Consider the following 113,049-nt stretch of genomic DNA (forward strand, 5'->3'; position numbering starts at 1 on the left):
ACGTCAGCGGAGTGAGCGCGGAGGCGGTCACGGAGGCGCTGCGCTCGGAGACGGCGTGCCGGCTGCGCTCCCTGGACACCCCGGACCGGGACGGGCCGACCGGCGGCCGCTCGGTGGCGGACACCCTGGGCGGCCCCGACCCGGCGCTCGACCTGGTCGTGGACCGCCTGGCGCTGGCCGAGGCCCTGCGCTGCCTGCCGGACCGCGAACGGCGCATCCTGTACCTCCGGTTCTTCCACGACCAGACCCAGCAGCAGATCGCCACGGCGGTGGGCGTCTCCCAGATGCAGGTCTCCCGCCTCCTCGCCCGCTGTCTGTCCCGTCTGCGCGCACGGCTCGCACCGCCGGAACCGGCGCCCGAATCCACGCCGCCACCCGTGGAGACCGGCCCCCCGCCCCTGCCCTCCCGCCCGCGCATGACGCCGGCCGCCAAGGGCACCCGTACGGGGCCGGACGGCACGGGGCAGGACCGGCCCGGGGCCGAAGCGGTGGCGCACCGCACGGCCGAGGGCCCGCCGCGCGGCCCGCGTGCCGACCCGGCCCCGGTGCCGTCCCCCGTCCTCACCCCTGTCGAGAAGGAGCAGCATGCGCGCCCTGACGGTCCGACCCGGCCACGCCACCACCCCGCGTCCGGAGGACGTCGACGAGCCGGTGCCCGCCGAGGGCGAACTCCTCGTCAGAGGACTCGCGTTGGGCGTCTGCGGCACCGACCGGGAGATCGCGCGCGGGGAGTACGGCGAGGCGCCCAGGGGCAGCGACCGGCTGATCCTGGGGCACGAGTCGCTGGGGCGGGTCGAACGCGCCCCGGACGGCAGTGGGTTCGCCCCGGGCGACCTGGTCGCCGGCGTGGTGCGCCGCCCCGATCCGGTGCCCTGCGGCGCCTGCGCGCACGGAGAGTTCGACATGTGCCGCAACGGGCGCTACGAGGAGCGCGGCATCAAGGGCCGCGACGGCTACGGGGCCGAGAGGTGGTGCGTGGAGGCGGACTACGCCGTCCGGATCGACCCCGCGCTCGGCCTCGCCGGTGTCCTGATGGAGCCGACCAGCGTGGTGGCCAAGGCCTGGGAGCAGATCGAACGGGTGGGCGGCCGCGCATGGTTCGAGCCGCGCCGGGCGCTGGTGACCGGCGCGGGCCCGATCGGTCTGCTCGCGGCCCTGCTGGGACGGCAGCGCGGCCTGGACGTCCATGTGCTGGACCGGGTGGAGGACGGGGCGAAGCCGGATGCGGTCCGGGCCCTGGGGGCGACCTACCACGCCGGGGACGCGGCCGACCTCGTCCCCCGTCTCCGTCCGGAAGTGGTCGTCGAGGCCACCGGCGCTGGATCGGTGGTGTTCGACTGCATCAGCGGCACCGCCGCCTACGGCATCGTCTGCCTCACCGGTGTCTCGCCCGCGGGGCGCCGCACGAGCGTGGACGCGGGTCTGGTGAACCGGGAGATCGTCCTGGAGAACGACGCCGTGATCGGCTCGGTCAACGCCAACCTGCGGCACTACCGGCAGGCCGCCGACGCCCTGGCCCGGGCCGAGGCCGACTGGCTGCACCGCCTCCTCACCCGCCGGGTGCCGCTGGAACGCGCGGAGGAGGCGTTCGAGCGGCGTCCCGGCGACATCAAGACGGTGATCACGCTGGACCCCGGGGCCTTCTGAGGAGCCGCCGGTCCGCCGCCTCCCGTTCCGGCCGGGTGCGGCACCTCAGTGGTGGGCGTGCACGACCGCGTGCCCCTTGCCGCGGCCGATCATCCACCGGTTGACGGGGAGGGTGACGAGGAACGCCAGAACCAGGGAGAACGCCAGGGCGCCCCAGAACAGCGGGTCGGACAGCCCGGCGGTCATGGCGCCGGGCACACCGACCATGACGGTGTTGTCGATCAGTTCCATCACGGCGATGGAGACGGTGTCCGCGGCCAGGGCCAGCTTCGCCGCCCGCCGCAGGGGCAGCCCCGCGCGCAGCACGCCCCGCATGGTCAGCGCGTAGCCGAACACGAACGCGAGGGCGATGGACAGCACGACCGTCGCCGCGTTGTGCAGCCCCGCCGCGGTGCCGATCACCATGCCGGCGACCTCGCCGAGGGCACAGCCGGTCAGACAGTGCGCCGTCGCCCGTGCGGCCGTGCCCCAGTCCGCGAGCCCGTGCGAGTGCATGCCGCCGTGTGACGCGTGATCCATGAGTGGTCCCCCTCGATGAGTCCGGGTGCCTGCGTACGGCACCAACGCTATACCCCAGGGGGGTATTCCCCCTTGTGTTGGAACACCCTCACTCTTCGCGGAAGCCGCGGCTCGGGTCCTCCACCGGCGGATGCTCCTGGAGAGAGCCGGGAGCCGCCCGGTCGGGCGCGGCGGGACTGTGCGAGGACTGGGGCGGCGGCACCGGGAACGGGTCGTCCGCCGTTCCCGCGCCGGCCGCGGGCAGCCGCAGCGCCAGCAGGGCCGCGTCGTCGCCGCTCGGTGCGATCCGTTCCAGCAGCGCCTCGCAGAAGTCGTCCACGGTGTCGCCCGCGGGCCGCCGCGCCAGCACACCGGCGTGGTGGCGGAGGGTCGCCATGCCGAGGTCGATCGGGCGGTTGCGGCTCTCCACCAGACCGTCGGTGTACAGCAGCAGCGTGCTCTCCGGCGGCAGCTCCTCGCTGGCGTCGGGCCAGCTCAGGCCCAGGTGCAGGGTGGCGCTCATGCCGATCAGCGGGCCGTGCCCACCCTGGAGGAAACGAGTGTTGCCCTCACGGGTGATCAGCAGCGGAGGCGGATGGCCCGCGTTGACCCAGTGCAGTCGCCAGGGCCCGCCCTCGGGACCCTCGACCCGGGCGAAGACGATGGTGGCCATCGGGGCGTCACTGGTGTTCGTCACCGCCTCGTCCAGCCGGCGCATGATCAGACTGGGCGGTTCGCAATGGTCCCAGGCCAGGGCGCGCAGCATGTTGCGGACCTCGGCCATGTGCGCGGCGGCCTTCAGGTCGTGCCCGACCACGTCCCCGATGACCAGGGCCATGACCCCGTCACCGAGCAGGAAGGCGTCGTACCAGTCGCCGCCGATCTCCATGGCCCGCTGGGCCGGCCGGTAGCGCGCGGCCATCCGCAGGTGGTCCACCTGGGGGAGCGGGGCGAGCAACTGGCGCTGCATGGTCTCGGCGACGTTGCGCTGTTCGTGGTAGAGCCGGGCGTTGTCCATCACCAGGGCCACCCGCCGTCCGATGTCGGCCAGTACGGCGGCCTCGGCATCGCTGTGCGGGGCGCCCTCCCGGGCCACGGTGAGCAGCCCGTACGGCCGCTGCCGGGTACGCAGCGGCACGACGACCGCGAAGTCGCCGCCGAGCCGTTCGAACAGCGCCCCGTGGGTCGCGGCGAGCGGCGCGTCCGGGTTCTCGCGCAGCTCGGCGGCGGTCAGCCGGGTGGGCCGGTCGCTGTTGAGCGCCCGCGCCAGTGCCTGGCGGGTCCTCTCCTCCGGCGGGGGCAGGGTGCCCTTCAGCCGGCTCGTACGGCGGTGGTGGGCGCTGCGCACGGTGATCCGCTCCAGCGCCGTGGAGTGCTCGGCGCACACGTCGACCGCCGCCCATGCGCCCATTCCGGGGACCAGGAGCCGCAGCAGCCGGCGCATGCTGCCCGAGGTGCTCACCCCGGTCATCAGCACCGAGGAGATGTCGGCCACCAGATGCAGCCGGGCGGTGAGCTCCTCCAGCGCGGCGGTGTGGGCGGCCGCCTGCTCGGTGGCGCTGCGGTGCAGGCTGAAGTCGTGGAAGACGGCCACGGACCCGGCCCGGCCGCCGTCCAGCCGCAGCGGGGTGCTCGCCCAGATGACGGGCACCGGGGTGCCGTCCGCGCGCAGCAGGTACTCGTCGCTGCCCTGCTCGGTCACCCCCGACTCGCGCAGCGGCCGGGTCAGCGCGCACTGCTCACGCGGCACGCGGCCGCCGTCGGCCCGGCGGTGCAGCAGGTCGTGCGCGTCCTGGCCGATCATGTCGGCCGCGGACCGGCCCAGCAGCTCCTCGGCCCAGGGGTTGACGGAGGTGATGCGGCTGTCCGGGTCCGTCGTGATCACGCCGGCGCCCAGGTCGTGCAGGACGGCTGCCGAGAAGTCCGGTCCCGGGGCACGGTCGGAGCCGCTCACGGACCCTCACCGCCTTTCCGTACGGTCCGACCCCCTCGGTTCCCCCTGGGTCCAGTCTGAACCGTTTTGCGGCACGGGGCCGGATCGGAGCGTGGGGAGGGTGACCGCCCGGGACATCCGGCGCCGCGGCCCGCGGGAGGCGGCGCCGGGTGTCGCGGTGGCTCAGTCCCGCGTGGCGGGTCCTCCCGCCGGGGCCGCGGCGAAGGTGACCTCCTTCGTGGCGACCGTGTCCGCCCGGCGGCCGGGGCCGCCGTGGAACCCCCAGTAGAGGTTGGTGTGGGCGACGACCTCCGCAGGGGTGGGCGCCCCGTAGGAGGTGAGGTCCTCCGTGGTGTGCGCGTCGGAGACCAGCGTCACGTCGTAGCCCCGGACGAAGGCGCCGTGCAGCGTGGAGCGCACGCACATGTCGGTCTGCGCGCCGGTCACCACGACCCGTCCGACACCGCGCGAGGCGAGCACCTCCTCCAGGTCCGTGGCCTCGAAGGAGTCCCCGTACTTCTTGTGCACCAGCGGCTCGGACTCCCGGCGCGCCAACTCGGGCACGTACTGCCAGCCCTCGCTGCCGAAGGCGAGGCCGTCGTCCGAGTGCTGCACCCACACCACGGGCACGTCCTCGGCACGGGCCCGGTCCACCAGGGCCGAGATGTTCGCGACGACGCCGTCGCGCTCGTGGGCGCCGGTCATCACGTCGTTCTGCACGTCGATCACGAGCAGCGCGGTGTGCGGCCGGCCGGACAAGGTCGTCATGGAAGCCCCCAGGGTTCGTGCCGGTGGCCGACCCGATGGCCGGCCGGCCCCGGCTCGGTTCCGTCCGTGCCACCCTAGAGCCGGCCACCGACAACGCCCCCGACGCGGCCGTCAGCCCTGGACGGCCGCTTCCTTGGCCGGGGTGGCGGGGGCCGCTCCGGGGCCGCCCTGCTCGCCGCCGCGCACGGCGGGGATGACCGCCGCGATCAGTGCGGAGACCAGCGCGAGCCCGCCGCCGATGAGCAGCGCGGTCCGGAAGCCGTCCTCGGAGGCGAAGGAGTAGCCGCCCATGGTCGTGGTCATCTGGGCGAGGATCACGCCGATGACGGCGGCGCCGATCGAGGTGCCCAGCGAACGCATCAGCGTGTTGAAACCGTTCGCGGCGGCCGTCTCGCTCAGCGGCACCGAGCTCATGATCAGCGAGGGCATCGCCCCGTAGGCGAGCCCGACGCCGCTGTTGATGACGATGCCGACCAGCATGAGACCCCAGGCCGTGCCCATCAGTGCCATGGACAGGCCGTAGCCGGCGGCGATGACCAGCGCCCCGCAGATCAGCGTGAACTTCGGGCCGCGCGCGTCGGTGAGCTTTCCGCCGAGCGGCGAGACGAACATCATCATGACGCCGCCGGGCGCCATCCACAGACCGGCCGCCAGCATCGACTGCCCCAGCCCGTACCCGGTGGCCTCGGGGAACTGCAGCAGCTGCGGCATGACCAGCATGCTCGCGTACATGGCGAAGCCGACGAAGATCGAGGCGGCGTTGGTCAGCAGCACCCGCGGGGCCGCCGTGGTGCGCAGGTCGATCAGCGGGTCGGTGGTGCGCGTCTCCCACCAGCCCCAGCCCACCAGCGCGACGAGGGCCACGGCGAACAGGCCGAGGGTGGTGGCCGAACCCCAGCCCCAGTCGGCGCCCTCGGAGATCGCCAGCAGCAGGCAGACCAGGCCGACCGCGAGGCCGAGCGCGCCGGGCACGTCGAAACGCTGCCCCTTCGCACCCGCCGGGACGTCCGGGATCAGGAACCAGATCAGCACGCCGACGGCGGCGGCCAGCACGGCCGAACCCCAGAACAGCACACGCCAGTTCGCGTACTGGGCGACGGCCGCGGCGATCGGCAGGCCGAGCCCGCCGCCGATGCCCATGGAGGCGCTGACCAGCGCGATGGAGGAGCTGAGCTTCTCCACCGGGACCACGTCCCGCAGCAGGGCGATGCCGAGCGGCACCATGCCCATGCCCATCCCCTGCAGGCCGCGTCCGATGATCATGGGAGTCACGGAGGAGGACAGCGCGCACACCACCGAGCCGGCGATCAGCGGCACGGCGCAGGCGAGCAGCATCCGGCGCTTGCCCAGCAGGTCGCCGAGACGCCCGGATATCGGCACGCACACGCCGCCCACCAGCAGGGTGACGGTGATGACCCAGGCGGTGTCGGCCGACGAGGTGTGCAGGATCCGCGGCAGCTCCGGCAGGAGCGGGGTGACCAGCGTCTGCATGATCGCTGCCGTGATGCCGGCCAGGGCCAGCGTGGCGACCACGCCGCCCGAACGGGCCGTGGGCTGGGGGGCGTCCATGGGACTCCTCGACTGTGTTCTCCGAAAGGCACGGGTGGCCGCAAGGCGCGGGTGGCCGCGCGAGGACGCGCGACGGTGCGCGAAGGCGCGTGCGACAGCCCGACAGGGCGATGTGCATCGTACATGCGATGTGTATCAAGCATGTCACCTGTGCCATGCACAGCCCTGTGAGACGATGGAGCGGGCCACCCGCGTGCGACACGGCGGGCGGGAGAGGCCCGCCGGGAAGCGGGAGGCAGCGGTAGGGATGGACAGTCCGGCGCACGAGGTCGAGTACGAGCAGATGCTGCTCAGCCGCCACACCTTCCTGAACAAGGGCGGCGGCCGGCGCAAGGACGGCGTACTGGAACGGAGCGCCTACATCCTGCTCAGCCGCATCCGCGTGCAGGGGCCCATGTCCATCGGCGAACTCAGCGAGGCCTTCGGCCTCGACGCCTCCACCCTCAACCGGCAGACCGCCGCCGCCATGCGGGCCGGGCTGGTCGAGCGCATCCCGGACCCCGACGGCGGGATGGCCCGCAAGTTCCGCCTCACCGACAAGGGCGGCCGGCTGCTCGACGAGGAGCGCGAGGGGATCGTCCACGCACTCGGCCGGGTGATGGCCGACTGGTCGGACGAGGACATCGCCGCCTTCGCGTCCTACCTCAAGCGGTTCAACACCGGCATCGAACGCATCGGCGGCCGCCCCTGGCCCCGGCCCTGAACCGGGAGCACCGCCCGGGGCGCACCCCTCACGGCACACCCCTCACGGCGCGCCCCGGCACGGCCCGCCCGTCACCAGCCGGTCAGCAGCAGATGGTTCAGCAGCAGCGCCAGCACCGCCTGGGCGGCGAGCCACACCCGTACCTCCCGCACCAGCGCCCCCGCCGCGAGCAGCCACATCACGAACGGCAGCCAGATCCGTTCCGTCTCCGCCTTGCTCATCCCGGACAGGTCCGCGGCCAGCAGCGCACCCAGCGCCGCCCACGCCAGCACCGACAGGCGCACCTCGGAGGACCACCGGGCCGGCCGCGGCCGCGCCCGCACGCCGGTCCGGCGCACCGCACCCACCAGCACACCCCCGGTCCGGCGCAGCCCCACCACCGTCGCCGGCCCCGCGACCAGCACCGTGCACGCCAGGTTGGCCCACACCCAGTAGCCGTACGGCCTGATCCCGCCCGCTCCCTGGTAGTAGCGCCGTACGAGCAGCCGGTACGCCTCCCACCAGTCGAAGCCCAGGCAGGTGAACACCACCGGCACGACCGCGCAGCCGGCCAGCAGCCACGGCAGCACGGTCGGGCGCCGCGTGCCCAGCAGCAGGACCGCCCCCGCGAGCACGGCGAACAGCGTGAGACCGTACGAGAGGTAGACCGTCAGGCCGAACAGCAGCCCCGCGCCGAGGCCGAAGGCCCACGGCCGGCGGCCGGTCACCGCCAGGGCCAGGCAGGCCACCGCCCAGGCCGCGACCCCCGCGAAATACCCGTCGGCGGAGGCCCCCACCCACACCGCGGCCGGCGCCACAACCGTGAACGGCGCCGCCCGGCGGGCCATTTCCTCGCTCGCCAGCGCCCGGACCGTCACCAGGACCGCGACCGCCGCCGACGTCCCGACGAGGACGCACCACACGCCCGCCCAGGCGCCGCCACCCAGCCCGATCCGGTCGAGCAGGACGAAGGTGAGCGTCGAGGCCGGGGGGTGCCCGGCCACGTGCGGGGGCCAGTGCGCGGGGGAGTCGATCAGAATGTGGTGGGTGAAGTCCCGCAGCGTGGCCGGGATGTCGGAGAACCGGTCCACGGCGTTCAGGTACTCGTACCGGGTGGTCAGCCGCCGCGCGAGCCCACGCTGCCAGCCGTCGACGAGGGCCAGGGAGAACGTCCACGCCAGCGCCGTCCCCCACACGGCCCCCAGCAGTGCGCGCCAGGGCAACCGGGCGGCAAGCGGAGGGCCGTACACCACCACCAGGACCGCCACGAGCAGCGCGGCCGGGGTGCCCGGGCCCACGTGCGGCTCCCAGGTGGCGTACAGCGGCGGCCATCCGACGTGGAGGGTGCCGTCCCGGCGCTCGATCGCGAGGCCGATCAGCCCGGCCGCCGTCACCAGCAGCACGGCGGCCGCGAGGACGTACAGATCACGGGAACGGGCACTGCGGCGCACGGAGGGACGGCCGGAACGGCGCTCGTGCGGACGACCGCCGAGACGGTCGCGGAGGGGGGCGTGTTTCACACCGGAACGCTAGGCCGGACAAGCGCCGACCGGGTGGAAGCCGGGGCACACGTCAGCGTTTCGTCATCGTTCGCAACCCCTTCCCGCAGGTGATCCGCGCCTACGGTCAGGCACATGGCTCGGACTTCCCTCCTCGCGCGCTCACCCTTCGCGCCCTCCTTCTGGCGCAGCCCCGTGCGCGGCACCCGGTTCACCGCGCTCCTCGGTGTCGTCCTCCTCGGCGGCATCACCCTGCTGTTCGTGACCGGGCTGCTGTCGTACGCCGCCTACAACCCGAACCTCGCGGCGGTCAACGACAAGACCCCCGACAAGGGCATCCTCGGCTTCTACCTCTTCGACTGGCCCACCGATCCGCCCTGGCTCTACCGGCTCACCCAAGGTGTCCACGTCACCCTCGGCGTCACCCTGATCCCGGTGCTGCTCGCCAAGCTCTGGTCGGTGGTGCCCAAGCTGTTCACGCTGCCGCCCGCGCGGTCCCTCACCCATGCCCTGGAACGGCTGTCCCTGCTGCTCCTCGTCGGCGGCGCGCTGTTCGAGTTCACCACGGGCGTGCTCAACATCCAGCTCGACTACGTCTTCCCCGGCTCGTTCTACCCGCTGCACTTCTACGGGGCATGGGTCTTCTTCGCCGCCTTCCTCGCGCACGCGATCCTGCGCACCCCTACCGCCCTGCGCAATCTGCGCCGCATGCGCGCGCCCTCGCAGGAGGGCGGCGAGGAGCACGGCGAGCACGGCAAGCCCGGCGAGGGCGCCACGCGGGTGGCGCGGGACGAGCCCGACGAACTCGCCGCCCCCGAGCCGGCCGACCCCACCGTCTCCCGGCGCGGCGCGTTCGGCCTGGTCGGTGGCGCCTCCCTGCTGCTGTTCGCGACCACGGCCGGCCGCAGCTTCGACGGTCCGCTGCGCCGCACCGCGCTCCTCGCCCCGCACGGCGGAGCCGAGCCGGGCAGCGGCCCCGGCGGCTTCCAGATCAACAAGACGGCCGCGTATGCCGGCATCTCGACGGCGGAGACCGACGAGGAGGCCTGGCGGTTGGTCGTCACCGGGCGCACCGGCACCGTCCGGCTGACCAGGGCCGCGCTGCGCGCCATGCCCCAGCACAGCTCCGCCCTGCCGATCGCCTGCGTGGAGGGCTGGTCCACCTCCGACCAGTGGTGGCGCGGAGTGCGGCTGCGCGACCTGGCCGCGCTGGTCGGCCACGAGGACGCGCCGGACGTGTTCGTCGAGTCGCTCCAGCGGCGCGGCGCCTTCCGCCACGCGGCGCTGCGCTCCAACCAGGTCGCCGACCCGCGCTCCCTGCTCGCCCTGGACGTCAACGGCGAGGAACTGACACCCGATCACGGCCATCCCGCGCGCGTGATCGTGCCCGGGGCACCCGGAGTGCTCAACACCAAATGGGTGACCCGCCTGAGCTTCGGGGGTGTGAAGTGAGGAAGGCCCGACCGGAGAAGGGGAGCCGTCCCGTGCGGACGCGAGGACTGCCGCTGCCGAGGGCTGTCGCCCTCGGCAGCCCGCTCCAACTGCTGCTCCTCGCCTGCTCGTTCGCGCTCGCCGGCTACGCGGGGACGCGGCTGCTGGCGGGGGACTGGTTCGGGATCGTGCTGTGGTTCGTGGGCGCGGCCCTGCTGCACGACCTGGTCCTGGTGCCGCTGTACGGAGGGCTCGACCGCGCCGCCGTGCGGGCGTTCGGCACGCTCGGGCGCCGGGAGTGGGCCGGATACGTACGTGTACCGGCCGCACTGTCCGGGCTCCTGCTGCTGGTGTGGTTCCCGCTGATCGGCGGCCGGGTGGCGGACCGCTACCGGTCCGCCACCGCGCTCTCGGCCGACGGGTTCCTCGGCCGCTGGCTGCTGATCACCGCCGTGCTCTTCGGCGGCAGCGCGCTGCTGTTCCTGTGGCGGCTGCGCAGGGCGACGAAGAGGCGCCCGTCGGCCGACCACTGACCGGCGGGGCGCCAGCCCGCCCGGGCGGCGTACCGGAGCAGTGCCGGTGCGCCGAGCCGGGCCCACGGGAAGGCGGCCCCGGCCGGGCCGGCCCCGCCGCCCGCGCCGTACGGCTCCCGCACCAGACGGACGTCGGCCCGCTCGTCGACGTCCGCCCCGGGCACCGTCTCGGCGAGCAGCAGCCCGCCGGGGCGCAGCAGTTCCCCCGCCCTGGCGAGGAGGGACACGGGGTCGCCGCCGATGCCGACGTTGCCGTCGACCAGCAGGACGGTGCCCCAGCGACCCTCGTCCGGGAGCGGCTCGAACACCGAGCGGCGCAGCGCCTGCCCGCCGAGCCGCCGCGTGCGCGCCACGGCCGCCTCGCTGACGTCGATCCCGAGCGCGGGCCGGCCGCCCGCCGCCAGCGCGGCCACCAGCCGGCCCGGACCGCAGCCGATGTCGAGCACCGGGCCCTCGCAGCGCCGCAGCACCCCCTCGTCGGCCGCGTCGGCGGCCGCGCACCAGCGTTCCACCTCCAGCGGCAGCAGCCACCCGTCCGAGCGCCGCAGGAAGAGGGGCCCGCGCCCGGTGCGCAGGGCCTCGGCGTACGGGTCCGCCGACCAGGAGGAGGCCGGGGAGCCCCGGTAGGGGGAGGGGGCCGTACGGGTGGGGCGGGGCGTCGGGGCGACCCCCGCGACCTGGGTGACGCCCGGGGCCGGGGCGGTGACGGCGGGCGGGCGGGCCGGGCGTGCGGTCGTCATCGGGCCTCGCCTCGCACCGGCCGGGCACCGGCGGCGGCCCGCTCGGACCGCCCGTCGCCCGTCGCCACCGGTCCCGGCCGCTCCGGGCCCGTCGCGAGGCGGTTGTACGCGGCGGCGAAACGGCTGCCCGGAGCCGCCTCGGCGACCGCGCGGGCGTCGGCGGCCGTGTCGACATCGCGCAGCGGCGGCAGCATCCGCACCCGCAGCCCCGCGCGCAGCAGCCGCTCGTGCTGGACCGCGCCCGTGCGGTCGGTGGACATCGGCACGCCCCGCAGCAGGGCCGGATCGGGCGCGGCGAGCCCCAGCGCCCAGAAGCCGCCGTCCTCGGCGAGCCCGAGGTACGCCTCGCAGTCCCCGAAGTCGACCGTGAGAAGCGCGGGGGTCACCTGGGGCGTGTCCATCCCGAGGAGCAGGGCCGGACCCGTGACCTGTGCGAAGGCCGCGGCCAGCCGCTCGTCCAGGCCGCCCGCGCACTGTGGCACGACCTCGAAGCCGGGCGGCAGCCAGGGCCCCGGCCGGCCGTCGAGGACCAGGACGCGCCGGGCGGCCGGGGCCGCCGCCACCGCCTCCAGGGTGTCGGTGAGCGCGGCCTCGGCCAGGGCGGCCGCCTGCCCGGGGGTGAACGGCGGCGTCAGCCGGGTCTTCACCCGGCCGGGCCGGGGCTCCTTGGCGATGACGAGCAGCGTCGGCGGGGGCGTGGGGGAGGAGGTCATCGTGACGTGCCTTCCTGCGCGGGGTGGCGCACCGGCGGCTCGGCGAGGACGCGGCGCATGTCGTGGACCGCCTGCCAGGTGCCGCGCCAGGTGCCGGTCACCTTCGAGGCCCCGGTGCGCGGCAGATAGGGCACGTCGTGCTCGGCGACCCGCCAGCCGGCGTCGGCCGCGCGGACCACCATCTGCAGCGGATAACCGCTGCGCCGGTCGGTCAGGCCCAGGCCGAGCAGTGCCTCGCGGCGGGCGGCGCGCAGCGGGCCGAGGTCGCGCAGCCGCAGCCCGGTGCGGCGGCGCAGCATCCTCGAGAGCGCCAGGTTGCCGGCCCGGGCGTGTGCGGGCCAGGCACCCGGCCCCTGCGGCCGGCGCCGGCCCAGCACCAGGTCGGCCCGGCCCTCGCGGACCTCGCGCACGAACGGCACCAGGAGCGAGGGGTCCAGCGAGGCGTCGCAGTCGCAGAAGCAGACGATGCCGGCGGTGGCCGCCGTCAGTCCTGCGTGGCAGGCGGCGCCGAAGCCGCGGCGTTCCTCGTGGACCACCGTCGCGCCGTGCGCGGCGGCGATCTCGGCCGAGCCGTCGGTGGAGCCGTTGTCCACCACCAGGGCACGCCAGCCCGGCGGGATGCGCCGCAGCACCCAGGGCAGGGCCTCGGCCTCGTCGAGACAGGGCAGGACCACGTCGACGTCCGCGGCCCCGAAGGACGCGTCGTCCGGGGCGGGGAAGGGGGGAGAAGGGGTCGTCACGGCCCTCACCCTACGAACTGGAAAAGGACAATCCGGGCATCGGCTCCTTACGAAACAGGGACGTCGCAGGGCGTCGGCGCCGCTCGGACCGGCAGGGTGGGAGGCTGGACCGCATGCGACAGCCGAACGAGTCCCCGGCCCCCGAAGCGGCACCGCCGGACGCCACCGGAGCCCGGATCCTGGTCGTGGACGACGACCCCACCGTCGCGGAGGTCGTCTCCGGATACCTGGACCGCGCCGGATACGTCGTGGACCGCGCCGAGGACGGCCCGGCCGCGCTCGACCGGGCCGCCGCCCACCGGCCCGACCTCGTCGTGCTCGATCTCATGCTGCCCGGCATGGACGGACTCGAGGTGTGCCGCAGGCTGCGGGAGAACGGGCCCGTGCCCGTGGTCATGCTGACCGCGCGCGGCGACGAGGACGACCGCATCCTCGGCCTCGAAGTGGGTGCCGACGACTACGTCACCAAGCCGTTCAGCCCGCGCGAACTCGTCCTGCGCGTCCAGTCCGTGCTGCGCCGCACCCGCCCGGGTCCGGGGACCCGCCCGCTGCACGCGGCGGGCCTCGTCCTCGACCCCGCGGCCCGGCGCGCCACCAAGAACGGTGCCGCACTCGCCCTCACCCTGCGGGAGTTCGACCTCCTGGCCTTCCTGCTCGCGCACCCCCGGAAGGTCTTCGGCCGGGAGGAGCTGATGCGCGAGGTGTGGGGCTGGGACTTCGGCGACCTGTCCACCGTCACGGTCCACGTCCGGCGGCTGCGCGGCAAGGTCGAGGACGACCCCGCCCGACCCCTGCTGATCCAGACGGTGTGGGGCGTGGGCTACCGCTTCGAACCGACCGGCACCGGCACCGGCCCGGCCGGGGAGCCCGGCACCTTCGAGAGGGCGGGCGAGGGCGGGGGCACGGGCGCCGGCGCCGCGCCCGAGGGGAGCACCGGCCGTGCGTGACATGCTGCTCATCATGCTGTTCGCGTTCCTCGGCGCCGCCGCGGCCGGACTGCTCGGCCTGGGCGCGCTGTGGCTGCTGCGCCGCCGCTCGCTCACCCTCTCCGTGGCCGTCGTCGCCGCCGTCGCCGTCGGCGCGATGCTCGCCGGCACCCTCGCCGTGGCCCAGGCCATGTTCCTGTCCGCGCACGACCTCTCCGTGGTGACCACGGTCGTCGCGATGGCGGCCGTCGTCTCCCTCGGGACCGCCCTCCTTCTGGGCCGCTGGGTGGTCGCCCGCAGCCGCGAACTGGCCCTCGCCGCACGCTCCTTCGGCGACGGCGGCGACTTCGCCGCGCCCACGAGCCCGGGCACCGCCGAACTGGCCGAGGTCAGCCGGGAACTGGCCGCCACCAGCGCCAGGCTCGCCCGGTCCCGGGAGCGGGAGCGGGCCCTGGAGTCCTCCCGCCGCGAACTCGTCGCCTGGATCTCCCACGACCTGCGCACCCCGCTCGCCGGACTGCGCGCCATGGCCGAGGCGCTGGAGGACGGCGTGGTCGCCGACCCCGACCGCTATCTGCGCCGCATCCGCACCGAGGTGGAGCGCCTCAACGGCATGGTGGGCGACCTCTTCGAGCTCTCCCGCATCCACGCGGGGACGCTGGCGCTCTCGCCCTCGCGGATGTCGGTCTACGACCTCGTCGGCGACGCCCTCGCCGGGGCGGACCCGCTCGCCCGCGAACACGGGGTACGGCTCGTGGGGGACCGCATCGAGGCGGTGCCGGTCGAGGTGGACGGCAAGGAGATGAGCCGTGTCCTGGGCAACCTGCTGGTCAACGCGATCCGCCGGACACCGGCGGACGGCACGGTCGCGGTGGCGGCGGAACGGTCCGAGGACGGCGTCGTGCTGTCCGTCACGGACGCCTGCGGAGGCATCCCGGAGGAGGAGCTGCCCCGCGTCTTCGACACGGGCTGGCGCGGCACCGACGCGCGGACGCCCCCGGCGGGCGCCGGACTCGGCCTCGCCATCGTGCGCGGCATCGTGGAGGCGCACCGGGGCAGGGCGGAGGTGCGCAACGTGTCCGGCGGCTGCCGGTTCGAGGTGACCCTGCCGGTGGTGGGGGCCCCGGGACTGCCGTAGGACCTCGACGGCCGGGACGTCCGGACTGTCGGAGGGGTGTGCCAGAGTCTGCGCATGCTCGAGATCGCAGTGGAGAGGGAGACGGGGGAGCGGCACATCCGTGTGCCCGCCGAGGAACTGGCCGCACTGGTGCGGCGCATCGGCGGCGACGGTGACCGGTTCCTGGTGCTCCAGCGGATACCCGACCTGCCCGATGTCTTCGCCCAGGTCTGGCACGAGGCCGGTGGCGACTACACGGTGGAGTACCGGGACGGCGCCGCCGACCGGCACTTCCGGGCGAGCACCGAGGACCCCGGGGCCGTGACCGCCGTGTTGACCGGCTGGGCCCGACAGGAGGCCGGATGGCACAGTGGCGTGGCCTGGTCGCCGCTCGACCTCGGCCCCGTCCGTGAGGTGCCGCCGCTCGACCTCGGCGAGGAGGAGCGGGTGGAGCTGGAGAGGCGCGTCCGTGAGGTGCTGGTCGGCGGCTACGCCTCGCGCGCCGAACTGGCCGAGCTCGCCGAGGACCACCTGGTCTCCGGGGACCGCCGCCCCGTGTCGCGCGAGCAGGCGCGGGTGCTGGCGGACCGGTTGTGGCTGGAGCGGGTCGCGGAGCAGGCCGAGTGGCGGGGCGAGACCGACCCCGAGCGGCTCACCCGCGCCTTCACCGCCCTGCGGGAGGCCGGCGTCACCGCCCGCGAGAACTTCGCCTGCTGCCGCAACTGCGGACACTCCGAGATCGCCGGCGAGGGCGGGCCCGACGCCCGCGGCTTCGTCTACTTCCACACCCAGTGCACGGACTCCGCCGCGGCCGGCCGGGGACTGATGCTCCTCTACGGCGGCTTCGACGGCTCGTCCGGGACCACCGCGGCCCTCGGCCACGAGATCGTGGCCGCCCTCGACGCGGTCGGCCTCCGCACCGAGTGGGACGGCGACCCCACCCGGGCCGTCACCGTCACACCGCTGGACTGGCGGCGCCGCCTGGTCGGTTAGGAGGGCGGGCCGGGCGCCGCGCCGCCGGCTCACGCGCGCGGTGCTCGTTCGCGCCCCGCGAAGCCGGCGCCCGCCGGGCAGGTGGCGCCGGACGGCGCGTCACCACGTCGGCGGGGGGTCGGCGCCCGGGTCGGCGCCCCGTTGTCACTGGCTGCCGGCAGCATCACCGCCATGGACGCCACGCTCACCACTCCGCCGCGGCCGTTCGACGTCACCGCGCTCTTCCCCCGACTGGCCCCGCTGGCGCGGAGTGCGGCACCGAGGCGGTCCCGCTCCTCACCATCGCCTCCTCGGAATGGGACGGCGGCAGCGCCACCTGGATCGCGGAGGAGGACCGGCCGGCGCCGGGCCCGCCGCCCCTGGGCGCCCGGGACGGCGACTTCACCCTGATCGACATCACAGGCGGCAACAACCTGCAACTCCACGTCTGCCCGTCGTCCCCGCACCACCCCCACTTCGAGCTGCTCCAGTGAGCCCGGCACCGTGGCGGCCGACGGCGCCCCCTCACGACCGCGCGAACTCCCGCACGCCCTCCTCGAAGGCGACCTCCGGCTTCCAGCCCAGGTCCGCCCGCAGGCGGGCGGAGTCCGCGGTGATGTGGCGGACGTCGCCGAGCCGGTATTCGCCGGTCACCGTCGGCCGCGGGCCGCCGCAGGCCGTGGCGAGGGCCTCGGCCAGGTCGGCGATCGTGCGCGGGGTGCCGCTGCCGGTGTTGTACGCGGTGAGCGCGCCCGGGGCGGCCTCCGCCTCCAGGGCCGTCACGTTGGCCGCCGCCACGTCGCGGACGTGGACGAAGTCGCGTCGCTGACGCCCGTCCTCGAAGACCCGGGGCGCCTCGCCGCGGGCCAGCGAGGAGCGGAAGAAGGAGGCGACGCCCGCGTACGGGGTGTCGCGGGGCATCCGGGGGCCGTACACGTTGTGGTAGCGCAGCGACACCGCGGAGCCGCCGGTCGAGCGCGCCCAGGCGGCGGCCAGGTGCTCCTGCGCCAGTTTGGTGGTGGCGTACACGTTGCGGGGGTCGGCGGGGGCGTCCTCGCCGACGAGGCCGGGGGAGAGGGCCGCGCCGCAGCGCGGACAGGGCGGCTCGAAGCGGCCCGCGTCGAGGTCGGCCACCGTCCGGGGGCCGGGCCGCACCGCCCCGTGCCGGGAACAGGCGTAGGCGCCCTCGCCGTAGACCACCATCGAGCCGGCCAGCACCAGCCGCCGCACCCCCGCCTCGGCCATGGCCGCGAGGAGTACGGCGGTGCCGAGGTCGTTGCGGGAGACGTACTCGGGGGCGTCCGCGAAGCCGGTGCCGAGCCCGACCATCGCCGCCTGGTGGCAGACGGCGTCCACCCCGCGCAGCCGGTCGGCGACCACCTCGGGGTCCCGCACGTCGCCACCGTCCTCGCGGACGTCCAGGGCGACGCTCTCGTGGCCGCGCGCGGCGAGCGCCTCGACGACATGGGACCCGATGAACCCGGCCGAGCCGGTGACCAGTACGCGCATGCCGACCACGCTAGGGCGGGCGGGGCCCGGCGTCGGCCCCCGCCGCCCGCACGTCACCGCTCCGTAAGACCTCTCCCCGCCGAACGGCTCACCCCGAGGGCGAGGAGGAGGGCGCCGGAGCGTCGGTGCGGACGTTGAGGTCCGGACGCGGGGAGAGCGCCACCAACGGCGCCCCGGGCTGGGGCGGCGGCGGGGTGAGCTGATCCCGGCTCAGCTTCGGCGGGGTGGTCTGCTGGAAGTTGACCTGGTCGTGATTGACCAGGCCGGTCTTCTCCAGCACCGTGATGTGGTCGAGGACCGTGTCGTTGGCCTGGTCGGCGAGCTGCCGCACCAGTCTGTTGCGGGTGCTCGCGCGGACCTTGGCGATGGCCGGGAAGATCTGCCCGTGCGTCACCCGCATGATGTTGACCGCCGTGGAGTCGAACTCCTTGCCCCGGGAGGCGCTCACCGTCGCCACGAACTGCTGCTGCTGCGGCGTCGCCTGGTTGGGCAGGGTGATGTTCAGCTCCGGCGCGATCTTCCGGCAGGTCTCGTCCAGCCCGGCGTGCCCGACGATCAGGTGCTTGCCCGCCTCCTTCATCGCCGCCGTCGTACCCCGCTCCAGCGCCATCTCGCCCAGCGGGTACTCCCACAGCCCGGCCGAACGCACCTTCACGACGAAGTCGCGGTCGCCCTCGGTGAGCGGGCCGTGCGGCGTGTTGGCGACGACACGGTCGGGATCGGTGGCGGAGTTCTGCACCCCGAGCATGGTCGGGTACGCGAGGGCGGTGAGCGTCAGACTCAGCGCGCCGAACACGAAGACGGTTCCGGCCATGTTGCGGGACATGCGCATGGGTGCCTCCAGACAGGGACTGCCGATACAGCGCGTGCGCCGAGTCGTACCGAGTGGTACGGCGCACACCGGGTAGTACGGACGCCGCCCGCGGATCCGTCACCGCGAACGCGAGTGATTCGATCCCGCCGCCGCGCGGTACCCCATGAGCCGTGCAGACATTTCTCCCGTATCCGGACTTCACCGAGTCGGCCCGCGTCCTGGACCGCCGCCGGTTGGGCAAGCAGCGGGTCGAGGCCCTCCAGGTGCTGCGCGGGCTGACCGTGCCCGGCTACGGCTGGCGCAGGCATCCGGCGGTGCGGATGTGGACGGGATACGAGGAGGCCCTCGTCCGCTACGGGCTGCAGATGTGCCACGTCTGGCGCGATCTGGGCCACCAGGACAGCTGCGCGGCCACCATGGTCGCCGACTTCGCCGCCCACCGTCCCGAGACGCGGGTGCGGGAGCAGCCTGAGCTGGCCGAGGCCGGTGAACTGCCGCCCTGGCTCGGCGTTCCCGACCTGCACCGCAGCCACCGCTCCGCCCTGGTCCGCAAGGACCCGGACTTCTACGCCCCGCACTTCCCCGGTGTGCCGGACGACCTGCCCTATTTCTGGCCCGGCTCGGACCGCGGCGGCGAGTGAGCCCCGCGTGTCACCCGAACGGCGCAACCCGGGCCCTGCCATGCTGAGGCCATGCCGCCGACGACCCCGCAGCCGCCCGGTCCTGCCGGACACGCTCCTGCCGGACAGGGACAGGGACAGGGACAGGGACAGGGACAGGGACAGGGACAGGGACAGGGACACGGAACCGGAGCCGCCGGCCCGGTGACCTCGCGGGCCACGCCCGTCCCCGAACCCGTCACCCCCGACGCGCCCGCCGCCCTGAAGCGGCCGCTGCTCACCCAGGAGTGGCTGGACCTCTCCTTCGTCCACTGGGCGCTCGACCCGGACGCCGTCGCCCCGCTGCTGCCCGCCGGGACCGTGCCGGACGTGTACGAGGGGCGGACCTACGTCGGCCTGGTGGCGTTCCGCATGCACCGGGTCGGCTGGCTGCGCTCGCCCGGAGTGCCCTACCTCGGCTCCTTCCCGGAGACCAACGTGCGCCTCTACTCGGTCGACGCGCACGGGCGGCGCGGGGTGGTGTTCCGCTCGATGGACGCCTCCCGGCTGCTCCCCGTCCTGATGGGCCGGATCGCGTTCCGGCTGCCGTACGTCTGGTCCCGGATGGCCGTGCGCCACAGGGGCGACCTGGTCGGCTACACCAGCACCCGCCGCCTGCCCGGCCCCCGCGGCGCCCACAGCAGGCTGGTCGTGCGGCGGGGCGAGCCGATCGCCGAACCGAGCGGTCTCGAACACTTCCTGACCGCCCGCTGGGGGATGCACAACGCCTTCTTCGGCGACACCGGCTTCCTGCCCAACGCCCACCCGCGCTGGCCGCTGCACCGCGCCGAACTGGTGCGCTGCGAGGAGAACCTGCTGGCGGCCGCCGGTCTGCCCGGCGGGCTGGGGGAGCCGGTCAGCGTGCTCTACTCGCCGGGCGTGCCCGTGGCCCTCGGCCGCCCCGCCCGCCCGGCGGGCATCCCGACGCCCTGACGACGGGCCGGCACGCCCTGAGGGCGGATCAGCGGCCCCGAGGGCGGGTCAGCGGCCCCGAGGGCGGGTCAGCGGCCCCGAGGGCGGGTCAGCGGCGGGCGGCCCGCAGCCCCGTCAGCACCCGGTCCGGGGTGAGCGGCAGCTCGCGGAAGCGCACACCGGTGGCGTGGTGCACGGCGTTGCCGACGGCCGCCGCCGAGCCGACGATCCCGATCTCCCCGATGCCCTTGCTGCCCATCGGATTGGTGTGCGGATCCTCCTCGTCCAGCCAGTGCGCCTCCACGTCCGGCACGTCGGCGTGCGCGGGCACGTGGTACGCGGCCAGGTCCGACTCGGCGAAGTCGCCGAACACGGGGTCCGTCGTGCTGCCCTCGGTGAGCGCCATGCCGAGCCCCATCGTCATGCCGCCGACGAGCTGCGAGCGCGCGGTGCGGGCGTTGAGGATGCGCCCGGCGGCGAACACCCCGAGCAACCGGCGCACCCGGGTCTCCCCGGTGGCCGTGTCCACCGCGACCTCGGCGAAGTGCGCGCCGAACGCGTGCCGCGCGTAAGGGCTCTCGGCGTCGGCCGTGCCCTTGGTGTCGGCCAGCGTCCTCAGCCCGCCCTCCGGAACCCGCCCGGAGTGCTCGGCGAGCCGGGCCGCCAGCTCGGCGCACGCCTGGTGCACCGCCCAGCCCCACGAGGAACTCCCCGAAGAGCCGCCGGCCAGCGGGGCGGGCGGCAGGTCCGTGCTGCCGACCTCGCTGCGCACCCGCTCCAGCGGCACCCCGAGCGCGTCGGCGGCGACCTGCGCCAGGATCGTACGGGCGCCGGTGCCGATGTCGGTGGCGTTGATCCGCACCACGAACGTGCCGTCGGGCAGGGCCTCGGCGCTCGCGGCGGAGGGCGCCACCAGCACCGGATAGGTCGCGGCGGCCACGCCCGTGCCGATCAGCAGGGCTCCTTCGCGGCGGGTGCCGGGGCGCGGATCGCGCGCGGACCAGCCGAAGCGGCGGGCTCCCTCGCGCAGGCACTCCACCAGGTGCCGACTGCTGAACGGCTTGCCGCTGTCCGGTTCGGCGTCCGGCTCGTTGGCGATCCGCAGCTCGACGGGATCCCGGTTCAGGGCCGTGGCGAGCTCGTCCATCGCCGACTCCAGCGCGTACATCCCGGGCGCCTCGCCGGGCGCGCGCATCCACGAGGGCGTGGGCACGTCGAGCGGCACCACCCGGTGCTCGGTGAGGCTGTGCGGCACCGCGTACATCACCCGGGCGGGAACGGCCGCCTGCTCCGTGAACTCCTTGACGCGCGAGGTGTACGTCGTCACCTCGTGCAGCAGCCCGGCCAGCCGCCCGTCGGGCCCGCTGCCCAGCCGCAGCCGGTGCAGGGTGGGCGCGCGGTGGCCGGTGGCGGCGGGCAGCATCCGGCGGGGGATCGCCACGGTGACCGGACGTCCCGTGCGCAGCGTCGCCATCGTGGCCAGCACGACGTCCGGACGCGGGGTGCCCTTGGAACCGAAGCCGCCGCCCACGTGCTCGGCGGTGACCGTGATCCGCTCCTCCGGCAGCTCGAACAGGGCGGCCAGGGTGGCCCGTACGGTCGTGGCGCCCTGCGTGGAGGCGTACACCCGCAACCGGTCGCCGTCCCAGTGGGCGGTGGAGGTGTGCGGCTCCATCGGGTGGTTGTGCAGCGGCGGCACCCGGTAGGACACGTCCACCCGGGTCGCGGCGGCGGCGAACGCCGCCTCCGGGTCGCCGCGCAGACGACGGCCCGCGTTCCCGCCGTTGGCCCGCTCGGGGGTGTACGCCGCCGGGTGGTCCGCGGTGAGGAGCACGTCGTGCTCCTCGGCCGCGTACTCGACCCGCACGGCGGCGGCGCCCGCCCGGGCCGCCTCCAGGCTCTCCCCGACGACCAGGGCGACGAACCAGCCGTGGTGCGGCACCCGGTCGTCCTGCAGCACCCTCAGCGTCGGGTCGTCCGGCTCGGCCGGCCGGGGCGCGTCCGCCGGAGTGAGGACGGTCAGCACCCCGGGCTGCTCCAGGGCGCCCGAGGTGTCCAGGGACCGCACCCGGCCGCGCGCGACGGACGCGGCCACCGGCCACCCGTACGCCCGTCCGGGCAGCGGGTGTTCGGCGGCGTAGCGGGCGCGCCCCGTGACCTTCTCCCGCCCTTCGCGGCGCTCGGCCGGGGCACCGACGGCCGGAGAGCCGGCCGGTGTCTGCGCGGCGACGGAATCCATGAGGTCCTCCTGACATGCCCTGCGGGAACGAGGGGGAGACAGCGGTCGGTACGACGGCCGGACGCCCGCGGCGGTGCGTGCCCCGGACGCCGGGGTCAGGCCGGTGACGCGGTGCGCGGCGCCAGCCGGGTGAGGACGTCCAGGGCCAGACCCCGGGTCAGGGGCACCTTGAAGGCGTTGTCCCGCAGCGGGCTGGCCGCCGCGAGTTCCAGGTCCACGGCGTGCTCGAAGGCGTCCTCCGTGGGCGCGGCGCCCACCAGCGCCTCCTCGGCCCGCCGCGCCCGCCACGGCCGGTGCGCCACCCCGCCGAAGGCGATCGCGGCCCGGCGCACGACACCGTCCGCCACCTCCAGGACCGCGGCCACCGAGGCCAGCGCGAAGGCGTACGAGGCACGGTCCCGGGCCTTGCGGTACGCCGAGGGCAGCCCGGCCGTCGCCGCCGGCAGCACCACCCCGGTGATCAGCTCCCCGGGGCGGATCTCGGTGTCCCGCTCGGGGTGCTCGCCGGGCAGCCGGTGGAATTCCGCCACCGGAACCGTCCGCCTCCCCTCCGTCCCGTACAGCTCCACGCGGGCGTCCAGCGCGGCCAGCGCCACCGCCATGTCCGAGGGATGCGTGGCGACGCAGTGCCGCGAGTGCCCGAAGACGGCGTGGTCGCGGTGCACGCCCTCCAGGGCCCCGCACCCGCTGCCCGGCTCCCGCTTGTTGCACGGTTTGGTGACGTCCTGGAAGTACGGACAGCGGGTGCGCTGCAGCAGATTGCCGCCGGTGGTGGCGACATTGCGCAACTGCCCGGAGGCCCCGGCCAGCAACGCCTCGGAGAGCGCCGGATAGCGGTCCCGTACGGCGGGGTGGGCGGCCAGGTCGCTGTTGCGGACGGTGGCCCCCGCCCACAGCCCGCCCTCGGGCAGCTCCCGCACCCCCTCCAGCGGCAGCCGGCTCACGTCGATCAGGACCGGGGGCCGTTCCACCTCCAGCTTCATCAGGTCGATCAGATTGGTGCCGCCCCCGAGGTAACGGGCACCGGGGTGTGCGGCGTGCGCGTCGACGGCCTCCTCGACGCTGCCGGCCCGCAGATACGCGAAGGGTTTCACGGCAGTACGTCCTCCACGGCCTCGACGATGTGCGGATAGGCGGCGCAGCGGCACAGGTTGCCGCTGAGCCGCTCGCGGATCTCCTCCCGCGTCAGCGGTACCGGCTCGCCGGAGGGCGCGGCCGGATCGGTGACGTGCGAGGGATGGCCCGCCACCGCCTCGGCGATCGCGCCGACGGCGGAACAGAGCTGGCCCGGGGTGCAGTAGCCGCACTGGAACGCGTCACGTTCCAGGAAGGCCCGCTGCAAGGGGTGGAGCGGGTCACCACCGTTCTCCCCGTCCTCGCGGTCCTCGGGCGGGGCGAGTGCCGGCAGCCCCTCGACCGTGGTGACCTCGCAGCCGTCCAGGGCCACGGCGGGAAGCAGACAGCTGTTGACGCGGCGCCCGTCGAGGAGCACCGTGCAGGCGCCGCACTGACCGTGGTCGCAGCCCTTCTTCGCGCCGACGAGGTCCAGGTCCTCGCGCAGCAGGTCCAGCAGGACACGCCGGTTGTCGACGGTCAGCGTGTGCGACACGCCGTTGACGCGCAGCGTCGTCGTGGACCGGCAGGCGTCCGGCAGGGTGCCGAGGGCACCGCCCCCACCGGAGGCCCCGGGCCCCGGGCCGGTGGGCCGGGCGCTCTCACGGGCCCGGTCGCCGGTGCCTGTCTCGTGGTGCGGACCGTCCATGGCGTGGGGAGCCTTCCGTCGCGGCGGGACGCGGTCGCGGTGCGCGCGGGGCCGGGGCCCCGCGCGATGCCGTGGGAACCGCGTAACCAGGCTGCGGCACCTGACACGTCCCGGCACCTCGAGATCGCCGCGGGCGCCGCTCACCGGGGTCTGCTACACGGTGACGACGATCTTGCCGTGCGTGTGGCCCTCCTGGCTGCGCGCGAAGGCGTCCGCGAGCCGCTCCAGCGGGTACGTCGCGGCGACGGGCACCGTCAGCTTCCCCTCGTCCGCCAGTCGGCCCAGTTCGGCCAGGTCACTGCCGCTGGGCCGGACCCACATCCACTGCCCGCCGGCCTCCAGGACGGCGGGGTCGGCGATGGAGGCGTGCCGTCCGTCCTCGGCGAGGACCGAGCGGGTGACGTCCAGGACACCGCCCACGAAGTCGGCCACCACGTCGACACCGTCCGGCGCGAGTTCCCGCACCCGCTCGGCCAGCCCGTCACCGTAGGCGACGGGCTCCGCGCCCAGCTCGCGCAGCGTGTCGTGCCGCCCGGGCGAGGCGGTGCCGATCACCCGTGCGCCGAGCGCCACCGCGATCTGCACGCCCAGGGTGCCCACCCCGCCCCCCGCGTTGTGGATCAGCACGGTGCTGCCCTCGCCGGTGCCCAGGCGGGTCAGTGTCTGGTACGCCGTCAGCCCCGCGAGCGGCAGCCCGGCCGCCTGCTCCCACGACAGCGAGGCCGGGCGCCGGGCCAGGGCACGCACGGGGACGGTGACGAACTCGGCGAACGTCCCGCCGTGCACGTAGTCCTTGCGTGCGTACGCGAGCACCTCCTCGCCGACCGAGAACTCCGGCGTGTCGATGCCGACCTGCTCGACGACACCGGCCACGTCCCAGCCGGGCACCACGGGGAAGACGGTGTGCATCAGGTCCTTGAGCCCACCCGCCATGACCTTCCAGTCGACGGGATTGACCGAGGCGCAGCGCACTCGTACGAGGATCTCGCTCGGCCCCACCCGGGGGCGGGGCTGCCGGGTCTCCGACAGCACCTCGTTGCCGCCGAAGCGGTCGTAGGTCATGGCGCGCATCGAGGCGTCCGCGATCCTGTCCTGGTCCGTCATGGTGGGGTCTCCTTCTTGCGGTGGTTCCGGTGGTTCCGGCGTTCCCGGTGGCCGGGTGCAGTTCACCGGCGGTCGTCGGCGTCCGGGCCCCGGTCGAGCTGCCAGGGCGCCGGACCGGTGCCGTCGCTCCAGGCTTGCAGGGTGTCCCGATCGACGCAGAGGATGCCGCACTGCTCGGCGTACTCCATGGCGGGCGCGGTGTAGTCGCTCGTGGTGACGACGGCGGCGACCTCGGCCTCGTGCACGGTGTAACAGGTGCCGCCGAAGCGCTGCAGGTCCTGCGAGCCGACCTTGTGGGTGTCGCCATAGCGCTTGCACTGGACGACGAGACGCCGGCCGTCGGGGGCGAGACCCACCACGTCCGCGCCCAGGTCCCCGGCGCCGCCCACCACCTCCACCTCCGTGCACCCGTCCCGTTCGCACAGTGCGGCGACCGCCTGCTCGAACGCGTCGGCGTCGAGCGAGTCGTAGTCGACCGTCGTGTACCGCACGGGAGCGGTGACGGTGTCCGCGGCGAGAACGGAGGGGAGTTCCGGCGCGTACTCCGGTGCCGACCCGGCGCCGGCGAGCGCGGGTTCGGCCGGCGCGAGGGCGACCTCGGGCCCGGCCGTCCGCGGACCGGTGGTGGCGGGAGCCGATTCCAGGGCGTCGAGGGCCGTCGTCGTCGCGGCGTCGAAGGCGACCAGCGCGCGGCGCGCGGCCCGTCGCGCGGAGAAGCCGCGCCACCCCTGCCGCAGGGCGAGCGCGGCGCACGGCAGCAGCACCAGGCACAGTGCCACGGCCGGCACGGGCCGGTGCGCGACGGCCCGCGCGGCCGTCCGTGCGGCGAGCCCCAGCACCACGACGGCCAAAGCGAGCAGACCGAAGAACAGCGAGGTGCGCCGCAGGTCGAAACCGCGGCCACGACGACGTGGACGTATCCGGGGCGCGGGTGTGGTGGTCATGGACGGCGGTCCCCCCTCGCGGATCACACTCCGAAGATCACTCTCCTCGCACGTGTGCCCAAGATCGCCGGGTTAAGCCGAGAACCCCGGTGGGACGCGTGATGCCGTACGCGTCCCACCGGGGCGATGTGGTGCCGCTCAGCGGCGCGCGGTGTGACGCCGCGAACGGAGCAGCACCACAAGACCGGCGCAGAGCATCAGAGCACCGGCCGCCGCGGGCCAGAGCTGCGACCCGGTCTCCGCCAGGCTGCCCTGCGAACCCTCGGCCTGCGGCGCGGGGTTGACCGAACCCGCCGGCTCCTGGTCCTCCCCGCCCTCGGGGCGGGAGACCGCGGAGGGCGAGGCGGAGGTGTCGGGATTCGCGCCCGACTGCGCACGCTGGGCCTCGGACGCCACGGTCGACTCGGTCCTCGGGGCGTCCGCACCGGCGGTGCCGCCGGACTTCACGGCCTCGTCACCGGAACTTCCGGAACCCTTGGCCTCGTCCTGCCCGTTCGGCGTGCCGCCCTTGGCCGGGGCCTCGGTGGCACCACCGTTCCCGGTGTCGCCCTTGCCGTTGTCGCCCTTGCCGTCGTTGCCACCCTTGCCGTCGTTGTCACCCTTGCCGTCGTTGCCGCCCTGGCCGCCCTTGTCGTCGGACTCGCCGTTGCCCTTGCCGCCGTCGTCGTCGCCCTTGCCGGCGCCGTTCCCGTTCTCGGGCGGGGTGCCGGCGCCGCAGTTCCGGCCCTTGTTGAGGCAGTCCACGACCTGGTTCATCAGGTTCTGGTCCATGACGCTGATGAAGTCGTCGTGGTCGTTGATCGGCTTGTGCAGCTGCTCGGGGAATCCGTCGACCGCGTAGGCGTTCTTCACCTGGCCGTTCGCGATGACCGGGGTCGGGACGCTGTAGACGAGGCGCATCGTGAGCTGGGGGATGGCCTTGAACCCGCCCGCGCAGTTGCCGTTCGCGTCCGCGAAGGCGACGTGCGAGCGGTGGTTGGCGCTGTCGGTGTTCTGGCCGTCCCAGCAGCTCTGGAAGGCGAACGAGCGGACCACGTCACTGCCCTTGGGGCAGATCGGGTACTTGTCGGTCAGCTGGACCTTGTCCTCGAAGCCGGTGCAGGAGAAGTGCGCGTTGGCGTTCGCGGTGCCGTTGGTGAAGGCCTTGGCGTCACCGGTGATGATGCGCAGGAACTTCGGCATCCCGACGACCTTGGAGGTGGGACTGCCGACGTACTTGATCTCGGCCTGCTTGGCGGTGAGGATCTTGCCGACGTTGCCCTCCTTGCCGCCGCCGTCGTTGTTCTGGTCGAACTCCTGCGTGCCGTCCTGCACACGCATCACCGGCCAGTAGTACGAGGACTTGTCGCCCTTCTTGTCGCAGGACGTGCCGGCCGCGGCGAACGTGTCGTTGTTCGAGAAGGCGTTGACGTCCTGGTTGCCGACGTAGTCGTGGGTGTGGTGCGCGCCGTTGGTCACACCGGGCGCCACGATCACGTTGTCGGTGTTGTAGTTCTTGTTCTCGTTCACCCCGCAGTCGACGGAGAAGGAACCGCGGGAGGCCCCCGACCGCGCCTCCGGGGCACGGTTCACGTTCGGCCTCACGGTGCGGATGTCGACGAAGTCGGTGGCCTCCGGGCCGTTGCCGTTCTCCCCTCCGGCGGCCGGCGGCGTGCCGCCGTCCCCGCCGGTGCCCTGATCCCCGGAGCCCTTGTCGCCGGAATCCTTGCCGTCGGCGCCCGTGTCACCCGACCCGTTGCCGGTGGTGCCGCCGGGGGCGGTCCTCACCTCGCAGGCGGCCAGGTCGTCCAGGCCCGACGGACGCTCCCCGGTCGACTTCCCGATGGAGTCGGTGATCCTGCCGATGCTCTCCGCCCGCGACTTCTCCAGCGGGTCGAGCACCTCGCCCTTGACCTTCTCCCCGGCGCCGGGCGCGGTCCCCATCCGGGTCAGCCGCTGGTAGGCGTCGGTGACCTGGGTGTCCATCGCGGCCAGTTCGTCGCTCACACCGGCCAGGGCCTTCTCCGACAGCTCGGGCAGGCTGTCTGCGACCTCGGGACAGTCGACGGTGCTCCCCGCGGCACCGGCCGCGAGCCGGGTCGTCCCCGACTGGTTCGTCTCGTTCGTCTCGCTCGCGGAGGCGTACGTGTTGACGGCGATCAGACCGGCCCCGCCGACCATCAGTGCGATCGCCGCCACCGTACTGCGTCGCGCGGCCCTCGGTCTCCTGCGGGTCCCTCCGGTCACGACTTCCTCCTCGACTTGCCACCGGACAGGGCGGAACAGCCCTCGGGCTCTATACGGAGCCGGGACACAGGATGTTCACAGCAGTCTCAGGAGAATCGAGTTTCCGCGAGGAACGGACGTCTCGGCGGGGGCGGCGCACCGGAGTTGACGGTGTCTCGTGACCCCCGCCGAGCGGGGCGGCCGAACCGGCCGTGTGCTGAACCGGCCGTCGTTCAGCCGGGGGCGTGGACCGGCCGTCGTTCAGTCGAGGGTGTGAACCGGCCGTCGTTCAGCCGGGGAGCTTGGCCTTCAGCCCCTTCACGCCCTTCGCGCCGGCCCGGACACCGCCCACCGCGGCCCCCGGAAGCGCGCCCATTCGGGCCGAGCGGCGCACCAGCCGCGCCTCGCGGCGCAGCTCCTTCGCGGTGTGACGGCCGCGCCACAGGAGCGAGGGAACTCCGTGGGTGTCGTCGGCGGTGACGAGGAGGCCGCCGAACATCGAGACGTTTTTGAGGAAGTGGATGCGCTGCTGCACGCGGTCGGCGCCCTCCTCCGCCTCCCAGAAGCGGTGCCCCGCCAGCGTCGTCGGCACGAGCGTGCCGGCGAGGGCCAGGGCGGAGAGCCGGGGCATGCGGCCGAGCCCCAGCAGCACACCGGCCGCGACCTGCACGGCGCCGTTGAGGCGCACGGCCTGCAAGGTGCTGTCGGGCAGCATCGGCACACGGTCGGACACGGGCCGGACCACGGGCTCCGCGATCTCCGCCACCCGCTCGGGGTGACGGACGGAGTCCAGACCGCCCGCGATGAACATGGAGGCCAGCATCGGGCGGCCCAGCACTCGCAACACACTCATGGTCGGACCTTTCGGATGACGGGGACAGAGACAGGGTCGGGCGCCGGGCGGGTGCCCGTGGCGCCGTGAAGCGGCCGCTGCCGGGTTCCCCACCGGCACGGTGATCAATCCGCCCGCCCCCGCAGCCCCGCAGAGTGACGGTCACCGCTCGTCACCGCTCGGGCGGCACCGTCGCTCGCGTCTCCTCGGTGAAGTGGCGGGTGTCCAGCGGCAGCCGCAGGGCGTTGCGCCGGTGCGCCGCCTTCCAGTCGGCCTCCAGCGGCGAGGGCGGCACCGCGAGGACCGGGCAGGCGGCGTGGGCGAGGCAGTACCGGCTCACGGAGGGCGACACCAGCCGGTGCAGCCGGCCACGCCTGCCGGCGCCCACGACCAGCAGGTCACCCGCACGGTCGGCGATCTGCACCAGGGCCCGCCCGGCCGGACCCCGCCCGAGGACGGCCCGCAGCGGCACCCCGGGCCCGGCCGTCCCGAACGTCTCGTGCAGCACCGTCAGCAGGGTGCGCCGGGCCGTCCGCCGCAACTCGTCGAGCAGGGGCTCGACCCCGGCCGGGCGGTGGGCGGAGAGGTCCCCGCCCGGCGCCTCCCAGGCGAGCACGGCCCACAGTTCGGCGCCCCTGCGCCGCGCTTCCTCGGCGGCCCGGTACAGGGCCGTTCGGCTGCTGAGGGAGTCACTCGCACCGACCACGACACGAGCGGGCCCCACACCGTCGGCTTCAGACATGACCTCACCGTTCCACGTGTTCGTCTCCCGGACCGTCGTGCGCGCGGACGCGCCGTCGCTCCCACGGGCGGAGTCCACCCGGAGGGGCGCCGTCCGGCGCACTCCCGGCACGAGGTCCCGGGTACCCGCTCGGCGGCGTTCGGCACGTCCGCCTTCGGCCACGAGGGCGCGGGGAGCGCCACCGGGAGCCGGATACTCACTGTCAGATCCGGTCGACCGACCGTACACTGCAACCCACGCGTGCGCGTGCGGGGTTGAGCGGGGGGAACGGCATGTCCGGGGATCAGTACGGCACGTCCGGAGACGGTGACCACAGAGTCGGCGGCGACGCCGGAGACCGGCCGGAGACGGCCGCAGGGCAGTCGGGCGGCGGGGCCGGGGGACAGGCGGGCAAGGGGCCCGCAGGCCAGGCCGGCGCGGCCGGCGCGGCCGAAGACCGGTCGGAGGCGGGCTGGAGCCGGCCCGTGCCGCTCCAGGGCGGCCGCCCCGACCCGGCCGGACCTCCGTACGGCGTACCGGGCCCCCCGGCGACTCCGCCCGGGCAGGCGGGACCCCCATCGGCCCCCGCTGGGCCCCCGCCCGGCACGGCGGGCACCCCGTACGGGCCGCCCGGAACGCCGTACGGATCACCCGGCGGTCCCGGATCGCCGTACGGCCCGCCCGGTGGGGGCGGGTTCAACGCTTTCGACGGTTTCCACGGTCCCCAGGGACCGCCCGTGCCGCCCATGCCCTCCGCCCCGCCGCCCGCCCCCGCGGACGGCGTGCGGGCCGCCGGGGTGGCGCTGCTGAACCTCAGCGGTCTCGGCCTCGGGTACGCGCTCGTCCGCCGCCCCCTGCTGACCCTGCTCTGCTGTGCCGTGACCGCCGGTCTGCTGTTCCTCGCGCTGCCCGCGGACCCGGACGGCGTTCCGGTGCCCGCGCTCGCCCTCTACGCGGTTCTCCTCCTCGCGGCCGCCGCCCACGGTGCCGTGGTGGGCCTGCGGACCCGTCTCGCCTGGCCGCCGCGTGCCCCGCTGGCCCTCGCGCTCGGCGTCCTGCTCCTCGCCGTCCCGGCGGGCGGCGCGGTGCTGTACGACGACGCCCGTGACGAGGCCACCGAGCGGATGCTCCTCGACCGGCTGGACCACGCCGACCACCTCGTCGAGGCCGCCTCGGAGCAGCCGTTCACCCAGGCCAGGGCCGGCTACCGCCGTGCCCTGAACGCCTATGACGCCCTCGCCTCCGACCACCCCGGCTCCCGAGCCGCCGACCGTGTGCCCGGCCGGCTGCACGACTTCTACACGACGGTCGGCGCGCCCTACGCCCGCGGCCGGTACTGCGAGGCCGTACCGGCGCTCACCTTCCTGCGTACCGTTCCGCGCACCGTCGACCGCGCGCACCTCGGCTCGCTGGCCCGTTGGCCCGACGACCGGCTGGCCACATCCCTCTACGAGTGCGCCTCCGACGGGCTCACCTCGGGCGACGCCGAGTGGCCCGGCCTCTTCGGGGACCTGCTGACCACGTTCCCGGAGTCGGCGCAGGCGGCCGAGGTGGAACCGGCCGTGAAGTCGGCGGTCGGCAAGGCGGTCGGGGACGTGCGGGGGAAGGAACCGTGCACGGCGGTCTCCCGGCTGGAGGGCCTCTCCTCGCAGATCGGCGATCTGCCGGGGGAGAAGGCCGGGGTGGACGCGGCCCTGGCCAAGGACGCCGACCGGGCCGGCCGAGGCGCCGACGAGGGCGCCTACGCGTGCGGCGTCGACGAGTACGAGGACAAGGACTTCGACGCGGCCCTCGACAGCATGAGCGACTTCCTGAAGAACAACAAGCACCACAGGAACCGGGCCCGTGCCCAGAAGATCGCCATCGCCGCGGAGGTCGCGCAGACGATCCCGGCCGCGGGCAAGCGGCTGCCCACCACGGCCTCCGGCGGCAGCATCTCCGTCACGGTCAAGAACGACAGCCCCGACGACATCAGGGTCCTCTACACGGGCCCGGTCACCGGCAGTTTCACCCTCAAGGGATGCGGGGGCTGCACGGAGTACGACTGGGGCAGCACCCTGAGCCCCGGCTTCGAGCCCTGCGGCAAGAGCGGCCGGAACTATCCGCAGCGCACGATCTCACTGCCCGTCGGCACGACGTACTTCGTGCACAAGTCCCGCGGCAACGCGAGCACCACGACACCCTCGTCCGACACGGCCAAGCTCCGCCCCGGGTACGTCTACACGGAATGCGCGTACACGACACGCGGGCTCGGTGCCGGAACCGGCACGGGCACCGACGTCTGAACCCCACCCGTTCCGCGCGGGGTTCACGGGCCTCCGCCCATCCCCCGCGCGGGGTGCACGAGCCCCACCCGTTCCGGCGCGGAAACGGGTGGAGGCTCAGTGCGCCAGTGTCTGCGTGCCCAGGACCGTCAGCAGCGCCAGCCGGTCGGCGTCCTCACTGCCCGGCTCCGCCGTGAACACCATGATCCGGAGATCACTGCCGGACACGGAGAGCACATCGCAGTCCAGCGTGACGGCCCCCACCCGCGGATGGTCGATGATCTTGCGCGCCGCCTCGTGCGCGCCGACCGCGCCCGAGTCCCACAACTCGGCGAACCGCTCGCTGCGCGCCCGCAGTTCTGCCACCAGCCGCCGCAGACGCGGATCGTCCGGGTAGCGGGCGAAGGTCGCCCGTACGTCGGCCACGAGCGCCCGCTCGAACGCCCGCAGCGCCTCGGGGGTGTACCGGGCGCGGCTGCCCGGGCCGATGAAGTGCCGCCACACGCTGTTGCGTTCATCGCCCCGCCATCCGGACGGGTCGCCCATCAGCGCCGCGTACGGCGGATTGGCGAACAGCAGCGTCCAGGACGCGTCGAAGACGGCGACAGGGGTGCCCGACAGCCGGTCCAGCATGCGCTGCACACTCGGCGTGACATGCGTGGGCACGGTGCTCCCGCCCGGCGCCAGCAACCCGGCCAGCCGGAACAGATGGGCCCGCTCGGTCCCCGACAAGCGCAACGCCCGCGCGAGCGCCTCGACGACCTGGGGCGAGGGGTTCGACGCCCGGCCCTGTTCCAGCCGGGTGACGTAGTCGACCGAGATGCCGGCCAGCATGGCCAGCTCCTCGCGGCGCAGCCCCGCCGCCCGCCGCTGCCCCCCGGCCGGGAGACCCGCCGCCTCCGGGGACACCCGGTCCCGCCACCGGCGTACCGCACTGCCGAATTCCGCCGTCGCCATGCGTTCCAGTGTGCCCCGTCCGCCGTCCGGCTTCCTGGTACCGCTGGTCCCAGGAAGCGGGGACTCCTGGCAGGCCCGGCCGCACCGACGCAGCCTGGGACACATGACCACGACACTGATCACCGGGGCCAACAAGGGCCTCGGACACGAGACCGCCCGCCGCCTGACCGAAGCGGGCCACACCGTCTACCTCGGCGCCCGCGACGCCGAACGCGGCCGCCGGGCCGCCGAGGCCCTCGGCGCGCGCCCGCTCACCCTCGACATCACCGACGACGCCTCCGTCGCCGCGGCCGTCGAGACCGTCCGGGCGGACGGCGCCGGCCTGGACGTACTGATCAACAACGCCGGCATCGAGGGCCGGGGACCCGGCAACAGCGTCATCGGCGCCGCGGACGTCACGGCCGACATGATGCGCGAGATGTTCGAGACGAACGTCTTCGGCACGGTCCGGGTCACCCACGCCTTCCTGCCGCTGCTGCGCCGCTCCGCCGCCCCGGTCATCGTCAACGTCAGCAGCGGGCTCGCCTCGCTCACCGGACTGAGCACCCCGGGCACCCCGGCGTACGCCTACCCGGGCGTCGCCTACCCCGCTTCGAAGACGGCGGTCAACATGATCACCGTGCAGTTCGCGAAGGCGTTCCCGGAGATGCGGATCAACGCGGTGGAGCCCGGCTTCACCAAGACGGACCTCAACGGCAACACGGGGGTCCAGACCGTGGAGGAGGGCGCCGAGATCATCGTCCGGATGGCACAGGTGGGCGCGGACGGTCCCACGGGCGGCTACTTCGCTGCGGGCGGCCCGCTCCCGTGGTGACCCGGACGGGCTGCTTCGCCGCGGGCGGCCCACTCCTCCGGTGACCCGGGCGAGCGGGCGCGTCCGGAGCACCCGTGTCATCCGGGGCGGACGCTCACGGACGCGCGTCCGCCCGCCCCGGGCGGGCCGCCACGGGGGCGGGCCGGCCCGTCGCGGGCGGGTTCTGCCGCGGACGAGTGCGACGCGGACGAGTGCGACGCGGACGAGTGCGACGCGGACGGGCGTGCCGTGCCCCGTCCGGCCGGTTCCGCCGGTTCCGCCGGTCGGTGCGGTCAGCGGCGCGTGCGCAGCTTGCCCAGCAGGCGCTGCGCCTGGGCACGGCGCCGAGGGTCGGAGGCCGTGCGGCGCGCCTGGTCGATCGTCCGCCGGCCCTGCGGGCTCCTTGCGAACTGCTTGATGCGTTCCATGACTCCGGGCATGACGTTCCCTCCCGGCCGGTGGGCCCGCCAGGGCCTCCGCGCCTTCGGTCGGCGGTTCGCGCGCCGCCTTCCCGCGTACGCGCTCCCTGCCCCGGCTACCCCGCATCGGCCGCCCGGCACCTCCCCGCCGCCAGAGGCGCGGTTGCGGGCACCGGGCGTCATAAGGCGCGCGGTTGCGGGCACCCGGGGAGCACCGGCGACGCGTACAGCGGCGCCCGCGACCGTTGCCGTCCCGGCAACCGCTCGCAGCAGTACCGCTCACAGCAAGGAGGCATCCGTGGGACACGGCGGAGACGTCATTCACGAACTGACCACCGACCACCGCGAAGTGGAGGAGATGTTCGCCCGCTTCGAGGCACTGCCGACCGGGGACGGCCGCCGCAAGGAACTGGTCGACCAGGTCACCATCGAACTCGTGCGCCACTCCGTCGCGGAGGAGATGCACCTGTACCCGGCGGTGCGCAAGTACCTCCCGGACGGCGACTCCCTGGCCGACAAGGAGCTGGAGGACCACAGCACGGCCGAGCGCACCATGAAGGAGCTGGAGGGCTGCGAGCCGGACGACCCCCGCTTCGACCAGCTGATGACCTCGCTGATGAGTGAGATCCGCGAGCACGTCGCCGACGAGGAGAACAACCTGTTCCCGCGACTGCGTCAGGCGGCCGACGCCGAGGACCTGGAGAAGCTCGGCGAGAAGGTGCGTACGGCCAAGAAGACGGCCCCGACCCGGCCCCACCCGGCCTCCCCGGACAAGCCGCCGGCCAACAAGCTGCTCGACCCGGGCGCCGGCATGATCGACCGGCTCCGTGACGCGCTCTCGGGCCGAGGCAAGAACGGCTGAGGCGGAACCACGGAAGTCCGGGCCGGGCCCGCCGAGGTAGGGCGGGCCCGCGCGGCCGGACGGCGCCGGGGCCGGGGGCGGCTGCGGCCCCCGGCCCCGGCGCGTTCAGGCATCCGCGCTCATGTACGCACGTCCCCGCACGGCGGCGGACCGCCGAGGAGCGGAGGCACCGTCGTTCCGGCGCGATCGGTGATGCACCCGTACCCCGGCCGCCTCTTTTGCCGAAACGGCAAGGCGCGTCGCCCGGGTTGTCGCCGGTGCCGCAGGATCGGTCCCGCGTACCCCGTTCGTACGGTCACGCGTACCGTTCCGCCGATACCCCGGGAGACCTCGTGCCCCTCACCCCCGCCACCGGAGCACCCGTCCACCGCCTGGTGCCCTCGCCCGCCGGGCGGACCCATCTGGTCGAACAGGGCGAGGGCCCCCTGGTCCTGCTCGTGCACGGCTTCCCGGAGTCCTGGTACTCCTGGCGCCACCAGCTCCCCGCCCTCGCCGCGGCCGGCCACCGTGCCGTGGCCATGGACGTGCGCGGCTACGGGCGGTCCTCCCGGCCCGAGGCGATGGAGGCCTACCGCATGGTCGAGCTGGTCGAGGACTGCGTCGCCGTCGTGGAGGCCCTCGGCGAGCGGACGGCCGTCGTCGTGGGCCACGACTGGGGCTCCAACATCGCCGCCACCTGCGCACTCCTGCGGCCCGAGGTGTTCCGCGCCGTCGCGATGCTCAGCGTCCCCTACGCCCCGCCCGGAGGCCCCCGGCCCACCGAGGCCTTCGCGAGGATCGGCGGCGAGGACGAGTTCTACGTGTCCTATTTCCAGCAGCCCGGACGCGCCGAGGCCGAGATCGAGCCCGATGTACGGGGCTGGCTGGCCGGCGTCTACGCGGCGCTGTCCGCCGACACCATGCCCGCCGCCGGCGCCCCCGACCCGCACTTCGTATCCCGCGGCGGCCGGATGCGCGACCGCTTCCCCGCCGACCGGCTGCCCTCCTGGCTCACCGAGGAGGAACTCGACGTCTACGCGGGCGAGTTCGAGCGGACCGGTCTGACCGGGGCGCTCAACCGCTACCGCAACATGGACCGCGACTGGGCCGACCTCACCGCCCACCACGGCGCCGCGATCACCCAACCCTCCCTGTTCGCGGGCGGCGCGCAGGACGCCTCCACCCGCTGGATGAGCGAGGCGATCGAGGCCTTCCCCCACACCCTGCCCGGGCTGGTGGGCTCGCACCTGCTGGAGGGCTGCGGCCACTGGATCCAGCAGGAGCGCCCGGAGGAGATCAACCGACTGCTGACGGACTGGCTCGCCGGACTCCCGTCCGCCTGACGCCTCGGGCCGGGACCCTCGGCGGGGGCACCGGGGCGGCCCCGCCGGTGACACCCGGCCGGGCTCCGGCGGGGACGCCCGGGTGGGGCCGCGCCTGCGCCGTACGGGTGCCACGTACGAACCCGACCGCGCGGTCCCCGGCGCGTACCGCCGCCTCCCCGGGAGCCGCACGACCAGCATGGTCCGGCGGCTCCCGCGCGCGCCGCACGACCAGGGCGCGTGCGAAACCGTGCGCAGCGACCGTCCCGTGCGGTCCCGTCCCGTCCCCTCCCGGCGGAGGCCGAAGCCATGTCGGACCGCGAACCCCGCGACGCCACACCCGCCCCCGGCGCCACCGCCGTACCCCGGGGCCGGGCCAGGAGCCGGCGACCCAGTGAGGTCACCCTGTTCAGCGGCGTCTACGGCCTCGTCATGGCCGGCGCGATGGCCGCCGCGCTCGACAGCCCCGGCGAACCCTCCGACCCGGGCTCCGACGCGCTCTGGGTGCTCCTCACCGCCGTCGCCTCCGCGGCCGCCCACGGCTACGCCCACGTCGTCGCCCACCGCGCCTCCTCGGGCGGCCGGGGTGCCCGCGCCGGGCTGCGCGCGATGGCCGCCGAGTGGCCCGTGGTAGCCGCGGCCACCCCCACCGTCGTCTTCCTGCTGCTCTCCCTGCCGCCGCTGTGGACGGAGGGAACGGCGGTCGACACCGCACTGCTGCTCAACACCCTGCTGCTCACCGGCTGGGGCGTGTGGACCGCGCGCAGCGCGGGCCGCGGCTGGCCCGCGTGCCTGCGCGCCGGGGCCGTCGACATGATCGTCGGACTGGTCATCATCCTGGCCAACGCCCTGATCAAATAGGCGCGTTGGGCCTACTGCCCAAGAGATGTACGGGGCACGAATCAGCCAACCACCGTGGCGGACCGGCCGTTGTCACCCGGCCCGCCTCCGGATCGTACGGCGCGATCTGGCCGGAACGTGATCAGTGTGCTTCCCTGAGAACAGAACCGCACGATTCCACCCGCAACTCGGCACACCGCAGTGCCGGTTGCGGGTTGACACATGTCCACAATCGCCCGGCCCGCACACGCACGGAGCCGGCGACGAGAGCGAGCACGGGGGCGATGAAGACGTCAGCGAGCGACGTGGAGTTCGACGTGGTGAACCTGTCCGGTTCGGCCTCGGCGGCCGTGGACCTCGACGACTTGCCGGACAGTGCGCTCGGGGAGTCCTTGCGGCGGGTGCTGCGCGATGTCGTCGACGGGACGCTCTCCGACGTGGCCGGGTTCAGTTCGGCCATTTGACCCTCCGCGTGGTGGCACGACGAGACGCTCTGGCGAGATCGGTCGGGTACCGGGAGCAGGAGGTGGCGAGTGTCGGAGGTCCGGCCCTTCCGGGAATGGGTGGTCAAGGTCGCGCAGCCCTGCAATCTGGCCTGCGACTACTGCTACGTCTATGAACTCCAGGATTCGACCTGGCGGGACAAACCTCGCGTGATGTCGCTGGAGACGGCCGAACGTCTTGCCGGGAGAATAGCGGAACACGCGCGGGCCCACGCACTGGAGGAGGTCCGCATCGTCCTCCACGGCGGGGAGCCGCTGCTCGCCGGGAGGGAACGGATCGAAGACTTGGTAACGGTCCTTCGGTCCGCGCTCCACAGCGTTGCCCGTTGTGATATTTCCTTGCAGAGCAACGGAACACTCCTTGATCCACTCTGGTTGGAACTGTTCCGCCGGCACCACGTGTCGGTGGGGGTCAGCCTTGACGGTGACCGTGGGACCAACGACCTGCATCGTCGTTCCAGGAACGGACGGAGTAGCTACACCGCCGTCCGGAGGGGGCTGGAACTGTTAAGGCAACCGGGGAACCGTGCCCTCTACCGGGGTCTGCTGTGCACGGTGGATGTCACGACCGATCCGACGGCCGTCTACGAGGAGTTGCTGTCCCACGAGCCCCGCGCCATCGACTTCCTCCTGCCGCACGCGACGTGGGAGCATCCTCCGCCGCATCACGACCCCCGGCGCACGCCGTACGCACGGTGGCTGCTGACCGTCTTCGAACGCTGGTACTCCGCGCCGCACCGGGAGACCCGGATCCGTCTGTTCGACGATCTCCTGGACCTCTCGCTCGGCGGGTGGGCGCGGTCGGCGAGTGTGGGACTGGGGGAGACGGACTTCATCGTCGTCGAGACCGACGGAACGATGGAGCTGCCCGATTCCCTCAAGGCGGCTTACGAGGGTGCCGCCGCCACCGGGATGAACGTCCTCGACCACGACTTCGACGCACTGGCACGCCATCCGGCCGTCGTCGAGGCGCGGGGCGGGGGACGGGAGACGCTCGCTGAGGAATGCCGGAAATGCACCGTCGTGCGCATCTGCGGGGGAGGGCTGCGCACCCACCGCTTCGCGCCCGATACGGGGTTCGACAACCCGAGCGTCTACACCGCCGATCTGCGCGTCCTGACGACGCACATCCGGGACCGCGCACTGGCGGACGCCGCCGCACTGCTGGGGAGGGCCTCGTGACCCCCTTCGACACACTGCGCATGACGGCCGCCGACTTCGCGGCCGTGGCGGGCTGCCGTCCCACGAGCCAGGCGCTGACCGTGCTCCGCGAGGGGCAGATCAGCAGACGGCTGCTGATGCTCAAGAGCGTCGCCGACATGGCCCGGCGCACCGTGCCCGGGCTGTGGTCGCGATCCGGTGCCGCCGACGGATGGGAGCTTTGCGGGAGGGCTCGCGGGGCCGACGCGCAGGCGTTCGAGTGGGTGGTACTCGCACCTCACGTCGGGGTGTGGCTCGGCCGGTGTCTGAGAGCGCTCACCCGTTCCGGCCCGGCCTCCCGACTGTCCGTGGACCTGTCCCGGCTCGGGTCGTTCGCCGCCGCCGCCGCGTTACGCGCCGGTCTGCATCCCGACATCACACTGTCCACGCCGGACGGCCTGCTCTGGCTGCCGACCCTGGGCGTGGCCGAACTGCCCGAGGGGACCCGACGGGTCCGGCTCGACGGCCCGTATCTGCGTCTGGCGGGACGGACAGTCGGCCTGCGTGAGGACCAGGGTCGGCGACTGGCCACGGAAGGCCCGCGGTGGCTCTCCCCGCACCGCGTCACGGTTCACCCGGACGGCAGGGGGCCGGTGCTGTCGGTGGCCATCGACGACGTCGACCCCTACCGGCTGCCGGCCCATGGTCATCCCGTGCAGAAGCGGCAGGACTCCTTCCAAGTGGCCCATTGGGAGCAGACGCTGGGGGAAGCCTGGCGGCTGCTCGCAGCCGTCCTGCCCGAGCGTGCCGACGCCTGTGCCGGGCTGTGCACCACCCTGGTGCCCTTGCTCCCGGATCCCGCCGGACGTGGCCGCAGTTCGTCGTCGCGGGAGACCTACGGTGCGGTGGCGGTCGCTCCCCAGGACGATCCCGAGCGCCTGGCGGAGACCCTGCTCCACGAGACCGCGCATGTCTCCTTCGCCGCCCTCACCGATCTGGTCGATCTGGCGGACCCGCACGATGAGTCGCGGCACCGCGTGGGCTGGCGCCCGGACCCCCGCCCCGTCGGGGCAGTACTGACCGGTGCGCATGCGCACCTGGCGCTGCTGGAGTTCTGGGCCCGCCGTGCCCGGGAGACGAGCGACGCGACGGCCCGGATCGCGGCCGCGCGCCACGAGCGCTACGGCCGCCAGGTCGCCGCCGCCCTCCGTCAATTGCACGGCCACCGTGCGCTGACGCCGCGCGGGGCCCTCTTCGTCGACCACATGATCGCCGAGGCCGAACACCATGGTCGGCGGGTGCGCCGGTTCCAGGCAGGGCATCACCCGGGCGGAGGGCTCGAAACGTCGTCCTCCCTTCGAGTGACGTCCGGTGATGCGGCACTTCCCAAGGGGAACGAGGGCCGTTCACCGCAGGGGCACGCGGTGGGGACCGGTGAAGCATCCGCCACTACGGGCGGGAACGCATCAGCCATTCAGACGAGGAGGGGGGCATGGACGGAGCAGCCGACGGCGGGGTGGCAGCGCGAGAACGGGCTGAACGCCCCATATTGTGCGTGAGTGTCATTGCCGTCTCTATCGCCCGTAAAGGGAGATTCGGTCGATCCTGGGTGCAGGATGGCAGCGAGGCCTGCGGCGCCTCCATGCCGTGGCACGCCCGGAGGCCGCCCATGCCCTGGGAACGTGTCATGCAACTGGAGTCACGGTGAGCCACTTCTACCTGAGTCATGTCCGCAGGGTCGACGAGGAGTGGGTCGCGGCGTTCTTCCGTGATCTGAGCGCGGCGGTGGCGGCGTGTACCGGACGTCCCTCCGAAACGCTGGGCTCGCGCGGCGATCCGTACACCCTTGAGGTGCCTCTCGATTCTTTGAGTCGTTCCACCGTTCTTGTCGCGCTCCTTTCACCGCGTTACTTCAGCCAGTCATACTGCGTTGCCGAGTGGAACTACTTCCAGCAGCGGCTCGACGTGCACTGGTCCCGTACCGGTCGCCGCGCCGACGCCGTCATTCCCGTGGTCTGGGAACCGGACCCGGATCACCCTCCGGCGGCCACCTCCCCGTTCCCTCCCCTGAGTGTGCCGTCGCAGGCCTATCAGCGGGACGGTGTTCTGCACCTGCTGCGCCTGAAAGCCCGCTACCAGGACGAGTACAACGAAGTGCTGGACGCCTTGGCGCGCCGGATCACGGCAGCCCGCGAGCAACTGCCGGAAATGCACGGCTTCCGGACGACGACAGGCGCAGGCGTCCGGCCGGGCGCTCGTGCGGGCAGGAGGGCCGTCGACTTCGTCATGGCTTCGATGTCGCGCCAGGACCTGCCCGCCGACCGGCAGGCGGGGCAGTTCTACGGGGACCGCCCCCTGGACTGGTCGCCCTACGCCCCGGAGGGCAAGGGCGCGCTCGCTTCCCTCGTGACGGACGTGGCCACCGCCCTCGATCTTGCCCCCGACGTCCTCGCGCTGGACGACAAGGCCGTCGATCGGGTGGGCCGGGACCCCGACCGGTTGGTGGTACTGCTGGTGGACGCCTGGGTCGCCAGAGTCCGGGAGAAACAACGGTTGTTCGCGGCCGTCGACGGTCGTCCCGGCCGGTCCACCACCGTGCTCGAGCCGCGCAGCGAGGACGACACCGAGTCGGCCGCCCGCTCCACCGAACTCGACGAGGCGGTCGACCGCATGCTCCCGCTCCTGCGGAGCAGCTTCGCCGAGTACCAGCGGTGGAGCCTGCCCGACTCCGAACGTTTCACCTCCGCGCTCCGCAAGGCCCTCATCCGCCTGCAGAACGACGCAATGAAGTCCGTGGAGGCCGACCGGGCTCCGGCGCCGACCACCGGTCTCGCACCATTTCCCCTGCTTGGAAGGCGTTCCTCATGAAGTTCGACTCGGGTGACGCCGGCACCGCCGAGTCCGGCACCATCGTCACCTTCTACTCGTTCAAGGGCGGCACCGGCCGCACGATGTCCTTGGCGAACGTGGCGTGGATCCTCGCCAGCAACGGCAAACGCGTGCTCGTCATGGACTGGGACCTCGAGGCACCGGGCCTGCACCGCTACTTCACGCCCTTCCTGGGGGACCCCGATCTCGCCTCCACCGAGGGCCTGATCGACCTCGTCCGCAAGTTCGAGCTGCGCGTGCCGCGCACGACCGACGAGGACCTGCGCGAATACGCCCGCGTCGAGCGCTACGCCACGACGCTGACGACCACCTTCCCGGACGGCGGGTACATCGACTTCGTCTCCTCGGGCAAGCAGACCGAGGAGTACTCGGAGACGATCAACACCTACGACTGGCGCGGTTTCTACGAACGCCGGGACGGAGCGGCTTTCCTTCACGCGCTGCGCGAGGACATGCGTCGCAACTACGACTACGTCCTGATCGACAGCCGCACCGGCTTCGGCGACACCTCGGGCATCACGACCATGATGCTCCCGGACGTCCTCGTCAACTGCTTCACCCTCAACACCCAGTCGGTCGACGGCGGCGCGGACATCGCCCGGGACGTCAAGCGCGGGGCCCCCCACGTGAAGATCATTCCTGTGCCGATGCGGGTCGACTACGCCGAGCAGGAGAAGCTCGAGGCCAGCCGCGACCACGCCCGCCGGCGCTTCCAGGAGTTCCTCAAGGACACCCCCCGCGCCGCCGACCCCGACAGCTACTGGGGCGCGGTGGAGATCCCCTACCGCTCGTACTTCGCCTACGAGGAGGTCCTGGCCACCGTCGCCGACACGCCCCGGCAACCGGCCTCCCTCCTCGCCGCCTACGAGCGCCTCACGGCCACCGTCACCGACGGCGCGATCACCGCCGTCCAGCCGATCGACGAGCAGACCCGCAGGCAACTGCTGGCGCGCTTCCAGCGCGTACGGATGCCCGGCGGGGGCTTGGTGCCCCGTGTTCGGCTGGACTTCGCACTGCGGGACGGGGCCTGGGCGGAGTGGCTCGCCGCCCAGATGCAGGCCGCGGGTATCGCGGTCACCCAGCGTGGAAGCAGTCCCTCCGTCCCCCTCGCCGCCCGCCCGGCGGAGAGCGCCGACGTGGTCATCGCCCTGCTCTCACCCGACTTCGCGACCACTCCCGTCGCCGACGAACTTCGTGCCCTCGCGTCCGCTCCCGAGGGCCCAAGGATCATCGGACTGCGTGCCCGGGAGCACACCCCGGAGCCGGCGCTGCGCGGACTGCCGGGGTTCACCCTCGCCGACCTGCCGGCGCAGCAGGCACTCAATCAGGTGTTCGGGCTCCTGGACCTGGAACCGCCCGCCGCCGTCGCCACCGAGGGCCCGGCCTACCCTGGCCTGGTCCCCAAGGCCTTCAACGTGCCCCCGCGCAACAACGTCTTCACCGGCCGGGACGGGTACCTTGAGCACGTACGCTCCGAACTCGGCGCGGAGGCGCTGCGGCAGGACACCCCGGTGGGCAGGGTGGTCCTCTACGGGCTGGGTGGTATCGGAAAGACCCAGATCGCCCAGGAGTATGTCCACCGCTACGGTTCCCAGTACGACGTCGTGCACTGGATCCCTTCCGAACAGCCGGAAGCGATCCCGCAGTTGCTCGCCGACCTGGGCACAGAGCTGGAACTCCCCGGCGCCTCGGTCGACGAACGTGTCCAGGCCACCCGAGCCGCGCTGCGCACGGGAAGGGTGGGCCGCTGGCTGCTGGTCTTCGACAACATCGAGAGTCAGGGTCCGGACCGTCCCGAGGCCTCCGTCTCGCAGTACATCCCCGACGACGGTCCCGGCCACGTCATCGTGACCGCACGGCGTTCACCCATCGGCCAGAGCCAGGCGTCCATGGAGGTCGACGCGTTCAGCCGGTCCGAGAGCGTCGCACTGCTGCGTCGCCGGGTGGACGGACTGTCGACCTCCGACGCCGACCGGATCGCCGACAGGCTCGGCGACTTCCCGATGGCCATGGAGATGGCGGCGGCGTGGCTGCGGCAGACCGCGATGCCCCTGGACACCTACCTCGACCTGGTGAACAGCCGAGTCAGCGCCGTGCTGCGGCGGGAAGGTGCCACCGGGGACGGGCCGCAGCAGTCCCTGACGGCGGTCTGGCGACTCTCCGTCGACCGGCTCGCCCAGGACCGCCCGGCCGCCGTCCGCCTGCTGGAACTCTGTTCGTTCCTCTCACCCGAGCCCATCGCGCACTCGCTGCTCTACAGCGACGGCATGCGCAACTACCTCGCCGAAGCGACCGGGGACAGTTCCGTCTTCGACCCGATGGTGATGGGTTACCTGATCCGCGACCTGGGCCGGTACGCCCTCGCCACCGTGGACCAGCGCAACCGCTACATCCAGGTGCACCGGCTGCTCCAGGCCGCGGTCCGCGAGTGGCTCCAGGAGGACCCTGCCCGGGAGGAGCGCATCCGTCACCATGCCCACCTGGTGCTGGCCAGCGCTCTGCCTTCGGCGGCGCTGCCGGAGGAGGACACGACGGTACGCCAGCGCTTCGCGGAACTCCTGCCGCACCTCGAACCGTCCAGGGCGGTCTCCAGTACCGACCCACGCGTCTGTGAATGGGTCATCCGCCAGGTCCGCAACCAGTGGGGGATCGACGACCACCGTGCCGCAGCCGCCCTGGGCCGCCGCGCCCTCGACACCTGGGGCGAGTCACTGGGCCGTGACCATCATCTGACGCTGCGTCTGGCCGCCCAGGTGGCCAACCCGCTGCGGTCCCTGGGACGGTTCGAGGACGCGTACGAACTGGATGCAGACACCCTGCGCCGCCAGCGCGAGCAACTCGGCGACGCCCACGGCCACACCCTGGTGACGGCCCGCAACTATGGGGGCGACCTGCGCGGCCTCGGCCGTTATCAGGAGGCTTACGAGTCCGACAAGGGCACCTACGACCTCTGCCGCACCAACCCCGACTTCGGAGAGGAACACGAAGCGACACTGCGGGCCGCCAACAACCTGGGCGTTTCACTCAACCTGGCGGGCCGGCCCGCGGAGGCACTCCGCCTGGCCGAGGACACGTACGCGAAGTGCCGCTCGGCGCTCGGCGTGCGAAACCGGCTCACCTGGATCCTGGCCAACGGTGTGGCACTGGACCGCCGCGAGATGGGCGACTACCAGAGTTCTCTCGACCTGCTGACCGAGATCCGCAGGCGGTTCGCCGGTCTGCTGGGTGAGGGCGCGGACGACGTGCTGCGCACCGACGCCTCCCTTGCCGTCACTCAGCGTCGGCTGGGCAATCACACGGCTGCCGAGGCGCTGACCCGCACGACGATGAACGCGTACCGTCAGCGCTACGGGGAGTTCCACCCTGAAACCATGTCGTGCGGCGCCAACCTCGCCTGCGACCTGCTCGCCCTGTCGGAGACCCAGCCCGAACGGCGCGCCGAGGCGGCCGAGTTGGGCAAGCGTAATCTCGAGGTCTACAAGGGTCAGCTCGGCGCCGATCACCCCTTCACCCTCGCCGCCGCCACCAACCTCGTGGCCATTCTGCGCAACCAGGACGAGGCCACGGAGGCGTTGAAGCTCGGTGACGACACCTTGCGGCAGTTGGTCGGACGGCTGGGGGAGCAGCATCCCGCGGCCGTCGCCTGCCGGGCGAACCGTGCCGGGGCGCTCTCCGCGCTGGGGCGGCACCGGGAGGCGACGGCGGAGGACGAGAAGGTGCACGAGGCCTATCTCGCGCTGTACGGTCCCGACCATCCGAGGGTGCTGTGCGCGCGGTACAACGCGGCTTTGGAGCGGATCCTCGCCGGGGACGAGGAGGCGGAGACCGCGCTGCGGGAGGCCGGGGAGGACACGGAGCGCAAACTCGGCCCGCGGCACCCCACCTGCCGGGCCATGGTCAACCGCCGGCGCATCGACTTCGACCTGGAGATGCCGCCGATCTGATCGGTGACCGCCCTTGAAGACGAAGAGACACGCCCCACGGGCCCCGGCCGACCGGCCGGGGCCCGTCGGGGTGTGGTCCGGGCGTCCGCGCCGCGGTCGACGCGCGTCAATTCTGGCGTGAGGTCGCGTACTTGCGGACGAAGCGGCGGACCGTGCGGTTCATCTCCTCCTCGCGCCAGGCCGGCAGGCCGTCCAGCAGGGTGTGGGCGCCGGCGGTGCCCAGCAGGTCGCCGTCGACGACGAACAGGAACAGCACGCCCACCGGGAACGCGGCGTCCAGGGCGCGGACCAGGTCGGTGTCCGGGGGGTGGGGGACGATGACCACCACGGGGCCGAAGTCCCGTTCGTGTTCGCGCAGGGTCTCCTCGTCGTAGACGTCGACGTCCTCCAGCAGGTCCCGGATGCCCTCCACGAGGCCGTCCAGGACGCCGGTGCCCGCGGTGATCGGCACGACGAAGTGGTCCCAGGCGAGGGGTTGTTCGGTCGCCCGGTGGACGTAGCGGCGCGCGGTGTCCGTGGAGCGGGCGGGCAGTACGGCGACGCGCGGGCCCGCACCGCACAGGGCCTCGCGCATCCGGGTGGCCTCGGCGCCCGGCACCCTGGCGTGGGTCACGCTCAGTTCGATCAGTTCGCGGGAGTCACCGGGTCCGGGCAGCGGCAGGAGTTCGGTCAGGGCGGCGCGCAACGGGTCGGCGTCCGCCTCCTGTTCGCTGGGCCGTTCGGCGAGCAGACCGGAGGCGAGGCGGTGCTGCTTGAGGGGGGAGAGGCCGGCCAGCGGCACCCCCAGTGTCGCGCTGGCGCGGTCCAGGCTGCGGTCGGGCACCTCGCGCAGGTGCCGTACCACCTGGTGGTGCACCCGGGAGTCGTTCAGTCCGGCCCGCATCAGCTCGAGCTGCGGGGCGATGTCACGCCGTACCGCTTCCAGATCGCCCCGTTCCGGCCACTCGACGGTCTGCCGCCGGGTCGGGTTGAGGGAGTTGAGTCCGCTGCGCTCCAGCGCCTCGAGGTCCACCTCCGGCAGCATCAGCAGGATGACGGGGAAGCCGTCGGTGCGGTTGCGCAGTTCCGCCATGGCGAGTTCGTTCTGCACGTGCTCGGACCGCAGGGCGTGCACCGAGACGATGAGCAGCATGCCGTGCGCACTGCCCATGCCGTCGGAGATCGCCTCCATCCACTCCTGCCCGGGCACCAGCGACTCCCGGTCCACGACGACCGGGGCGCAGCCCTCCGCCCGCAGCAGCTCCTCCATGGCACGCCGTGCGGGCCAGCAGTTGCACGGGCAGTCCAGGGGTTCGCTGCGGCTGAGGAAGACATGGGGACCGGGCATGGTGCTCCTCGCTGAACTGGGGACGGGGCTGACGTCGGCCGGTCGCGGCTCGCGGCGTGCGGCGTCAGGGGGTGGGTGGGCCGAAGGGGTCGGTCGCCTCCGCCGACCGGGAGTGCTGAGCGGGACGGAGCCGGAACCAGCGGGTGCGGCCCGGTCCGAGGGGGAGGGTGAGGACGCCCTCGGCCGCGCGTACGGTTTCCGGTTCGTCGGCGGCCGGGTGCGGTGCGGGGATGTCGTGGGCGATCTCGACGAATGCGGCCGCCGGCGTCGGGTCCGGTACGGGGATCCGGGCGAGGACGGGGGTGTCGGCGGTGCTGGTCAGACACAGCACCGTCTGGCCCGCGTGGCTCCGGCGGACGGCGGTGAGCCGGGGGTCCCCGGTGGGGAGAAAGGTGAAGTCCTCGCCGTGAAGGGCGAGTTGGGTGGCGCGGGCGGCCAGCAGGGTGCGCAGTGCCGTCGTCCGGGGCGTCGCCGCGTCCAGCACGGCGAAGGGGACCTCGTGGCAGCCGGGCAGGGCCAGCAGCAGGCACGCCTCCGGGTACGGGGTGCCGGGCGGCAGCGCCCACGGGGACAGCGGGCCCGGGGCGTCCGCCGGGACGCCCGGAGGTGCGCCGACGAGGAGGTGGCAGTGGGCGGCGGCCGTTGCGGAACCGCTGGCCGGCTCCGGCCCGTCCGGAGCCTCGTGCCCGTCCGCCACTCCCACCAGTGCCGCCCCCGGGAACGCGTCCAGCAGGTGGCGCAGCCGGACCAGCAGGGGCTCGGGCCAGCGCGCGGCCTCGCGCAGCCGCAGGCCGTCGAGCCCCTCCTCCAGCAGGTCGTACGCCCGCCGCAGCAGCGGCCCGTGCGCGGCGGTGCCGTCCGGCGGGTCGAGGCAGGCGAGAAGGCGCAGGCCCTGGGCCCGTGCCTCCTCCACCAGCGCCGTCGTGCCGGGCGCCCCCGGCTCGCAGGAGGCGGGCAGGCAGACGTGGCCGAGGCCCCAGCGGCGTGCCCGCGAGGGCAGCTGGGGATCGCTCGCAGGCAGCACCACCCCGACGCTGTCGCGGAGCCAGGCGGGGCCGGCGCCGCCCGGTGCGGCGGGCACGGGGGCGGGGGTGAACAGGTGGGCCCGGCCGTCCTCGGAGCGGATCTCCACCTCGCCGCCGTGGCCCGTCAGCAGCAGGCGCCCGCTCGGAGCGGGACACACCTCCCGCACCGGGAAGGGGACCGGCGCCCCCGTCGCGGGACCGCCCTCCGGCCACGGCAGCCGCAGCAGCCGGGGGCCGCCGTCCGCCGCGACGACGAGACCGGACTCGGGCGAGACGGCGAGCGAGGTCGCCGGGGCCGGCAGCACAGCCAGGACGTCCCAGTCGTCCTCCTCGCGGTCGCGGCGGCCGGTGGCCGTCTCTCCGGCTCCGTCCACCCCGTCGCCGCCCGCCTCCGGGGCACCGTCCGGGCGCCAGGCGTGCACCCGGCCGTCCTCCGTCGCCCACACCACCGCGCCCGAGGCCGGGTCGCCGGTCAGGGCGGTGATCGCCTGGCCGGTGCCCCACAGTGTCGTCGGCGGACCTGTGCCCGAGGCCGGGCGGTGGACGACGAGGTCGCCCCGGGCGTCCGCCACCGCCACCGTTCCGGCCCGCACCGAGGACCAGAGTCCCACCACCCGGGCCGAGTGCGTCAGCCGTGCCAGTTCGCGGCGCGGGTCGCCGTCGGCCGCCAGGACCACGTCGGTCCCCGACACCAGGCACAGCACGGTCTGCCGGGCCAGCCGCGACCAGCCGAGCGCCGTCGGCTCCGCCGCCGCGGCCGGAAACCGGTGCAGTACGGCGTCGGCGGTGCCGTCCAGTGCCGTCGACACCACGTGCAGTCCGCTGCCGGTCAGGGCGGCCGTGGCGGCGGGACCCGCGTCCGCGACGGCCAGCAGGGTGGGTGCCTCGGGCAGTTCGAGAGGCAGTACGGTCTCGCCGTCGTCGACCGACAGAGCGGTGTGCCCGTCGGCGGTGACCGCCGTCGCCCCGCGCCCGGCAGCCCGCACGCAGGCCAGGGTGCCGCCCAGCTCCGCCCGCGCGTGCAGCACCGTGCCGTCGGGAAGGGCCTCGGCGATCACACCGAGGCGCAGCGCGGCCCGCTCGTCCGCGTACATGTCCAGCTCGTGCCAGCCGGCCCCGGGCAGCGCTGCGCGCAGCCGCAGCCGGACCCGGGCGGCGCCGCTCGCCGGGCAGACCAGGGCGTCGGGTTCCGGCGGCCGGGTCAGGACGAGGCCGTCGGCCACCGGCCGCACGCCGATGTCGACCTCGCTGTGGACCAGGGACCGCACCGCCCGCACCCGGTCGGCGTCGGTACGGGCGGCCACACCGGTGGGCGGTTCCATGCCCAGCCGTTCCGCCGCCATGACCTGCAGCCGCCAGGCCGGCCAGGAGCCGTGCACGTCCTCCGGCAGCCGGGGCAGGAAGCGCAGCACCCAGCGGCTGGCGTCGGCCGCCCCGGCACCCTCGGCGAGGACCTGCCGGAACAGGGGTGCCAGTGCCTCCTCGACCTCCGCCTCGGCGGGGCGCGGACCGATCGTCGCCCGCCACAGCAGGTCCTCGAACGCGCGGACGAGGGGAGGGGCGGACCGGTGGGCGGTGCGGGTGTACTCGCGGACCGAGCCGAGCAGGCTCAGGTCCCGTGCGGACAGTTCCTGGCGCAGCTCGGCGCTCACCTCGGGGTTGAGGACGAGGGCCCGGCTGTCGGCGGCCTCCACCAGCGGTGAGAACCACAGCCTGGCCTCGAGCCCGATGCCGCTGCGCGGCAGGAACCGCAGCCGGGCGCCGCGCAGGAAGTACGGCTCGGCCTGTGCCGCCAGGCACAGCGAGCGCGCCAGCAGCACCACGTCGGGCTGGTCGCGGCGCTGCTCGGCGATGAGCCGGAAGGCGCTGCTGCGCTCGGGTGCCGCCGTCACGAGCCGCGCCCCGGCCTGCGCCGGCCGCCCCGGGCGGTGGACCGCCCCGTGCGCACCGGGATGCCGCGGTCCAGGGTGAGCAGCGTGGTGAGCTGCCGGATCGCGGACGGGTACTGCCGCACGGGGTGCGGGGTGAGGCAGACGACGGGGGTGCCCGCGGCGCACAGCCGGCGCAGGTACGGCAGCCACTGGGCGGGGCCTGCGTGGTGGCGGCCGGGAACCGGGGGCCGCAGCAGGCCGAGGTCGGACATCAGCAGGACCGGCTGCCCGTGCGGCGGGACGGGCCGGGGCTCCCAGGTGCGGCCCCCGTCGCGGCTGGCGCCCCGGGTGAGCCGGAAGTCGAGGACGGTCAGCCGGTCGGGCGGCAGCACCCGGGCGGCCAGGGCGGCGAGCCAGGACTGGTCCTCGCGGAAGGGCCGCATGGATTCGCCCCGGTCCAGCAGCAGGTGCGCCCCGGCCCTGGTGGTCGCCCGCTGCCGGTAGGGGACCCGGGGACGGCCGAGGGGGCCGCCCGCGAGGCCCCGGACCACCAGCTCCATGAGCCGGTCGTGGTCGACGGTGTGTCCGTCGCGGTACGTGGCGGCCACGGCCAGGAAGACGGCCCGTTCGGTCCGCGGGTCCCAGGGCGGGGCGGGCCGGGGCGGGGCGCTGGTCCAGGGCACCTCGAGGATGTCGGGCGGTGGTGGCGGGTCCGTCGGGTCGGTGAGGTCGCGCAGGGCGGGCTCGCCCTCGGGTCCGGTGGGGTCCGGCGGGGGGACCGGCGCCCGGAGCATGAGGAGGGAGGCACCGGTGGGGGCGGGGAGCGTGGAACGCGGGCCCCGTCGTGCGCCGTCGGACGCGGATTCGGTCCGGCGGCGCGCGACCGCGGGGGTGACGGGCCCCGGCTCCTCCCCGCTCCGGTCCCCGCCTGCGCCGTCGGCCGGCGCCGGTCCGGTACGGCGGGAGGCAGGCCGCGGGCGGTCCCGGCGGTCCGGCCGGGGCCCGGAGTCGGCGTGCAGGGAGCGCACCGGACGGCGCTCCGCCCCCCGTCCGCCGCCCCCTGCTCCCGGCCCGCCGCTCGCGCCGGTCCCGTCGGGACCCGGGCCCGGCGGCACGTCCCGGCCGGCTCCCGCGGGCAGCCCCATCGCCTCGGCCAGCCGTGCCACGCCGTCCGCGTCCCGTACACCCAGCAGGCGGGCAGCCCGCAGCAGGTCCCCCACCTGGGTCCGGCCTCGGCTCATGCGTACGGCAGGACGTCGGGGGAGCCCTTCACCATGGCGAGGTCCGCCACGGCACGCCATTCCGGGGAGCCGGCGGTGAGACCGAGCTGCCGGCAGGCCCGCAGGGTGTCGAGGAATTCCGCGGTGCTCGCGACCGGCCGTGCGACGGAGGACTCGGCGTCGAACATCTCGGCCAACTCGCCCGCCAGCAGGGGGTCGTAGGCCGCGCCCATGTGCAACCGGGCCACCAGCAGCAGGTGTTCGCGGTCCGGGGGTTCGAGGACCAGGGGGATGCAGCGGCGGCGGAAGGCGGCCGACAGTTCCCGTTCCTCGTTGCTGGTGATGACCACCAGGGGGGCGTCGATCCCCTCGGCGGCCGTCACGAGTCGGCGGCCCGGGCCCTCGAAGCGCAGGTTGTTCAGTGGGTCGAGCAGGGCGTCCGGCACATCGGGATCGGCCTTGTCGATCTCGTCGATCAGTACGACGGCCGGGCGCCCGCGCAGGGCCGGGTCGGCCCCGGTGCCCTCGTCCCCGGCGTCCGCGGGCTCGGCCGAGCCGGCGAACACCGGGTCGACGGACGGGTCCAGGGCCTTCCAGAGCACGCCCGGCCGGAAGTACGCGGGCGAGTCGGGGGCGCCGAGCTTCCCCGAGTGCGCGTCGTTGAGCTGCCGGAACGCCTCCTCGCGCCAGAGCAGGTCGTGCGGCTCGGTGCGGGCGGTGACGACCTCGGCGTAGTAGCGCAGCCCCATCAGCCGGGCCACGTTGGGCGCCAGGGTGGACTTGCCGGAGCCGGGCGGGCCCAGCACCAGCAGGGGACGGCCGGTCGCCAGGGCGATGTTGACGGCGAGGACCGTGCGCTCGTCGAAGAGGTAGACCTCCTCGTCCGGGCGGGCCACGCCCCGCGCCGGGAGGGGCGGTAAGGGGCGCTGGTGCGGGGTGCCGGTGGACTCCACGTCGGGGTCGAAAAGCTTGACGTAGCCCACTGTTTCCCCCTGGTCCGTGTACCGCGAAAGCTCCCTCGACGAGGGTAGCCGACACCCCGTCAGTGCTGAAGATTGCCTCCGCGGGACCGGCCCGGGCGCACCACCCGGACACCGGGGAAACCCGCTCCCGGCCTGGGCGTTCCTCCCGGGCGGGGGACGGTGTGCGCCCCGGCGCGCGCGGTGGGCCGTGCTTCCGCCGGCACCAGGTCGACCTGGCTGAGCCACGGCATGTCGTCCAGACCCTCCGGTATCGGCTCGTCCGGCCAGGGCTCCAGGGTGAGGAACATGACCGTCGAGGAGGCGAGGGCCGTCCAGTCGGTCAGGGCGGGGCAGCGCACCACCCGCAGCGCGCGCAGCGAGGGGCAGCCGTCCAGCGGGGGGAGGGCGGTGCGCGCGGGGTCGTCGGCGAGGACCAGCGCCCGCAGGCCGCGCAGCCGCGGCAGCAGTTCGTCCAGGCCCTCGACCGTTCCCTCGCACCACAGTTCGTGACCGCCGGGGCCGCCGGACGCGGCCAGCGCGCGCAGTTCCCCGGCCGAGCGCACGAGGGCGCGCCGCGCCGGGGCGGGGCGCGCGGGCCGCGCCGCCGGCAGCCGCCGCGGCGGCCGGTGGCCGGAGGTCAGCAGGCCACGCGGCTCGGTGCCGGTTCGCGCCGCCCGCAACTCGCCGAGCAGCTCCTCCAGTTCGGGGGAGCCGGAGCGGGCCAGCAGGCGTGCCGCGTCCGCGTGTTCGGCGCCGGCCAGGTGGTGGGCCGCCAGGAAGGTGCGCACCGCCGGGTCGGAGAAGGCGACGGTGTCGGGGCCGGGCTGGTAGAGCGTGCCGGTGCGGTCCGCGAGGGCGGCGAGCAGCCGCTCCGGCGCCGGGGCGGCACCGGCCGCGCGGGTGCCGCGCTCGCGCAGCGCGTCCAGCGCCGTGCGCAGCGGGATGCGCGCGCCGTCCATGTCGAGGGTGGCGACGGCCAGGCCGCCGCAGGCGGTGCGCAGCACGCTGTCGGGCACCGCCGCCCCGTCCTCCCGTACCGGGGGCACCCCTCCGGGTTCCGGCCGGGCCCGGCGCCACCCGGCGGAGATCCCGGCCCGCAGGAGCTGGTGCCGGGGCGGCGGTCCCGGCAGGGCGTGTGCCCGGGAGGCCCGCCAGATCGCCGCGGCGGCGGCCGGGCGACCGGCGACGCCCGAGAGCACCGGGTCCTCGTCGAGCCGCCGCGTCAGCGCCCGTGCGGTCCGCTGCTCGCCGCCGGCGCCCAGGGAGTCCAGCAGGGCCCGGACGCCCGCCGGGGCCAGGGCGCGCAGCCGGACGGTACGGAACTCGGAGCCCAGCCGGTCCCAGGGCACGGTGGCCCCGTTGGTGGCGATGACGCAGGGGGCCTGCGGGTGGGTGCGCAGCAGGCGCAGCAGGGACTCCCAGACGGCGGTGCGGTTGCGCGAGGGCACTGCGTCGAGGTCGTCGACGGCCACGAAGGCGTGTCCGGCGCGCAGTTGGCGCGCCGCCCAGCCGGCGGGCTCGCGGGGGGCGGCGCCCGGGGCGAGGGCGGGCACCAGCCCGTCGAGGTCGGGGAGGGCTCCGGAGCGGGCGGAGAGCACGAACGGGATGCGGCAGCCCCAGGGTGCCCGGGCGGAGCCGGCCGGGGTGTGCGGGAGGGCGTCGAGGGCCTGCCCGGCGAGCCGGGCCAGTTCGGTGCTGTGGCCCGCGCCGAGGGGGCCGACCAGGAGCAGCCGCCGGCCCAGTTCGGGCAGCAGTTCGGCGGGCACGGTCCCGTCCGCGCCGTCGTCGGCGACCAGGGTGCGGGGGATGCGGGGCGCGGGCACGGCGGGTGCCAGGTGCTTGCGGAACTCCTCGGTGAACACGCCGTCGTCCACGGCGAGCGCGCGGGGCGGCTCGCCGGCCGAGCGGTCGGCGAGCGGCGGTGCCGTCGTACCGCTCCGGACCGCTTCGTTCATGTGTGCGACGATCGCCGAGAGGACCTCGTCCAGGGCCCCGCGGTACCGGGGCGCCTGCATGGTGAGCAGGGCGAGACCCAGCGAGCGGTACTCCGGCGGCTGCCCGGCGGTGAGGACGTCGGCCGCCGCGACCGGTTCCGGCAGCCGCTGCGGGATCGGCTCCCACAGCAGCGGCAGCGCCGTGCGGGGCGCGGTGCCGGTACGGGCCTGGCCCAGCGTCTGACGGTGCGCGAGGACCGCCCAGTCCTGGTCGGCGGGGCCCTCGCTGAAGTAGGCGGGACTGCACAGGGCGAGGACGACGTCCGCGGCGGCCACCCCGGGCGACTCGGCCGGCGGAGAGTGCCGCGCGTCCGGCGGCTGAGGTGCCGGAGCGAGCACGCGGGTGAACTGCGGGCCCTTGGAGGCGTCCAGCCGTCTGCGCAGCTCGTACAGGAAACGGGCCACCCAGGCCTCGTCACGGCCCCGCAAATAGCTGACGGCATAGCGGTACACGGACACCACTTCCCCCGTAGATCGGCTTGCGCACCCGCTTCTCCCACCAGTCTGGCACTGCGCCGGGCGACGGGCGTGGCAGAATCCGCCGCAGCAACTGATGGTCCGTCAGGCCAGCTCGAAGAAATGTACGGTGACATGCTCGATGTGTCCGGAGGGGCGGCGCCGCCCCTGGGGAAGAAACAGGAGAATCTCCTCGCCGCGATCCTGCGGGGAGTTCCGGTCCTGGGACACGACAACGACGCCAGACCGCTGGCCGAGGAGGAGGCCCGGCGCCTGCTGCGCGCCGCCCCCGTTCCGGCCCTCGCCCCCTCGGCCGAGGAGACCGCCGAGCTCAACCGGACCCGGCCGCGGGTGCTGCACGCGGTCGTCGGACCGGAGGCCCGGCGCACCGGATACGTCCACGGCCTGCCCTGCCACGGAGTGCCGCCCCTGCTGCGCGCGGCCGCCGCGGCCGCCCGGGCCCCGCTGGTCCTGCGGGTGGTCTACGGCGCCAGTACCGAGGTCCCGCTGCGGGCCCTGAGCTACGTCCTGCCGGCCGTGCGGATGGCCGCCCGGCTCACCGGGAGCGGCCACCCCGGCTGCCACGTCCAGGTGGTCCTCGCCGGGCCCCTGAGCGGCCGGCTCAACGCGCTGTGCGAGGAGAGGGTGGCCGAGCAGACCGAACTGCTCGGGCACTGCCTGCAACGGCTGCTGTGCTTCCTCGGGCCCGTCGCCCACAGCGTGTACCGCACCGCGGCACCGCCCCGGGTGCTGGAGGCGCTGACCGAGCTCGTGGCCGCGCTGCCGGCCGAGGGGCGCGCCCGGATCCTGTGCCGCCTCGACGGCAAGGGCGGCGCCCGCCACGAGGAGCAGACCCTGCGCTACGCGGCGGCGCACGTCCTGGTGCACGACCGCGCGCACGACCGGACGCGGGTCCCGCTCGTCCTGCGGCACGGCACCCCGGCCCCCGCCGACCCGGCGGTGATCGACGTGGGCAGCCTCCAGGAACGCCACTTCCACGAGGTGCGCCGCTGGTTCGCGGCGTCCACCGGGGCGGACGACCCCGGCGCACTGGTCCTCACCCGCCACTCCGTACCCCCGTACACCATGGCCCGGGGCGGCGACCTCGCCCTGCGCGACTTCCTCGACGGCCGCGACCACGAGGAGGAGCCCCTCGCCGCGGCCGCCCGCCACGACCTGCGCCAGCTGTGGGACCTGCTGCCCCCGGGTCCGCTGCGCCAGATCCTCGACGCCCCCGTGGCCGCCGCCCGCTGACCCCGCTCCGGCGGGGCCGGTCCCTCCGCCGGGTCGCCGACCTCGGGGAATGGAACCGCCGTGACGGGGCAGTCGGCCCGGCGGCGCGGCCCGCAGCCGGCCGCGCGCCCCGTTCAGCCGACACCCCACGGAGGTCACGGTGACTGAAGGCATCTGGCGGTACGCCCCGACGGCCGGACACACCCCGGACGACGATCTGACCGGCTACCGGGTCGAGGCGTCCGACGGCCACATCGGCAAGGTCGACAAGCACTCGGCCGACGTCGACTCGCAGTACCTCGTCGTCGACACCGGCGTCTGGATCTTCGGCAGGAAGGTGCTGCTGCCCGCGGGCGTGGTCACCCTCATCCGGCACGAGGACCGCACCGTGCACGTGGCCCGCACCAAGGAGGAGATCAAGGCCGCCCCCGAGTTCGACGAGGACAAGCACCTGGGCGACCCCCGCTACCGCGACCAGCTCGGCGGGCACTACGGCTCCGGTCACTGAAGCGGGGCGAGGGCCCGGCCGACAGGACAGCCGGGTACGGCGGAGGGAGACTGGTGCGCATGGGCACCACCGCACTCGTCGTCATCGACATGATCAACACCTACGATCACGACGACGCCGACCTGCTGCTGCCGTCGGTGAAGACGGTCGTGCCGGTCGTCGCCGGACTGCTCGAGCGGGCACGCGCGAGCGGCGCGCCCGTCATCTACGTCAACGACAACTTCGGCGAGTGGCGCTCGCACCACGGTGAACTGCTCGACAAGGCACTGGCCGGACCGCACGCCGACCTCGTCGAACCGGTACGGCCCGACGAGGCCTCGCTGTTCGTGGTGAAGGCCCGCCACTCGATCTTCTTCGAGACCCCGCTCGGCTATCTGCTGGGCCAGCAGGGCATCGACCGGCTCGTCCTGTGCGGCCAGGTCACCGAGCAGTGCGTGCTGTACTCGGCCCTGGACGCGCACATCCGCCACCTGAAGGTGGTCGTGCCCCGCGACGGCGTGGCCCCCATCCACGAGGACCTCGCGCAGGCGGCGCTGCGGATGATGGAACGGAACATGGGCGCGCGGGTGTGCGAGAGCGCGGACCTCTGGGCCGAGGACGGCTGAGGCGCACCCGGCCGGCCGACGGCCGGCCGGACCACACGCCCGCGTGGCCCCGCGCCCTTCGAGGGGCACGGGGCCCGCGCCGTCCTACGCCCGCCTCAGGCGCAGCGTCACCAGCTCGAACGGTCCCAGCGGCAGCACGATCCGGCCGTCCTCCGACCGGGGCGCCGGCGCGTCCGACAGCGGACGCTCCAGCAGGTCGGTGACGGTCACCGAGGCCACGTCGAAGCCCGGGGCGAGCGTCGCCGTGGACCGGCCGCCGTGCGCCTCGTGGAAACGCACCACCACGTCACCGCTGCCGTCGTCGGCCAGCTTGACCGCGGTGACCGCCACCGCGTCCTCCGCGACCGACACCAGTGGCGCCACCGGACCGGCACCCCTCACCCGCCGCTCGGGCAGGTTCACCCACCAGCCCTCGCGGACCGCGTCCCCGATCTCCGCGCCCGGCACCAGCGCGTGCCGGAAGCGGTGCACACCCTGGTCGGTCTCCGGGTCGGGGAAGCGCGGGGCGCGCAGCAGCGAGACCCGGACCGTGGTGGTGGCACCGCGCCCGCCGTCCTGCCGCACGGCACGGGTCACGTCGTGGCCGTACGTCGAATCGGTGACGAGAGCCACGCCCCAGCCCGGCTCCGCCACGTGCACGAAGCGGTGGTTGCACGCCTCGAACTTGGCGGCCTCCCAGCTCGTGTTGGTGTGCGTCGGCCGGTGGAAGTGCCCGAACTGCGTCTCGGAGGCGTACCGCTCGGCGTGCACGTCCAGCGGGAAGGCCAGCTTGAGGAACTTCTCCGTCTCGTGCCAGTCCACCTCCGTGTCCACCACCAGCCGCCGCTCACCCGGCGCGAGTGACAGCACCTGCACGACCCGGGAGCCGCCGAAGGAGCGCACGACGCGCACCGAGGAGCCGTCCTCGCCCGCGCCCACCTCCTCCGCGTCGGTCAGGTCGGTCACCGTGTTGCGGTAGAACTCGTCCACGTCCCAGGCGTCCCACATGTTCGGGAAGTCCGGGTGCAGTTGCAGCAGGTTGGCCGGCCGGCCCGGGGGCACGGTCTCCCGGCCGGCGGCGAGGTCGTACACCGAGGGCACCAGGCCCCGCTCGTCCACCTCGATCCGCAGCAGCCCGTTGTCCAGCGTGAACCCGCCCCCGGCACGCGGCTCCAGGGCCGTGCTCCCCTCGACGGCCACCGTGCCGGCGCCGCCCGCCGGGACACCGCGGCGGGCGTGCGGGGCGGCGTTGAACACCAGCTCCGTCTCACCGCTCCCGGCCAGCGCCTGCTGCGCCGCCGTGATGATCGCGGTCAGCTCGCGCTCCAGGCGCTCGTACGTCGCCCGCGCCTCCCGGTGCACCCAGGCGATGGACGAGCCGGGCAGGATGTCGTGGAACTGGTGCAGCAGCACCGTCTTCCAGATCCGGTCCAGGTCCTCGTAGGGGTAGGCGAACCCGGCCCGTACGGCGGCCGTCGCCGCCCACAGCTCGGCCTCGCGCAGCAGGTGCTCGCTGCGCCGGTTGCCCTGCTTGGTGCGCGCCTGGCTGGTCAGCGTCGCCCGGTGCAGCTCCAGGTACAACTCGCCCACCCAGACCGGCGGCTCGGGGTAGTCGGCCTCCGCCTTGCGGAAGAAGGCCTCCGGTGTCTCCCAGGCGACGGTCGCCGAACCCTCCAGGTCCCGCAGCCGGGCCGCCTTGGCGACCATCTCACGGGTGGTGCCACCGCCGCCGTCGCCCCAGCCGGTCGGCGCCAGGGAGTGCCGGGCGGCCCCCTTGTCCTTGAAGTTGCGGGCCGCGTGGGCGATCTCGCGGCCCTGCATCGAGCAGTTGTAGGTGTCCACGGGCGGGAAGTGCGTGAAGATCCGGGTGCCGTCGATGCCCTCCCACTGGAAGGTGTGGTGGGGGAAGGTGTTCGTCTGCGACCAGGAGATCTTCTGCGTCAGCAGCCACTTCGACCCGGCCGCCTTGATGATCTGCGGCAGCCCGGCGGCGAAACCGAAGGTGTCCGGCAGCCACGCCTCCTGGTTCTCGATGCCGAACTCGTCGAGGAAGAACCGCTTGCCGTGCACGAACTGCCGGGCCATCGCCTCCGAACCGGGCATGTTGGTGTCCGACTCCACCCACATCCCGCCCGCCGGCACGAACCGCCCGTCCGCCACCGCCTTCTTCACCCGTGCCCACACCTCGGGCCGGTGCTCCTTGACCCACGCCCACTGCTGCGCCTGGGACATGGCGAAGACGAAGTCCGGCTCCTCGTCCAGGAGGGAGGTCATGTTGGCGGTGGTGCGGGCCACCTTGCGGACCGTCTCGCGCAGCGGCCACAGCCACGCCGAGTCGATGTGCGCGTGGCCGACCGCGCTGATCCGGTGCGCGGAGGGCACGGCGGGGGAGGAGAGGACGTCGGTGAGCCGCTCCCGGGCGCGCCCGGCGGTGCCGCCCACGTCCTGGAGGTCGAGCGCGTCCAGGGCGCGCTCGACCGCCCGCAGGACGTCCCACCGGCGGGCGGACTCCACCGGCAGCTCGGCCATCAGCTCGCCGAGCACCTCCAGGTCCAGGACGAGCTGCCACACCGTCTCGTCGAAGACGGCGAGGTCCATGCGGGTCAGCGTGTACTGCGGCTCACTGCCCGCGGTCTCCTTGTCGCCGAGCCGCGTGGGCAGGAAGGGGTGGTAGTCCAGGATGACGGGGTTGGAGGCGGCCTCGACGTGCAGCCGCACCTCCTCGCCGCCGGCGACGGGAGCGCCGATCCGCACCCACTGGTTGCGGGGGTTGAGCCCCTTCACCGGGGTGCCGTCGGGCCGGTACACCAGGCCCTCGCACTGGAATCCGGGCATGTTCTCGTCGAAGCCGAGGTCGAGCAGGGCCTCCACGGTGCGCCCGGCCCACGCCTTCGGCACGGTCCCCGTGACCCGGAACCAGCTCGTGCCCCAGGGCGCTCCCCACCGGGCGCCCACCTCGATCGGCGAGGGCTCGGCGGCGAGCCCCTCGGACACCGGGACGGGCTCGCCGGGGGCGTGCCACACCGCCACTTCCAGCGGCACCGAGTCGGGGTACACGGCGGGACGGATGCGTTCCTCGAGGACGCGCTTGAGGCGGGCCTCCACGAGGCTGCGGTCGTCATGCATGCGTGTCGTTCTCCATGGGTCTGGGCAGAAAAGTGCGGGTCACCAGGTGTGTCGGACGTGGGCGGGGGACGATGCGGTGTAGACCTCCCCCACCGTACGCACCTCGAACCGTGCCGTCCGCTCCCCCTCCACCGGGCGCGGCCCGGCGACGTGGAACGCGCTCTGGCAGGTGCCGCCGAGGAACCGGCGGGTGCCGTCGGGCAGCACCCGGTGCAGCGTGTACTGCCGCACCTGCCCGCGCGCCGGGCGCCACGCGAGGCGCAGCGCGTCCTCGGAGGCCGCGGTGACGCGCAGCCCGGTGGGCGGCGCGGGCCGGCGCTCCGGCCGGTCGGCCTGCCGCACGGCGAGGGCGCCCAGCCGCCAGGCGACCGGCGTCCCGTCGGCCGCGCTCAGCCGGACCCCGAGCGCGTGCACCGTGCCGGAACGGCCGGGCAGCCGCACGGTGACCGTCCGCCAGCCGCCCCCGGCCCGTCCGTGGTGCCGCGGGCGCACCGGCAGATACGTGTACGGCGGCGCCGCCCCGGCCGCCGGCTCGACGGTGGCCACCGCGAGCTCCACGCCCACCGCCGCCCCGCTCTCGTCCCGGTAGGTGAGGTCGACGACCGCGCCCCCGCGCAGCGGCAGCCGCGTCGCGTACAGGTCGAGGGTGACGGGCGCGGTGAGCGCACCGGACACCAGGACGCTGTTCCCGCCCCGCCAGGCGTCCTCGAAGTCGAAGGCCACCTGGGGCCGGGTCCCCTCGGTGCGCACCACCCACCGCCGGGACGGCAGCCTGTCCTGCAGTCCCAGGTGGTTCCAGGGCGTCTCCGAGGTCACCCGTCCCTCCTCGTACCAGCGCAGTCCGTGACCGGTGTTGAAGGTGGTGGCGAAGGGGAGCGAGGAGACCGTCGAGCGGTCGGCGACGGAGAGCGCCGGGGCCCGCCAGCCGTCCGTGGTGTCGGGGTGGGCCGGGTCGAGGGAACGGCCGGTCCAGAAGCGGTCGTCGGCGGCGTGGAAGTCGGCCGGGGTGTGCCCCTGGGGCAGGTGGTTGCGGGTCCACTCGGGCCGGTAGAAGCCGAGCGAGGTCACGTGCGGGGCCGTCGCCGGGACGATCGCGTCCCAGTTCACCGAGCGGTTCCAGCCGCTCGATTCGACGTCCACCCCGGCCCACAGTGCGTAGCGGTCCCGTTCGAGGCGGTCGGCGAGCTGGGCGGAGGAGGCGAGGGAGGAGGGGGACCAGCGGAAGTCCACGAACATGTCGTCGGCCTTCTCGAAGAACGCCTCGTTGCGGTTGTTCAGGGCGCCCTGCCAGCTCACCGCCCCGTTCACCGTCATCGCGTCGTACCAGGTCACCCGCTGTCCGCGCGCCGATGCGAGCTTCTTCAGCTCGGTGAGGAAGCCGAGCATGTCGGCACCCAGCGCGGCGTCCCCGCCCTCGGTCTCGGCGTTCACGAACCAGCCGTCGAAGCCGTACGCGGCGGCCACCGCGACCAGCCGCTCGGCGAGCGGACAGTGCCCGTCCGCGTCCTTTCGGACCAGGTCCCGGGTCCACCGGAGCTGACCGCCGTAGACGACGGGCGGCAGGAAGATGTTGCCGAGGACGCGCACCCCGTGACGGTGGGCGGCGTCCACGACGGGGGCGTTGGGCGCGAGGATCAGCCCCTCGCCCGCCGAGCCGCCCCAGAACACCAGCTCGTCCAGGTACGCCCAGTGGGTGAGCGCGTAGTAGTCGGCGGTGGGAGACCCCTGGGAGGGATTGCCCGCGGTGGGCCCGAAGGAGACCAGGGACTGGATGCGGGCCTGACCGGTGCGCGCGGTGGTGTTGACCGGTGCCGGGGTGAAGCGGGGCGCGAGCGGCACCGTGGAGGCGTTGAACGCGAGATCGGCGTCGCCCTCCGCGCGCCACTCGCGCAGACTGCGCCAGGTGATGCCCTCGCCGGGTTCGCCGGAGGGCAGCGAGTCCGGATACCAGTAGGAGGCCAGCGGCGGGGTCGCCGCCGGGAGGGCACCGGGGCCGGCGGGGGAGCCGGACGCGGCCGCCGCCGGGGACGGCAGGGGCAGCAGGGCGGCGCTCGCGGTGGCGGCGCCGGTGAACAGGACGGCACGTCTGGTGGGGGTCACGGACGGTTCCTCCTCGGGGGCGGGGGAGTACCTCATGGGACTGCGGGGGGGGCAGGGTGCGCGGGGGCCGTGCGGCAGCCGGCCCGCCGGGGTCAGGGGGCGAGGACCTCGTCGGGGGTGACGACCTCGGTGATGCCCCGTGCGGCGAGGTGGGCGGCGTCCTTGGCCCGGCCGTCGAGGACGGTGGTGGGGCGGGCGCCGTCGGCGGTCAGCCGGAAGAACGCCTCGAACACCACGCCGCCCGGCGCACAGTGGGAACGGGCGGCGGGGTCGGCGGGGACGACCAGCGCGGTGGTGCGCGGCTTGGGCGCGTAGGTGTGCGCGCGGGCGGCGCGGGCGAACACCTCCGCGCTCGGCTTCGGCCGCCGTCCGTTGGTCAACAGGCCCAGGCCGTATTCGAGTTCGGGGAAGTCGGCGAGGTCGCGGGAGACGTCGTGGGAGCACCACCAGGTGATGCCCCACAGGTCGGGGCAGTCCAGGGCGGCGGTGATCGTCGCCTCGGTGAAGGCGGCCGCGTGCGCGGCGGGGATCAGCGGGGCGGGCGCGCCGACCTCCTGGAGCCACACGGGCCGGTGCGCCTCCTCGGCCCACGCCTTGCTCAGTTCGATCAGATAGGCGCCGTGGTGCTCGGTGGGCACCGAGGTGCGGCCGTGGCGCTGGGCGGTGCCGTCGAAGACCCAGGAGTGCACGGCCGTCATGGCGCCGTGCCGGGCGGCCTGGGCCGGGGTGAACGGCATGTCGTCCTGGTACCAGGTGGCGTCGTACTCGGCGTGCAGGTGCAGCGCACCCGGGGCGCCCTCCTCGCAGGCGGCGAGCATCCGCGTCAGCCAGGCGTCGATCTGTTCCGTCGTGGCCCGGTCGGGGTCGGGGTGCGGTCCGGCGGAGAACTGGTTGACCTCGTTGCCGAGGGTCATGCCGAGGAAGCCGGGGCGGCCGGCGAGCGCGGCGGCGAGGGTGCGCAGATAGGCCGCCTGGCCGTCGAGCACCTCCGGGTCGGTGAACAGGTTGCGCCGGTGCCAGGTGCGGGTCCAGGCGGGCAGGTAGTCGAAGCTGCTCAGGTGCCCCTGCAGCCCGTCCACGTTGACGTCGAGCCCGCGCTCGGCGGCCGCGTCCACGAGCCGCACCAGGTCCTCGACGGCGCGGGGCCGGATCAGCGTCCGGTTGGGCTGGAAGTAGGGCCACAGCGGGAACACCCGCACGTGGTCGGCACCGAGCGCCGCGACGGAGTCCAGGTCCGCGCGCACGGAGTCCAGGTCGAAGTCGAGCCAGTGGTGGAACCACCCTTCGCTGGGGGTGTAGTTGACGCCGAAGCGCACAGCAGAAGGCATACGTGTCCTTGGACGCGGAGAAGGGACGCGGGGAGGCGGTGGGGGAGGGGGGTCAGCCCTTGACGGCGCCCTCGCCGACCCCGCGGAAGAAGTACCGCTGGAGACAGGCGAACAGGATGATCAGTGGTGCCACGGCGATGATCGTGCCGGCCGCGACGAGGCGTTCGTCGTTGGCGAAGGTGCCGTGCAGGTAGTTCAGGCCGATGGTCAGGGTGTACTTGGACGGGTCACTGAGCACGATGAGCGGCCACAGGAAGTCGTCCCAGGAGAACATGAACGCGAAGATCGCGACGACGGCCAGGGTGCCCCGCACCGAGGGCAGCGCCACGCGCCAGAACCGCTGCCAGACGTTGGCGCCGTCGACGTACGCCGCCTCCTCGATCTCGTAGGGCACGTTGAGGAAGGCGTTGCGCATCAGCAGCACGTTGAGCGCGCCGACGGAACCGGGCAGGACCACGGCGAGGAGCGTGTTGTTCAGGCCGAGTTCCCGCATGGTCGTGAACTGGGCGATGATGATGCCCTCGGCCGGTACGAGCATCGCCAGGATGAACACCAGCGTGGCGGCGCGGCGGCCCCGGTAGCGCAGCCGGGCCAGGGCGTAGCCCGCCAGCGCCGCGCCGACGCAGTTGGTGACGACGTTGGCGAGGGCCACCTTCAGGGAGTTCAGGACGTAGTCCCAGACCGGGATGGTCTCCGAGACCCGCTCGTAGTTGTGCAGCGTGGGACGGCTCGGCAGGAACCTCGGCGGTGAGGTGAAGATGTCCTCCGTGGGCCCCTTGAGGGAGGTGGAGAGCTGCCACAGGAACGGGCCCACCGTCAGCGCCAGGACGGCGAGCAGCAGGACGTAGCGCAGCACCAGCTCCCACCCCCGCACCCGGCGGCCGTGCTCGTCGGTGATGCGGCGGCGTTCGCGCACGCCGGCCCGGACCGGGGCCGGGGTCTTCTGGGCAGTGCTCACGATTCCTCCCTCCGGTCGGCGCGCAGCACCAGCAGCATCAGGACGACGGCGACGACGAAGACGACCAGCGAGAGCGCGGAGGCGTAACCGACCCGCCCCGACAGGCCGGTGCCGGTGCGCTGCACCAGCATGACGAGGGTGGTGTCCTCGCCCGCCGGGCCGCCGTTGGGGCCCGCCATCAGATACACCTCGGAGAACACCTTGAACGCGGCGACCGAGGACAGCGCGGCCACCAGCACCATCGTGGAGCGCACGGCCGGCACGGTGACGGTCAGGAAGCGGCGCACCGCGCCCGCGCCGTCCACCGCGGCGGCCTCGTGCAGCTCGCGGGGCACGTTGGCGAGCGCCGCGAGATAGATGATCATGTAGTAGCCGAGGCCCTTCCACACCGTGACCGTCATGGCGCTGAACAGCAGCAGCCACTGGTCGCTGAGGAAGCCGACCTTGCCCACACCCACCGCCTCCAGCAGCGAGTTGACCAGCCCCCGCTCGTCCAGGAGCCACACCCAGATGAGCCCCACCACGACGACCGAGGCGACGACCGGGGTGTAGAACGCGGACCGGAAGAAGGTGATGCCGGGGATGTTCCGCTGCACCAGCAGGGCGAGCAGCAACGGCAGGATCACCAGCGCGGGAACGACACCGAGGACGTACACCGTGCTGTTGCGCAGTCCGATCCAGAACATGTCGTCGTGCAGCAGCTCGCGGAAGTTGGCGAGCCCCACGTAGTGGCCGGGGAGCAGGGTGCGGCGGTCGGTGAAGGAGTTGATCACCGTGGAGACGAAGGGGTACAGGATGAAGACGGCGGTGATCAGCAGCCCGGGAGCGGCGAACAGCCAAGGGCTGGTGACCAGTTGGCGCCGTACCCGGACCGCCGGGGGCGGGGTCCGGCCGGCGGCGCCGCCCGGGCGGGCCAGCCGGCCGAGGCGTCCCAGCGGACCCGGGCGGTCCGGCCGTCCCGGCCCCTGGGACCGGGTGACGGTGGAGGTGGCCATCGGATGCCTCAGCCCTGCTGCTGGAGCAGCCGGTCGCACGCCTTGACGGCGGCGTCCAGCGCCTCCTTGGGGCTCTGCTTGCCCTGCAGCGCCCTGGCCACCGAGTTGCCGAGCTCCGTCTTCATCTGGTCGCTGAACAGCACCGGCGTGTAGTTCACCGCGGTCTTCAGGGACTTGGCGGCGGCCACCCGCACCCGGGTCTCGTCGGTGCCGTCCTCCTTGGTGAAGTACGGGTCCTCCAGGGAGCCCGCGGTGCTCGGGAAGATGGCGACCTTCTTGGCGAAGGACATCTGGTGCTCGGCGTCGGTGACGTAGTGGGCGAAGGCCACCGCGGCCGGGGTGTGCTTGGTGCGGGAGTTCACCATCACGCCCATCACGTACATGTTGACGTGGCCGGTGCTGGTGATCTGGTCCGTGATGCCGATGTTCTTGTACAGGTGTGGCGCCTGCTTCTTGAAGTTGCCGAGGTCCAGGGCGCTGCCGGGGTTCATGGCGACGGCCTCGGTGAGGAACTTGCGGCCCGAGGACTCCGGAGTCGCGGTCAGAGCCTGCGAGTCGAGGGCCTTGACCTTGTACAACTCCTTGTACTTGGTGAGGAGTTCCACGCCCTTGGCGTCGTTGAAGGTGAACCCGGTGCCCTCCTTGTTCATCAGCGGGACCCCGTAGCGGCCGAAGTCCTCGATGGTGGGCACGTTGGCGAGGGTGGCGACCTTGCCGTCGGTCCGGTCGGAGATCTTCAGCGCGTCGGCGAAGAGGTCGTCGTACGTCTTCGGCGGCTGGTCCGGGGAGAGGCCGGCCTTCTCGAACAGCGCCTTGTTGTAGAAGAGCGGGCCGGTGTTGAGGTACCAGGGGAAGGCGTAGGTGCCCTTCACCCCCGGTATCTGGTGGCTGGCCCAGGCGCCGGGCAGGTACTCCTTCTTGTACTTCGACGCGGACTTGTCCAGGTCGAGCGCGAGACCGGCCTTGGCGAGCGGGGCGACGAGGTCGGGGGAGACGTTGACGACATCGGGCAGGGTGCCGCCGGCCGCGTCCGCGCTGATCTTGTCGGCGTAGTTCTCGGCGGGCTGGTCCACCCACTTCACATGGGCGTCCGGGTACTTCTTCTCGAAGCCGGCGATGACGCCCTCGAAGTACGACTTGAAGTTGGCCCGGAGGTTCCAGGTCTGGAACGTGATGTCGCCCTCGACCTTCCCGGAGGCGTCGGAGGAGCCGCCTGTGTCGTCCCCGGAGCCGCAGGCGCTCAGGGGCAGGACGACGGCGATGACGGCAGCGGCGGCGAGGGCTCTGCGGGAGAGGGGCACGGTGACACGGCTCCCTTGCGGTGTCGGGAAAGCTGATTGGCAGCGACCCTGCCGCGCACGGCGGGAGAAAGTCAATGCATTCCGCTCAACTAAAGGCTTTAGTGGAGATGAGATGCAGGTCAGCGCCTTGCGTGAGAGGTCTTGCGGGAGATCGCTAATGCGCTTTAGCCTTGATCGCTGAAGCGCATTAGTTCCTGGACGTGTTGTATGTTCTCGGCGGTGGGTTCACCGCCCGGGCGAGAGGGAGTGGCACCGATGCCGGCCAGACGGTCACCGGCGCGCCGGCCGACGATGAAGGACATCGCCCGGCGCGCGGGGGTCTCCGAGAGCGCGGTCTCCTTCGCGCTCAACGGGCGGCCCGGAGTCTCCGAGGTCACCCGTGAGCGGGTGCGCAGGGTCGCGGAACAGCTCGGCTGGCGGCCCAGCACGGCCGCCCGCCAGCTCTCCGGGGAGGGCGCCGCCACCGTCGGCTTCGTCGTGGCCCGCCCGGCCGACACCCTGGGGGTGGACTCCTTCTTCCTGCAGCTCATCTCGGGCATCCAGGAGGTGCTGGCGGAGCGTCACCTCGGGCTGCTCTTCCAGGTGGTGGAGAGCGTCGAGGACGAGTGCGCGGTCTACCGCCGCTGGTGGGCCGAGCACCGGGTGGACGGCGTCCTGGTGGTCGACCCGCGCGCCGAGGACCCCCGCCCCGACCTCCTGGGCGAACTCGGCCTGCCGGCCGTGGTGATCGGCGGCGGGCCCGACTCCCGGCAGCCGGGCACCTCCACGGTGTGGGCCGACGACGCCGGCGCGATGGCCTCCCTGGTGGACCGGCTGTACGAGCTCGGGCACCGGCGCATCGTGCACGTCGCCGGACTGCCCCGGCTCGCCCACACCGAGCGCCGCATCCGGGCACTGCGCACCGAGGCCGAGCGGCACGGTCCGCAGGCCCGCGTCCACTCCGTCACCACCGACTACTCGGACGCGGAGAGCGCCGCCGCCACCCGCCGCGTCCTGGGCGCCGCCGAACCGCCGACCGCGCTCGTCTACGACAACGACGTGATGGCCGTCGCCGGACTCGCCGCGGCCACCGAACTGGGCTTCGCCGTGCCGGCGGACCTGTCGGTGGTGTCCTGGGAGGACTCCGCCCTGTGCCGCCTGGTCAAACCCTGGCTGTCGGCGCTGTCCCGGGACACCGTCGGGTTCGGGCGCACCGCCGCCGGTGAGCTGATGGCCCTCCTGGACGGCGGCCCGGCACGGACGGTCCAGGTGCCGGTGCCGCGACTCATCGAACGGGACAGCACGGGCCCGGCCCGCCCCCACTGACCACGCGGGCCGCTCACGTTCCCGCCCCCCCGGGGGTTGTCGATCGGCATCCGCAGGGCACCCGCAGGGTGTGCGACCGTGACTGACGGTCCCTCACATCGGAGGTGGAGAAGGATGACTGCGGCCGGAGAACACTACGGGACGAGGCAGGACGGGCGCGCGGCCCCGGGCGCGCGCCGCAACGGGTTCGGCATCGCGGCGCTGGTGCTCGGGCTGGTGGGCGCGGCCCTGTTCTGGACCGTCGTCGGCGGGATCGTGCTGGGCCTGCTCGCGCTGGTGTTCGGCGTGCTCGGACACCGCCGCAGCAAGCGCGGCCTGGCCACCAACGGGGTGATGTCCCTCGTCGGCGCGGTGATCGGCACCCTGGCCCTCCTCGCGTCCTCCCTGCTCCTCGCGCTGGGCGTGGCCGTGTTCAAGAGCGACGACTTCAAGAGTTACCAGGACTGCCTTCAGCACGCCGACACCAAGTCCGACCGGCAGCAGTGCGCCAAGGACTTCGACCGGGACGTCAGCGACCGCTGAGGCCGCGCGCACCGGGACCCCCGGACCGGCGCCGTTCCACCGTCGCACGTCCCGGCGGTGGAACGGCCGGGGGAGGGTAGAGGGGTGGCAGCGCCGGAGAGCGCGCGGACGTTGCGCACAGGAGGAACCGAGGATGACCGACGACGCCTACCTCGTATTGCTGGACGGTCCCGCCGGGGCACTGGGCGTGCCCCTCGCGGCCGTCGGGGAACCGGCCTGCATGGCGACCCCCGCCGTACAGGGGTGGCTGGACGCCCAGGGTGTGACTCCCTCCTCGCCGCGACTGCGGCTGCTGCCGCCGGAGGAGACCGCCGCCATTCCCGAGGGGGCCGAGCGGCTGCCCGTCCCCCTCGACGGGGAGGAGCTGAGCCTGCTGCGCCACCGGGCCGCACCGCAGGACATCTCCCGGATGGAGGAGGAACTGCTGGCCTACCGCTCGCACGCGGAGGGCAGGGAGGAACTGCTCGCCCGGGCCGCGGCGGCCGGGGTCCCGGCGCACCGGATCGCGGAGCTGACCGGGGAGGACCTGGTGGCGGTCAAGGCGTCGACGTCCTGACCGCTCCCGGCGGACCACCCCCCGGCCGGCCCCGCCGCCGGGGTCCGTGCGGCCCCTCAGCCCTCCGACACCCGGCGCAGCCGCCGGGCGAGGGCGTCCCTGTCGATCAGCGACCACACGGTCGCGATGCGGCCGTCCTCGAAGGTGTAGAAGACGTGCTCGGCGAAGGACACCCGCCCGCCGTCCGGGACGAAGCCGAGGAACTCGTGCCGGGGCGTGCAGTCGAAGACGAGACGGCAGGCGACCTGATCACCGGAGACCACGAGGAGCCCGACGTCGAACCTGAGGTCGGGAACGGCCGCGATGTCGGAGGCGATCATGTCCCGGTACCGGCGGCGTTCCATCGGCTCACCGTTGTAGGTGAGGGTGTCCCGCACGAAGTGCACGAGATCGTCGAGGCGGCGTTCGTTCAGGGCACGCAGGTAGGCGCGGTAGTGACTCTCGAGGTCGTGTTCCGTGTCCGCCATGTGCCCGCCCTTCGTCCCGTCCCGCCCGGCGTGGGACGTCCGTACCGGATCGTGAGCCACCGGGGCCCGGGGCCCGGGGGACCCGCGCCCGCATCCTAGGGCCCGTCCGGACCGGAGCCGGCTCGTCGGTGGCACGTGTGGCTCACCTCACCGGGGACGGTGAACGTGGGGGAACAATACGGGGCGGCCGGCCGTTATCTCGTATGTGACTGCGGAGGGAACAGTGTCCCCGGGCCTCACCCTCCGCCCATGGGGAAGATCGTTCGGCTGAAGCCCCATGGAGCCTTTCGCCGCGAGGCGACCGCCCTCCGCATGTCACCCCGTACGAGCCCCGGCCGGCCTCCCCCGTCCGGCCGGGGCTCTTTTTTCATGCCCGGCCACCCGTGGGCGCCCTCCCGACCGGGTACCCGTCGGGGAAATGCCGACCACACACCCCGCGCCCGTCCTGTACGTCCGCCACGAGCCCGCCGGCCCGCACGCCGTACGTACCCTCGGCGCCGGCCGCCCCGGCCCCGACGGCCGGCCGGTGGTGCTCGTGCCCGGCCTCGGCGCTCCCGGCTACCTGCTGCGCGCCGCCCGGTGCTGCGCCGCGCGCGGACCGGTGCGGCTGCTGGACGTCCCCGGCTTCGACGACCCCCGGGGACCCGTGCGCCCCGCCGCCCTGCACCCGCTCGCCGCCACGGTGGCCGGATGGCTGGCCGCCACCGACGGGCCCCCGGTCGTCCTCGCCGGGCACTCCACCGGCGCCCAGGTCGCCCTGCGCGCGGCCACACTGGTCCCGGAGCGGGTGCACGCCCTGGTGCTGCTGGCCCCCACCTTCCCGCCCGCCCTGCGGCGCCCCCTCCCGCTGGCCACCGCGTTCGCCCGCACCGCCCGGTGGGAATCGCCCGCCGTCCTGCCCACCCTGCTGCCCTCCTACGCCCGGGCGGGCACGGGGCGGCTGGTGCGCTATCTGCGCTCCGCCCAGGCGGACGCCCCCGAGGAGACCCTGCGCACGGTGTCCTGCCCGGTCACGGTGGCGGGCGGTGCCCGCGACGCGCTCGCCCCGCCCGGCTGGATCCACACCCTGGCCCGCCGCGCCCCGCACGGCACCCCCGTGGTCCTGCCCGGTGCCCACGCCTTCCCGCACGCCGACCCGCACCGGAAGGGCCGGGTGCTGACCCGGGCACGGGGTTCCTGAGCCCTGACACGCGTGGGGGCCGCCACCTCGGGTACCGGAGCACTCCGTCGCGGCACGGTACCGCGCGAAGCACCAGGGAGCGGGACATGGGCCGGACCACAGCACACCGGGCGGACGGGGACGCCGCCCGCCTCCGCGAGCGGGCCGCGGAGGTCTTCGGCTGGGACCGCCTGCACCCCGCCCAGCTCGCCGCCATGGAGGCGGTGCTGGCCGGCACCGACACCCTCGTCGTCATGCCGACCGGCTCCGGGAAGTCCGCCATCTACCAGGTGCCCGGCACCCTGCTCGACGGGCCCGTCGTGGTCGTCTCGCCCCTCCTCGCCCTCCAGCGCGACCAGATCGCCGGCCTGCCCGAGGGCACCGGCGCCGTGGCCGTCAACTCCGACCTCACCGCCGCCCGGTCCGAGGAGGCCTGGCAGGAGGTCGAGCGGGGCGAGGCGCGCTTCGTCTACGTCTCGCCCGAGCAACTGGCCAAGGACGAGGTCCTCGACCGGCTCGCCGCCACCCGCCCCGCGCTCCTCGTCGTCGACGAGGCCCAGTGCGTCACCTCCTGGGGCCACGACTTCCGCCCCGACTACCTGCGCCTGGAGCGGGCCGCGCGGCGGATCGGCAGGCCACCGCTGCTGGCCCTGACCGCGACCGCCGCACCGCCCGTGCGCAGGGACATCGTCGAGCGTCTCGGCATGGAGGAGCCGCGCGAGCTGGTCACCGACTTCGACCGGCCCAACATCCGCCTCGAGGTCACCCGCCACCGGGACGAGGACGCGCGCCGCCGGGCCGTCGTGGAACAGGCCGCCGCCCGGCCCAAGCCCGGCCTCGTCTACGCCGCCACCCGCAAGGACACCGAACGCCTCGCCGAGGAGCTGGCCGCGCTCGGACTGGCCGCCGAGGCCTACCACGCCGGTCTCCGGGCCGCCGAACGCGCCCGCATCCACGACGCGTTCCTCTCCGGCGAGGCGGACGTCGTCGTGGCGACCTCGGCGTTCGGCATGGGCATCGACAAGGAGGACGTCCGCTTCGTGCTGCACGCGGCGCTGCCGGGCTCCCTGGACGCCTACTACCAGGAGATCGGCCGCTGCGGCCGCGACGGCGAACCGGCTCTGGCCGCCCTGCACTACCGGCCGCAGGACACCGGCATGCAGGCCTACTTCGCCGGCCGCGCCCCCGGCCACGACACCCTTGCCGAGGTCGCCGGCGCCGTCCACGACCGAGGCGGCGACGGCGACGGCGAGGGTGACGGCGCCGACCTCGACGGGCTGCGCGAGGGCACGGGGCTGTCCAGGAAAAGGGTCACCACCGCGGTGAACCTCCTGGAGGAGGCCGGCACGGTCACCACCGGCGCCGACGGGGAGGTCGCCCCCGCCCCGGGCACACGGCCCGAGACGGCCGTCGCGCGGGCCGAGGAGACCGCCGAGGCCCACCGGCGCACCGACCGCTCACGCGTCGAGATGGCCCGCGCCTACGCCGAGACCACCGGGTGCCGCCGTCGCTTCCTGCTCGGCTACTTCGGCGAGGAGTACGAGGCGCCCTGCGGCACCTGCGACGTCTGCGAGGCGGCCGAGCGCGAGGGGGGAGAGGGGGGCGAGGGCACGTCGGAGGCCGCGCCCCACCCGGCCGCGGCCGGTTACCCGGTCGGCTCCCAGGTGCGGCACGACCAGTGGGGCGAGGGCACGGTGCTCAGCGAGGAGGGCGACCGCATCACGGTCCTCTTCGACACCCACGGCTACCGCACCCTCTCCCTGGAGACGCTGGCCGAACGCGAGGGCCTGCTGGAGGTCGAACGGCGCCCCGGGCCGGACGAGTCCGCCGCCTCCTGACCAGAGCGCAGGCCGGGCGTCGTAACCTGGGCCCGTGTCCGGCGCCCTCCGTCCCCAGTCCCTCATGCTCACCTTCCTCGGCGACCAGGTGCTGGGCCGCGGCGTCCGCGTCTACACCGGAAGCGTCATCGAGGTGTTCCGCAGCGTCGGGGTCGGCGAGCAGGCCACCCGTTCCACCCTCACCCGGATGGTCGGCCGGGGGCTGCTCCACAGGCAGCGGGAGGGCCGGCGCACGTATGTCGGGCTGACCGCACGGTCGGAGGCCATCCTGCGCGACGGGGAGCGGCGCATCTGGGGGACCGGTGCCGTCAACCGCGACTGGGACGGCACCTGGACGCTCCTCGGCTTCTCCCTCCCCGAGTCCTGGCAGCGCCAGCGGCACGACCTGCGCTCCCAGCTCACCTGGGCCGGCTTCGGACCGCTGTTCAGCGGGCTGTGGCTGGCGCCGGGCGAGGTCGACGTCTCCCCTCTCGTGGGCGAGTTGGGCCTCGGCGCCCGCGTGAAGGTCTTCCGCGCCACGGCGGACGCGGGCATGGACATCGCCGAGATGATCCACGACACCTGGGACGTTCCCGAACTCGCCGCCCGTTACCGGGAGTTCGACGAGACCTGGCGCCCCCTGCGCACCGCCGGGGCGGCCTCGGCCGGCGGTGACGCCCTCGCCGCCCGGCTGCGCCTCGCGACCGAGTGGCTCGGTGTCATCCGGGCCGACCCCCGGCTCCCCGTGCGCCACCTTCCCCCGGACTGGCCGGCGGCGCGAGCGGAGGAGACCTTCCGTGCGGTCCACGCCCTGCTGGACGCCCCCGCCCGGGACACCGCCCGCCGCCTGATCCAAACGGTCCCGGCCCTCTAGCCTCGCGTGATCCAAACGGTCCCGGCCCTCTAGCCTCGCGCGCCCCGCCCTCCGCCCTCCCTCGCCCGGTGTGGCGCGTCGCCGTCATGATGTTGTGCATTCCATTGACTGGGGTGAGAAAACAGCCCTACATTCCCCGAGTCGTTCGTTCAGTGCACTGATCATCGCCGTCGCCACCGGCCCCTCCGCACTCCGGCTCCCGCACTCCGGCTCCCGCACTCCGACCGCCCCCGACGACCCTGGGATCGCCCATGTCCGACACCTCCGCGGCGCCGCGCGGCTCGCTGCCCCTCGGTACGCTCCTCGCCGGCTGCCTCGCCGTCTGCCTGGCGCAGATCGGCCTCGCCATGCCGGCCACCCTCAACGGTCTCTTCCAGGAACACCTGCACCCCGTCGGCTCCCAACTGACCTGGATATCGGACGCGTTCCTGCTGCCGGTCGCCGTCCTCGAACTCTCCTTCGGGGTCCTCGGCGACCTCTTCGGCCGCAAACGGCTCCTGGTCGGCGGGGCCGCCCTGCTGTGCGCGGGCGAGCTCGTCGCCGCCACCGCCTCCGGCATCCACCAGCTCTGGACCGGGCAGGCGCTGGCCGGGCTCGGCGCGGCGGCGCTCTTCCCCACCTCCCTCGCCATGATCGCTGCGGGCACCCGCACCGGCGCCCAGCGCGCCCGCTCGATCGCCCTGTGGGCCTCCAGCCTGTCCGCGGGCGGATTCCTGGCCCCGCTGATCGGCGGCATCACCGGTACCTACGGCTCCTGGCGCTCGGCCTTCGTCGTGGTCGTCGTCCTGGCCCTGATCAGCGCGCTCGTCAGCGGCCTGTTCGCCACCGACTCCCGCTCCCCGGAGGGCCGTTCCCTCGACATCGGCGGTCAGCTCGCCATCGGCGTCGGCCTGTTCGCCCTGCTCTACGCCGTCATCCAGGGGCCGGAGGACGGCTGGGACTCGACCCCCGTGATCGCCGCCTTCCTCATGGCCGCCCTCTTCCTCGTCCTGTTCGTCGCCGCCGAACGGCGGGCCCGCTCGCCGCTGCTGCGGCTGGAGCTGTTCCGCAACCGCTCCTTCGCCGTGGCCTCCGTCGTCGCCGTCGTCGGCATGTTCAGCTTCCTGGGCACGGCCTACGCCGCCAGCATCCGGCTCGGCCCGATCCAGCACCAGAGCCCCATGCGGACCGCGTTCGCCTTCCTCCTGCTCAACGCCATCACCCCGGCCCTGACCCCGCTCACCTCACGGCTGCTGCACCGTCTGCACGCACGGGTCCTGCTCACCGCGGGCCTCGTGCTCATGGCCGCGGGCGACTTCCTCGCCGCGGGACTGGACGTCGACGACCGCGCGCTGCCCTCGCTGATCCTGCCCCTCGGACTCGTCGGCTGCGGCTTCGCCCTCACCGTCTCGTCCATCACCGCGACCGCCGTCAACACGGTGCCCGTCCCGCTCGCCGGCATGGCGAGCGCGGCGACCAACCTGCTCCGCGACTTCGGCTTCACCCTCGGCCCCGCCGTGATCGGCGCGGTCGCGCTCAGCCAGGCGGCCTCGCGCGTGAACGGCGCACTGGCCGACGCCTCCTCGCTGGACGCGGAGTCCAGGGCGGCCGCGCACGAGGTGCTCGCCGAGGGCGGCCCCCTGGCCCTCAACTCGGTGCCGCCCGCCTCGCCGCCGGGCGCCGCCCGGGAGTACGCGCTCGACGCGCTCGGCCACGGGTACGGCATCGGCTTCGTGGTCTGCGGCTGCGCAGCCCTCCTCTCGGCGGTGCTGGTGGCCACCGCCCTGCGCGGAGGCAAGGCCGGGCCCGAGAAGGAGGACCCGCTGCTCGACGACCACCACTCCGCCCCGGCGGCCACCTGAGCGCACCCCTGCCCGCCGACTTCCCCGCGTGGCCTCTCCCTCCCCGCCCCGCGGGGAAGGAGAGGATGTGATCACGGAGCAGTCCCGCGGCGGTGACGGAGGGTGAGCCCATGCGAGCGGTGGCCCGGTTCGACGCGTACCAGCGACGCCACCGCTGGGTGGGGCTGCCGCTCGCCGTCGTCTACAAGTTCTTCGACGACCAGGCCACCTACCTCGCCGCCCTCCTCGCCTACTACGCCTTCCTGTCCCTCTTCCCGATCATGCTGATCCTCGTCGCCGTCCTCGGCACCCTGCTCAGCCACAACCCCGGGCTGCAACAGGACGTGCTGGACTCCGCGCTCGGCGAGTTCCCCGTCCTCGGCGACCAGATCGCCGAGAACATCCACTCCTTCCACGGCAACGGACTCGCCCTCGCCGCCGGTGTCGCCGGCAGCCTCTACGGCGCCCTCGGGGTCGCCCAGGGCGCACAGCACGCGCTGAACAAGATCTGGGCGGTGCCCCGGTACGCCCGCCCCGATCCGCTCCGCTCCCGGCTCAAGGGGGCCCTGTTCCTGTCGGTGCTGGCGCTCGGGCTGTGCCTGACGACGCTGCTGTCGGTCACCGTCTCCGACGCGAACGTCTTCGGCACCCGCCTGGCCACCGGCATCCGGGTGAGCGCCGCGGTCGGCGCGATCATCCTCAACGCGGCGCTGCTCCAGCTGAGTTACCGGGTCCTGACGCACTGCAGGCTGCCCCTGCGGCACATGAACGGCGCGGCGCTCGGCGGGGCCTGCGTCTGGCAGGCGCTCCAATGGGCCGGCTCGTACTACGTGCAGGACGTGCTGCGCGGCGCGACCGCCACGTACGGCATGTTCGGCATCGTCCTCGGTCTGCTGGCCTGGATCTACCTCGGCGCCCTCGTCTTCCTGATGACGGCCGAGGTGAGCGCGGTGCGCGTACTGCGGCTGTGGCCGCGCAGCCTGCTCACCCCGTTCACCGACCGGGTGCGGCTGACCCGGGGCGACCGCCGCGCCTACCGGGCGTACGCGAGGACCGAGGCGTTCAAGGGCTTCGAGCACGTCGAGGTGCGCTTCGGCACCCCGCCGCCGCCCTGGCCCGCGCCCCTGCCCGGCGACCGTCCCGAGGACGAATCCCGGTAGACGCTTGGCACCGCTATTTGCAGTGTGCAATGCTCCGTCGGGTCTGCCGGTGGCCGGGGCGCGGCCCGGTGCTCAGGAGTGACCTGTACCAGCGGCGGGGCGCTGGGCCCGCCGTCCGGCCACCGGCAGTCCTCTCAACCGCCCGAGGCGCTCACGGGTACGACACGACCGTGGACGGCACCGTCGACGTGCCCGAGGTGGGGGCGCCGATGTCGTTGATCACCCGCTCGTACTGCCCGGCCCCGCCCAGCGAGACCACCAGCAGGTCGTGGAACTTCACCCCCGGCGTGTTCGGAGCGGCGAAGCCGTGGTGCTGCACGATGGTCTCGTCGACGTTGTAGAAGCAGTAACTGCCCAGCCCCCAGCCCTCGTGGCTGGTGACCCGGTCGCCCACCTTGTAGGCGGCGTACCCCTTGATCGAGCCGTTCTGGATCGCCGCCTGGTTCGGGGCGTCGTAGGCCTTCTCGTTCTGGAAGAAGATCGTGCGTCCGCGCTGCCCGTTCCACTGCACGTCGTACTTGTTGAAGTGCTCCACGAACAGGCCGGTGGCCAGCACGTCGTCGCCGTTCACGACGAGGCCGTAGTCGGCCCGGTTGGTCTCCCAGCCCACACCGGTGCCGTGGTCGGCGCGCCAGAGCCAGGTGTGGTCGACGATGGTGTGCCTGCTGTTGATCACCATGCTGGTGGTCGCCCGGCCCGCGCCCGCCCCGCCGATGCGCACGAACACGTCCTGCACGGTGGTCGGGTTGGCGGAGTGGTCCTTCGAGGCGCCGGCCGGACCGACCTCCAGCAGGGTCGCGGAGTCGACCGGGCCCGCGTCGACGAGGAAGCCCGCGAGCCGCACGCCGTCGACGTCGGCGACCTTCACGGCGATGGCGCCGTTGTCCGGGACGAGCGTGGCGTAACCGAGGCCCAGGACCACGGTGTTGGCACGGTCCACCCGCAGCGGCTCGTCCACGTGGTAGATGCCGGGCGTGAGCAGCAGGTTGAGCCCCTGGGTGAGCGCCTGGTTGAGGGTGGCGGCGCTGTCGCCCGGGTGGGCGACGTAGAACCGCGTCAGCGGCAGCGAGGTGCCGCGGGGTGTGCCGTTGCCCCAGCTGACGCCACGGGCGTCGGTGCGCTTCTCGGGCAGGAAGACGTGGTACTCGCTGCCGCTCAGGTACAGGAACGGCTTCTCGCGGGAGACCGGGGTGGTGTTCAGCGTGGTGTACGGCGGGTCGGGGAAGCTCTGCGCCGGGGCGCCCTCGACGCCCGAGAACACCATGTTCCAGACGCCGTTGAGCCAGCTGCCGATCGCGCTGTCCCGGGTGTACCACTGCTGCTGGGAGTACGGCCCCACCTGGCCGTCGATCCGGGAGTCGGCGATGTAACCGCCGCTCGCCCAGCCGTACCCCGCGGGTTCCAGGTCGAGCCCGCCCCGTACGTGCATGCGCCGGAAGGGGGCCGCCTGAGCCACGGCCCACCGGTTGGTGCCGCTCACCGGCACGAGCGCGAGGTTCTCGGCCGAACGCCAGAAGTTCTGCGTGGCGTTGCCGTCGAACCAGCCGGCGTCGACCGTCACGTCCCCGTTGATGGTGGTGTCGTCGGGGGAGAGGCCGAGCCCGGCGATGGAGGTGTAGAAGCCGATCTGCGCGTTGAGCCCGTGGTACGTGCCGGGCTTGAAGAACAGGGCGTAGCGGCCGGTGTCGAACTGCGCCTTCTCCTGCTTGCGGAACACCTCGTCCAGCGTGGCCTGGATGTCGGGCGTGGACGGGTCGAAGACCAGCACGTTCGGGCCCAGATCCCCGCCGGCCGCGAGCCGGCGGGGGCGCGGGCGGGGCCGGGGATGCGGGGGCCGGTGGCCGGCGGGTGCGGCGGACGCCGGTGTGGACAGGGCGAGCAGAGCCGGCGCGGCGGCCGCCGCGGCCGCGGCGCCGAGGACGGCCCTGCGGCCCGGGGCGGGGTCGGAGGCGCCGGAAGGGGTGACGGGTGTGGCAGGCGTGGTGGGGTCCGGGGAGGACGAAGGGCGCATGGGGCGGCTCTCCTGAAGGGGGAGTGAGCGAACGGTTCAGGAACTGAACGATGTGCGGCTTTGAGAGCGCTCTCTTTTCGTGAATGCTTCATCTGGCCCGATCCGTGCGTCAAGAGCCGAGCGGCAAGTTTCTCCGGTGGCCCATGAGGAGACGTCAATTCGCCGCCGAAAGCGAGTTCTTGTCCCTTTCATGGCGGTCGGCACCGGACCGGCGACCTTCACGATGTCTTCAACACATGTGCGCCCCGGGGGCGGTCGCGAGCCTTGACGGACACGCGCGATCCGGCTTGACTCGCCTCCCGCGTCCGCCCCGTGTCACGGCGGCGGGCCGGAAAGCACCGGACCCCGCCGTCCGGGGCGGGGCCCGTGCTCCGTGTCCGCGGGGTGGGGCGTCGGCCGTCACTCCTCGGCGGCGTACCGTCGCATGCGCTCGTTGTGCCAGGCGATGGCCCGGCGCAGTTCGGGTTCGTGCAGCCCGGTGCGGCAGCCGAGCTGGTCCATGGTGAGCGTGGGCGGGCCCGTGGTGAGCACCCGCGTTATCTTCGCGGCCCACAACTCCTCCTGCACGTAGGGCCGTCGCAGGTACTGCCTGCGCAGCTCCTCGAAGTGCTCGTCGCCGCACGCGGTGAGGGCGCGCAGCCCGTCATAGCCGTCGTTCGTCGGATGGACGGACGAGGAGTCGGGCACGTAGCCGTGCTTGGCCTCGTCCTGCGGGAACGTCGCCGCGCACAGGTCGCACAGCTCCAGCGGGAGGATCCTGGCCGGTCGGGCGCCTTTCCTGCGCTTCCACATGGTTCCTCCAGGTCTCTTGTTCAGGCCGCCCTCTGCGAGGTGGCCGCATCGGGGCGGAGGTCCGCCAGGGTGAGCCGGTGCGCCGGTGGATCCGGCAGCACGACGTGGTGCGTGGCGTGCAGATCGGGGCCCACGTGCAGCAGTTCGCCCGGGTCCATCAGCCGCCACTGCGGGTTGTCGTCCATGCGTTCACTGGCGACCACCACGGCGGGCGACTCGGCCAGATGCGCGGAGTGGACCCGCAGATGGCCTTCGCTGCCGCTGTGGTCCAGGTGCCGGGAGCCGTGGTGGCCGCCCGCGTGCCGGCGCAACGTGTAGAGCCGGTGGGTCTCGGGGTAGCGCAGCGCCCACAGTTCGCCGGGGGTGGTGAGGATCAGGTTGAGGGCGTAGACGGGCAGGTTCTCCGCGATCCAGCCGACGGCGCTCTCGATTCCGGCGGTCACGTCGCCGCCGTGGCGGCGGATCTCCCGGGTGATCAGGGCGAAGCACCGCTCGGAGTCGGTGTCCCCGCCGACCAGGGCCCGGTCCTCGCCCAGGTGCGCCTCGAGCCGGTCGAGGCCCTCGACCACGCCGTTGTGGGCGAACAGCCGTCCCTCCTGCGCGAAGGGATGGGTGTTGCGCGTGTCCAGGCCGCCGGTGGAGGCGAAGCGGATGTGGGCGAGGAAGGTCTCCGACTCCACCCGCCGGGCCTCCTCGGCGAACGCGCGGTCCTCGCGGGCGGAGAGCGGGGCCTTGTGCACCACGGGAGCGCCGTCGGCGGCGTAGTACCCGAGACCGGTGCCGTCGGGGTCGTGACGGCTCTGCTCGCTGAGGCTGTCAGGGGCGTCCAGCAGCCAGAACGTGGCGCGGGTGCGCCGCGGAGCGCTGCTGAGACCGAACAGACGGCACATCGCTCTCCTCCTCCGGCTCGGACCGGGTCAGTGGCGGCCCGGGGTGCGCGGGTTCTTGGTCTCGGCGCCGTGGGCGAAGCCGCCCGCGTCCTCGGCGTCGCGGTGCGGTTCGTGCTGCTTGTCCAGCCGGGCGAGGACGCGACGCAGGTCCCGCAGCAGCAGGTCGGCCAGGTCGTGGCTGAAGCCGTTGCGCACCACGATCCGCAGCACGGCCAGGTCGGTGCGGTGCGCGGGGAAGGTGTACGCGGGCACCAGCCAGCCCTGCTCGCGCAGTCCCGCGGAGACGTCGAAGACGCTGAAGTGCTCGATCCCGTCCCGCAGCCGGAAGGCGAACACCGGGATGTCGCCGCCGTCGGTCAGCAGTTCGAAGGGCCCGAGGGCGGCGATCCGCCGGGCGAGGCCGGTGGCGACGTCGCGGCAGGTCTGCTGCACCCGCCGGTAGCCCTCGAAGCCCAGCCGCAGAAAGTTGTAGTACTGGGCGACGATCTGGGCGCCGGGCCGGGAGAAGTTGAGCGCGAACGTCGGCATGTCGCCGCCGAGGTAGTTCACGTGGAACACCAGGTCCTCCGGCAGGGCCGCCTCGTTCCGCCACAGGGCCCAGCCGACCCCGGGCATGACCAGGCCGTACTTGTGGCCGGAGGTGTTGATGGAGGCGACCCGCGGCAGCCGGAAGTCCCATTCGAGCTCCGGGTCGAGGAAGGGGGCGATCATCGCCCCGGAGGCGCCGTCGACGTGGATGGGGATGTCGAGCCCGGTACGGGACTGAAGATCGTCCAGGGCCGCGGCGATGCCGGCCACGGGCTCGTAGGAGCCGTCGAAGGTGGAGCCGAGGACCGCGACGACGCCGATGGTGTTCTCGTCGCACAGCTGCGTCGCCGTCTCCGCGGTGAGGTGGAAGCGCTCGCCCTCCATCGGCACGTACCGGGGCTCGACCTCGAAGTAGTCGGCGAACTTCTCCCAGCAGATCTGCACATTGATGCCCATGACCAGGTTGGGCCGGTCGGTGGGCCTGCCCTCGGCGCGGCGCCGCTGCTGCCAGCGCCGCTTGAGGGCCAGGCCGCCGAGCATCGCCGCCTCGCTCGACCCCGTCGTCGAGCAGCCGATCGCGCGCTGCGGGTGCTCGGCGTGCCACAGCCGGGCCAGCATGTGGACGCACCGGGTCTCCAGCTCGGCGGTCTGCGGATACTCGTCCTTGTCGATCATGTTCTTCTCGGCGCACTCGTTCATCAGCCGCCGGGCCTGGGGCTCCGCCCAGGTCGAGACGAACGTCGCCAGGTTCTGCCGGGCGTTGCCGTCGAGCATCAGCTCGTCGTGGATCACCTGGTAGGCGGTGTCGGGTTCCATCTCGGCGTCCGGCAGCGCGTACCGCGGCACCCGCAGAGGCTCCCGGCTGAAGACCGGATTGATCTCCAGATCACGGCTCGCACGGTCGTCGTCACCAGCGTGCTGCTCGGGCATGGGCGGTCCGCCTCTCCTCCGCTCGCCGGGTCCACCGGTTCGCTTCCCTCTGCGAGGAGTTCCCGCCGCCCGCCCCGCGAACCACCCACGGCGGACGAAAGAGGCTCCGGGACCCGGGGGACGACGCGTCCCGGCCCCCGTTCCGCGGTGGTGTCCCGCCGTGTCCACGTGGCCCCTTCCCCGGGCGGCCGAAGCGTTTCCACGGCCCGGATCACCCGGATGGGGGCCCTGACCGGGGCCCGGGGCCGCCGCCCGGGGTCTGCTGGAAACGGCGTCGTCCCAGGAGGTGGTGACCATGCACGAGATGCGCGTCGGTCCGGAACCCGGCAGTGGAAAACCGGTGTGGCACGTGGTGACCGAGCAGCGCGGCACCAGCCTGTGCGGTGCCGACGTCTCGGGCGGTCCGGCCGCGCCCGACCAGACGGACCACCACTGCCTGCCCTGCATGACCCGCTTCCAGCAGCTCCTGGAGGCGGGCCGGTGACGTCGTGCGGGGAGCGTGCGGCCCCGCCCTGAGCCTCCCGCGACCCGCCGTGGAGGCGGGTCGGCCCAGGTACCTCCGTGTGTCCCGCAGCAGACCGGGCAAGCGGTCCGGGTGCGTCCGGTGATCACCGCGGCGTGGCATTTCGCCCGGGCGGTACAGGAATGAAACCGCCCAAGCGAAGCAAACGGTACATGCAGGGCACGACGTGGAAAGGCGGCGGCGTGAGTGACGCGAGGCCGGACGGACAACTTTCTCCCCGGAACCGGACGAGGGTGCCGAAGAGCGTCGCGGAGCTGCCGCGGCAGGTCCGCGAGGAGCTGGCCTCCAGGCTCCGGCGCAACCGGCGGGCATTCCGCGCGGAGGACGTGCAGGTCGTGGAGGGGCCCCTGCTCAAGCGGGCCGTCGGCGCCTCGGCGCTCGGCAACTGCATGGAGTGGTTCGACTTCGGCGTCTACAGCTACCTCGCCGCCACCCTCGGCAAGGTCTTCTTCCCCGGAGCCTCGCCCGGCGCCCAGCTCATCTCCTCCTTCGCGACGTTCGCCGCGGCCTTCGTGGTGCGCCCGCTCGGCGGCCTCGTCTTCGGACCGCTCGGCGACCGGCTGGGCCGGCAGAAGGTACTCGCCACCACCATGATCATGATGGCCATCGGCACCTTCGTCATCGGGATCATCCCCAGCTACTCCACCATCGGCATCGCCGCGCCGATCCTGTTGCTGCTCGCCCGCATGATCCAGGGTTTCTCCACCGGCGGTGAGTACGGCGGTGCCACCACCTTCGTCGCCGAGTACTCGCCCGACCGCCGCCGCGGCTTCCTCTCGAGCTGGCTCGACTTCGGCACCTTCGTCGGTTACGCGCTCGGCTCCGCCCTGGTCACCGTGCTGAACCTGGCGCTCAGCGACGCCGACATGCTCGCCTGGGGCTGGCGCATCCCCTTCCTCATCGCCGGGCCGCTCGGTGTGATCGGCCTGTACATGCGGCTCAGGCTGGAGGAGTCCCCGGCCTTCCAGCAGCAGCTCGACGAGCACGAGAAGAGCCTCGCCCAGGAGTCGGCGGGCACGGAGTTCAGGACCATCGTCAGGGAGCACTGGCGGCCTCTGCTGATCTGCATGGGCCTGGTGCTCCTCTACAACGTCACCAACTACATGGTCACCGGCTTCCTGCCGACCTACCAGACCGAGACCCTGGGCCGCTCCAGCGGCTCCGCCGACGTGATGGTGCTGATCGGCATGGTGTGGATCGTCGTGCTGATCACCTTCCTCGGCCGGCTCTCCGACCGGGTCGGCCGACGGCCCGTCTACGCCGTCTCGGCGGTCGCGATGATCATCCTCGCGGTGCCCTCGTTCCTGCTGATCAAGACGGCGGGCACCTGGGCGCCGATCTGCGGGGTGCTGATCCTGTCCACGTTGCTCGCCGGGTTCGCCGCCCCGAGCGCCGCGACCCTGCCCGCGCTGTTCCCGACCGCCGTCCGCTACGCCGCCATGGGCATCGGCTTCAACATCGCCGTCTCGGCCTTCGGCGGTACGACTCCTCTGGTCACCGAGGCGCTGATCAACATCACGGGCAACGACATGATGCCCGCCTACTACCTGATCCTCGCCGGCGTCATCGGGCTGGTGACCGTCAGGTTCCTGCCCGAGAGCGCGCAGGTGCCGCTGCACGGGTCCCAGCCGATGGTCGGCTCCACGGAGGAGCGGAGCGAGCTGATCAGCACGTCGAAGGACCTGTACCACGTGGAACAGGCCTCCGGGGCGCGTTGAGGCCGCACCCGACGACCCGGACGTGGCCGAGGCCACGTCCGCCGCGTGGTCTGCGCCATATCGCGGGACGGGAGGGCGGGGATATCTTCCCGGTGTCCTCCCACCGCCCCCGCGATCGGAACGGCCCCGGCGTGTCCGCAGCTCTCTCCCCGCTCATCGCCGCCACCTCGCAGTGGCTGATGCTCGCCTTCCCGTCGGCCGGCACCGCGCTGGACTCCGCCCTCGCCGAGGTCCAGGCACGGCAGGCGGTGACCGTCGCCGCCTGGCTGCGCTACCCGACCGCGATCGACGCCGAGCTCGCCGTGATGGCCGGCCCCGGCGGCTCCGGCAGGCTCGACCGGCTCACCGGCCTGGAGATCATGGAACCCGCCGACGAGGCGGAATGGCTCGGCCACGCCTGGCGCACCTGGGTGGACGAGGTCGTGGCGAGCTGGGCGACCTGCCTGCTCACCGACCCGGACCTCGCCGGGGGCGCGGTCGCCGCGGTCACGGCGGGGGAGCACGGCGACGGTCTGCCCCTCGACTTCCGGCGGCTGCTCGCACCGGACGCACGGGACGTCCGGGCGGCGGCCCTGCTCCGCCACCCGGACCTGGTCTCACCGGTCGCCGCCCTGCACCGGGCGCGGCTGCTGGGATGCCTGGGACAGGGCGAGCGGCTCACGGCATAGCGCCCGCGGTGTGCGCACGGACCGCGTGCGGGTCCGTGCCCTCGGGCTCAGCCGACGTGGCGGGCCGGGGTCGCGTCCCCCGGGGAGACGGCGGGAGTGGGCCCCGGGGTCGCCGGGACCCGGAGCGGGGCGTCCTCCGACTGCTCCACCGTCGTGTCCTCGGTCCCGTAGCCCTCGCGCGAGCCGAGGGGCGCGCGTGAGGCGACCGTCCACAGCAGGACGACGGCGGTGGCCGCGCCGAGCAGCCGGGCGACCCGGCGGCGCCTGGCCCTGGCGTCCAGATCCCGCCAAAGGGGCCCGGCCGGGCGCTCCTCCGGCTGCCAGAGTTCCCCCACGGCCTCGTCGGCCGGGTGCCCTCCCCACTCGTCCGCCGTGTCCCGGCGCGAGCGCAGGACGGCCCAGGGGCCGGTGCGGGCGTGGCCCGGAGAAGCGGAGCGTTCGCTGCCGTGGCGGCCGGCACGGGTCGGGTCGGCACGGGGTGTCCGGGTGCCCTCTCCGAAAGGGCCGTCGGCGGCGGACGTGCCGGGGTCGGACCCACCGGCCCGTGAGCCGCCGGAGCCGGGCCCCGACACCTCGGGCCCCGACGCTTCGGGCCGTGACGCTCCGGACCCGCCGGCCTGGGGTTCGATCCGCGCCCCGTCCGCCCGTTCCCGCGCCGAGGGCTCCCGGGGCGCCGAACGCGCGATGGCCCGCTCCGTGTCGTGGGCGAAGCGCGCCCACACCTCGTCCGGTATGGCGGGCGTGCCGCCCTCGTCCTTGCGGGAGTCCCCGCCCCCCGCACCCTGATCGGTCACGACCGTCCCGCTCCCTGACTCGTCCGCCCCGCCCCGGCCCGCCCCCACGGAGAGGCCGGGGCGCGGGGCTCCGAGATTTTCGCACGGACGGGCGCCCCGCGCCGACCGGGTCCGACGGTGCCCCGCGTCGACGGGGTCCGGTGGTTCCTGTGCGGGCCGGGTCTGGCGGTGTCTGTGCGGGCCGGGCTCGGCGGTCCTCGCGTCGGCCGGGTCTGGTGGTTTCTGCGCGGGCCGGGTCTGGCGGTGTCTGTGCGGGCCGGGCTCGGCGGTCCTCGCGTCGACCGGGTCCGGTGGCTTCTGCGCGGGCCGGGTTCGACGGTGCCCCGCGTCCACGGGGTCTGGTGGTTCCTGTGCGGGCCGGGTCTGGGGGTGTCTGTGCGGGCCGGGTTCGGCGGTCCTCGCGTCGGCCGGGTCTGGTGGTTTCTGCGCGGGCCGGGTCTGGCGGTGTCTGCGCGGGCCGGGTTCGACGGTCCCCGCGTCGGCCGGCCCCGGCCGCCCCCGCGACGGCGGGCGGGACGGCCGCACGCGCGCGTCGTTTACCGGGCGCGCCGCCGGGTCACCCAGGGGTGACCACGCGGATGCGAAGGCAGGCGGCCGGGCGGGACCGGCCGGATCGACGGGAGGGGACAGCACATGACGCGCAGCGGACCCGAGCCCTCCGGCGGCGTCCCGGCCGTGCCGCCGGATCCCGACTGCCCGGTCGACGCCGTCGACGTGCACGCCTTCGAGGTGCCCGTCGACGGCCCCGGGGGCACGGAGCAGGACGGCACCCTCGACTGGCACTCCACCACCATGGTGCTGGTCCGGGTGCACGCGGGCGGCCGTACCGGCATCGGCTACACGTACGGCGACCTCTCGGTCGCGGCGTTCGCCGAGTCCGTGCTGGCACCCGTGGTGCGGGGTGCCTCCGCCGCCGCGCCGGCCGCGCTGTGGCAGGCGATGGGGGTGCGGACACGCAACGCGGGCCGCCCCGGCGTCGGTGCCATGGCGGTCTCCGCCGTCGACGTGGCGCTGTGGGACCTCAAGGCCCGGCTGCTGGACCTCCCGCTCGTCCACCTCCTCCCGGCGTACCACGAGCGCGTGCCGGTCTACGGCAGCGGCGGCTTCACCAACTACCCGCTCGACCGGCTCACCGACCAGCTCGGCGGCTGGGCCCGGCAGGGAATCCCCCGGGTGAAGCTGAAGACCTCCCGGGAACCCGGGCGTGACCCCGCGCGGCTGACCGCCGTGCGCCGGGCCCTCGGCGACGAGGTGGAGATCCTCACCGACGCCAACGGCGCGCTGGGACGCAAGGAGGCCCTGTACTGGGCGGGCCGCTTCCACGAGGAGTGGGACGTGCGCTGGTTCGAGGAACCCGTCAGCTCCGCCGACCTGGAGGGCCTGCGGCTGCTGCGCGAGCGAGGCCCGGCACGGCTGGAGATCGCCGCGGGCGAATACGCCTACACCGCGCGGGACTTCGTCAACCTCGTACACGCCGGCGCGGTGGACTGCCTGCAGGCCGACGTCACCCGCTGCGGCGGGATCACCGGGCTGCTGGAGATCGCCGGTCTCTCGGCCGCCGAGCACCTCGATCTGTCCGCGCACTGCGCCCCGGCCGTCTCCGCCCACGCCTTCTGCGCCGTGCGCCGGGCGCGGCACCTGGAGTACTTCCACGACCATGTCCGCGTGGAGGGGCTGCTCCTCGACGGCACCCTGTCCCCGGCCGGGGGTGCCCTGCGGCCCGACACCGGCCGCCCGGGACTGGGCCTCGACGTCAAGTGGGCCGACGCGGAGCCCTACCGCGTGCACGGGACGCGCCCGGTCTGAATCCGGCCGGGCTCGGGGGGCACCGCCCCGTGCCCGTCTCCCCGGGCTGCGCCGTGGATCGCGTCCCGGTGCGGCGCCTCGGCATCGAGAAGCCGGAAAACATTGCCTGAGTCCGGCAATGCGCGGCCCTTCTCCGGATCGGCATGATGAGGCCCGGGGGAGCACGGGGGACGGTCCGGGTGCCGGGCACTGGCAGGTGCCCGGCGCCCGGACCGGTTGTGTCCCGCCGCGGTGCCGCAGTGCCGGCCCGCCGACCGTTCCACCGCGCGGACCCGGGACGAGGGGCTCAGGGCCGCCACCGAGAGGAGTGACCGTGGCCTTCCTGGTGCCGCTCGCCGCCGCCGTCCTGGTCGTCGCCGTCAGCACCGCGATCATGGTGCGCAGGGACCGCAGACGCATGCCCATGAGCGCGGACGGACGGCGCGTCGAGGCCGTCTCCGCCCGCGGACCGCGCGAGAACCACCGTCCGGCCCGTGCGGCCACGGGCCGGCGTCCCCGCGAGCGCGCGTGAACCCCCTGCGACCTGCTGCTGTCAGCAGGCCCCTTTACCCTGTTCCCACGCACGCGGCTCCCGAAGCCGCGGCGTACGGGTGGGGGGAGAGAGCGCTGAGGACGGGGGCGGACATGGCGGGGGCCGATGCGGGCGAGGAGGAACTGGCGAAGTACGCGCGGATCCTCAGGGAGGTCTGCGCGACCGGCAGACGTCTCACCCGGGACGAGTTGGAGTCGCTGCGGGCGCAGGGTGAGCGCGCGGCCGAGGCGGGACACGGGCTGCGCGCCCTCGTCCGCCGGCACCTCGCGGTCACCCGGGAGCTCTGGCCGAGCCTGCCCGCCACCGGCACCGACCGCCTGCTCGCGGTGGTCGAGCACGCGGTGGACGCCTTCGCCGAGGGACACGAACGCGCCCAGAAGCTCGCGATGCGTCAGGAGGAGGCGGCCCGCCGCGAGTTCATCGACGACCTCCTCTACGGCCGCAGCGACCTGGGCCGGCTCTCCGAACGGGCCGAACGCTTCGGTCTGCTCTTCTCCCGCGCCCACGCCGTCGCCGTCGCCGTGGGCGAGCGCGCCGTGGACGACACCCATCCGGCCACCCGGCAGGTCGAGACGGCCCTCGTCGCCCGCTTCGGGGAGCGGCGCATCCTGCTCACGACCAAGGACGGCCGGCTGATCTGCATCGCCCCGGGCGACGAGAGCGAGGTGCTCGCCTACTTCGCGAAGCAGGCCCACGCCTGCCTGGACGGCGGCCAGGTCGGCCTCGGCCGCGCCCACCCCGGGGCCGGGGGAGTGGTGCACTCCTACGAGGAGGCACTCAACGCCCTCCATCTCGCCGAGCGGCTCGACCTGCGCGAGCCCGTACTGCACGCCGCCGACCTGCTCGTCTACCCCGTGCTTGCCCGTGACCGGCAGGCCATGGCCGATCTGGTGCGGCACGCCCTCGGCCCGCTGGAGGCCGCGCGCGGCGGGGCCCGCCCGCTGCTGGACACACTCACCGCCTACTTCGACTCCGGCTGCGTCGCCGCCGAGGCCGCCCGCCGGCTCAGTCTCAGCGTCCGCGCCTTCACCTACCGGCTGGAGCGCATCCGCAAGCTCACCGGCTCGGACCCCACCGATCCCGTGCACCGGTACACGCTGCAGACGGCGGCGATCGGCGCCCGGCTGCTGGGCTGGCCCGAGTCGGAGGTGTGAGGCGGGGCCGGGCCCGAGTGACCGGCCCGCGCCGGGGCGCGCCGGCCGCACCCGGGCGCCCCCTCACCCCAGCGCCTGCTCCGCCCAGATGACCTTCCCCTCGCGCACGTACCGGGTGCCCCACCGCGAGGCGACCTGTGCGACGAGGAACAGTCCCCGTCCGCCCTCGTCCGTCGTCGCCGCGTACCGCAGGTGCGGCGAGGTCCCGCTGGCGTCGAACACCTCGCAGATCAGGCTCCGGTCCCGCAGCATCCGCACCCGGATCGGACCGCTGCCGTAGCGGATCGCGTTGGTCACCAGCTCGCTCAGGATCAGCTCCGTGGTGAAGACCAGCTCGTCCAGCCCCCACTCGGCCAGCCGCCGCGAGACCTGGGCGCGCACCGCGCCGACCGCCGCCGGATCGCAGGGCACGTCCCACTCCGCCACGTCCTCCGCGCCGAGCGCCCGCGTACGCGCCACGATCAGGGCCACGTCGTCGTTCTGGCCGTCCGGCAGCAGCGTCTCCAGCACGGACCGGCAGGTGGCGTCCACGGACTCGTCGCCGGACGCGGCCAGCGCCCGCCGCAGCTCCTCGAGACCGGCGTCGATGTCCCGTTCCCTGCTCTCCACCAGGCCGTCCGTGTACAGCACCAGTCGGCTGCCCTCGGCCAGCTCCACCTCGGCCGTCTCGAAGGGCAGACCGCCGAGGCCGAGCGGGGGACCGGCCGGCACCTCGGGGAAGACGACCTCGCCGTCCGGACCCGCGACCGCGGGCGGCGGATGACCGGCGCGCGCCATGGTGCACATCCGGGAGACCGGGTCGTAGATCGCGTACAGGCAGGTCGCGCCGGTGATCGCGGCGGCGTCGTCCTGCGCCTCGTCCTGGTCGATGCGGTCGACCAGCTCGTCGAGGTAGGCGAGGATCTCGTCCGGCGGCAGGTCGAGCGCCGAGAAGTTGCGCACCGCCGTGCGCAGCCGCCCCATCGTGGCGGCGGCGTGCAGCCCGTGCCCGACCACGTCCCCCACGACGAGGGCGACCCGGGCGCCGGACAGCGGCAGCACGTCGAACCAGTCGCCGCCCACCCCCGCCTGCGCCGGGAGGTAGCGGTGGGCGAGGTCCAGGGCGCTCTGCGCGGGGAAGTTGCGCGGCAGCAGGCTGCGCTGCAGGGTCACCGCCATCGTGTGCTCACGGGTGTAGCGGCGCGCGTTGTCGATGGAGACCGCCGCCCGCGCCACGAGTTCCTCGGCGAGGACCAGCTCCTCCTGGTCGAAGGGCTCCGGCCGCTCCGAGCGCCAGAAGTTGACCACACCCATCACCAGCGGGCCCACCCGCAGCGGCACGGTGATCAGCGAATGGATGCCCCGCTCCATCACCTGCGCGGAACGCTCCAGGTCCTGCGCCTGCCAGCCGGGGGCCCGGGACAGCTCCGGTATGAGGAGCGCCGTGCCGGTGCTCAGGCTGCGCGCCTGCGGGGAGCTCGCGACGAACGTGATGCGCTCGCCCACCGGGTACAGCGGCGCGTCCTTGCGGACACCGCAGAGCGCCGAGCGGCGCAGCGTGCTGCCCGCCTTCGGCTCCTGGCCCTCCAGCACCTCGGGGGAGAGGTCCACGCTGACGAAGTCGGCGAAGCGCGGCACCGCCGTCTCGGCCAGCTCCTCGGCGGTCCGGGTGACGTCCAGGGTGGCGCCGATCCCGACCCCGGCGTCGTACAGCAGCCGCAGCCGCTCGCGCGCCACCTCGGCCCTGCCGGACAGGGCCCGCAGCTCGGTGGTGTCGCGCAGCGTGGCGACGCTGCCGAAGGGGCCGCCGCGCAGTTGGGTGGGCCGCTGGCTGACCGCCAGCAGCCGGTCCTCGACCAGGTGCACCTCGTCCGTCGCCACCCGCCGGGACGCCAGCAGATCGGCCATGTCCGGGACGAGGCCCAGCTCGTCCACCCGCCGGCCCTCGGCCGCGTCCGGCAGGTCGAGCAGCCGGTGCGCCTCGTCGTTGGCGAGGACGAGACGCCCCCCGCCGTCGACGATGACCACGCCCTCGCGCACCGCGTGCAGCACCGCGTCGTGGTGCTCGTACATCCGCGTCATCTCGGCCGGGCCGAGGCCGTGCGTCTGGTGCTGCAGGCGGCGGGTCACCAGGGCCGTGCCCGCCGTGGCCAGGGCCATCGCGACGCCCGCGGCGCCGAGCAGGAGGGGCAGTTGCCGGTCGGCGGCGCCGCCGATGTTGTCGGTGGTGACGCCCGCCGACACCAGCCCCTCCACCGAACCGTCCGGGCCCTCGACGGGGACGACGGCCTGCACCAGCCGGCCGATCGTGCCGTCGATCTCCTCGGTGACGGGCCGTCCGGCCAGCGCGGGCGCCACCGTGCCGACGAACTTCTTCCCGATGCGGTCCGGCTTGGGGTGGGTGAAACGGATCGCGTCGGTGTTCATGACGACGACGAAGTCCACGTGCGCCTTCCTGCGCACCTCCTCCGCCCTGGGCTGCAGCACCTTGGTGGGATCCGGGCCGTGCAGTGCCTGGAGGGTGCCGGGCGCGTTGGCGAACGTCTCGGCGACGGCGAGGGACCGGTTGCGGGCCTCCTCCGTGCTGTCGTGACGCACCTGCAGCACCAGCGCGATCACCGAGGCGACGATCAGCAGCATGACGATGACGGCCTGGAGGAGGAACACCTGTCCGGCGACGCTGCGGCCGCCGACCGCCGCGCGCACCCCGGTGAGGGGACGCCGGCCGCGAGGGCGGGCGGAGGACGGCGGAGCATGCTCCTCCACGCGACCGGCACGCGAGGCGCCGACGCGGCGGGGCGGCTGAGTCCGAGATCGACCCGGCAGTCGGACCATGCCCCATGTCTACACTGCGCGCCGCCCCGAGGCGAGGGTCACCCTGGAAGGGAGAGGGACGCGTTACCCGCCCACTTCCCTCTCCCGCCCGGCGAAACACGTCATTGCCGAAACGGCAAGGATGTTTGCCCCGTGCGCCGACCGGGTCGCACGCTTCCTCCACGGGCACCGGACATCCCGGCGCCGCACCACGCCGACGCACACAGGAGGGCCCCATGCGACCCACTCCCACCAGCGACCCCGCCGCCTTCTGGGAGGCCCGCTACCGGGACAACGGCCGGGTCTGGAGCGGCCGCCCCAACGCCCCGCTCGTCCGGGAGACGGAGGGACTGCCGCCCGGCCGCGCCCTCGACCTCGGCTGCGGCGAGGGCGCCGACGCCGTCTGGCTCGCCTCCCGCGGCTGGCGGGTCACCGGCGTCGACATCTCGGCAACCGCCCTGGAACGCGCCGCCGCGCACGCCGCCGAGGCCGGACTCGCCGACCGCACCACCTGGGAGCGGCACGAACTGGGCCGCTCCTTCCCCGAGGGCACCTTCGACCTGGTCAACGTCGAGTACCTGCAGTCCCCGGTCGCGCTGGACCAGGACGGGGCGCTGCGCCGGGCGGCCGACGCCCTCGCCCCCGGCGGGACCCTGCTGATCGTGATGCACGCCGGGTGGCCCTCGTGGCAGGAGGAGCCGCCGTTCGAGGCGGAGTTCCCCACGCTCGACGGGCTGCTGGAGCGGCTGGCGCTGCCGGAGGAGGAGTGGGTGCTCGAGACGAAGGAGACACTCCGCAGGCCGAGCACCTCCCCGGACGGGGCGGAGGGGTTCCGCGAGGACCACGTCTGGCGGCTGCGCCGGACGGGCGCGGCCCCGCGCTCGGCGACCTGAAACGGGGCCGATGCGGCGAGGGACCGGCGGGGTGGCCGGCCCTCGGGGCCGTCGGGGGTGGCCGGGCGCCTCGGTGACCCGCCGGCCGGGCCCCCGCCGGACCGCCGCCCCCGTCGGGAGGGATCCACGGCCGGGCGGTGTCGGCCGGTGGGGCGCGGGCCGGGGTCCCGCGACGTAACGTGCAGTCGCACGGCCCACCGGACGCGATCCGGTCCACCCCGACCACGAGAAGGCGCACTCCGAATGACCTCCTCCTCCACCACCACCCCCACCGTCGCCGTCCTCGGCACCGGCATCATGGGCGCGCCCATGGCGCGCAACCTCGCCCGGGCCGGGCTCGCCGTACGGGCCTGGAACCGTACGCGGGACAAGGCGGAGCCCCTGACCGCCGAGGGTGTCACCGTCACCGGCACCCCCGCCGAGGCGGTCACCGGTGCCGACGTCGTGCTCACCATGCTCTACGACGGTCCCGCGACCCTCGACGTCATGCGGCAGGCCGCCGAGGCCCTGCGGCCCGGGACCGCGTGGGTGCAGTCGACCACCGCCGGCATCGAGGCGATCGACGACCTCGCGGCCTTCGCCCGCGGTCACGACCTCGTCTTCTTCGACGCCCCGGTGCTCGGCACCCGTCAGCCGGCCGAGGCCGGGCAGCTCCTCGTCCTCGCGGCGGGCCCCGAGGCGCACCGCCCGGCCGTGGCGCCCGTCTTCGACGCCGTCGGCGCCCGTACCGTGTGGACCGGCGAGGACGGCGCGGCGGGAACCGCCACACGGCTGAAGCTCGTCGCCAACAGCTGGGTCCTCGCGGCCACCAGCGCCGCCGGCGAGGTGCTCGCCCTGGCGGAGGCGCTCGGCGTCGACCCGGCGCACTTCTTCGACGCCATCGGCGGCGGCGCCCTGGACCTGCCCTACCTGCGCGTCAAGGCCGATCTCGTGCTGAACGACCGGCTCACGCCCGCTCAGTTCGCCGTCGCGACGGCGGCCAAGGACGCCCGGCTGATCGTGAGCGCCGGGGAGCGCAACGGCGTCCGTCTCGACGTCGCCGCCGCGAGCGCCGCCCGTATGGAGCGTGCCGCCGCGCAGGGGCACGGGGAGGAGGACATGGCCGCCGCCTACTACGCCAGCTTCGAGCAGCCGCCCGCGCGCGGGAACGGCTGACGTCCCCGGCACCTCCGGGCGGGCCGCGCCCTCACGGGAGGCGGGACCACGGACTCGCCCTTTGATGGCGTATGCATTTAATGTCGATCGAAGCAAGCGTAACCGTGTGTCCGCCCGGAGGAGCAGCACCCTTGTCCAGCAGTCTCTTCACGCCGTACACCCTGCGGGGCGTCACCCTTCCCAACCGCGTCTGGATGGCCCCGATGTGCCAGTACAGCGCGCCCGCGGAGGGCGCCGACACCGGCGCCCCCACCGACTGGCACCTGCAGCACTACGGCGCCCGGGCGGTCGGCGGTCCCGGGCTGATCCTCGTCGAGGCCACCGCGGTGGTGCCCGAGGGCCGCATCAGCCCCTACGACCTGGGCATCTGGAACGACATCCAGGTCCGGGCGCACCGCCGGATCACCTCCTTCCTCGACGCGCACGGGGTGGTGCCGGGCATCCAGCTCGCCCACGCCGGCCGCAAGGCCAGCACCGACGCCGCATTCCATGGCGGTTCCCCGCTGACGTCCGACCGCCTCGGCTGGCGGCCCGTCGCGCCGAGCGCGCTCTCCTTCGACGAGGGTCACCCGGTGCCGCACGAACTGAGCGCGGAGGAGATCCGGGGCGTCGTCGACGGCTTCGTCGCCGCCGCCCGCCGGGCCGTCGAGGCCGGCTACCGGGTCCTGGAGGTCCACGCGGCGCACGGCTACCTCCTGCACGAGTTCCTCTCCCCGCTCTCCAACCACCGCGAGGACGGCTACGGGGGCCCCTTCGAGAACCGCGCCCGGCTCGCCGTGGAGGTCGCCGACGCCGTCCGCGCGGCCGTCCCCGAGGAGACCGCCCTCTTCTTCCGGGTGTCGGCCACCGACTGGGTCGAGCCGGAGGGCTGGACGGCGGACGACACCGTCCGGCTGGCCGCGCTGCTCAAGGAACACGGCGTCGACCTGCTCCACGTCTCCACCGGCGGCAACGTCCCACACGCCCGCATCCCCGCCGAGCCCGGCTACCAGGTGCCCTTCGCGGCCCGGGTGCGCCGGGAGACGGGGCTGCCCTCCGCCGCCGTCGGCCTGATCACGGAGCCCGAGCAGGCCGAGCGGATCCTCGCCGAGGGGGAGGCGGACGCGGTGGCGCTCGGCCGCGAGCTGCTGCTCAACCCGTACTGGCCGCGTGAGGCCGCCCTCGCGCTGGGCGAGGAGCACCCCTTCCCGCCCCAGTACGGGCGGGCCGCGCGCGTCCGCCGCACGAGCCGCGTCTGAGGGAGGGCGGGGGCACCTCCGGTCGCGCTCGCGCGCGAGGCCCGTACGGGCGCGGAGGTGCCCGCCGTCGTCACGGCTTGCGGCCGACGCCCACGTACAGCGGCTGGTCCCGGCGTACCGGAGCCTCGGGGTCCGGACGCCAGCGGGTGGCCAGTTCCACGCCCGGCTCGCACAGTTCGAGCCCGTCGAAGAAGCGGGTCACCTCGGCCCGGGAACGGGCCTTCACGGGCGTCCCCCCGGCCCGGTAGACGGCGTCGACCCGGTCCCAGATCTCGGGCTGGAACTCCCCGGTGACGTGTGAGAGCACGAGGTGACTGCCCGGTGCCAGCGGCTCCGTCAGGGTCGCGACGATCTCGTAGGGGTCGTGTCCGTCGGCGACGAACGGCAGCAGCGCGATGAGCGACAGGCCGATCGGCCGGTCGAAGTCCAGGTGCTTCCTCGCTCGGGCGAGTATCCTCTCCGGCTCCCGCACATCCGCGTGCAGATAGGCAGTTCGGCCCTCCGGCGTGCTGCGCAGCAGCGCCTCGGCGTGGCGTAACACGATGGGATCGTTGTCGACGTAGACCACCCTGGCCTCGGGCGCGACGCCCTGCACGATCTGGTGGAGATTGGGTTCGGTCGGTATCCCCGTGCCGATGTCCAGGAACTGACGGACCCCCCGGTGCGCCAGGAAGCGGGCGGCCCGGTGCATGAACTCACGGTTGGACCAGGCGGTCTCCTTGACATCGGGCAGCAGTTCGACGATCTTCTCGGCGGCCTCGACGTCGGCCGGGTAATGGTCCTTGCCGTCGAGGAACCAGTCGTACATACGGGCCGAATGCGGTGTGCCGGTGTCTATCTCGCTCGCGCTGAACCCGGTGTCGGTCATGTCGGCCTCCGCTGCGGTCTTCCCGGTGTGGTCACGGCCCGCGGGAGTGCGGGCGGTTCAGCGGTACCACGGGGCCGGCCCGCCTGGCCAGGGAACGCCGGCGCCCCCGTGCGCCCGGCCAGGCCGCGGGCGGACGCGGTCGTGCACGGTGAGGCGCGCGCGCTCACTACGATGAGTCGATCCCGCCGGGCGGAAGGACGGGCGCCCGGACGGGTCGCGAGGGAGTGGGTGCGGTGGACGAGGAGCGCAGGGGGCCCGCCCGGCGGCGCGCCCAGGGGCAGTTGGAGGCACAGGTGCTGGCGGCGCTGCGCGCGGCACCGGGACCGGTGACGGCGGGGTGGGTGCGCGAACGGCTGGGCGCCACGCTCGCCTACACCACGGTGATCACGATCCTCACCCGGCTGCAGGGCAAGCACGCGGTGACCCGGGAGCGGGTGGGCCGCTCGTTCACCTGGACGGCGGCCTCGGACGAGGCGGGGCTGGCCGCCCACCGCATGCGCCGGGTGCTGGACGGCGAGAGCGACCGCGAGGCCGTCCTGGCGAGCTTCGTCTCCGGCCTCACGGACCAGGACGAACGGCTGCTGCGCGCCCTGCTGCGCAGGACGGAGGACGTACCGGCCGAGCACGGCACCGTGCCCGCCCCGTCCCCCGAAGGACCGCCGGCGGCAGGGCCGCCCGAGTCCCCGGCGGGCCTGCCGGAGGGGCGGGGGCGCTGAGCCGTGGGCGTCTTCGTCCTCCTGCCGCTCGTGCTGCCGCTGACCGCCTGGCCGATCGCCCGGCTCGCCGCGCACCGTCTCCATCCGCGCGCGGCCACCCGGCTGCTGACCGGCGTCGGCCTGGTCCTCGCGGTGTGCAGCACGCTCTGCCTGGGGCTGCTGGCGATCGTCGGCACCGCGCAACTGCCCGGCAATCCGCTCCCGGACGCCTGGGCGGACCCTCAGGTGCGGGCGGCGGTGCCGCGGGACGAGGTGGTCGGCAGGGCGGCCATCGGCGCGCTCGGCTGCGCGGCCTGGGCCTGCGCGGCCCTGCTGCTGCGGCACCACCGTGTACGGCGGCGCGCCGCACGGGCCCTGCACGGGCTGCGCGGCACGACCGTCGCCGTGCTCCGGGACCCCGTCCCCTACGCCCACACCCTGCCCGCCCGCGGTGCCCGGCGCGGACGGATCGTGGTCTCCACGGGGATGCTCGCCGCCCTCGGCCCGTCCGAGCGCCGGGCGCTGTTCGCGCACGAGCGGGCGCATCTCGGCGCCCGCCACCACCGCCATCTGCTGCTGGCGGGACTGGCCGCCCGGGCCAATCCCTTCCTGCGGCCGCTGCGCACCGGCGTGGCGTACAGCGTGGAGCGGTGGGCCGACGAGGAGGCCGCGGCCCGGGTGGGGGACCGGCGGGTGACGGCCCGGGCGGTGGCCCGGGCCGCGCTGCTCGCCGGCACCGTCCCCGCTGCCGCGTCCGGGGCCGCCCTGCCGGCCTTCGCGGCCGTCGGGCCCGTGCCCCGCAGGGTGGCGGCCCTGCTGGAGCCGGCTCCGGCCGTGCGCCGCTGGCCGCCCACGTTCACCGCGGCCGGGCTGGCGGCCTGGGCGGCCGCGGCCGGCGCTGCGGCCTCGGCGATGTCCTCGGCCGGCTCCGCCGTCACCCTGATCGCCCTGCTGCGCGCGGCGACGCCCCTGTAGGGCGGGAGCGGCGCCCGGCCGGGCGCCGCGGGCCCACGGCGGACGGGGGGCCCGCCATGGTGGGGAAGCGAGGGACCGTCAGAGGTCGAACTCGTGCGGCGGCAGGTCGAGGGAGAAGCAGGCCTCGCGCACCACGGCCTGCTCGGTCTTGTCGAAGTCCCCGTCGGCCCCGCCGATGACGATGCCGATCTGGATGACGGCCCGTGCCTCGGCGGGCTTCTTCTTGGCCTTGGCGATCTCCTGGAGCACGCTGACCTTGCCGAACGCGAAGTCGGTGGTGAGCTTGTTCAGGTTGTCCTCGAAGCGGCGGCGCAGGTCCTCGGCGGGGAAGTTCTGCAGCACCTCGTTGGTGGAGATGAGCTGCGCGACGCGCTGCCGCTCGGACGGGTCCACGGTGCCGTCGGCGGCGGCGACCAGGGCGCACATCGCCATGCTGGCGTCGCGGAAGGCACCGCTCTTGAGGTCGTTCTTCTTCGCCGTGAGCTGCGTCTGCATCGTCGACGCGGACTCCTTCAAGCGGTCCCACAGGGCCATGCGCACTCCTACGTGGTGAACGGTCCGGCCCACCCGTACGACGGACCGGCTGCCGTCGATCTTCGACAGCACTGTAGAAACTACCGGCGGGTCCCACAAGTTCCTCCCGGGGAGCGGTGATCCGTGGATTCGCGCGCCCGGCGAGCCTGGGGTACGATCATCACAACACGCCGCCGGGAGTGAACGACCGGCCGGAGTGCACGCGTTGGTCGTCCAAGGAAAGACGCCCCGCTTCCTGCGGGGAGATGCAGGTGCAAGGCCTGCCCAGCGCTCCAGGACGAAGGCCCCGACCCGGGACACCGGGACGGGGCCTTCGCGTTCCCCCGGAGGTGCGCCGAGCGGCCCGGCCGCCCGGCGCGCTCAGGCCCCCACCGTGCCGTCGAGGCCCTCCCGCAGGAAGTCCGCGTGGCCGTTGTGCCGCGCGTACTCCAGCAGGACGTGCACCAGCACCATGCGCAGCGACACCCGCTCGCCCCACCGCGGCTGGTACCCGGCCAGGTCCAGCGAGGCGGCCTCCCGCTCGATGCGGCGGGAGACCTCGACCTCCGCCTCCCAGGCCGTGAACGCCTCCGCGCGGGTGGACGCGCTCGCGTCGTACGCCGCCTGGAAGTCGACCGTCTCGGACCACACCATCGGCGCCCCGTGGTCCTCGAACACCCGGCGGAACCAGGCGCGTTCCACCTCGGCCATGTGCCGGACCAGGCCGAGCAGCGTCAGCGTCGAGGGCGGCGAGGAGCGACGCCGCAGTTCCTCGTCGCTAAGCCCCTCGCACTTCATGGCGAGCGTCGCCCGGTGGTACTCGAGGAACGCGCGCAGGGTCTCCCGCTCACTGCCGAGGTGCGGCGGCGGGACACGGGGATCGGTGCTCACGCGTGCGCGCTCCCCGCCGGCGCCTGGCTGCTCTCCGGCCCCCGTCCGCGGGCGGCCTCGGGCGCGCAGGAGTTCGGACGGTCGGGGGAGACCGGTTCACTGCGGGCGTGCAGGAGCTCCCGGTAGGCCGTGGCCACCGCCACCAGCCGGTCGAGCGAGTCCCGGGTCTCGACGAGCTGCTCGATGTGGCGGGACAGCCGTTCGCGCTCCTGCGTCATCCGCTCCAGGGCGGCGTCGGAGTTGTCCATGCTGGGCGCGTCCACGCAGGGCATCAGTTCGAGGATGGTCCGGCTGGAGAGCCCCGCGGTGTACATCCGCTGGATGAACCCCACCCGCTCGACCTGGTCCTCGGTGTAGTGCCGCTGCCCGCTGGGGCTGCGCACGCTCGTCAGCAGCCCCTGCTCCTCGTAGTAGCGCACCGACCGGACGCTGACCCCGGCCCGTGACGCGAGCTCCCCGATGCGCATGCCGTCCTCCCACCCGCTGTGACCTGTCGCACAGACCTTGCCTCTGACGTCAATGTCAGGTTTTAGCGTAGCGCCGTGCCCGAGATCCGGGCGCCCCGCATCCCACGGAGTCTCGCATGACCAGTCTCTTCGACGCCTACCGCCTCGGCGGACTCACGCTTCCCAACCGCACGGTGATGGCACCGATGACCAGGGTCCGCGCCACCGCCGAGGGGCTGGCCACCCCTTCGATGGCCACGTACTACGCCCAGCGCGCGAGCGCCGGACTCATCGTCTCCGAAGGCGTGCAGCCGAGCCTCGTCGGGCAGTCGAACCCCGGCACCCCCGGGCTGTACACGGACGCGCAGGTCGACTCCTGGCGGCCCGTCACGGCCGCCGTGCACGCCAACGGCGGCCGCATCTTCGCCCAGCTCATGCACGGCGGCAGGGTCTCCCACCCCGACACCACCGGCCACCGGCCCGTGGGCCCGTCCGCCGTCGCCGCCACCGGTGAGGTCTTCACCCCGACGGGTCCGCAGGCCCCGCCCGTTCCCCGTGCCCTGGAGACCGAGGAGGTCCCCGAGCAGGCGCTGTCCTACGCGACGGCCGCCCGCCGCGCCCTCGACGCCGGCTTCGACGGCGTGGAACTGCACGGTGCCAACGGCTATCTGATCTCCCAGTTCCTCTCCTCCAACGCCAACCTGCGCACCGACCGCTACGGCGGCTCCACGGCCAACCGCATCCGGTTCGCCGTCGAGGCCGTGGCCGCCACCATCGACGCCGTGGGGGCCGCGCGGACCGGTATCCGGCTCTCCCCGGGCGGCACCTTCTGGGGCGTCGAGGAGGAGGACGTGCCCGGGCTCTACACCGCCCTGCTCACCGAGCTCGCCCGACTGGAGCCGGCCTACGTCCACCTGGAGGCCACCGCCGAGGAGGCCGTGCTCCTCGAACTGCGGCGGGCCTGGCCCGGCACGCTCGTCATGAACCCGGTGCTCCCCATGGGCGCCAAGCAGGCCGGCCGCGCCGAGGCCGACCACTGGCTCGGGCTCGGCGCCGACCTCATCAGCTTCGGCCGCGGCTTCCTCGCCAACCCGGACCTGGTGGAGCGCCTGCGCACGGGGGTTCCGCTCGCCCCGGTCGACGAGGCCACGTACTACACGGGCGGCGACAAGGGCTACCTGACCTACCCGACGTACCAGTACGCGGCCTGAGCGGGCCCGCTCAGGTCTCAGGCCGGCGGACGGCCGCCGCCGTCCGCCGCCCGGGCGAGGGTGTCCGCCACCGTGGTGCGGGCGAGCCGGGCCACGGCGCGCAGCTCGGACACCGGGGTGCCGGCCCGGCTCAGGACGGCGAGCGACTGGTTGACGGCCACGACGTACGTGGCGAGTTCGTCCAGCACGTGCCCCTCGGCGGGGGCCGGGGCCAGGGCTGCCCGCACCCGGCGGCGCTGCCCCTCGAGCAGAGCGCGCACCCGGGCTCCGCTGTCCTCCTCCAGCGTCGCCGACTGCGCGGCCGACTGCGCGATGAGGCACCCGGTGGGCAGCGAGGGGTCCTCGATGCGGGCGAGGGTGGCCTCCAGGAAGGCCTCCACCGCACGCGCCGGATCTCCCGCATGCGCCGTGAGCGCCTCCTCGTGGTGGGTGCCGTAGCGCGAGGCGTACCGGTCCAGGCACGAGCGGAAGAGGGCGTCCTTGTTGCCGAAGGCGCCGTAGAGGGAACCGCGGCCCAGGCCGGTCGCGGTACCCAGGGTGTCGAGCGAGGCGTCGGCGTAGCCGCGCTCCCAGAAGACGCGCATGGCCCGGTCGAGGGCCTCGTCCACGTCGAACTGCTTCCTGCCCGGCATGCCGCCCACCTGTCCTTCCGGCTCGTGCGCCCGCGTCCACCGACACCCTACAACCATCTTGGACCGATCGGTCGACTGATCATTGACCGATCGGTCCAAGATGGTTAGCGTGGCATCGACCGAGGCCCCCGCGTCGAAAGGCCACGCCATGCCCACCCCTGCCCCCAGCACGTCCACGCCCGAGGGCCCCGGCTCCGTCACCGGCGTCCCCGACCTGCCGCCCGGCTTCGCCGACACCTTCACCAGCGGGTACGTCGACACCGGAACCCTGCGCCTGCACGCCGTCACCGGCGGCGAGGGTCCCGCGCTGCTGCTCCTGTCCGGGTGGCCGCAGAACTGGTACGCCTGGCGGCTCCTGATGCCGGAACTGGCCCGCCGCTTCCGGGTCGTCGCGGTCGACCCGCGCGGAGTCGGCCTCTCCGACAAGCCCCGGGACGGTTACGACACCGGCACGCTCGCCGCCGACACGGCGGACCTGATGACGGCGCTCGGACACCACCGGTTCGCCGTGGTCGGTCACGACATCGGGATGTGGATGGGGTACGCCCTGGCCGCGGACCACCCGGAGCGGGTGGCGCGCCTGGCCGTCGCCGAGGCCGCCATCCCCGGACTGTCCCCCTCGCCGCCGCTCTTCGGGAGCACGGAGGCCAACAACCGGCTGGCGCACTTCGCGTTCAACCGGCTCCCGGAGCTGAACGAACAACTCGTCAGCGGCCGCGAAGAGCTCTTCTTCGGCCACCAGTTCGCCACCAAGGCGGCGAAGCCGCTGCCCGTGAGCGCCGTCCGGTACTACATCGACACCCTCGCCCGCGACCCCGAGGCCCTGCGGTGCAGCTTCGCCCCCTACCGGGCACTGGGCGAGACGATGGCGCAGAACGAGCGCCGCGCCCTGCGCCGGCTCACCCTCCCCGTGCTGGCGATCGGGGGAGGGGAGGTGCTCGGCGCGGGGGTCGGCGAGACGATGGCGCGCGGAGCGGACGACGTGGAGACCCTCGTCCTGCCCGGCTGCGGGCACTACCCCGCCGAGGAGGCCCCCGAGGCGATGCTCGAGGCACTCACCGGCTTCCTCGCCCCCTACCGGGAGGGGAAGGACGACTGAGGGGCGTTTCCCGATCCCCCGTACAACCTTCGGCCAAGCCGGGATGTCTCAGTCGGTAAGCGGAAACGGGGTACATCGAGTCGGACAAGGGGCCAATGGGCGGATACCGCCCGCCTTCTCCCTCTCCCCAGCCCCGCGTTCCGGACCACACCTGTACGGGGGAACACATGAACACGCACCACAGGAATGCCCGCCGGGGCACCGTCGCGGCGCTCGCCGTCCTCACCGCGGGCGTTCTGTCGCTGGCCGGCGCAGGCACGGCGGGCGCCGAGTCCGCGACCGCCGCCGAGACCCATCCGATCGCCTCCTCGGTGCTCGGCGAGGACTACAAGCTCACGCTCACGGCGGAGCGCGGCACGGCCGACGACTACACCGCCTCCGTGCGGCTGCGGGTCTACACCCACAGCGGCGGCGCCTGGCGGCAGTCCGACAGCGCACTGGTCGGCGAGCCGGAGGGCTGGTTCTGGTACCCGCTCACCGGCAAGGGCGCCGTCTGCCGGTTCTCCACGTCGAGCAGCGAACCCGCGCCGATCGAGATCAGCCTGCTGAGGACGCCCTCCCTCGGCTGCTCCGAGCCGCAGCACTTCACCCTGGAGGAGGGCACCCTGCACGCCGGCTGATCCCGCGCGGGACGGTGCGGGGAAGGCCCTACGCCTTCCCCGTCCCGAAGGGGCCGCCCTCCGTGAAGACGGAGGCCGCGAAGCGTTCGCCGATGCGGCGGTGGGAGGCCGCGTCCGGGTGGAGCGCGTCCGGCAGCGGCAGCTCGGCGGCATCGGCCTCGCCGTACAGTTCGCGGCCGTCGAGGTGGTGCAGATACGGGTCCTCGGCCGCTCGCTGCGCCACGATCCGGGCCAGTTCCTCGCGGATGACGTTCAGCGTCAGTTTCCCGGCGGCGCGCTCGGCCGGGTCCCCGGCCGCCCGGAAGCGCAGCCGGCCGGCGGCGATGTCGGAGAAGTCCGGGACGCTCGGGCCCGGGGTGTCCTCGTGGATCGGGCACAGGATCGGTGAGACGACCAGCAGCGGCGTCCTCGGGTGGCCCTCACGGAGCGTGTCGAGGAAGCCGTGGACGGCCGGGGTGAACGCACGCAAGCGCATGAGATCGGCGTTGACAAGATTGATGCCGATCTTGACGCTGAGCAGGTCGGCGGGGGTGTCCCGCATGGCGCGGGCGGTGAAGGGGTCCAGCAGGGCGCTGCCGCCGAGCCCCAGGTTGACCAGCTCCACCCCGCCCAGGGAGGCGGCCAGCGCCGGCCAGGTGGTGGAGGGGCTCGCGGCGTTCGATCCGTGGCTGATCGAGCTGCCGTGGTGCAGCCACACCCGGCGGCCCCGGTCCGCCGCCGGCTCGACGGGGGCGTCGGTGCGCAGGGCGAGGAGCTCGGTCGTCTCGTCGTGCGGCAGCCAGAGCTTTACGTCCTTGGGTCCCTCGGGCAGGTCCGTGAACCGGACGGTGCCCGGGGCGCCGGGCCGGGTCTCGAAGGTGCCGGCGGTCATGTCGACGACCAGGGTGTCGCCGCCGGTGACGCTCGCCTGCCCGAACAGCCGTCCGTCGACCAGCAGGTCGTAGACGCCGTCCGGGCGGGGCGGGGCCCCGACGTACTCCCTCTTGGTGGGGAGCGTGTCCAGCTCGATCGCCGTGGCCCGGGTACGGAGGACGAGCCGCACGCCGGACGGCTGCGACTCGGCCATGGCGAGCTGCCCGTCGGAGAACTGGGCGCGGGCCCGGGCGGGCAGCCGGTGCGGGAGCAGGCCCCGCGCGGTGCGCTCCAGTTCCAGGGCGCCGCGCACGAGGGCGGGGGAGAGGGGGGTGGTGATCCAGTCGTTCATGGGGGGGTGCTGCCTCAGGCTCTCGTTCGGGGAGGGGTGTCGCGGGGCACGCCGGGTGGACGCGCTCAGGCCGCCGGGGGCCAATTGCGCAGCAGGGCGTCGAGGGCGTCCATGATGCGCGCCCAGCTCGCCTGCGAGTCCGGGGCGCTGTGGCTGAATCCGCCGGCCGCCTCCAGGCTGACGTAGCCGTGGAAGACGCTGCCGAGCAGCCGGACGGCGTGGGTCTGCTCCGGCCCGGTGAGGTCGTAGCCGCGCAGCACCGCCCGTGTCAGTTGCGCGTTCCGGCCGCCCGCGCTCGCGGCCGCGGTCTCCGGGTCGAGCCGGTACCGCGCCGCGTCGTAGCGGCCGGGGTGCTCCCGGGCGTAGTCCCGGTAGACGTCCGCCAGTGCGGTGAGCGCGTCCTTGCCGGCGCGTCCGGCGAGGGCGGCGGCCCCGCGGTCGGCGAGTTCCTCGAGGGCGATGAGGGCGATCCGGGTCCTGAGGTCGTGCGAGTTCTTCACATGGGAGTACAGGCTGGCGACCTTGACGTCGAACCGCCGGGCCAGCGCCGACACCGTGACCTGGTCGAAACCGACCTCGTCGGCCAGTTCCGCACCCGCACGGGCGAGTCGTTCCGCGGTCAGCCCCGCACGCACCATGACGCTTCCCCTCACTTCGACGGCGTCCATGGTGAGTATGCATTTACCTAAACCTTTTAGGCAAATGCATACCAGCATTAGGTGTGAAGCTGCGGGAAAGGTCTCCGGCTCAGAACGGATACTCGGCGATGTCCGGCCGCACGGTGAGCCACTGGGTCTCGGTGAACGCCTCGATGTTCGCGGTCGCGCCGCCGAGGCGTGAGCCGGTCCCGGACGCCCCGACCCCGCCGAACGGCGCCTGCGGTTCGTCGGCGACGGTCTGCGCGTTGATGTGGACGATGCCCGACTCGATGCGGTCGGCGAGCGTCATCGCCGCCCCGACGTCGCCGAGGATGCCGACGGACAGCCCGTATGCGCTGTCCTCGACGAGGCGGGCGGCCTCCTCCGGCGTCGAGAAGCCGAGGACGGGCGCCACCGGGCCGAAGATCTCCTCGCGCCAGGCCGGCATGTCCGTCCTCATCCCGGTCAGCACCGTGGGCCGGTAGCAGGCGCCCACGATCTCGCCGCCCGCCGCCACCCTCGCGCCCGCCGCGACGCTCCCGGTGACGAGGCCGTGCACCCGTTCCAGTTGGTGCCGGTCGATCAGCGGGCCGAGCGCCACGTCCTCGCGGGCCGGGTTCCCGACCGGCAGTGCCTCGGCCTTCGCGGCGAGCGCGGCGGTGTACTCCTCGAGGAGCGACTCGTGCACGAGGTGCCGGCCGGCCGTCATGCAGATCTGCCCCTGGTGCAGATACGAGCCGAACGCACCCGCCGAGGCCGCCCGTGCCACGTCCGCCCCCGGGAGCACGACCAGGGCGTTGTTCCCGCCCAGCTCCAGATGGGCCCGCTTCAGCAGCCGCCCGGCCCGTTCGCCGATCGCCCGCCCCACCGGCGTCGAACCGGTGAAGGAGACCACCCGCACCTGAGGCGCCTCCACCACCGCCTCGCCGACCGCGCCGTCACCCGGCAGCAGGTGCAGTACGCCCGCCGGGAGCCCCGCCTCCTCGAAGATCCGGGCGAGGACGACACCGCCGCTCACCGCCGTGCGCGGGTCCGGCTTGAGCAGCACCGCGTTGCCGAGGGCGAGCGCGGGCGCCACCGAGCGCAGACCCAGGATCAGCGGGAAGTTGAACGGCGCGATCACACTGACGACCCCCGAGGGCCGGCGGCGGGACATCGACCAGCGCGGCCCCTGCGAGGCGAGCACCTCGCCCTGCGGATGCGTGGGCAGGCCCGCGCACTCGAAGCACTCACCGATCGCGAGGTCCACCTCGAACTCCGCCTTGGACCGCACCGAACCGGCCTCGCGCACCAGCCAGTCCCCGACCTCACCGGCGTGCTCCCTGAAGAGCTCGCCCGCGCGGCGCAGCACGGCGGCCCGCTCCTGCGGGGCGGTCGCGGCCCAGGCGCGCTGCGCCCCGGCAGCCCGCGCGGCCGCCCGTCCCACGTCCTCGACCCCGGGCAGGCCCACCGTGCCCAGCCGCTCGCCGGTCGCGGGTTCGACGACGGCCCGTGTCCGCGGGGCGTCCTCCCAGCCCTCGCTGAGGAACCTCCCCGCCCAGAGGTCACTGTCCAGGAATGTCATGGCGGCCTCCTTCTCCTGGGTGCGTACCCCAGGAGCGCTCGATGACCCCGGCGGGAGGCGATCCCCGGTGACCGACAAGCGGCTTTTGCGGGGCCAGGCTGCTGCCGCCGGGGGCAACATGCCATGATCTTCCCATGGGATCCAACGTGTATTTCGACATCACCATCAACGACCAGCCCGCGGGCCGCATCGTTTTCAAGCTGTACGACGAGGACGTGCCGAAGACCGCGAGGAACTTCCGCGAGCTGGCCACCGGTGAGCACGGGTTCGGCTACGCCGGTTCGTCCTTCCACCGCATCATTCCGCAGTTCATGCTCCAGGGCGGTGACTTCACCCGGGGCAACGGCACCGGCGGCAAGAGCATCTACGGCGAGAAGTTCGCCGACGAGAACTTCACGCACAAGCACACCCAGCCGTACCTGCTCTCGATGGCCAACGCCGGCCCGAACACCAACGGCTCGCAGTTCTTCATCACGACGGTCGTGACGTCCTGGCTCGACAACAAGCACGTCGTCTTCGGCGAGGTCGTCGAGGGCAAGGAGCTGGTCGACCAGATCGAGGCCCTGGGCAGCCAGTCCGGCGCCCCCAAGGGCAAGGTCACCATCGCCGCCTCGGGCACGGTCTGAGCGAGCGGTTCGGCCCACCGCCGTCGCGCGAGAAGGGGCCCGGGGTACGTCCCCGGGCCCCTTCGGGTTTTCCCGGGCCGGGAACCGGGCGGGCGGACACGAGGTTCCCCGCCCGTGGCGGTCGCTGATCCGGACGAGTGTTTTCCGCCACGGAGGGTGGCCGGTTTGCCCGGGCCGCGAGCGAGTAGGTGATGCCGTGGACCCCCGTGTGCCGGCAGATAGGAGCCCTCAATGGCGGACAGTGACACCGATCTCCCCCCGCTCGACGCCGACAGCGAGGCCCTGAAGCGCCACCGCAGACTGTTCAGGGCGGTGAACCGGCGCCGGAACCCCCCGTTGCGGCGCACCGACATCACCGTCACCGACGAGTCGGCGGTGCGGCGCGCGGTCAAGGCGGCCTCGCTCGGCAACGCCATGGAATGGTTCGACTTCGGGATCTACAGCTACCTCGCCGTCACCATCGGCCAGGTGTTCTTCCCGTCGGGGAACGACACCGTGCAGCTCCTGTCGTCCTTCGCCACCTTCGCCGTCTCCTTCCTGGTACGCCCCCTGGGCGGCATGGTCTTCGGACCGATGGGCGACAAGATCGGCCGCAAGAAGGTCCTCGCCCTCACCATGATCCTGATGGCGATCGGCACCTTCGCCATCGGCCTCATCCCCTCGTACGCCGCCATCGGCTTCTGGTCGCCCGCCCTGCTGATCCTCTTCCGGCTGGTGCAGGGCTTCTCCACGGGCGGCGAGTACGGCGGCGCCTCCACCTTCATCGCCGAGTACGCGCCGGACCGGCGCCGCGGCTTCTTCGGCAGCTTCCTCGAACTCGGCACGCTGGCCGGCTACGTCGGCGCCTCCGGATTGGTGACCGTCCTCACCGCCCTCCTCGGCAGTGACGGCATGCACTCCTGGGGATGGCGGGTGCCCTTCCTGGTGGCCGGGCCCATCGGGCTGATCGGCCTCTACCTGCGGCTCAAACTGGACGAGACGCCCGCCTTCCAGAAGCTCGAGGACTCCTCGTCCCACCGGGCCTCCGAGGCGGCCTCCACGGTGGAGTCGACCGCGAAGGGCGATATCGCGAAGATCTTCCGCGAGTACTGGCCCACGCTCATCCTGTGCATCAGCCTCGTCGGCGCCTACAACATCTGCGACTACATGCTGCTGTCGTACATGCCGACCTACCTCTCCGACGAGATGGGCTACTCCGAGACGCACGGCCTGCTGATCCTCATCATCACCATGGTGGTGCTGATGCTGGTCATCAACCAGGTCGGCAAGCTCTCCGACCGGGTCGGCCGCAAGCCGGTGCTCATGGCCGGAATGCTCGGCTTCCTCGTGCTGTCGATCCCGTCCTTCCTACTGGTCGAGCAGGGCAGCCTGGTGGCGGTCTCCGGCGGCATGCTGATGCTGGGCCTGTCGCTGGTCTGCCTGCTCGGCACGATGTCCGCGGCGCTGCCCGCCCTCTTCCCGACCCAGGTGCGCTACGGCTCCCTGTCCATCGGCTACAACCTCTCCGCCTCCCTGTTCGGCGGCACGACCCCGCTGGTGATCACCGCGCTGATCTCCCTCACCGGCAGCGATCTGATGCCGGCCTTCTACGCGGTGGCGGCGGCCCTCGTCGGTGTCGTCTCGGTGGCATGCATGAAGGAGACGGCCCGGCGCCCGCTGGCGGGCTCGCCTCCGTCGGTGGCGACCGCGGAGGAGGCGGCGGAGATGGTCGAGAGCCAGGCGCAGGTGCCGAGGTTCTGACCCGGGGGCGAGGGCGGGGCGGAGTCCCGGCGCCGGCGCCGCCGGGCCTGGCCCGCGCGCCGGTGCCCCCGGGTCGGGCCCCCGGGTCGGGCCCCCGGGTCGGGCCCCCGGGTCGGGCCCCCGGGTCGGGCCCCCGGGTCGGGCCCCCGGGTCGGGCCCCCGGGTCGGGCCCCCGGGTCGGGCCCCCGGGTCGGGCCCCCGGGTCGGGCCCCCGGGTCGGGCCCGCGCGCCGGGTCCGCGAGGCCGGAGTCCGTGGCCGGGTCCGCGAGGCGGGTCGTCGTGGCCGGGGCCGCCCCCTCGGGGATGGACCCGGCCCCAGCTCGTCAGGCGGCGGCCTTCTTCCGGCCCTTCCCCGACCGGGAGAGTGCCTCGACGAGGTCGTCGCGGCTCATCCGGGAGCGGCCCTCGACGCCCTGGTCGGCGGCCCGCCGGTACAGCTCCGCTTTGCTCAGTTTCCGCAGGTCGGACCTGCCGGCGGCGCGCCCGTGCCCGGTCTCCGACGAGGACCCCCGGTCCGACCTCGCGGGTGCCCGGCCGCGACCGGGCTGGGAGGCGGTACGGCCGCGGTCGTCCTTCCGCCCCTCGGGCCGCCGGTCCTCCTTCGCCGAGGCGCGCGAGCGCTCCGTCTTCCGCTCCTCGCGTCCCGGCCGCTTCTCCCGGGAGGTCCCGCCCGCCCGGTCGATGCTGCCCTGCAGGGCGGTCATCAGATCGAGGACGTCGGTGGCCTCCGGCGCCTCCTCCGTGGCCGCGACCTCCTGCCCCTCCGCCTTGGCCCGCACCAGCTCGCGCACCCTCTCCTGATAGGTGTCGTGGTAGCGGGCGGGCTCCCACGGCGCGCTGAGCGTCTCGACGAGCCGAGCCGCCATGTCCAGCTCCTTGCCGCCCTCCACTCGCTCGGACGGCAGCTCGGGCAGTTCCCCGCCGGGGTCGCGCACCTCGTCCGCCCAGTGCAGGGTCTGCAGCACCAGGACCCGCTCCGTGGCGCGCAGCGCCGTCAGATACTGCCTGCCGCGCATGACGAAGGTGGCGATCCCCACCCGGCCGGTCCGCTCCAGCGCCGCGCGCAGCAGCTCGTACACCTTCAGGTACTGCTCACCGCGCGGGGCGACGTAGTACGTACGGGCGAAGTAGACCGGCTCGATCTCGGCCAGCTCCACGAAGTCGGTGATGTCGACGGTCCGGGAGCGGCCGGGGGCGACCTCGTCGAGTTCCTCGGGCTCCACGACGACGTACTCGCCCGGCTCGACCTCGTAGCCCTTGACGATGTCCTTGGTGTCGACGTCCTCGCCGGTGCGCTCGTTGATCCGCTTGTTGCGGACCCGGTCGGCGGTGCCTCGCTGCAACTGGTGGAAGTGGACGGTGTGGTCCTCGGTCGCGGTGAACAGGCCGACCGGCACCGTGACCAGCCCGAAGGTGAGGACGCCGGTCCAGATCGCGCGTGCCATGACCACCCACTCCCATCCCGTGCCGTGCCGCCGGGCCCGCCCCGCCCGCGGCGCGCCGACGGGGCCCTGTCGCCGACCACGCTGGCACCTGGCGCCGGGGGACGCGCGTCCGGCGTGGCGGGCGGAGTAAGCCCTCCGGGCACGGGTGACGCCCGCTGCACGGTCGCGATCCGCGTGGCCGGGCCGCGGCTACCGCCGCCGTTCCGACCGCTCGAGCTCCCGTGCCGTCCGGTGTGCCTCCCGTTCGGCCTCGGCGAGCGCCTCGGCCGCCGTCCGGTGGCCCTCCTCGGCGCGCCGTCGCTCCCCTTCGGCCCGCTCCAGCTCCGCGCGGGCCTCCCGCAGCGCCCGCTCGGCCGCGGACACCCGCTCCCGGGCCGCCTCGACGCGCTCCCCGGCCCGTTCCAGCCCCGCGCCGGTGTCCGCCTCCTCCGCCCTCCTGCCGTCCAGCCGTTCCCCGGCCTCCCGTGCTGCCTCCCGGGCCCGGGCCAGGCGCTCCTGCCGGACGCGCCGTCGCTCGGCGAGCTCGTCACGGGCCGGTGCCTTCTTCGCGGCGGGGCGTGACGCGGGAGGCGGGCGCGGCGCCTCCTTCGGCCCTGTCGCGTCCTCGGCGCCGCCGTCCGGTGCCCCGGTGCTCCCCATGGGGAAGGCGGACGGCGGCGTGAGTCCACGTTCCAGTCGGCCGGTGGCCCACCGTTCGGCGGCCTCCGGGTCGGCGAGCACCGCCCGCAGGGTCTCCTCGACCTCCCGGCGCGCGGCGTCCGACAGCCGGTGCCCGGCGTCCTCGGCGTGCCGGGCGGCCTGCCCGGACAGCGCGGCCACGACGCTCCGGCGCCGTGCCGACAGCTCCTTGAGCCCGGCGGCGTCCAGCGTGCGGTACGCCTCGCGCAGCGACCGCCCGAGCCGCAGGAACCGCCGGCTCTCCTCGGGTTCGGCGCGCAGCAGAAGGTTGGCCGCCCAGGCGGCCAGGGTGGGGCGGCGGGCGGCGCGCAGGGCGCGGGCGTCCTCCGCGCGTCCCTCGGCCTTCGCGGCGGCGGCCAGTTCCGCACGCCGGGCGACGAAAGCGGACGGCGGTGTGGCGTACAGCTCGTCGAGGGCCGACCCGGCTCCGTCCCGGCCGTCGTGCCGGTGGCCCCTGCCCTTGTCCCGCATGCGGTTCAGCCTCCACCGGGGCGGCCGTCCGCGCACGCGGGCGTGTGCGGGAAACCTCGGCCGGGAGGGAAATCCGGGCCTGTAGGGAGACCCGGCAACGGGCTCGGCGAATTCCGGTGGGCGCCGACTTTGTGGGTAGACGGCTTGAGGAACGACGGTCAGAGCTCGGGAAGAGGGCGGATCGGATGGACGGCGCTGCCCGGAACAGGGACCAGTTGCTCGACGACGGGCCGATGCGGGTCTCCGCGGCCTTCGACGGCGTGCCCGGCGACATCGCGCGGGCGCGTGAGCTGGTCCGGGGTTTCCTGACCCGGCTCCGGTCCGCGCACGGTGTGACGGTCACGGAACGCGCGTTCGGTTCGGCGCAGCTCGTGGTCAGCGAACTGATGACGAACGCCTGCAAGTACGCGAGCGGGCCCTGCCTGGTCGACCTCGGACTGGACGCCGAGCGCGCCGACCGGGTGCACATCGCCGTCTGGGACAGCGCCCCCGTGCTGCCGGTGGCCAAGGCGGCCGATCCGGGCCGGGTGGGCCAGCACGGTCTGGAGATAGTGATGGCCGTGTGCCACAGCTACGAGGTGCACCGCGAACCGGTCGGCAAGCGCACGATCGCCTCGGTCGCCCTGGCCGAGGACCCCCACGGCAACCCCGGCGTGCGATGACGTCCGCCGGTGGCCGCTCCCTCGTGGGCGTCCGTCCGGCAGCCGCTCACGGCTGAGGGTGGCTCGCGCCCCCCGCTCCCGCCTCAGCGCTGTCGCAGGTCCTGGACGCGGCGGATCTTGCCCACCGAGCGTTCCAGCGTCTCCGGGTCCACCACGGACACCTCCGCCGTCAGCCCCACGCCGTCCTTGATGCCCCGCGCGAGGGCCCCCGCCGCGGCCTCGCGCTGCTCGGCGGTGGCCCCGGGGCGGGCCTCGACCCGGACGGCCATGTGGTCCAGGTGGCCCTGCCGGGTCAGACGGAGCTGGAAGTGCGGGGCGACGCCGGGGGTGCGCAGCACGAGCTCCTCGATCTGGCTGGGGAACACGTTCACCCCGCGCAGGATGAGCATGTCGTCGCAGCGGCCGGTGATCTTCTCGATGCGGCGGAAGGCCGGGCGGGCCGTGCCGGGGAGCAGCCGGGTGAGGTCGCGGGTGCGGTAGCGGACGACGGGCAGGGCCTCCTTGGTGAGGGAGGTGAGGACCAGCTCCCCGCTTTCGCCCGTCTCCCGCACCTCGTCGGTCACCGGGTCGACGATCTCGGGCAGGAAGTGGTCCTCCCACACGTGCAGTCCGTCCTTGGTCTCGACGCACTCCTGGGCGATGCCGGGGCCCATCACCTCCGAGAGCCCGTAGATGTCCACGGCGTGCAGATCCAGGCGCTCCTCGATCTCCCGGCGCATCTCCTCGGTCCACGGCTCGGCGCCGAAGATGCCGACCCGCAGGGAGGTGGAGCGCGGGTCGATGCCCTGGCGCTCGAACTCGTCGAGCAGGGTGAGCATGTAGGACGGGGTGACCATGATGATCTCGGGCCGGAAGTCCTGGATGATCTGCACCTGGCGCGCGGTCATCCCGCCCGAGGCCGGGATCACGGTGCAGCCGGCCCGCTCGGCGCCGTAGTGCGCGCCCAGGCCGCCGGTGAACAGGCCGTACCCGTAGGAGATGTGCACCTTGTGGCCGGGGCGGCCGCCGGCGGCACGGATCGAACGGGCGACGAGGTCCGCCCAGACGGAGAGGTCGTGCTCGGTGTAGCCGACGACGGTGGGGCGTCCGGTGGTGCCGCTGGAGGCGTGGACACGGCGGACCTCGTCCATGGGGACGGCGAACATCCCGAAGGGGTACGTCTCGCGCAGATCGGCCTTGGTGGTGAACGGGAACCGCGCGAGGTCCTCCAGGGAGCGGCAGTCCTCGGGGGTGACGCCGGCCGCGTCGAACTTCTTGCGGTACAGCTCGACGTGCTCGTAGGCGTGCCGCAGGGTGGTGCGCAGCCGGGTGAGCTGGAGGGCGCGCAGCTCCTCGAGGGGCATCCGTTCGGCCTCGTCCCGCAGTTCCGCCGGGAGCGGCAGGCCGCGCCGGGGTGCCGCGTCCGCCGGGGTCTTCGCTTCGCTGCTCATGCTCACTCCTTCGTCCGGGCGCCGGCCCCGGTGTCCTGCGGGGAGTCCGCCCGCGTCCTGCCGAGCGTGCGGCTGCGGCCGCGGAACTCCGCGATCGTCTCCTCGCCGCGCAGGACGCTCACGTCGTACAGGCCGCTGCGGCCGAACCGGGTGCGTTCCCGCGCGGT

Annotated in this window: 96 protein-coding genes and 1 pseudogene (2 of these 97 cut by a window edge); 47 read left to right on the forward strand and 50 right to left on the reverse strand. The window is 73.9% G+C overall.

Annotated features, from left to right (window positions below):
* Together OHB09_RS33360 and OHB09_RS30800 are read left to right on the forward strand one after the other, a co-directional pair.
* Window positions 1–278 (forward strand): annotated as a pseudogene (locus OHB09_RS33360) (sigma-70 family RNA polymerase sigma factor); its annotated part reaches 517 nt to the left of the window's first position; the annotation flags it as partial.
* 307 nt (window positions 279–585) lie between these two features.
* On the forward strand, window positions 586–1,647 hold the full coding sequence (locus tag OHB09_RS30800) for a glucose 1-dehydrogenase (RefSeq protein WP_328922878.1): 1,062 nt from the start codon (window positions 586–588) through the stop codon (window positions 1,645–1,647).
* Window positions 1,648–1,692: 45 nt separating this feature from the next.
* On the opposite strand, the gene OHB09_RS30805 is transcribed toward OHB09_RS30800, so the two are convergent.
* The 4 genes from OHB09_RS30805 to OHB09_RS30820 form a co-directional block, all read right to left on the reverse strand.
* Window positions 1,693–2,166 carry a DUF4396 domain-containing protein gene (locus OHB09_RS30805; protein WP_006140050.1) on the reverse strand — a complete coding sequence of 158 codons (474 nt, stop codon included), beginning with the start codon at window positions 2,164–2,166 and terminating at the stop codon, window positions 1,693–1,695.
* Window positions 2,167–2,254: 88 nt separating this feature from the next.
* Complete coding sequence (locus OHB09_RS30810) at window positions 2,255–4,099, reverse strand: SpoIIE family protein phosphatase (protein ID WP_328922879.1); 1,845 nt, start codon at window positions 4,097–4,099, stop codon at window positions 2,255–2,257.
* A 162-nt stretch (window positions 4,100–4,261) separates the two neighbouring features.
* Window positions 4,262–4,846, reverse strand: coding sequence for a cysteine hydrolase family protein (locus OHB09_RS30815; RefSeq protein WP_006140047.1), 585 nt, complete (start codon window positions 4,844–4,846; stop codon window positions 4,262–4,264).
* Window positions 4,847–4,957: 111 nt separating this feature from the next.
* Window positions 4,958–6,415, reverse strand: coding sequence for an MFS transporter (locus OHB09_RS30820; protein WP_328922880.1), 1,458 nt, complete (start codon window positions 6,413–6,415; stop codon window positions 4,958–4,960).
* A 247-nt stretch (window positions 6,416–6,662) separates the two neighbouring features.
* On the opposite strand from OHB09_RS30820, the gene OHB09_RS30825 reads away from it, so the two are divergent.
* Window positions 6,663–7,118 carry a MarR family winged helix-turn-helix transcriptional regulator gene (locus OHB09_RS30825; protein ID WP_191853612.1) on the forward strand — a complete coding sequence of 152 codons (456 nt, stop codon included), beginning with the start codon at window positions 6,663–6,665 and terminating at the stop codon, window positions 7,116–7,118.
* Between the two features lie 71 nt (window positions 7,119–7,189).
* On the opposite strand, the gene OHB09_RS30830 is transcribed toward OHB09_RS30825, so the two are convergent.
* On the reverse strand, window positions 7,190–8,617 hold the full coding sequence (locus OHB09_RS30830; protein ID WP_374111925.1) for a hypothetical protein: 1,428 nt from the start codon (window positions 8,615–8,617) through the stop codon (window positions 7,190–7,192).
* A gap of 114 nt (window positions 8,618–8,731) precedes the next feature.
* Here OHB09_RS30830 and OHB09_RS30835 point away from each other — a divergent pair, with 114 nt between their 5' ends.
* Window positions 8,732–10,048: a molybdopterin-dependent oxidoreductase gene (locus OHB09_RS30835; protein ID WP_191891811.1), complete on the forward strand. Its 1,317-nt coding sequence runs from the start codon at window positions 8,732–8,734 to the stop codon at window positions 10,046–10,048.
* Window positions 10,049–10,415: 367 nt separating this feature from the next.
* On the opposite strand, the gene OHB09_RS30840 is transcribed toward OHB09_RS30835, so the two are convergent.
* From OHB09_RS30840 to OHB09_RS30850, 3 genes are read right to left on the reverse strand one after another with little or no spacing between them, the layout of a single operon-like run.
* On the reverse strand, window positions 10,416–11,300 hold the full coding sequence (locus tag OHB09_RS30840; protein ID WP_191853614.1) for a class I SAM-dependent methyltransferase: 885 nt from the start codon (window positions 11,298–11,300) through the stop codon (window positions 10,416–10,418).
* The gene (locus OHB09_RS30845) at window positions 11,297–12,013 is read right to left on the reverse strand and encodes a TIGR04282 family arsenosugar biosynthesis glycosyltransferase (protein WP_319351817.1); all 717 of its coding nucleotides are present in this window, start codon (window positions 12,011–12,013) and stop codon (window positions 11,297–11,299) included. Before OHB09_RS30845 ends, OHB09_RS30840 begins: the two co-directional genes overlap by 4 nt.
* On the reverse strand, window positions 12,010–12,753 hold the full coding sequence (locus OHB09_RS30850; RefSeq protein WP_006140041.1) for a glycosyltransferase family 2 protein: 744 nt from the start codon (window positions 12,751–12,753) through the stop codon (window positions 12,010–12,012). The genes OHB09_RS30845 and OHB09_RS30850 overlap by 4 nt, the downstream gene beginning before the upstream one ends.
* A 113-nt stretch (window positions 12,754–12,866) precedes the next feature.
* On the opposite strand from OHB09_RS30850, the gene OHB09_RS30855 reads away from it, so the two are divergent.
* The 3 genes from OHB09_RS30855 to OHB09_RS30865 are packed head-to-tail and all read left to right on the forward strand — an operon-like array spanning window position 12,867 to window position 15,789.
* Window positions 12,867–13,700 (forward strand): response regulator transcription factor, encoded by an 834-nt coding sequence (locus OHB09_RS30855; RefSeq protein ID WP_328922881.1) that lies wholly within the window; start codon window positions 12,867–12,869, stop codon window positions 13,698–13,700.
* Window positions 13,693–14,817: a sensor histidine kinase gene (locus tag OHB09_RS30860; RefSeq protein WP_006140038.1), complete on the forward strand. Its 1,125-nt coding sequence runs from the start codon at window positions 13,693–13,695 to the stop codon at window positions 14,815–14,817. The genes OHB09_RS30855 and OHB09_RS30860 overlap by 8 nt, the downstream gene beginning before the upstream one ends.
* 54 nt (window positions 14,818–14,871) lie before the next feature.
* Window positions 14,872–15,789 carry a DUF6891 domain-containing protein gene (locus OHB09_RS30865; RefSeq protein ID WP_234528504.1) on the forward strand — a complete coding sequence of 306 codons (918 nt, stop codon included), beginning with the start codon at window positions 14,872–14,874 and terminating at the stop codon, window positions 15,787–15,789.
* A gap of 504 nt (window positions 15,790–16,293) precedes the next feature.
* Here OHB09_RS30865 and OHB09_RS30870 read toward each other — a convergent pair.
* Entirely contained in the window at window positions 16,294–17,277 is a 984-nt protein-coding gene (locus tag OHB09_RS30870; RefSeq protein WP_040895007.1) for an NAD-dependent epimerase/dehydratase family protein, read from the reverse strand.
* An 88-nt stretch (window positions 17,278–17,365) separates the two neighbouring features.
* A complete protein-coding gene (locus OHB09_RS30875; RefSeq protein ID WP_006140031.1) occupies window positions 17,366–18,109 on the reverse strand; it encodes a DUF4142 domain-containing protein in 744 nt (247 codons plus the stop codon).
* 152 nt (window positions 18,110–18,261) lie between these two features.
* Between OHB09_RS30875 and OHB09_RS30880 the strand changes: the two genes are divergently transcribed.
* Together OHB09_RS30880 and OHB09_RS30885 are read left to right on the forward strand one after the other, a co-directional pair.
* A complete protein-coding gene (locus tag OHB09_RS30880; protein WP_006140030.1) occupies window positions 18,262–18,732 on the forward strand; it encodes an MSMEG_6728 family protein in 471 nt (156 codons plus the stop codon).
* Between the two features lie 183 nt (window positions 18,733–18,915).
* Window positions 18,916–19,683 (forward strand): YqjF family protein, encoded by a 768-nt coding sequence (locus OHB09_RS30885; protein ID WP_328727758.1) that lies wholly within the window; start codon window positions 18,916–18,918, stop codon window positions 19,681–19,683.
* Window positions 19,684–19,771: 88 nt separating this feature from the next.
* Here the strand turns inward: OHB09_RS30885 and OHB09_RS30890 are convergent, their stop codons facing one another.
* The 8 genes from OHB09_RS30890 to OHB09_RS30925 form a co-directional block, all read right to left on the reverse strand.
* On the reverse strand, window positions 19,772–21,901 hold the full coding sequence (locus tag OHB09_RS30890) for a xanthine dehydrogenase family protein molybdopterin-binding subunit (RefSeq protein WP_328922882.1): 2,130 nt from the start codon (window positions 21,899–21,901) through the stop codon (window positions 19,772–19,774).
* A gap of 95 nt (window positions 21,902–21,996) precedes the next feature.
* Window positions 21,997–22,995, reverse strand: coding sequence for an FAD binding domain-containing protein (locus tag OHB09_RS30895; protein ID WP_328727757.1), 999 nt, complete (start codon window positions 22,993–22,995; stop codon window positions 21,997–21,999).
* Complete coding sequence (locus tag OHB09_RS30900) at window positions 22,992–23,663, reverse strand: (2Fe-2S)-binding protein (protein WP_234528501.1); 672 nt, start codon at window positions 23,661–23,663, stop codon at window positions 22,992–22,994. The genes OHB09_RS30895 and OHB09_RS30900 overlap by 4 nt, the downstream gene beginning before the upstream one ends.
* A gap of 153 nt (window positions 23,664–23,816) precedes the next feature.
* Complete coding sequence (locus OHB09_RS30905) at window positions 23,817–24,734, reverse strand: NADP-dependent oxidoreductase (RefSeq protein WP_191853817.1); 918 nt, start codon at window positions 24,732–24,734, stop codon at window positions 23,817–23,819.
* Window positions 24,735–24,829: 95 nt separating this feature from the next.
* On the reverse strand, window positions 24,830–25,711 hold the full coding sequence (locus OHB09_RS30910; RefSeq protein ID WP_191853622.1) for a restriction endonuclease: 882 nt from the start codon (window positions 25,709–25,711) through the stop codon (window positions 24,830–24,832).
* Window positions 25,712–25,849: 138 nt separating this feature from the next.
* Entirely contained in the window at window positions 25,850–27,937 is a 2,088-nt protein-coding gene (locus OHB09_RS30915; protein ID WP_328922883.1) for a DUF1996 domain-containing protein, read from the reverse strand.
* A 268-nt stretch (window positions 27,938–28,205) separates the two neighbouring features.
* A complete protein-coding gene (locus tag OHB09_RS30920; protein ID WP_093594566.1) occupies window positions 28,206–28,769 on the reverse strand; it encodes a DoxX family protein in 564 nt (187 codons plus the stop codon).
* Between the two features lie 151 nt (window positions 28,770–28,920).
* Complete coding sequence (locus tag OHB09_RS30925; protein WP_040895054.1) at window positions 28,921–29,490, reverse strand: universal stress protein; 570 nt, start codon at window positions 29,488–29,490, stop codon at window positions 28,921–28,923.
* Between the two features lie 725 nt (window positions 29,491–30,215).
* Here OHB09_RS30925 and OHB09_RS30930 point away from each other — a divergent pair.
* The gene (locus OHB09_RS30930) at window positions 30,216–31,754 is read left to right on the forward strand and encodes a hypothetical protein (RefSeq protein WP_191892141.1); all 1,539 of its coding nucleotides are present in this window, start codon (window positions 30,216–30,218) and stop codon (window positions 31,752–31,754) included.
* Between the two features lie 96 nt (window positions 31,755–31,850).
* Here OHB09_RS30930 and OHB09_RS30935 read toward each other — a convergent pair whose 3' ends face one another.
* On the reverse strand, window positions 31,851–32,690 hold the full coding sequence (locus OHB09_RS30935) for a helix-turn-helix transcriptional regulator (protein WP_191853623.1): 840 nt from the start codon (window positions 32,688–32,690) through the stop codon (window positions 31,851–31,853).
* A gap of 103 nt (window positions 32,691–32,793) precedes the next feature.
* On the opposite strand from OHB09_RS30935, the gene OHB09_RS30940 reads away from it, so the two are divergent.
* A complete protein-coding gene (locus OHB09_RS30940; protein WP_006140018.1) occupies window positions 32,794–33,504 on the forward strand; it encodes an SDR family NAD(P)-dependent oxidoreductase in 711 nt (236 codons plus the stop codon).
* Between the two features lie 272 nt (window positions 33,505–33,776).
* Here OHB09_RS30940 and OHB09_RS30945 read toward each other — a convergent pair whose 3' ends face one another.
* Window positions 33,777–33,923 (reverse strand): hypothetical protein, encoded by a 147-nt coding sequence (locus tag OHB09_RS30945; RefSeq protein ID WP_006140017.1) that lies wholly within the window; start codon window positions 33,921–33,923, stop codon window positions 33,777–33,779.
* 277 nt (window positions 33,924–34,200) lie between these two features.
* Between OHB09_RS30945 and OHB09_RS30950 the strand changes: the two genes are divergently transcribed.
* The 8 genes from OHB09_RS30950 to fxsT all read left to right on the forward strand — a co-directional run bounded on the left by OHB09_RS30950 (window position 34,201) and on the right by fxsT (window position 45,381).
* On the forward strand, window positions 34,201–34,764 hold the full coding sequence (locus OHB09_RS30950) for a hemerythrin domain-containing protein (protein WP_319351825.1): 564 nt from the start codon (window positions 34,201–34,203) through the stop codon (window positions 34,762–34,764).
* A gap of 332 nt (window positions 34,765–35,096) precedes the next feature.
* Complete coding sequence (locus OHB09_RS30955) at window positions 35,097–36,086, forward strand: alpha/beta fold hydrolase (RefSeq protein WP_319351826.1); 990 nt, start codon at window positions 35,097–35,099, stop codon at window positions 36,084–36,086.
* Window positions 36,087–36,374: 288 nt separating this feature from the next.
* A complete protein-coding gene (locus OHB09_RS30960; protein WP_006140014.1) occupies window positions 36,375–36,926 on the forward strand; it encodes a hypothetical protein in 552 nt (183 codons plus the stop codon).
* A gap of 263 nt (window positions 36,927–37,189) precedes the next feature.
* Window positions 37,190–37,369, forward strand: a complete 180-nt coding sequence (gene fxsA, locus OHB09_RS30965; RefSeq protein ID WP_318295410.1) for an FxSxx-COOH cyclophane-containing RiPP peptide — start codon at window positions 37,190–37,192, stop codon at window positions 37,367–37,369.
* 99 nt (window positions 37,370–37,468) lie between these two features.
* Window positions 37,469–38,590: an FxsB family cyclophane-forming radical SAM/SPASM peptide maturase gene (locus tag OHB09_RS30970; RefSeq protein ID WP_319351836.1), complete on the forward strand. Its 1,122-nt coding sequence runs from the start codon at window positions 37,469–37,471 to the stop codon at window positions 38,588–38,590.
* A complete protein-coding gene (locus OHB09_RS30975; protein ID WP_328922884.1) occupies window positions 38,587–40,107 on the forward strand; it encodes an HEXXH motif domain-containing protein in 1,521 nt (506 codons plus the stop codon). Before OHB09_RS30970 ends, OHB09_RS30975 begins: the two co-directional genes overlap by 4 nt.
* A gap of 145 nt (window positions 40,108–40,252) precedes the next feature.
* Window positions 40,253–41,416, forward strand: a complete 1,164-nt coding sequence (fsxC, locus tag OHB09_RS30980) for an FxsC protein (protein WP_328922885.1) — start codon at window positions 40,253–40,255, stop codon at window positions 41,414–41,416.
* Window positions 41,413–45,381 (forward strand): FxSxx-COOH system tetratricopeptide repeat protein, encoded by a 3,969-nt coding sequence (fxsT, locus tag OHB09_RS30985; protein WP_328918179.1) that lies wholly within the window; start codon window positions 41,413–41,415, stop codon window positions 45,379–45,381. Before fsxC ends, fxsT begins: the two co-directional genes overlap by 4 nt.
* A 106-nt stretch (window positions 45,382–45,487) precedes the next feature.
* Here fxsT and OHB09_RS30990 read toward each other — a convergent pair whose 3' ends face one another.
* The 5 genes from OHB09_RS30990 to OHB09_RS31010 form a co-directional block, all read right to left on the reverse strand.
* Window positions 45,488–46,708, reverse strand: coding sequence for a toll/interleukin-1 receptor domain-containing protein (locus OHB09_RS30990; RefSeq protein WP_006140008.1), 1,221 nt, complete (start codon window positions 46,706–46,708; stop codon window positions 45,488–45,490).
* A 64-nt stretch (window positions 46,709–46,772) separates the two neighbouring features.
* Entirely contained in the window at window positions 46,773–49,625 is a 2,853-nt protein-coding gene (locus OHB09_RS30995) for a hypothetical protein (protein ID WP_328922886.1), read from the reverse strand.
* Window positions 49,622–50,845 carry a hypothetical protein gene (locus OHB09_RS31000; protein ID WP_328922887.1) on the reverse strand — a complete coding sequence of 408 codons (1,224 nt, stop codon included), beginning with the start codon at window positions 50,843–50,845 and terminating at the stop codon, window positions 49,622–49,624. The genes OHB09_RS30995 and OHB09_RS31000 overlap by 4 nt, the downstream gene beginning before the upstream one ends.
* Entirely contained in the window at window positions 50,842–51,807 is a 966-nt protein-coding gene (locus OHB09_RS31005) for an AAA family ATPase (RefSeq protein WP_328922888.1), read from the reverse strand. The genes OHB09_RS31000 and OHB09_RS31005 overlap by 4 nt, the downstream gene beginning before the upstream one ends.
* A gap of 59 nt (window positions 51,808–51,866) precedes the next feature.
* A complete protein-coding gene (locus OHB09_RS31010) occupies window positions 51,867–54,233 on the reverse strand; it encodes a large ATP-binding protein (protein WP_328922889.1) in 2,367 nt (788 codons plus the stop codon).
* Window positions 54,234–54,371: 138 nt separating this feature from the next.
* On the opposite strand from OHB09_RS31010, the gene OHB09_RS31015 reads away from it, so the two are divergent.
* The 3 genes from OHB09_RS31015 to OHB09_RS31025 all read left to right on the forward strand — a co-directional run bounded on the left by OHB09_RS31015 (window position 54,372) and on the right by OHB09_RS31025 (window position 56,582).
* Window positions 54,372–55,490 carry a hypothetical protein gene (locus tag OHB09_RS31015; protein ID WP_234528769.1) on the forward strand — a complete coding sequence of 373 codons (1,119 nt, stop codon included), beginning with the start codon at window positions 54,372–54,374 and terminating at the stop codon, window positions 55,488–55,490.
* A gap of 139 nt (window positions 55,491–55,629) precedes the next feature.
* Window positions 55,630–55,977 (forward strand): hypothetical protein, encoded by a 348-nt coding sequence (locus OHB09_RS31020; protein WP_006140002.1) that lies wholly within the window; start codon window positions 55,630–55,632, stop codon window positions 55,975–55,977.
* 59 nt (window positions 55,978–56,036) lie between these two features.
* Entirely contained in the window at window positions 56,037–56,582 is a 546-nt protein-coding gene (locus tag OHB09_RS31025; protein WP_328922890.1) for a cysteine hydrolase family protein, read from the forward strand.
* A gap of 84 nt (window positions 56,583–56,666) precedes the next feature.
* On the opposite strand, the gene OHB09_RS31030 is transcribed toward OHB09_RS31025, so the two are convergent.
* From OHB09_RS31030 to OHB09_RS31055, 6 genes are all read right to left on the reverse strand, one after another.
* On the reverse strand, window positions 56,667–59,687 hold the full coding sequence (locus OHB09_RS31030; protein ID WP_328922891.1) for an alpha-mannosidase: 3,021 nt from the start codon (window positions 59,685–59,687) through the stop codon (window positions 56,667–56,669).
* 39 nt (window positions 59,688–59,726) lie between these two features.
* Complete coding sequence (locus tag OHB09_RS31035) at window positions 59,727–61,787, reverse strand: endo-beta-N-acetylglucosaminidase (protein ID WP_328922892.1); 2,061 nt, start codon at window positions 61,785–61,787, stop codon at window positions 59,727–59,729.
* A gap of 92 nt (window positions 61,788–61,879) precedes the next feature.
* Window positions 61,880–63,115 (reverse strand): glycoside hydrolase 5 family protein, encoded by a 1,236-nt coding sequence (locus OHB09_RS31040; RefSeq protein WP_328922893.1) that lies wholly within the window; start codon window positions 63,113–63,115, stop codon window positions 61,880–61,882.
* A gap of 52 nt (window positions 63,116–63,167) precedes the next feature.
* The gene (locus tag OHB09_RS31045) at window positions 63,168–64,073 is read right to left on the reverse strand and encodes a carbohydrate ABC transporter permease (protein WP_328918175.1); all 906 of its coding nucleotides are present in this window, start codon (window positions 64,071–64,073) and stop codon (window positions 63,168–63,170) included.
* Entirely contained in the window at window positions 64,070–65,068 is a 999-nt protein-coding gene (locus OHB09_RS31050; RefSeq protein WP_006139996.1) for a carbohydrate ABC transporter permease, read from the reverse strand. Before OHB09_RS31050 ends, OHB09_RS31045 begins: the two co-directional genes overlap by 4 nt.
* Before the next feature lie 8 nt (window positions 65,069–65,076).
* Window positions 65,077–66,369, reverse strand: coding sequence for an ABC transporter substrate-binding protein (locus tag OHB09_RS31055; RefSeq protein WP_191853635.1), 1,293 nt, complete (start codon window positions 66,367–66,369; stop codon window positions 65,077–65,079).
* Between the two features lie 255 nt (window positions 66,370–66,624).
* Between OHB09_RS31055 and OHB09_RS31060 the strand changes: the two genes are divergently transcribed.
* The 3 genes from OHB09_RS31060 to OHB09_RS31070 all read left to right on the forward strand — a co-directional run bounded on the left by OHB09_RS31060 (window position 66,625) and on the right by OHB09_RS31070 (window position 68,752).
* Window positions 66,625–67,674, forward strand: coding sequence for a LacI family DNA-binding transcriptional regulator (locus tag OHB09_RS31060; protein ID WP_191853636.1), 1,050 nt, complete (start codon window positions 66,625–66,627; stop codon window positions 67,672–67,674).
* 114 nt (window positions 67,675–67,788) lie between these two features.
* A complete protein-coding gene (locus OHB09_RS31065) occupies window positions 67,789–68,196 on the forward strand; it encodes a DUF4190 domain-containing protein (RefSeq protein WP_093594614.1) in 408 nt (135 codons plus the stop codon).
* 133 nt (window positions 68,197–68,329) lie between these two features.
* Complete coding sequence (locus tag OHB09_RS31070) at window positions 68,330–68,752, forward strand: DUF6003 family protein (RefSeq protein WP_319119595.1); 423 nt, start codon at window positions 68,330–68,332, stop codon at window positions 68,750–68,752.
* Window positions 68,753–68,808: 56 nt separating this feature from the next.
* Here the strand turns inward: OHB09_RS31070 and OHB09_RS31075 are convergent, their stop codons facing one another.
* Entirely contained in the window at window positions 68,809–69,219 is a 411-nt protein-coding gene (locus OHB09_RS31075; RefSeq protein WP_006139990.1) for an ester cyclase, read from the reverse strand.
* Window positions 69,220–69,637: 418 nt separating this feature from the next.
* Between OHB09_RS31075 and OHB09_RS31080 the strand changes: the two genes are divergently transcribed.
* From OHB09_RS31080 to OHB09_RS31100, 5 genes are all read left to right on the forward strand, one after another.
* The gene (locus OHB09_RS31080) at window positions 69,638–70,399 is read left to right on the forward strand and encodes an alpha/beta fold hydrolase (RefSeq protein WP_328922894.1); all 762 of its coding nucleotides are present in this window, start codon (window positions 69,638–69,640) and stop codon (window positions 70,397–70,399) included.
* A gap of 86 nt (window positions 70,400–70,485) precedes the next feature.
* Window positions 70,486–72,216 (forward strand): RecQ family ATP-dependent DNA helicase, encoded by a 1,731-nt coding sequence (locus OHB09_RS31085; protein WP_328922895.1) that lies wholly within the window; start codon window positions 70,486–70,488, stop codon window positions 72,214–72,216.
* A 34-nt stretch (window positions 72,217–72,250) separates the two neighbouring features.
* Window positions 72,251–73,069, forward strand: coding sequence for a PaaX family transcriptional regulator (locus OHB09_RS31090; protein WP_309486409.1), 819 nt, complete (start codon window positions 72,251–72,253; stop codon window positions 73,067–73,069).
* 251 nt (window positions 73,070–73,320) lie between these two features.
* A complete protein-coding gene (locus OHB09_RS31095) occupies window positions 73,321–74,910 on the forward strand; it encodes an MFS transporter (protein ID WP_328922896.1) in 1,590 nt (529 codons plus the stop codon).
* Between the two features lie 110 nt (window positions 74,911–75,020).
* Complete coding sequence (locus OHB09_RS31100) at window positions 75,021–76,049, forward strand: YihY/virulence factor BrkB family protein (RefSeq protein ID WP_191853640.1); 1,029 nt, start codon at window positions 75,021–75,023, stop codon at window positions 76,047–76,049.
* 151 nt (window positions 76,050–76,200) lie between these two features.
* Here OHB09_RS31100 and OHB09_RS31105 read toward each other — a convergent pair whose 3' ends face one another.
* The 4 genes from OHB09_RS31105 to OHB09_RS31120 form a co-directional block, all read right to left on the reverse strand.
* Window positions 76,201–78,060: a coagulation factor 5/8 type domain-containing protein gene (locus tag OHB09_RS31105; protein WP_328922897.1), complete on the reverse strand. Its 1,860-nt coding sequence runs from the start codon at window positions 78,058–78,060 to the stop codon at window positions 76,201–76,203.
* Window positions 78,061–78,459: 399 nt separating this feature from the next.
* Window positions 78,460–78,852 carry a hypothetical protein gene (locus tag OHB09_RS31110; RefSeq protein ID WP_191892160.1) on the reverse strand — a complete coding sequence of 131 codons (393 nt, stop codon included), beginning with the start codon at window positions 78,850–78,852 and terminating at the stop codon, window positions 78,460–78,462.
* A gap of 20 nt (window positions 78,853–78,872) precedes the next feature.
* Window positions 78,873–79,742, reverse strand: coding sequence for a class II glutamine amidotransferase (locus OHB09_RS31115; RefSeq protein ID WP_319119573.1), 870 nt, complete (start codon window positions 79,740–79,742; stop codon window positions 78,873–78,875).
* A gap of 27 nt (window positions 79,743–79,769) precedes the next feature.
* Window positions 79,770–81,200: a glutamate decarboxylase gene (locus OHB09_RS31120; protein ID WP_191853643.1), complete on the reverse strand. Its 1,431-nt coding sequence runs from the start codon at window positions 81,198–81,200 to the stop codon at window positions 79,770–79,772.
* A 295-nt stretch (window positions 81,201–81,495) separates the two neighbouring features.
* On the opposite strand from OHB09_RS31120, the gene OHB09_RS31125 reads away from it, so the two are divergent.
* The 3 genes from OHB09_RS31125 (at window position 81,496) to OHB09_RS31135 (ending at window position 84,109) form a co-directional block, all read left to right on the forward strand.
* Entirely contained in the window at window positions 81,496–81,684 is a 189-nt protein-coding gene (locus OHB09_RS31125; protein ID WP_006139979.1) for a hypothetical protein, read from the forward strand.
* Between the two features lie 191 nt (window positions 81,685–81,875).
* Window positions 81,876–83,441 carry an MFS transporter gene (locus tag OHB09_RS31130; protein ID WP_319119575.1) on the forward strand — a complete coding sequence of 522 codons (1,566 nt, stop codon included), beginning with the start codon at window positions 81,876–81,878 and terminating at the stop codon, window positions 83,439–83,441.
* Between the two features lie 131 nt (window positions 83,442–83,572).
* On the forward strand, window positions 83,573–84,109 hold the full coding sequence (locus tag OHB09_RS31135) for a hypothetical protein (protein WP_006139977.1): 537 nt from the start codon (window positions 83,573–83,575) through the stop codon (window positions 84,107–84,109).
* Window positions 84,110–84,156: 47 nt separating this feature from the next.
* On the opposite strand, the gene OHB09_RS31140 is transcribed toward OHB09_RS31135, so the two are convergent.
* On the reverse strand, window positions 84,157–84,903 hold the full coding sequence (locus tag OHB09_RS31140) for a hypothetical protein (RefSeq protein WP_328922898.1): 747 nt from the start codon (window positions 84,901–84,903) through the stop codon (window positions 84,157–84,159).
* Between the two features lie 633 nt (window positions 84,904–85,536).
* Between OHB09_RS31140 and OHB09_RS31145 the strand changes: the two genes are divergently transcribed.
* From OHB09_RS31145 to OHB09_RS31155, 3 genes are all read left to right on the forward strand, one after another.
* A complete protein-coding gene (locus tag OHB09_RS31145; protein WP_328922899.1) occupies window positions 85,537–86,709 on the forward strand; it encodes an enolase C-terminal domain-like protein in 1,173 nt (390 codons plus the stop codon).
* A 313-nt stretch (window positions 86,710–87,022) separates the two neighbouring features.
* Entirely contained in the window at window positions 87,023–87,220 is a 198-nt protein-coding gene (locus tag OHB09_RS31150; protein WP_234528195.1) for a hypothetical protein, read from the forward strand.
* A 113-nt stretch (window positions 87,221–87,333) separates the two neighbouring features.
* The gene (locus OHB09_RS31155; RefSeq protein ID WP_006139973.1) at window positions 87,334–88,395 is read left to right on the forward strand and encodes a PucR family transcriptional regulator; all 1,062 of its coding nucleotides are present in this window, start codon (window positions 87,334–87,336) and stop codon (window positions 88,393–88,395) included.
* Window positions 88,396–88,458: 63 nt separating this feature from the next.
* Here the strand turns inward: OHB09_RS31155 and OHB09_RS31160 are convergent, their stop codons facing one another.
* Window positions 88,459–91,209 carry a SpoIIE family protein phosphatase gene (locus OHB09_RS31160; RefSeq protein WP_328922900.1) on the reverse strand — a complete coding sequence of 917 codons (2,751 nt, stop codon included), beginning with the start codon at window positions 91,207–91,209 and terminating at the stop codon, window positions 88,459–88,461.
* Window positions 91,210–91,424: 215 nt separating this feature from the next.
* On the opposite strand from OHB09_RS31160, the gene OHB09_RS31165 reads away from it, so the two are divergent.
* The 3 genes from OHB09_RS31165 to OHB09_RS31175 all read left to right on the forward strand — a co-directional run bounded on the left by OHB09_RS31165 (window position 91,425) and on the right by OHB09_RS31175 (window position 94,474).
* Complete coding sequence (locus OHB09_RS31165; protein ID WP_006139970.1) at window positions 91,425–92,081, forward strand: class I SAM-dependent methyltransferase; 657 nt, start codon at window positions 91,425–91,427, stop codon at window positions 92,079–92,081.
* Between the two features lie 243 nt (window positions 92,082–92,324).
* Entirely contained in the window at window positions 92,325–93,236 is a 912-nt protein-coding gene (locus OHB09_RS31170) for an NAD(P)-dependent oxidoreductase (RefSeq protein WP_006139969.1), read from the forward strand.
* 80 nt (window positions 93,237–93,316) lie between these two features.
* The gene (locus OHB09_RS31175; RefSeq protein WP_191853650.1) at window positions 93,317–94,474 is read left to right on the forward strand and encodes an NADH:flavin oxidoreductase/NADH oxidase; all 1,158 of its coding nucleotides are present in this window, start codon (window positions 93,317–93,319) and stop codon (window positions 94,472–94,474) included.
* Between the two features lie 70 nt (window positions 94,475–94,544).
* Here OHB09_RS31175 and OHB09_RS31180 read toward each other — a convergent pair whose 3' ends face one another.
* Window positions 94,545–95,342, reverse strand: a complete 798-nt coding sequence (locus tag OHB09_RS31180; RefSeq protein WP_093594659.1) for an SAM-dependent methyltransferase — start codon at window positions 95,340–95,342, stop codon at window positions 94,545–94,547.
* A gap of 233 nt (window positions 95,343–95,575) precedes the next feature.
* Between OHB09_RS31180 and OHB09_RS31185 the strand changes: the two genes are divergently transcribed.
* Together OHB09_RS31185 and OHB09_RS31190 are read left to right on the forward strand one after the other, a co-directional pair.
* Window positions 95,576–96,058 (forward strand): BlaI/MecI/CopY family transcriptional regulator, encoded by a 483-nt coding sequence (locus OHB09_RS31185; RefSeq protein ID WP_093594662.1) that lies wholly within the window; start codon window positions 95,576–95,578, stop codon window positions 96,056–96,058.
* Window positions 96,059–96,061: 3 nt separating this feature from the next.
* Window positions 96,062–97,012, forward strand: a complete 951-nt coding sequence (locus OHB09_RS31190; protein WP_328918171.1) for a M48 family metalloprotease — start codon at window positions 96,062–96,064, stop codon at window positions 97,010–97,012.
* 78 nt (window positions 97,013–97,090) lie between these two features.
* Here OHB09_RS31190 and OHB09_RS31195 read toward each other — a convergent pair whose 3' ends face one another.
* The 3 genes from OHB09_RS31195 to OHB09_RS31205 all read right to left on the reverse strand — a co-directional run bounded on the left by OHB09_RS31195 (window position 97,091) and on the right by OHB09_RS31205 (window position 98,883).
* On the reverse strand, window positions 97,091–97,546 hold the full coding sequence (locus OHB09_RS31195) for a tellurite resistance TerB family protein (protein WP_040894977.1): 456 nt from the start codon (window positions 97,544–97,546) through the stop codon (window positions 97,091–97,093).
* A 360-nt stretch (window positions 97,547–97,906) separates the two neighbouring features.
* Complete coding sequence (locus tag OHB09_RS31200) at window positions 97,907–98,416, reverse strand: DinB family protein (RefSeq protein ID WP_191892029.1); 510 nt, start codon at window positions 98,414–98,416, stop codon at window positions 97,907–97,909.
* On the reverse strand, window positions 98,413–98,883 hold the full coding sequence (locus tag OHB09_RS31205; protein ID WP_006139962.1) for a MerR family transcriptional regulator: 471 nt from the start codon (window positions 98,881–98,883) through the stop codon (window positions 98,413–98,415). The genes OHB09_RS31200 and OHB09_RS31205 overlap by 4 nt, the downstream gene beginning before the upstream one ends.
* Before the next feature lie 116 nt (window positions 98,884–98,999).
* Between OHB09_RS31205 and OHB09_RS31210 the strand changes: the two genes are divergently transcribed.
* Complete coding sequence (locus OHB09_RS31210) at window positions 99,000–100,073, forward strand: alkene reductase (protein ID WP_319351272.1); 1,074 nt, start codon at window positions 99,000–99,002, stop codon at window positions 100,071–100,073.
* A 17-nt stretch (window positions 100,074–100,090) separates the two neighbouring features.
* Here the strand turns inward: OHB09_RS31210 and OHB09_RS31215 are convergent, their stop codons facing one another.
* Window positions 100,091–100,705 carry a TetR/AcrR family transcriptional regulator gene (locus OHB09_RS31215; RefSeq protein ID WP_006139960.1) on the reverse strand — a complete coding sequence of 205 codons (615 nt, stop codon included), beginning with the start codon at window positions 100,703–100,705 and terminating at the stop codon, window positions 100,091–100,093.
* A 148-nt stretch (window positions 100,706–100,853) separates the two neighbouring features.
* Between OHB09_RS31215 and OHB09_RS31220 the strand changes: the two genes are divergently transcribed.
* Together OHB09_RS31220 and OHB09_RS31225 are read left to right on the forward strand one after the other, a co-directional pair.
* Window positions 100,854–101,804 carry an alpha/beta fold hydrolase gene (locus OHB09_RS31220; protein WP_319351277.1) on the forward strand — a complete coding sequence of 317 codons (951 nt, stop codon included), beginning with the start codon at window positions 100,854–100,856 and terminating at the stop codon, window positions 101,802–101,804.
* Window positions 101,805–101,971: 167 nt separating this feature from the next.
* Window positions 101,972–102,424, forward strand: a complete 453-nt coding sequence (locus OHB09_RS31225) for a hypothetical protein (RefSeq protein WP_319351271.1) — start codon at window positions 101,972–101,974, stop codon at window positions 102,422–102,424.
* Between the two features lie 28 nt (window positions 102,425–102,452).
* Here the strand turns inward: OHB09_RS31225 and OHB09_RS31230 are convergent, their stop codons facing one another.
* The 3 genes from OHB09_RS31230 to OHB09_RS31240 form a co-directional block, all read right to left on the reverse strand.
* Window positions 102,453–103,628: a GDSL-type esterase/lipase family protein gene (locus tag OHB09_RS31230; RefSeq protein WP_328922901.1), complete on the reverse strand. Its 1,176-nt coding sequence runs from the start codon at window positions 103,626–103,628 to the stop codon at window positions 102,453–102,455.
* Window positions 103,629–103,693: 65 nt separating this feature from the next.
* On the reverse strand, window positions 103,694–104,266 hold the full coding sequence (locus OHB09_RS31235; protein WP_328923076.1) for a TetR/AcrR family transcriptional regulator: 573 nt from the start codon (window positions 104,264–104,266) through the stop codon (window positions 103,694–103,696).
* Between the two features lie 109 nt (window positions 104,267–104,375).
* Complete coding sequence (locus tag OHB09_RS31240; protein ID WP_191853654.1) at window positions 104,376–105,830, reverse strand: aldehyde dehydrogenase family protein; 1,455 nt, start codon at window positions 105,828–105,830, stop codon at window positions 104,376–104,378.
* 134 nt (window positions 105,831–105,964) lie between these two features.
* Between OHB09_RS31240 and OHB09_RS31245 the strand changes: the two genes are divergently transcribed.
* Window positions 105,965–106,456, forward strand: a complete 492-nt coding sequence (locus tag OHB09_RS31245) for a peptidylprolyl isomerase (RefSeq protein WP_006139953.1) — start codon at window positions 105,965–105,967, stop codon at window positions 106,454–106,456.
* Between the two features lie 231 nt (window positions 106,457–106,687).
* A complete protein-coding gene (proP, locus tag OHB09_RS31250) occupies window positions 106,688–108,196 on the forward strand; it encodes a glycine betaine/L-proline transporter ProP (protein WP_234528613.1) in 1,509 nt (502 codons plus the stop codon).
* Window positions 108,197–108,519: 323 nt separating this feature from the next.
* Here the strand turns inward: proP and ku are convergent, their stop codons facing one another.
* Together ku and OHB09_RS31260 are read right to left on the reverse strand one after the other, a co-directional pair.
* Window positions 108,520–109,641: a non-homologous end joining protein Ku gene (gene ku / locus OHB09_RS31255; protein WP_191892032.1), complete on the reverse strand. Its 1,122-nt coding sequence runs from the start codon at window positions 109,639–109,641 to the stop codon at window positions 108,520–108,522.
* Between the two features lie 189 nt (window positions 109,642–109,830).
* Complete coding sequence (locus OHB09_RS31260; protein ID WP_319117637.1) at window positions 109,831–110,790, reverse strand: hypothetical protein; 960 nt, start codon at window positions 110,788–110,790, stop codon at window positions 109,831–109,833.
* Window positions 110,791–110,975: 185 nt separating this feature from the next.
* Between OHB09_RS31260 and OHB09_RS31265 the strand changes: the two genes are divergently transcribed.
* The gene (locus tag OHB09_RS31265; protein ID WP_319117638.1) at window positions 110,976–111,452 is read left to right on the forward strand and encodes an ATP-binding protein; all 477 of its coding nucleotides are present in this window, start codon (window positions 110,976–110,978) and stop codon (window positions 111,450–111,452) included.
* An 83-nt stretch (window positions 111,453–111,535) separates the two neighbouring features.
* On the opposite strand, the gene paaK is transcribed toward OHB09_RS31265, so the two are convergent.
* The gene (gene paaK, locus OHB09_RS31270) at window positions 111,536–112,882 is read right to left on the reverse strand and encodes a phenylacetate--CoA ligase PaaK (protein WP_093594691.1); all 1,347 of its coding nucleotides are present in this window, start codon (window positions 112,880–112,882) and stop codon (window positions 111,536–111,538) included.
* Window positions 112,883–112,884: 2 nt separating this feature from the next.
* Window positions 112,885–113,049, reverse strand: partial view of a hydroxyphenylacetyl-CoA thioesterase PaaI gene (paaI, locus tag OHB09_RS31275; protein WP_328923077.1) — the 3' end only. The gene runs 252 nt beyond the window's last position; only the last 165 of its 417 coding nucleotides appear in the window; its start codon lies off the right edge, out of view — the gene reads right to left on this strand; its stop codon occupies window positions 112,885–112,887.

The sequence above is a fragment of the Streptomyces griseoaurantiacus genome (assembly GCF_036189845.1).
In the GTDB taxonomy this organism is placed as follows: domain Bacteria; phylum Actinomycetota; class Actinomycetes; order Streptomycetales; family Streptomycetaceae; genus Streptomyces; species Streptomyces griseoaurantiacus.

Coding starts and splice junctions, on each gene's coding strand:
- OHB09_RS31095 (WP_328922896.1), top strand. CDS start 73,321: ATGTCCGACACCTCCGCGGCGCCGCGCGGCTCGCTGCCCCTCGGTACG.
- OHB09_RS30960 (WP_006140014.1), top strand. CDS start 36,375: ATGTCGGACCGCGAACCCCGCGACGCCACACCCGCCCCCGGCGCCACC.
- OHB09_RS31030 (WP_328922891.1), bottom strand. CDS start 59,687: ATGCATGACGACCGCAGCCTCGTGGAGGCCCGCCTCAAGCGCGTCCTC.
- OHB09_RS31195 (WP_040894977.1), bottom strand. CDS start 97,546: ATGGCCCTGTGGGACCGCTTGAAGGAGTCCGCGTCGACGATGCAGACG.
- OHB09_RS30945 (WP_006140017.1), bottom strand. CDS start 33,923: ATGCCCGGAGTCATGGAACGCATCAAGCAGTTCGCAAGGAGCCCGCAG.
- OHB09_RS30925 (WP_040895054.1), bottom strand. CDS start 29,490: ATGTCTGAAGCCGACGGTGTGGGGCCCGCTCGTGTCGTGGTCGGTGCG.
- OHB09_RS30865 (WP_234528504.1), top strand. CDS start 14,872: ATGCTCGAGATCGCAGTGGAGAGGGAGACGGGGGAGCGGCACATCCGT.
- OHB09_RS30805 (WP_006140050.1), bottom strand. CDS start 2,166: ATGGATCACGCGTCACACGGCGGCATGCACTCGCACGGGCTCGCGGAC.
- OHB09_RS31130 (WP_319119575.1), top strand. CDS start 81,876: ATGCAGGGCACGACGTGGAAAGGCGGCGGCGTGAGTGACGCGAGGCCG.
- OHB09_RS31025 (WP_328922890.1), top strand. CDS start 56,037: ATGGGCACCACCGCACTCGTCGTCATCGACATGATCAACACCTACGAT.
- OHB09_RS31240 (WP_191853654.1), bottom strand. CDS start 105,830: ATGACATTCCTGGACAGTGACCTCTGGGCGGGGAGGTTCCTCAGCGAG.
- OHB09_RS30835 (WP_191891811.1), top strand. CDS start 8,732: ATGGCTCGGACTTCCCTCCTCGCGCGCTCACCCTTCGCGCCCTCCTTC.
- OHB09_RS31225 (WP_319351271.1), top strand. CDS start 101,972: ATGAACACGCACCACAGGAATGCCCGCCGGGGCACCGTCGCGGCGCTC.
- OHB09_RS31120 (WP_191853643.1), bottom strand. CDS start 81,200: ATGCCCGAGCAGCACGCTGGTGACGACGACCGTGCGAGCCGTGATCTG.
- OHB09_RS31230 (WP_328922901.1), bottom strand. CDS start 103,628: ATGAACGACTGGATCACCACCCCCCTCTCCCCCGCCCTCGTGCGCGGC.
- OHB09_RS30845 (WP_319351817.1), bottom strand. CDS start 12,013: ATGACCTCCTCCCCCACGCCCCCGCCGACGCTGCTCGTCATCGCCAAG.
- OHB09_RS31265 (WP_319117638.1), top strand. CDS start 110,976: ATGGACGGCGCTGCCCGGAACAGGGACCAGTTGCTCGACGACGGGCCG.
- OHB09_RS31085 (WP_328922895.1), top strand. CDS start 70,486: ATGGGCCGGACCACAGCACACCGGGCGGACGGGGACGCCGCCCGCCTC.
- OHB09_RS30875 (WP_006140031.1), bottom strand. CDS start 18,109: ATGCGCATGTCCCGCAACATGGCCGGAACCGTCTTCGTGTTCGGCGCG.
- OHB09_RS31170 (WP_006139969.1), top strand. CDS start 92,325: ATGACCTCCTCCTCCACCACCACCCCCACCGTCGCCGTCCTCGGCACC.
- OHB09_RS30920 (WP_093594566.1), bottom strand. CDS start 28,769: ATGAGTGTGTTGCGAGTGCTGGGCCGCCCGATGCTGGCCTCCATGTTC.
- ku (WP_191892032.1), bottom strand. CDS start 109,641: ATGGCACGCGCGATCTGGACCGGCGTCCTCACCTTCGGGCTGGTCACG.
- OHB09_RS31065 (WP_093594614.1), top strand. CDS start 67,789: ATGACTGCGGCCGGAGAACACTACGGGACGAGGCAGGACGGGCGCGCG.
- OHB09_RS30930 (WP_191892141.1), top strand. CDS start 30,216: ATGCCCTCCGCCCCGCCGCCCGCCCCCGCGGACGGCGTGCGGGCCGCC.
- OHB09_RS31155 (WP_006139973.1), top strand. CDS start 87,334: ATGGCGGGGGCCGATGCGGGCGAGGAGGAACTGGCGAAGTACGCGCGG.
- OHB09_RS30815 (WP_006140047.1), bottom strand. CDS start 4,846: ATGACGACCTTGTCCGGCCGGCCGCACACCGCGCTGCTCGTGATCGAC.
- proP (WP_234528613.1), top strand. CDS start 106,688: ATGGCGGACAGTGACACCGATCTCCCCCCGCTCGACGCCGACAGCGAG.
- OHB09_RS31260 (WP_319117637.1), bottom strand. CDS start 110,790: ATGCGGGACAAGGGCAGGGGCCACCGGCACGACGGCCGGGACGGAGCC.
- OHB09_RS30800 (WP_328922878.1), top strand. CDS start 586: ATGCGCGCCCTGACGGTCCGACCCGGCCACGCCACCACCCCGCGTCCG.
- OHB09_RS30890 (WP_328922882.1), bottom strand. CDS start 21,901: ATGGATTCCGTCGCCGCGCAGACACCGGCCGGCTCTCCGGCCGTCGGT.
- OHB09_RS31115 (WP_319119573.1), bottom strand. CDS start 79,742: ATGTGCCGTCTGTTCGGTCTCAGCAGCGCTCCGCGGCGCACCCGCGCC.
- OHB09_RS31235 (WP_328923076.1), bottom strand. CDS start 104,266: ATGGTGCGTGCGGGGCTGACCGCGGAACGACTCGCCCGTGCGGGTGCG.
- OHB09_RS30840 (WP_191853614.1), bottom strand. CDS start 11,300: ATGACGACCGCACGCCCGGCCCGCCCGCCCGCCGTCACCGCCCCGGCC.
- OHB09_RS31205 (WP_006139962.1), bottom strand. CDS start 98,883: ATGCGCATCGGGGAGCTCGCGTCACGGGCCGGGGTCAGCGTCCGGTCG.
- OHB09_RS30825 (WP_191853612.1), top strand. CDS start 6,663: ATGGACAGTCCGGCGCACGAGGTCGAGTACGAGCAGATGCTGCTCAGC.
- OHB09_RS31105 (WP_328922897.1), bottom strand. CDS start 78,060: ATGCGCCCTTCGTCCTCCCCGGACCCCACCACGCCTGCCACACCCGTC.
- OHB09_RS31060 (WP_191853636.1), top strand. CDS start 66,625: ATGCCGGCCAGACGGTCACCGGCGCGCCGGCCGACGATGAAGGACATC.
- OHB09_RS30855 (WP_328922881.1), top strand. CDS start 12,867: ATGCGACAGCCGAACGAGTCCCCGGCCCCCGAAGCGGCACCGCCGGAC.
- OHB09_RS30905 (WP_191853817.1), bottom strand. CDS start 24,734: ATGCGCGCCATGACCTACGACCGCTTCGGCGGCAACGAGGTGCTGTCG.
- OHB09_RS31220 (WP_319351277.1), top strand. CDS start 100,854: ATGCCCACCCCTGCCCCCAGCACGTCCACGCCCGAGGGCCCCGGCTCC.
- OHB09_RS31145 (WP_328922899.1), top strand. CDS start 85,537: ATGACGCGCAGCGGACCCGAGCCCTCCGGCGGCGTCCCGGCCGTGCCG.
- OHB09_RS31160 (WP_328922900.1), bottom strand. CDS start 91,209: ATGGTCCGACTGCCGGGTCGATCTCGGACTCAGCCGCCCCGCCGCGTC.
- OHB09_RS31165 (WP_006139970.1), top strand. CDS start 91,425: ATGCGACCCACTCCCACCAGCGACCCCGCCGCCTTCTGGGAGGCCCGC.
- OHB09_RS31075 (WP_006139990.1), bottom strand. CDS start 69,219: ATGGCGGACACGGAACACGACCTCGAGAGTCACTACCGCGCCTACCTG.
- OHB09_RS31080 (WP_328922894.1), top strand. CDS start 69,638: ATGCCGACCACACACCCCGCGCCCGTCCTGTACGTCCGCCACGAGCCC.
- OHB09_RS31175 (WP_191853650.1), top strand. CDS start 93,317: ATGTCGATCGAAGCAAGCGTAACCGTGTGTCCGCCCGGAGGAGCAGCA.
- OHB09_RS31100 (WP_191853640.1), top strand. CDS start 75,021: ATGCGAGCGGTGGCCCGGTTCGACGCGTACCAGCGACGCCACCGCTGG.
- OHB09_RS30820 (WP_328922880.1), bottom strand. CDS start 6,415: ATGGACGCCCCCCAGCCCACGGCCCGTTCGGGCGGCGTGGTCGCCACG.
- OHB09_RS31125 (WP_006139979.1), top strand. CDS start 81,496: ATGCACGAGATGCGCGTCGGTCCGGAACCCGGCAGTGGAAAACCGGTG.
- OHB09_RS31180 (WP_093594659.1), bottom strand. CDS start 95,342: ATGACCGACACCGGGTTCAGCGCGAGCGAGATAGACACCGGCACACCG.
- fxsT (WP_328918179.1), top strand. CDS start 41,413: ATGAAGTTCGACTCGGGTGACGCCGGCACCGCCGAGTCCGGCACCATC.
- OHB09_RS30990 (WP_006140008.1), bottom strand. CDS start 46,708: ATGCCCGGTCCCCATGTCTTCCTCAGCCGCAGCGAACCCCTGGACTGC.
- OHB09_RS30900 (WP_234528501.1), bottom strand. CDS start 23,663: ATGGACGGTCCGCACCACGAGACAGGCACCGGCGACCGGGCCCGTGAG.
- OHB09_RS31215 (WP_006139960.1), bottom strand. CDS start 100,705: ATGCCGGGCAGGAAGCAGTTCGACGTGGACGAGGCCCTCGACCGGGCC.
- OHB09_RS31040 (WP_328922893.1), bottom strand. CDS start 63,115: ATGCCTTCTGCTGTGCGCTTCGGCGTCAACTACACCCCCAGCGAAGGG.
- OHB09_RS31210 (WP_319351272.1), top strand. CDS start 99,000: ATGACCAGTCTCTTCGACGCCTACCGCCTCGGCGGACTCACGCTTCCC.
- fxsA (WP_318295410.1), top strand. CDS start 37,190: ATGAAGACGTCAGCGAGCGACGTGGAGTTCGACGTGGTGAACCTGTCC.
- OHB09_RS31245 (WP_006139953.1), top strand. CDS start 105,965: ATGGGATCCAACGTGTATTTCGACATCACCATCAACGACCAGCCCGCG.
- OHB09_RS31070 (WP_319119595.1), top strand. CDS start 68,330: ATGACCGACGACGCCTACCTCGTATTGCTGGACGGTCCCGCCGGGGCA.
- OHB09_RS31050 (WP_006139996.1), bottom strand. CDS start 65,068: ATGGCCACCTCCACCGTCACCCGGTCCCAGGGGCCGGGACGGCCGGAC.
- paaK (WP_093594691.1), bottom strand. CDS start 112,882: ATGAGCAGCGAAGCGAAGACCCCGGCGGACGCGGCACCCCGGCGCGGC.
- OHB09_RS31110 (WP_191892160.1), bottom strand. CDS start 78,852: ATGTGGAAGCGCAGGAAAGGCGCCCGACCGGCCAGGATCCTCCCGCTG.
- OHB09_RS31015 (WP_234528769.1), top strand. CDS start 54,372: ATGCTCGATGTGTCCGGAGGGGCGGCGCCGCCCCTGGGGAAGAAACAG.
- OHB09_RS30870 (WP_040895007.1), bottom strand. CDS start 17,277: ATGCGCGTACTGGTCACCGGCTCGGCCGGGTTCATCGGGTCCCATGTC.
- OHB09_RS30935 (WP_191853623.1), bottom strand. CDS start 32,690: ATGGCGACGGCGGAATTCGGCAGTGCGGTACGCCGGTGGCGGGACCGG.
- OHB09_RS31000 (WP_328922887.1), bottom strand. CDS start 50,845: ATGAGCCGAGGCCGGACCCAGGTGGGGGACCTGCTGCGGGCTGCCCGC.
- OHB09_RS30940 (WP_006140018.1), top strand. CDS start 32,794: ATGACCACGACACTGATCACCGGGGCCAACAAGGGCCTCGGACACGAG.
- OHB09_RS30910 (WP_191853622.1), bottom strand. CDS start 25,711: ATGACCACCACACCCGCGCCCCGGATACGTCCACGTCGTCGTGGCCGC.